This is a genomic window from Vibrio olivae (genome assembly GCF_042428525.1).
Classification (GTDB): domain Bacteria; phylum Pseudomonadota; class Gammaproteobacteria; order Enterobacterales; family Vibrionaceae; genus Vibrio; species Vibrio olivae.
This window is the reverse complement of sequence record NZ_JBHMEP010000002.1, coordinates 1-115,343: the sequence shown is the minus strand read 5'-3', so window position 1 is coordinate 115,343 and position 115,343 is coordinate 1. Positions and strand designations below refer to the sequence as shown.

Below are 115,343 nucleotides of genomic sequence, written 5' to 3'. Positions count from 1 at the left end.
AGCTCAATCGCGATTTCTTGCTCAAGCTCTTCAGCCGAGTAACCTTCAGGGTCGAGGAAGTACTCGTGATCAGGGGTAGCGAAGTCTTGTTTTAGTTCTTCTTGGCGAAGCGTGAAGGCGTCAGACACGTATTTAACGAATATTAAGCCAAGCACCGCATGTTTGTATTGAGAGGCATCGAGTGACGCACGGAGTTTGTCTGCGGCTGTCCAGAGCTTGCTTTCCAGCTCTTTCAGGAATAGTTGTTCTTGTTCGTTCATTACGGGTTTCTTGAGTTCGAAAAATTGGCCTTATGATACCAGTAACTACGCAAATTTCCTTGAGTTCTGCCTTACTTAACAGTGATTTTTATGAAGTAAGGAGCACATTATGGCTGCTTGGAATAAAGGAAAAAGGGTTGGGCAGAAGAAAGCGTTCAAATTGGAAGACATTTGGCGAATCCGCATTCGGTTGGAGCTTGAGGAACGGTTATTTGAATTGGCGTTGTTTAACCTTGCCATCGATAGCAAACTCAGAGCATGTGACTTGCGTAACCTAAAGGTACAAGACGTTAGCCGTAGTGGCTGCGTGATGTCACGAGCGATTGTGAAGCAACAGAAAACCCATCAAGAAGTGCACTTCGAGATCACGCCTAAGACTCAGCAAACCTTATCTCAATGGATTATCCTGAATGGTCTGAAACCAACCGACTACGTGTTCCCAAGTCCACGCCGTGAAGGGCAACCAATCTCTTACCATTACTACACGACTATGGTTAACCGATGGGTGACTGATATCGGTTTAGATAAAACTCAATACGGCACGCACTCGCTACGACGAACTAAAGCTTCTTTGATCTACGCCAAAACCAAGAACTTACGTGCTATCCAGTTGCTTCTGGGTCATGCTAAGTTAGAAAGCACGATTGAATACCTTGGTGTTGAGATTGAGGATGCGCTGAGGATTTCGGAGAGTTGTGAGACGTAAGATTCAATGCCAACGGCTTAAGTTGTAAACATTAATGGCAGTTGTTTGTGTCCCCAACACTATATCTTTCATACAAATATAAGAAGTGTATTTATGACTACTCAGCACATTAAAGTTGGCAGTGTTCCCGATATTATTGAGCTAATGCCAAACCCCAATGAGCAAAGTGATTCTTATCCTTTTACCCTCTCAACGAATAGTACATGGGGAGAACAAGGTTCCGAAGTATCGATAGAGAAATTGCGTCAAAATATCGAGCCTTGGTTAACAGCTCTTTTCCAATCCGAACATTTAAATCTATTGATCGGTGCAGGTTTGAGTACGTCTATTCAAATGTCGGCAACAGGTGCGCCTCCTGCTGGAATGGGGTGGATCAGTGATCTAGCCGTCTGTCAAAGCGAAATAAATGCATTCGCTACAAAAGCTGCCACAGCGGCTGGTCGCGATAAAGGAAATATAGAAGATCAAATAAGAGCTATTAATGAACTTATCAAAGGGCTTGAAATTCTAACAGTGTTAAATAACCCACAACCTGAAAACCCTCCAGCTCCATTTGTAGCTTATAGAGACCTAAAAGCTGATTTAGATGCAATTAAGGGGGAGTTGTCTCGATGTCTAGGTGAGTTTTCAAAATCTGTCAGTAACGGAGAACACTTAATTAAAAGTGCTGAACCAAAACGAAAAGAGGAAACTTTCAACTATCTTGTGAGCTTCTTAATGAGCTTTGCAAGTAGAACCGCTACACGCGATAGATTGCATATTTTTACAACGAACTACGACCGAATTATCGAGGTTGGTGCTGAACTTGCAGGTTTAAGACTCATAGATCGTTTTGTTGGAAGTATCGCTCCCGTTTTTAGATCCTCAAGATTAGAAGTTGATTATCACTATAACCCTCCGGGAATACGTGGTGAACCAAGATATTTGGAAGGAGTGGCTCGTTTTACCAAGCTTCACGGTTCTCTTGATTGGCACGAACAAGATGGTGCGATTAGGCGCTTTGGTTTACCTTTTGGAGCACGCTCTGTTGAACCGTTTTTAGAAGCAGAAGGTCACGAAAGCAATAGCTATGAACAACTAATGATTTACCCTAATTCAGTCAAAGACAGAGAAACCGCAGAGTACCCCTATGTAGAGCTATTTAGAGACTTAGCAGCAGCGACTAGCCGTCCAAACAGTACATTAGTCACGTATGGCTATAGCTTTGGTGATGAGCATATAAACCGAGTAATTGAAGATATGCTTACCGTTCCATCTACCCATCTCGTCATCATTGCTTTCGGTGACCCGCTCGGAAGAATTATGAACTTCATTAGTAAAAGTGGAAGAAAAGCTCAAATCACTTTACTAATGGGTGACCATTTAGGTGACCTCAAAACTTTGGTTGATAACTATCTACCTAAACCAGCCATAGATAAAGCATCAATAAAGATGGCCGAACTACTAAAGCAGCGAGGCTTTATCCAGTCAGAACACTCAGGTAATGCAACTACCACCGAGGTAACACTATGAGTTACTTGCCTATAGAAAGACTAGAGCAGCTACGAATCGGAACCGTTGGTTTTGTATCGCCTAGTGAAATTAGAGTTTCCTTAGAAATTGATTCTCCAGACTCAGTGTCTCTTCAAGGAGGTTCTCCTCGCAACTTTCCCCGGATAAATAGCTATGTACTGATAAACAGTGATGATGGGTTTCTCGTTGGTCAAGTCGAGTGGATCGCAGTAGAACACTCGCCATATCCAAAGAGAAGAGGCTTGCAAGATTTTGGCTTGATAGATCTACCTTTTCCACTAAAAAAGCTCAGTATCAACCCCGTTGGGACATTGAGAAGCGATAGAAAAAACGATGGCTTCAGATTCACTAGAGGAACAGATGCATTTCCTTCGGTTGGTGATTCAGTACTCCTACCTACTGATAAACAATTAAACTCAATAATCGAATCAGGTGAAAACAGAAGGGTTAAAATAGGAGATAGTCCTCTAGCTAACAATGCAGAAATAAAAATCGATCCCGATAGGCTTTTTGGGCGACATATAGCTGTTTTGGGCAATACGGGTAGTGGTAAGTCTTGTTCTGTGGCGGGGCTAATTCAATGGTCTTTGGACGCAGTTTTACAACAGGGAAAGACCCCAAATGCTCGATTCATAATACTTGATCCTAATGGGGAGTACAGCCGAGCGTTTGGCCCAAAGTCAAAATACAAGGGTAAGTTATTACGCGTAGAAGCTAACTCAGATGATGGTGAGCTAGATCTTAAAGTACCATCATGGCTATGGAATAGTTCTGAGTGGGGAGCGTTCACTCAAGCAAGTTCAAAAGTTCAACTCCCATTGCTACGACGAGCTTTGAGGGCGATGAGAAATGATGTTTTGTCAGAAGATGACGTAACAATTCAAGCAAAACATTTTTGCGGAATACTTCTCGTTTCAATAAGGCAACTAGCTAGTCAAGGGCAGATATATGTGAATGCTGGCCCTGCCAAAGGCTTAGTTGAAAGTTTAACGTCATGGGAAAGTAGCCTTTTAACACTAAACGAAAAAATCGACAACCAACCTTTCGATAACCTAATAAGTACGATAAATGCGTATCTATCCTCCAGAAGAGGAATACAGTGGCCTGCTAAGCCTGATGTCGGTGATACAGACAGGTTGATTGCTGACTTAAAACAAGCTCATGTTGCACTTGGCGGCGATGAACAAGAACTTCTCCCGAAAAGTGAAGATACGCCTATTCGTTTTGAAGGTGATGACTTCGTAGCATATCTCGAAGCTTTAGCACAAGAAACAGGAACAGAGCAATTCGTGGAATTTCTTTTGACTCGAATTCGCACAATGTTAGGTGACACCCGAATTAGTGCCGTCACTAAAGATTCGGAGGAACCTATCAGTTTAACTAATTGGTTAGATACTTTTCTTGGGAAGGACACTCATGGTGCTATCACAGTTATCGACCTTTCACTCGTTCCAAATGAAATTATCCATCTTGTAACAGCAGTAATCTCTAGAGTGACTTTTGAAGCTCTTCAACGATACAGGAAAATGAATGGAAAACCATTACCGACAGTAATGGTTGCAGAGGAAGCCCATACATTTATCAAACGATACAAAGAAGAAAGTGAGAGTCAGTCAGTCTCTGATGTGTGCTGCAAAGTCTTTGAAAAGATCGCTCGCGAAGGGCGGAAATTTGGTTTAGGTCTAGTAGTATCATCCCAACGACCTTCTGAGCTATCTCCCACTGTTCTGTCTCAATGTAATACTTTTTTATTGCACAGAATTAGCAATGATAGAGACCAAGAACAAGTCCATAGGCTTGTTCCCGATAACATGAGGGGATTATTAAGAGAGCTACCATCACTACCATCACGACATGCAATTTTACTCGGATGGGCTTCTGAACTCCCCGTTTTAGTTCGAATGAAAGAACTTACTGAAGAACAAAGGCCACAATCTGATGATCCAGACTTTTGGAACGTATGGTCTAACTCCACAACTGAGCCACGTGAAGTAAACTGGCAGCCAATCGTTGAAGAGTGGCAAAACCGAGATTAATTTATCTGTTAAAATAGCGCCAAAGATATGCCTTACAACACGAATTAAGGTTAACTAATCTAAGGCGCTTTTGTCCCCAAGCTAGGCGTCGTAAACGTCTCTGGACAGAAATCACTTAGGTCAATCGCTCTAATTGGTATCTGTCAGATTAGGAAAAGTATGCAGACCTAATTGATCGTTTTCTATGCTAATTTACTTTTGTCATAAAATTCGTTTTAAACTTAAGCAAATATGTTGCATAAAATCCATAAAAATCAATTCATATTAGTATGCTTGATAGTTACTTTCACTCTGAAAATATTGAATGGCTTCAAATTCCCTTTTTGCTTAGTAATCAAGTTCTTTGATGCAGCTTCAAAGCATTCACTCATCAACTCTTCCCTTTTCTGTTTCGCTTTAGCGATATCGCTAGTTTTAATAATTTTCTGAATATTTCGAAATAAATCTTGAGTACGCATAACGGGGCGAGGAAAGCTATTTGGAGAATAATACTCATCTAAAATAGCAAAAGCCCTTAATATAAAGTTAATTGTAACCTTGAAATCACTCCAACCAACACTTAAAACATATTGGTTATGCGCTATTGATTTATTTCTAAAGTTAGTGAAATTTCTCATTTCTGAAGGTAGAACATTAGGATCTCGGCTAAGTACCTGGGTTATATAGTCAATTTCTTCATTATCAGTAATATTAGACAGTTTCAGTTCTTTTACATGCTCTTTCCATATATTTGTTAAGGAAAAATCATCTGAATGATGACTTAAGAGCTTAGCTAGTTCACAACTAATCATGGTATTAATACTAACGTTAATTAAGTTATGAAAGTAATTATCTTGAACAATAAAATTGTCATCGCTAACCTCATGTAAAGCATGCCAAAATGCATAACTTTCTATGATTTGAAGAACTATAGCTTCTAATCCTCTAGGAAGCTTTCCATCTTGAAAGTTGGGGTCGCTTTTTAACCTTTTTATATAGTTCAAATCATCTATGAATGGACTTTGAAGATCATCACCAACAAGCTCTTCCCAGTATTTTAATTGTTCATCAATATTCTCTTTACTCGGAATGTTGTATAACAAAAACTTATAGTTGCTTGGTATTTTTTCCATATTTTTAAAGTTGAGATTAGTACAACCTGACTTCAATGAGATCACTTATGTTTTTCCTTAATCAAAGTTATTCTTTCTTCCAGCTTAAAATTGAATGAGACAGCATTATTCAACTACACACACATTCTTATCATAAGATAAATTGGGTCAAACTGGAATTGTGGGAAATGTTAAAAGTGGTAATACTAAAAAGGTTTGGGGCAGAAGCGTTTTAGAGCAGTCGCGCTAAGGCGCTTTTGTCCCTGAGTAAGACTACATACCGATTAAGAGAAAAGAGGACACGTCCTCATTGATAGCGAGTTCAATGAGTGTTGCCAATGTGTTTTTTTCATTAAATAGACTTTCAGTAAATTTAGGGTGAGCGAAAGCGTTCACCCAGATTTTAAGGTGAGTCGAAAAACAATATTTAACAGGAGTTTATGTTAGCGCTTGTATCGTGCTGGATACTTATGAACCCACACACGTAATATCTGTGGGTTGCATCCAAAGGTTACAAATTCGACAGCTTTCGATCAAGATGGATACCAGTAACCGACTGTATCGCAAGCAGGGCAGTGATACCTAGAACCCGCCCAAGCATCTTCGACAACCTCACCACTACCAAGACAAACTGCAGCGTCCGCCCAACTATCAGTTTCGATTACTTCCGTGTCGCAATGGTCGCAAAAAACAACGTAACCATCATTCACTTTGTAAGAGCAATAAATATTTTTCATGGAGCTATCGTCTTTATAATACCCGTCAAGTTCATTGAAATTACCGTCGAAGTATTCATCGTGGCGATCTGGTATCGCTACCCACTTTCTAATGCTTTTGCTCATTGAACTTCACCCTTTATGTAGCAACGAAGGCAGGCTCCAGTGTCCCAAATGCTACGCGCATCGCTTGTGTAATCGTAAAAATCAGTACGGCACTCGCGACACGTTACACAGTCTGGCTCTGGTTCTGCGTTGTAATAGTCATGTGCATTGAACGTTTTTTCTTTTTCTTCCCAGATTTTTTTCTTCGCTTCGAATAATTCCATTATTTTTTCACGTTCTTCGTCTTCGGTAAATTGGCTACGCTCCGAGAGATCTAATGCATAATATTCAGCAAGGGCACCCCGCTGCGCAACATGCTTAACCAATCCTTTGATTAGATTGTTAGTATCAATTTCCTCACAAAAAACTGACTCAATCACATCAATGACTTTCTGCTGAAGTTCACCTTCGAGGTAAGCCCACATTTCGCTCACACTTTCGACTTTCTCAATTCCAGTGCCCTGAATTAAACGGCTTGAAAAAGCCTCGTTAGTACTGCCACCGCCAAGCAAACCCTTGATGATAATTTTTTCGTAATGTTCCATTTTTTTATAACTCATGGTGATTTCTTCACTGTGCGGAAGTATTTGGTTGTAATACTTACGCTCACTTTCTCAGCTATGTCGAATAATGGTTCAGCAATGTCAACGTAATTCTTATCAATTACTCACTGGTATTGAAGCGATAGTCACAGAGATTAGTAGGTATGGGAAGTGGCAAAATAATGGCATACAAGTCGCGAGTTGATTTCAACTCATTGATTTTATGCTTTTTGTGTGTTTTTTCTTCAGTCTAAAGTGTGATCTTTGTCATTAAAATACTTGTTGTCAGCTATTCCAATATATTGGTTACTTTCGGTACATCAATTACGGGCTAGGTGCTAACTCCGCTTTATAACTGGGTTGTTAGATGCTAATTCTGAGTTAGAAGGGATAGATTAATGCTAATTCCGATCTGGAATGATGAGCTAAATACTAATTCTGATCTCAAGGTCTTGGATTGATAGTTTTGAGGTTAAGGGTACGGCCACCTTTAGCCACGTTATCCAAGCGTTCTTCATAGTTAGCATGAATCTTGCCTTTCGCTGATCATTTTTTAATCCAGTATTTAATTGTTAACCAAACTCTCTATTGATTAATATATAAGCATCCTTAACAAAAAATAACAGCTTTTGAGCTGAACACCGTTTCTCATCATTTGATAAATTGTTTTCTTGATTATTTAGATTATTGTGCTCTAAGCTAAACTAGTTCGGTACATCATTGGCCTCATGTGCGTGATAACAAGCATGAGGCTGTTGATTTTGTTTTCCCAAAGCTCTAATTGCATTGAGCTTCTGCTACTAGCTTCAGTAACTTAGCAGCCAGATCCGCAGAGTTGTCCTGCTTGTACACGGTAATGCTATCGCAATACTGTACTACGACATTGCCGTTCTCGCCCATAATCACAGAGGCTAGCGCCTTCTCCTGTAGGATTGTTTGCATAAATCTGATGGAGCCTTCTTCAAATTCTTCTTGTTGTTTATCATCATTCATAACTTTACCTGTTCGATAGCTCGGATTTGACGTAATAGTTGTGGTGTTACCCCCTTATTCGATGGGCTTTTTAGATGGAGGTTTCGAAGATGATTCAATTCCCAATAAAACAAATCTCCACAACTGCGCCACTCACTGACACGAGCTATCTCAACGTGTTTTCGTATGCGTGCAATATGGTTGTTGCTCCCCATTCGCAATACACCAGTCCAGTCGATATCGGGCGCTATGGATGCCTTATTGAATATCTGCATATTGATAAGCAGGTCTCGGGCTCCTCTAGGCTCTACTGGATAAATTAACATTCCTACCGATAGGGCTGCTCTTTCTAGCAATTTTGCTGACAGGGTATCGTGTGGTATCGACTCCATGACATCTAGGGTGGTTTTATAGTGACCGGATCGGTATGCATTGCGAACTGATTCATTGTTATTGATATAACGCTCTGAGTATAAGAGAGAAAAAGCGTTTATATATAAAACCCTCATAAATTACCTCCTATTCGATAATATAGTCCTACTGTGTAAATAAATTTACTTCGTTATTTTTTATTCATAATCGTATGCACTAATATAAATAAAAGTATTATTTTTACCCTATAAAACAATATGTTGTCATTTTTATCTGATTCTGTATACTCATATTTGCCACTCATGGCAATGGTGCGTCTGCTGTAAAAATGAGGGTACCTATTTGGTAATAATGAATCCATGCTGGGGTATGCCGTATCAACAAAATCAGACGCGTTCGGTAAATTAGCCAGCTATAAGGTGATTATGTTAACCAATGCATATGCCTCTTTCTCTGAGGTATCGACCAAGATTCTATCTGATCTTTTTAAGACGGAATTTCGTACTATCCCACTAGAAAATAGGCGATGTTCTCTAAATCAAGGATTTCAGCAACTTGCTAGAAACGCTGGATTCAATTGTTACCAGTCCATGCAAAAACAAGAGTCGGCACTGATCAGGACTGAAGAGCTAATTGAGGCGCTCAAATTTGCAGGACTAAGTGACGAGTTAGCAAGCAACGCGCGTTATTCTAGACTCCTAAAATGTGATGTATTCTGTGGCTCTGACCAGCAGTTAAGTGCTGCCGTTGATCCTGATGGCATAGTATTAAATACTCCATTCCTATCAAAACCATATATTCCAGATTTTGAGTTTTATTCCCTTAATGTTCATGGTGCAGGCGGCATATGGATGACCTTGGACGAATGGGATAATTTTGTTGAAGATCTGGAAGATAATTTAGATTTTAATGGCGACCTCGAATATCAGATTGAGGAAATCTGGAACAAAAACACTCCTGACAGTTGTGGAGAGTTGTTTCTGAGTTCCAATCCAGATTGGGAGGAGTTAGCCGATTGCACAGAAGGGATATTGCGAGCGAGAGTGTTAGAACATGCGGGGCATACGCCACTTGATGTATTGTATGAATATTTCAGTTCCGAACGTCGTGCATAGCTGATGTTTAAGGAGAGTGACTGACCTGACTCACTCTCTGTCACAGAATGCGTTTATTATAATAGTGATCTATTCCAACCAGACTGGGCACTTCATCAAGCGACATGTTGCTTGATGAAGTGAACTGGGCTTAAATAACTAAGCGCACTGAGCCTACTCGTAAGAATAAAATCAACCTCAATGAACTCGAAGACCGTTTGGTGCATCTCATCTTTGGTCATGATCCGCTCGTATTGGATCGCTTTAACTTTCACATAATGGAAAAAGCTCTCAATACAGCCAGTATCCCAGCAGTTTCCTTTTCTAACCATGCGCTACTTTAAATTGTAATTCGTTATTCAGCCTCGATAGTCTTTTGAGTAATATCGGTTATTTCGAACACTATGAACAAGCCTACTCAGGGGAGCCTCGACGGAACTGCGCCATAGATAGCACATCACAGGCTAGCGTAGCCCTCATCCACGTATCCATAGACCAACCGATCACTTGTCGTGAGTAAAGATCAAAGATGATAGTCAAGTACAGCTAACCTTCGCTTGTGGCAAAATATCTGATATCACCCACCCATTTTTGATTCGGAGCCGTGCGGTAACGACCAGAGACAACTGGTGCTAAGCGACGGACATTTTATGTTTGCTGCAATAGTTTTGCATTAAGGCTATTACCATTCTCTGCCAATTCTTTACGGATGCACCTTTAACTATCTCGGCCTTTGCTGTTGTTGAAAGCTTTTCCGTCCTTTGTATCCGTTTCCTCGCACTGGAAGGCTATTCTGATGAATAGCACTTTTAGAGTTTATCTTGGTTTTTTATGACACTATCGACATGAATATGTATAGTACTCAATGATACAATTTGTGATCTTTCCCGAAGAAAGCTGATTGTTTTTAGTTTGACAAAAAAGGCTTCCCCAATGGCGAACTTGGCGATCTTCTAAAGTTGTGTTTGGCCTTGAAGATTGAAGGTTTAGACAGCGTCGTCAAACCACTCAAAAGAATGTAATCCATAAAGCCCGCTATCAAAATGCGGGCTTTTTCGTTGTGCGTTGAACATAAATCGCACCCCTCAATGTGCGAAGTCTTGATAAAAAGCCCATTTGTTGACGACGATGATGTATCCACTGCCTTTGATTCGTTTAAGGTGTTTATTTTAAGGTATGAAGTTAGACATTTTCTGTTTGAGGTAAGTATGAATAAAAAAGCCGTTATTTTTGATATGGATGGTGTGATCATCGATTCTGAGCCACTGTGGCAAACCGCGCAGATTGAATCGCTAGCTCAATTTGGCGTCACCATTACGCGCCAAGAGTGTGAGCAACTGACGATGGGGAAACGTATTGATGACATCGCGAAAACGTGGTGTGACAAATACCCACTAGGGATTGACCCAAGCGATTTAGAAACCATGATCTTAACTCGCTTGTGTGATTGCATCAGTGTGGAAGGAGAACCGATGGCAGGTGTTTATCGTGCTCTTGATTTTTTTATTGAGCGTGGAATGAGAGTGGCGTTGGCGACCTCGTCGAACCATGTGGTGATCAAAGCGGTATTTGACCGTTTAAAGCTGTGGGATAAGTTCAGTATCATTTGCAGCGCTGAGGATGAAATCAATGGTAAGCCGCATCCGGATGTTTACCTGTCTGCCGCTAAAGCGTTATTTGTTGAACCTGATGAGTGTTTGGTTATCGAAGATAGTTTTACTGGCTTAACCGCAGCGACTCGCGCCAATATGGTGACTTACTTGGTCTCACCCGCATACCAGGAGCAGAAGTTTGAAATTGCTAATCGTCGCTTCGAAAATTTGAATCAAGTGGTAGACGCGCTGAGCTAAGTTAACCTCTTTGCTTAAATGAATACCCAGTGCTGCGCTAGCTAAACGCTAGCGCTTTTTCTTGCTCGTAAAACGCTTCTAGATCAAACCAAGCAAGACTTAAATCACGCTTTTCGCGATGCACGTCAATCGACAAATGGATTTCATTATTTGAACGACATTCACACTATAAGAAAGCGCATTTTACCTAGTACTTTAGTCAGAGTGATAAAGTGAGTTTTGGTAAATTATAACCACTATTTTAGCTGAGCTGATTTTAAGGACACAAACTGTGGGAGTTACAGTCAACGCCAATGGATTAAGTGTTGTTCACCAAGGGTCGGGTGGCGAAGCCAACGCGACACTTCCGGACGTGTGTTTGACCCAATGTGGGCCGCCTGTGGTACCTATCCCCTATGGCAATAACGCTAAATCGGCAGACCTAGCCGACGGCACCACCACCATTACCATGGATGGCGGCAACAGTGTGGCGATCAAAGGCAGCAAATTCTCTAAAAGTACGGGAGATGCTGGCGGCGACAAAAAGGGCGTAGCATCAGGGACGATTGAAGCCGAAGCCGAATTCATCTCTGCTTCTCCGACTGTTAAATTTGAAGGTGCAGGCGTGTGCCGCTTGTCCGATCAAATGACCATGAACAAAGCCAACACCATGTGTCTAGGCGGTGCACAAAACCCATCAGTATCGGTATCGGAAGATGCAGAAGGAACTTATACCATAGATGTCCAGTGCTGTTATCCAGATGGAGAGCCGTTAACTAATGCCAACTTTAAGGTACTCGACAGTGCGGGGGCAGAGATAGCGTCTGGGCAATTGGATAATAAAGGCAAAGGCTCGGTCGGAGGTTTGCCGGCAGTGATGTGTGTTATTGAATATGAGGAAGATGCACGACCATTTTCGGTCATCCCGATGAGAGATACTAATCCCCACAAAAAAGATTTGTCGGACGATGAGTTTTTTGAATATTGTGCAAAAGATTGTTTACCTTTTTGGAAGTCGCGAACGATTGATGCTTCTAGACAATCTTGGGGAGTGTTTGAATCGAATTTATCAACAGATAAACAATTCAAGCAAATGTTGGCGTATGAATATCATACTCACTTTCAGTATCAAGCATCGGATTATGAAGTTCATCTTCTTGCCACAAGCTTAACGACGTTATTTGATGACAATAACGTTGATAACGGGCATATCGAAAACTACATATCCGTTCTTGCCTCGATCGTTGCACCTGATGGAGAAGTGATAACACTGACTCAAAAAATTCATAAAGATGAGTCTAAACATAACTTTTTAGCATTAATGCGTGCTAGAGGGTACGGAGATGCACAAACATATTTGCAAGATTTTGACTGGGATGCTCAGAAGAAGTTATTAGTCAATGAGACCTCTGACGTTTTGCAAAAGGTTCAAACGCGTCTTCAAACAATGAAGCAGTATGCAGATCGAGAAGGTTATGAGGCAATCTCGGTTCAGTTGGGAGAACATGCCGAGAAAGTTAAGAATACTAAGCAAGGGCTTTCTGATTCTTTCAGTCAAGCGATCGCTTCATTAAAAGAAAAATCTCAAACTATCCAGCAGAATGGTTCGGTTCCTAAAGTTGTTAACCAATTCCAAAATGGCGGTTCAACTGAATCAGGTAAAGTTAATGACATTGTGTATGTGCAAAAGGTCATGCCTAAACCTCTCCCAATCTCTCTAACATACGATGATAAGGAAAAGACACCAGTTTCGAATATACCTTATCAAGCTAAATATAGTAACGGTGAAGTTTTCAAGGGATGGTTGGATGGTGAAGGTAAAGCACTGATTTATGGAGTTCCTCAGCAAGAAGTGCCAAAAATTGAGTTTGGCGATTCAGATAAAGCTGCCCAAGCAGAATCTAATAGACCAGCACAGTTGAAGGTTCTTAAAGATGAACTTCAAAAGTACTCAGACCATCTGGTCAAAGAAACTGTTTCTTATAATGCAACCCAACTGAACCTTCAGAAGGAGCTGCTTGAGCAACTTAAGACGCAAACGGAAGAAGAATTAAACGAACTTCGAGATAAAAAAGCGGCATTAGACAATGCATCGCTTACCGAATATTGCTGGGAGTTAGCAAAGTCAGCCGCTGAAGGGGTTGGTGATGGAGTAGTTAACTATATCCCTGATTTTGGTGAGATTAGTGATTATCTCGATGCTCTCGATATTGACCTTAGTGTATTGATCTATGCCCTCACTACTGGCGATATCGATGTTCTAGAAGAAGCGTTGAAAAAAGTAGATCGAGGCGCACTTTATTTACAAGAAGCAACAGAAGCGATGGAACGCTTGATTCTTATTATTTCAGACCAAGAAATTCGCGAGTATTTATTGACGCTTCCAAAGTTGTATTTAGATGCATTACCCGCAGATGAAGCTGCGAAATATAGTTTGTCTTTAGTTACGCAAAAAGGCATTGACGGAGCGATAATCGCTGGAGGTACTGCTGCTGGTACTGCTGCAGGTGGAGTAGCTGGCCCGGCCATGGCTGTGCTTTTAACGGGAGCGACTAGTGCGAGATCTGCCGGTAAAGCGGCAGAACCAGTCCTAAAAGCGCTAAACGAACTGGTGGCAGGTAAAAAACATAAGAAAAATAACCATAAAGAAAAGCCAGAAGATGATGAAACAGAATTAGATAAAATCTGCCCTATTTGTCGAAGTCCGAAATGTAAAAACCGCAAACGTAAAAAGAAAGGTCGAGGTTTTACTGATCGAGTTGGTAACCGTCATACAGCAAATATGAAGAAGGCCAATATTGGTTTTCCTAAGCTTCACCCATGGTATGCGGGGGCTCGTACGTTGGCAGTACACCATGTAATACCTATTGAAGCAGTGAAAGGTTATCCTTCGTTTGAAAACGCATTTGATGATTTCAGTTTTGACATTAACTCTATAAATAATCTTGTTACTTTACCAATGAAGCCAATATTAGCGTGTGAACTCTGTGTGCAGTGCCATCCCACAAACCACAGCGAAGGGATCGCTTTGGTAGAGGATAAAAAAGCCTTTGCTGTGCTTCGTACTCATGAAAAAAACAACGATGTGGGAAAGCTAAATGCTTTCGGGAACAAGCTGCTTAAGAAAAAACCTTTTCTCGCATACCCTAAAGCAGCACAAGAACTTGCTGACAGTGTACTACTGCTAATTAAACAAGGTAAATTTTGCAATGAACCCAATCCGGACGAAGCATTTGCAAATAAAATGAAGGCGAAAAGTAAACATATTCTTGGCTACATCAATGATTTCACATGGACGATCGATTGGGATAGCCGTGACTATCGACCTGATTCCAAATATGGTTGCAGCGGTGCGAAAAAGAGCGGTACAGGAGCAAGTAAACAAACGTTCAAAGAAAATAAGAAGCAAAAACGTACTGATCATTGCCCTTGTGAACGCAACCATAGCCTTGGTAAAGGCCCATTTGAGAAACAATTAAAATTAGGAAAGTAGATGGACTACGATCACCAATATTATTTAATCACAGAAGATGAGTGCTCCGGCGTTTATATGTTGAACGAAAGTCGGAAGTCAGACGAAAGACTTGGAATTGAACTGTTATCTGAATATTCAATCAAGCGATTGGTCAGGGGGAGAGGTCATGTACACGTTACTTGGGGAGATGACGGTAACTTTTCACCTTGTGATTATCATCGTGTTTCAGCAACAGGTTTAGTATCACATAAATTCAAAGAAGTACTCGTATCGTTTAACCTTCACGGCGTTGAGTTTTACGGAGCCGATATTGAGAATAATGGCAATACATGGAGTGATCACTATTTAATTCATATTTGGCAAAACTATCGGGTGCTGCATCATGGGCGTTCTCGAATTAAGGGTTCCTATGTTGATGATGAATTTACTTTAGAAAAAATCTCTTTGGATGAAAGAGTACTAGACGATATTCCTATTGAAGAGCGGTTGGTGTTTAGAATGAACGAAGATGTCAAGTATCTCTATCATGAGTCGGTCGTTGCAGCACTCAGAGCCGCAGGTCTAACAGGTATGCGTTTTGTCAAAGTTGCAGATTGGAGTATCGGCAGTGCTTTTACCTCAGAGGATGAGGAGGATGAGTTTTATGACGATCTGTAGTGAGAGTTTGCTAAGTACCATATTTAATATGGAAGCAATTTAGATATTGGACTTATAAAGTGCTTATTATTGGAGGTAATTTTTAAAAAATCCCCATTAGATAGTGTCGGTAGTATTAGGCGATGGCATGTTTTTGGGAGTAATTTTTAGTAAGCGCCTATAAAAATATCTAACAATGTAGTTTGATAAAGGGCCTTGGCCCTTTTTCTTTTACCCCCATTACTCACCTTGCTGATAAGAAATCGAATTCACAAACCACTCTTTTTCGCCTTCTGGGGTTTTGACCACAAACTCGTCGTCGACTTCTTTCTTGAGTAGTGCGCGGGCAATTGGTGAGTCGATGGAGATATAGTCTTTAGCGTCGCCGTAGATCTCTTCAGGGCCGACGATGCGAGACTTCTTCACCTCGCCCACTTCATTTCTAATTTGCCAGTTTGACGTTAATGACGCTGATAATATCCGAATGGACATCGCGAAACTAATCGGTGCCACTATAAATCGGTGACACGAATTGATATGGATAGGCGCTATCAAAGTAGTAAGATTTCTGGGAACTCCAAAACGATTACATACAAAGGAACAAGTTGGACACCAAAGGTAGGTCAATGAACAAATACAACGAAAGCTACTATATTATTTTCAATAAATACAATGAAGATACTTTATATCTTAAAGCACAAAAGCAATCAGATATGAGGGACTATGAATATACAAAGCTTAAATCTGGTCCTCCTCTATTTTTTGAAAATGCGTATAAAGATAAGGATCTCTCTGCCGGAATTAAACGTCCAATTAAGTTAGCGCATATGAATATAACTTATCCAATAATCTCTGAGGGAATAAAGAATTCACTTGGAAGTATTGAAAATGATAATTTTCAGTTTTATCCAGCCATTATAATTGATGATACAGGTAAGTATTTTGAATCTTTTTGGTTTTTTAACGTTTTCGAACAGCTGGACGTTTTAGATTTAGAGTTATGTGACATAGATGATTATGATCCCGAAGACGATATGCATGATATTGAAAAGTATTATTTGAGTGATGAAAAAATGTCTCAGATTCCAGAGGGGCAACGTCTTGTGTTTATGCCTAAATATGGTGATGTTGGGCATATTATGGTTCACGAAAGTATCGTCAAGGTATTTAAAAAGCATAACGTGGATACGCTTAATTTTGTCAAAGTGTCTGAGTGGAAAATGGGCAAGCAGTTTATTGACTAATCAGCAATCTTGCCTACTTTACAGAGCGTTAAACTAAGTTTGATGTCAGAGTGATAAGCGAACGTTGATCACTCTGACGGTCATTTTTGCTGATAAGAAATCGAATTCACAAACCACTCTTTTTCGCCTTCTGGGGTTTTGACGACAAACTCGTCGTCGACTTCTTTCTTGAGTAGTGCGCGGGCCATTGGTGAGTTGATGGAGATATAGTCTTTGGCGTCGCCGTAGATCTCTTCAGGGCCGACGATGCGAGACTTCCTAACCTCTGCCGCTCCATTTCCAATTTGCATCCAAGAGCTAAGCTAATAACAACTCTCCTAATTGGCTGATCTATCAGATGGTATCACTATGTTTCTGACTTACTGAAAGACGCAGAGTTAAAAAAGAAGACAAAAAGTTGTTATGGAAAAACGAAAAAACTCAGAAAGTTTCAGCAATACATAGGCTGTTGATCATATGGAGAAGTATTGTAAAACAGGCAGTGCTAAAGAGGTTCAGGGCTTTATAGATAAATGTAGTGACAATATTCTCGATGATATTAAAGACTTTTCCGTTCGTTTAACTAGTGTTCATAAAAGTTTTAAGACGGGAGAACAAGGATGTAGGAGAAAAATATTGCGGATCTTAATAATCTGAAAAAGGTCACCCTCAGATATGTAATCGTAATCATACAGAGTTTACTAATTTCTAAACAGGAATATACTTTGAAAGTAGGAAAGTAAAAATGAATTATAATGACACATATTATTTAATGTCTCCGAATTATGAAATAGAAAATGAAGCATTTCATGTTGTGCCAACAGAGACTACAGCACAGAGGCGATTTCACTACAGAGAGCTTGTATATGGGGAAGTATCAGTCAAATTTAATGCCAAAACTGATGATTTTCTTAGTTTAGATCCTATGATGCTTTTTTGTATTCCAAGTTTCATTGTTTCTAAAGATTTAAAAATTATAATTGATGATCATATCTATGGAGGTAAGCTTTATCCTGCCGTTGTAGAATTTCAAAACAAGTCATCAAGTGATTTTTATTTGATAAATATTTATCAAGAATTAGATTGCTGGGATAGAAACTCTTCTCTTTATAAACAAAAAGCCCCTGATTATTATCCGAGAGTTTATAAGTATAAACTGGATTCTACTATTTTAGATAAAATACCTGAAAATGAAAGGTTGATATTTAAAATGGGAGGTACAGATTTATCTTCTATCTTTATACATGAACGCCTGAAAATTAAATTGGAAAATGTATTAAAAAATATAAAGTTCCTAAAAGTTTCAGAATATGAATTTGGCGACGAATTTTAAGTTAGGCGTACTCTTTCGGCAATCTCGTCAACTGCGAGAATCACTAATCAGACTTCCCCTTATAGCGATGCAAAATATTCCATGGAATAGGGCATAGGTGGTGATTCTCAGGGTGACGAGTGAGGTGGTGCTGATGCTCGTCATCGCTGGGAACAAAGTTCGTCAGTGGTAATACTTCTAACGCGATTTTATCGGCATCTTTTCGTGCAGCAATAAAATGGCGTGCAGCTAACAGGTGGTCGGTATGTTTACTGTATACCCCTGTGCGGTACTTCTCGCCGACATCTGGTCCTTGCTGATTGACGCTGTAAGGGTCGATGATCTCAAATAAATGCTCAATCAGTCTTTCAACGCTTAACACGTGTGAATCAAATTCAATCCGCACACATTCGGCATAGCCATCGTAGTCAGCCTGTGTCGTTTGACTTGTGCCATTGGCTCGCCCTGCTTGGGTATCCAATACGCCCGGTACGTACTTAATAAATTCTTGTACGCCCCACAAGCATCCGCCCGCGAGATAAATTTCTTGTTTCATGAAGTTGGTAGCCAGTGAAAGAAGACGCCATACTAACATGGCGTCTATCTTGTTGCATTGGAAGTAGGAAGCCTATTCGCCTTTCAACCACTGCTTTTGACTGATAACTGAGCGAACGTGCTTATTAAATTCTCGCCCTTTTTGACGCCTTTCTGCAAGGGTTGAAGTATTAAAGGCTTGCTCTCGTTGCAATTTGGCATAGTTTTCAAGTCGCCTTACATCAAGAGAACCTTGCTGTATCGCCTGTTGAACGGCGCAGCCTGGTTCCGTCTGGTGCTGACAATCACTAAATCGGCATTGTTCGCTCAACGCTTCTATATCACCAAATGCGTGCGCGAGGCTTTGCTCAGAACCAGCAAGTTGCAGCTCACGCATTCCTGGCGTATCTATCAGCAATGCGCCCATGGGCATTTTATGTATTGATCGCGCGGTGGTGGTGTGACGACCTTTGCTATCATCCTCGCGTATGCCGCCGGTTTGCTGAGTGTCAGACGCTAATAACGTATTAATTAATGTCGATTTGCCAACACCAGATGAACCTAACAGCGCCACCGTTTGCCCGGTTTGGCACCATGCCAATAAGCCTTGCACGCTTTGTGCGTCCAGCGCATTAACCGTTTCTACCATTAAACTGGCATCGAGTTTTTGCACTTGATGGCACAGGGCGTACACGTCATCGGCTAAGTCTTGCTTGGTCAGCACAATCACGGGTTGTGACTGTGAATCACGTACCAGCGTCAGGTAGCGCTCAATTCGGCTTAAATTAAAGTCATGATTGAGTGAGCTAACGATAAAGACAGTATCCACATTGGCAGCAATTAACTGTTGTTGCCGCGCGCTACCAGGGGCCTTGCGCTGAAATAGCGAGGTACGCTCTAGTACGCGAAGCAAGCGATAGTCTGAATCCACCAATAACCAATCGCCAACCGTTATTGGAGGGTATTGATGATGATGCGCCATATGAATTTCGTGTTGTGATGTGCACAGATCGTAACCACTGCGATGATGCCCAATCACACGTGCGATAACGGCATTATCGAGTTCATCGTTGGTCAGTTGTTGCTGAAAATAGTGTTTCCATCCGAGTTCTTGCAGTGAGATCGGGTGAGTAAATAATGTGTTCATGTCGTTTGTACCTTGAACCATACGAATCATCGGCGCGATGGCGCAGAGTTCGCTAAATTCTATCAATAAAGGGTCAGGTACTTACTGAGTAAGTGGTTGCACTAGGCATAAGACCCCGGTTTTAATACCGGGCAAAAGGGAAGGGGAGTAGCTTGCTCACAAGAGCACAATGATTAACGGCTGACTTCACCTTTGCCGGTGTGTGTTACGAATACAATCATGGTCATTCCTCCAAAGGTGATTTACGAAAGGGGCAGTGCCCGCACGTTGAGAAGATAGTAGCATCAAAGCGCAATGTGTCTACGCTTTGATGCTTGGTAATGTGTCAATTTGTGGTTTAGCGTTGATTTAAATCGCGGCTTGAGCGACTTTTTGCTCTTGCTGTTGAAGCTGATACATCGCGCGATATCGTCCTTGGTCAAGAGTCATCAAATGCGGATGATCACCTTGCTCAATCAAGTGCCCCTTATCCAGCACCAAAATGCTATCGGCATGACGAATAGTCGACAGTCGATGGGCAACGACAATCATGGTGACTTTGCCGTGCAAATCGCTTAAAGCGCGCTGCACCACTTGTTCGGTTTCGCTATCAACGTTCGCCGTGGCTTCATCGAGTAATAACACTTTAGGCGAACCAGCGAGCGCCCGAGCGATGATCAATTGCTGACGCTGACCAGTGGAAAGCCTCAGTCCACCTTCACCAAGCTGCGTTTGATAGCCGTCACTCATCTCCATAATCACATCGTGTAAATGGGCTTGTTTGGCGGCATGTTCGACTTGCTGCTGGGTTAAGCCGCGGCCCATATCGATGTTTTCAAACAGGGTGCTAGCAAGAATGAACGGCTCTTGCGGAATAAAACCAACGCCTTGGCGCAGCGTGTCATGATCAAACGCGTTGAGCGCATGGCCGTCCAAACAAATACGCCCGGACTGCGGCTGATAAAAGTTAAGCAGCAAGCTGAGCAGCGTACTTTTTCCGCTTCCCGTATGGCCAACAATCGCAAAGAATTCACCGGATTCAATCGTTACGTTGATGTCGTGAAGCACAGGTTTATCGCTTTGATAGCCAAACACTAAGTGTTCAATATTCAGCGCGCCGTGTTTTAGGTCCGTCACCGTACCGCTTTGGTCCTGATCGGTCGGTTCTTGCAGCAGTTCATACACGCGATCACCGGCAACAATGGCTTGTTGGTAAAGGCTAAAGCGCTGAGTGATTTCAACCAGTGGCTCCGTAAAGCGGCCTAAATAGTTAAGGTAGGCATACAACACGCCCACTTCGACGTAGCCTTCCACAACTTTGATGCCAAAGAACCAAACAATCCCACATAAGATGATGATACTGAGAAAGTTAATCGCAGGGCGCAGCATCAGTGAGCCAATGGTAACCGCTTTTAAACGCGTGGTGTAATAACCGTCATTGATACCATCAAACTGCTCAAACTTGCGTTGCTGCTGATTGGTCGCTTGAATTACTGACATGCCGCTGATCGATTCGTTCATGGTGGCATTAATATCCGAGCGCAGTTGGCGACTTTCGGTGACCACTTTGACACTGAATTTTTGGTAAAGGTAAATCAAGCCGACCACGGTTGGAATCAACAGCAGTGCGATAAGCATCAGTTCTACATCAAGAATTGCCATCGCAATCAAAATGCCAATTAACAAGATTACGTTGGCTAATACGTTTGATAAAAACTGGACGTAAATGTCTTTGATGGATTCGGTATCGTTGGTAATGCGACTGACCAGTTGCCCTGTACGAGCATAATCAAAATAGGCCATCGGCAAACGCAAGACATGGTTGAAAACACGTTTACGAATGTCTAACACCGCGTTGAGTGCCATATCCAAAAAGCGCATGGTTTGCTTGTATTTGAGATAGGTGCCGAGCAGGGTTGAGATAATAAATAGTGAGATGACACCAACAATCGGCCACACTGGGTAGCGATCCGGCATGATGAATTCATCGATAAACACTTTACTGAGCATGGGGCCCAGTACATCGAACCCCGTGGCGATAACAACCAATAGTAAGGTTTTGTAAAATAGAGGTTTATCAGCAAATACATAGCTCATTAGCAGGCGCAAAGAGCCAGACGGTTTAGTGTCTTGCGATGCGGCTTTATTTGTTTTACTGCGAGACATTAAGACGCTTCCTCCATGGCAAGTGCCATTTGTTGATACGCGGCCATGCGCGAATACCAGCCGTCACTATTGATTAATTGTTGATGGTTGCCACGTTCAATCACTTCACCATGCGCCAACACTAAAATCGTGTCCGCTTGCTCAATGGCTGACAGCCGGTGACTCACGATAATCAAGCTCTGTTCAGTGCGCTGCGCAAGATGCTCAATGATTTCTTTTTCCGTGTGAATATCGACCGCCGACAAAGCATCATCAAGAATCAAGATTGGCGCTTGGCTAATCAAGGCTCGCGCAATGGATAACCGCTGGCGTTGACCGCCAGACAACGTCACGCCACGCTCTCCAACTAACGTTTGATAGCCTTCTGGAAACTGGCGAATATCGGCATCCACTGAGGCAAGGCGAGCGGCTTCGTAGACTTCTTCATCGCAGGCATCTGGGCGACCCATGCGAATATTTTCCATGATGCTAGTACTAAACAAAAAGGCATCTTGCGGCACGTAGGCATAGTGGCTACGCAGTGTATCCAATGGAATGTGTTGAATCGCTTTACTGCCAAGCAGAATATCGCCTTCTTGGGTATCCCAGTAGCGCATCAGCAGTTGCAACAGCGTTGATTTTCCCGACCCTGTCGCCCCTGCAATACCGAGTACTTGTTGCTGCTTAAGCTCAAAAGAGACTTGGCTGAGCGCGGCTTGCTCGGTATCGGGGTAATGAAAGGTAAGATGATTGACAGTGATGTCATAGCCGTGAGTTTGCTCACGGCCATTGTCAGCAATCGAGTCGGGTAAGTTGAGAAGCTGTTCTAATCGACCTATTGCAGCATTACCGCGCTGCAAAATATTCATCAGCCAGCCAAACGCATACATCGGCCAAATTAACTCAGAAAGATACATCGTAAAACTGGTGAGCTGGCCAACGGTTAAGTTACCCACGTGGATCTGCCAGCCTCCAGCGAGTAGGGCAATCAAGAGCGCAGAGCCAAGGCTAAGTTGAATAATAGGATCGAACATCGCTTCAGAGCGCTGTACTTTGTAGGTACTGCTGGCGGCTTTTTCGGCAATGCGATCAAATTGCTCAGATTCAATCGACTCACGGCCCATGGATTTAATCATTCGAACACCGGAAATCGCCTGTTGCGTTTGTTCATTGAGTGACGAGAAGCGATCTAAGGTGTCTTTAAACTGGTGATGAATGCGGTTCGATAAGCGATAGAAGCCATAACCCATAAATGGGAAAGGCAAAATGGCCAGCGCGGCTAATTTCCAGTCGATGAACAAAAACATCATGATCAACACCAGAATAAACGTCAGCAAGCCGTCAAACCCTGAAAGAATGCCTTCTCCAGCCGCGACTTCAACGGCATCAATATCGTTGGTCGCCCGCGCCATTAAATCGCCAGTAGAGTGGATATTATAAAACGCTTGGCCTTGCTTCGTTAGGCGTTGATAAAAGCGCTGGCGCAAAATATTACCCAGCTTATATGACGTGCCAAACAGCATCCGTCGCCAACCGTAGCGTAGAAAATACACCGCAAGACTTGCGATGGCTAATCCGCCCAAATAGAACTCGGCTTTGGTGAGTTCGCGCGTTTCTAGCATGTGGTCTATCGCTTGGCCAATGAACCACGGCACCGCCATATTGATCCCAGCGACGAGCATCAGCATGAGCAGCGCCAGTGAGTAGGTAAACCAGTAGCGGCGGAAAAACCACCCTAGGTGTCGAAATAATTGCATTTGTTACTATCCAAAAAGAAGAGGAAGAGTTGGCCTGATTTCGGTAGTGTGACTCATCGAACTGAGTTCTCATTTGTGCGCCAGCCGACCAAAACACTACGTCAGCCAACGGCGAATATCAACCGTTATGCTACGAATAAAAGGGCGACCATACCCGGTCAACTATAGCAGGCTATGTGGTTGAAATTCATTGTTTTGTTAATCAGTTTACGGTTTGATTTTCGGCGCGGCAGATTTATGATGCTCAATCACTTGGCAAAATATCTGATGGATTGCCATTAAAATAAGGAGTTAACCCTGTGATACGACCCATGACCCAAACGGATTTCGAGCAATTTTGGCCTCAATTTGAAGCCATCATCCGAGCGCAGCACACCTATGCGTTCGATGCCAATATGTCACGCCAAGCGGCATATAAGGTGTGGTGTGAATTACCGTTTGCAACGTTTGTGTTAGAACAAGATGGTCAGATTCTCGGCTCTTACTATATCAAACCTAACGCTCAGGGGCCGGGGAACCACGTGTGCAATTGTGGTTATATGGTGAGTGACTTTGCTCGCGGCCAGGGCGTTGCTCGGTGTTTATGTGAGCACTCCCAACACTACGCGGTTGAACATGGGTTTAAAGCAATGCAATTTAACTCCGTCGTCTCAACCAATCAGGTTGCGGTTGCGTTGTGGCAGAAATTGGGGTTTACCACCATCGGTACCATTCCTCGCGGTTATCAGCATCCTAAACACGGATTGGTCGATTGCTTGATTATGTATAAATGGTTGGTGTAGCAACACCATTATCGTAACGTCCTAGCAAGCGCGCTAGTGTAATTGCTTCCCGATGTTAACGACTGCCGTAACGTCGTTTCGGTCTTTATCACACCCAATGTGCGCACTCACCAAATCGTTGACCGCAGAGATTTGTGTATCGACGGCTTGAATGTACTCTTGTGGCAGTTGCTTTCTCATGACGTTTAAACAGCGCACAAGATGAATCATCACATCAATATGCTTTTCTCCAGCTTGCCTTAGTTGATCGAATGCGGTGTTGAGTACGGACTCATAGGTATAAGTTCGTCTTTTTAGCCAAATATTGGTGTTGGTATTTCTGATCGCTTGAGATGGAAACTGATGTTCGGCCATCAAGATACACACTGACGTTAGCCTATCTGCGCAAGTCATCGCCGTGATCGGGTCGTTAATCCCTGGAGAGAGTGCACGTAGAGCGATTTCGACAAGCTGGGAAACGGAGAATTCAGGGTCTTGAAGTGACGTCCTTTTCTTGCCCAATACAATGCAAGATAAACAGTAGTGTTTTCTTTCATCATCGATTTGGGTTGTTGAGTGAATACGCAGCAGTGTTTCGTTCGGTACCACATGGTCGCCCGCTCTCACCAAAATATCGATGCCCTGAATACCGTCTTGGTTGAGCAAATGGTGATAGTCGACGGTCTGGACATAACCACTCTCGGTGAGCGAAAGTTCAGTGATGACGGGTGAATCCACAATCGCTGATGGTTTCAAACATTGGTGGTTTTTCTTTTCATCGGTCAACGTAAATAGATGGGATAGGCTGCGAATGCATTCGTGATAACAGCGGCTGATGATTTCATCAACCTGAATAAAACGGGCAATATGGTGGATGTAATAAATCAGTACCAGTGTATCAAAAATGCCGATGACCAATACCAATACAGAAAGGGCGGATGAGGTGATGGTATCTGTATCGCTAACGCTGACACGATGCAATGCAATGAGGCAGAACACAAACGTTGAGGTAAAGAACCCTAAAACCAGTTGAGTGCCGCGGTCATCCATAAAGGTTTGCAGCAATCGCGGACCAAATTGCGATGAGGCCATCGTCAACGCCACTAAGGTCATGGAAAACGCAATACTGGTGGCGGTGATGATCGAGGTAGCGATGGCGGAAATTAAATCACTGGCAGTGTCCGCAGGTACCGTTGGAAGGTAATCGCGAAATAACGATTCAGAGATAAAAACGGGCGTGTAATAAATGCAGGCGTAACCTAAGCAAAACGCGATAAGCATCATACAAACAGGAACGAACCAATAGCTCGCTCTGATGCTTTGCCATTTAGCTTGAGTGAAACTCGCCACAGGTTTGATCATCTTATCACCTTGCGTGTTGACCGCAGTTTAACGATGCACAAGTTAACTATGGTCGATAAGTCTATGGTGGGCGCTAAATCGTCGATGAAACAGTGACCCATTGCTAAAATACGAATGGAAAGTGGTCAGGTGGTGGTTCTCGACGTCTCTAGCTCGACATAAAAAAACCGCCAAATGGCGGCTTTTTTATTTAGATAACATTAACGACCTTGTTCAAAGTCATCAACTTCACGCTCTGCTTCTTCGCGAGACTTACCGTAGATTTGCTGAAGTTTACCAATCAACTCAGTACGGCTACCTTCAATTTTGTCTAAATCGTCATTGGTAAGGTCACCCCATTTAGTTTGTACCTTGCCTTTAAGCTCTTTCCAATTGCCTTCTAAAAGATCGCGGTTCATGGTTTTCTCCTTACACTATTAAATACTCACTTTAATAGATGCAATGGGTATGCCACTTATGTTTGTAAATTTAATTCATTGAAATTAAAGGATTATTAATTTTATTGGAGTTCGGTATCAATACGCGCTGAATGTAATTTATTCTTGATAAGAAAACCAAGCCTGTAATTTTTTTATGAAGATTCAGAGCGCAAAGGGCCAACGGCTTTTGATGCCTCACAACTGGAGGATAAAAGCCGATAACCGAATCGACCTATTTCTCACTATTCATACTTTTTTCTGCGCGTTTATGCTCGTAATCTTGTTGATGTTCAATGATTTGATGAATGTTATCTTCAAGCCACACGGCGAGGCCTTGTACTCTATTTGCTACTTCAAACCCCGTTGAGGTGAGTTCATATTCAACATGGGGCGGCACAACGGGGTACACCGTGCGTAGAACAAACCCGTCTTTCTCGAGAGATTGAAGTGTTTGGGCTAACATCTTTTCACTGATGCGCAAAATACGTTTACGCAATTGACTAAAGCGTTGTTTCTCGCCGTTGAGCAGGGCCATGAGCACCAATACGCCCCAACGGCTAGTGACATGGTTAAGCACTTCGCGGCTTGGGCAACGATCTGAAAACACATCGCCTTTTTGAAACTGAGCATCGGCAAGAGATGCAAATTGGTCTTCTTTCATACTTACCTTTTAGTACGTACTTACTTTTAGTTTGTTAGGGATCTATTATACACACATCCGGTCAAATGATCGTCGTAATTCACCGTCAATTTAAGGAGAACAATATGCTTGTCGTAACAGGTGCAACAGGTCAACTGGGTCATTTAGTGATTGATGCTTTGCTTAAATATGTCGCTGCTTCTGACATTGTTGCAGCAGTACGTAATGTCGAAAAAGCGCAAGATCTTGCAGATAAAGGCGTGCATGTTCGTTTTGCTGACTACACGCAACCTGAATCTTTAGTGACCGCTTTTGAGGGCGCCACCAAAGTATTGTTGATTTCTTCCAGTGAAGTTGGGCAACGTTTTGCTCAGCACAAAGCCGTGGTGGATGCCGCCAAAAATGTGGGTGCAGAACTGCTGGCTTACACCAGTATTCTTGATGCAACCAACTCACCGCTTGCGTTGGCGCAAGAACATAAACAAACCGAAGCGTATATTGCTGAATCAGGTGTACCAGCGGCGATTTTGCGCAATGGTTGGTACTCTGAAAACTATGTGAATGGCATTGGCGCATCGCTTGAACATGGCGCGATGTTTGGTTGTGCGGGTGAAGGCAAAATTGCGTCGGCTCCTCGTGCTGATTACGCTGAAGCGGCAGCGCAAGTGCTGACTCAGCCAGACCAAGTGGGTAAAGTGTACGAGTTAGCTGGTGATGAAGCCTTTACGCTCGGTGAATTCGCCGATTATCTGTCTGCACTTAGTGGACAAACCGTGGTTTACAACAATGTCAGCGAAGATGAGTACGCGAATATTTTAAAACAAGTTGGCCTGCCTGCGCCGCTGGCAGAAACACTTGCCAACTCGGAAACGGGCGCTGCAAAAGGTGGCCTGTTTGATGACTCTCAAACTCTATCTAAATTGATTGGTCGTCCAACTGAAACCATTGAAACCACCTTAAAACACGCATTAGCTGCGCGTTAAGATGGTTCTATAAACAATGAAAAGGCCACTTTAAGTGGCCTTTTTTATGCGCATGATGGCATCAATTCATTTAGCTAAGCTGAGCGAGAAGCGCTTTGGCCACCGCTTCGGAGCTCGCAGGGTTCTGACCTGTAATCAGTTTGCCATCCTCGATAACAAACTCACCCCAATCTTCCCCTTTGTGGTAATCCGCGCCAATTGATTTAAATTCATCTTCAATTAAAAATGGCACAACGTCGGTCAGTTCAACACCAGCTTCTTCACCATTCGTAAATCCGGTCACTTTACGCCCCTTAATCAGAAGCTCGCCATTTTCAGCTTTTACATGACGTAGAACGGCAGGCGCATGGCAAACAAAGCTAATCGGTTTACCGCTGCGTTCAAAGCGTTCAATCAGCGCAATAGAGGTTTGTGAATTGGTGAGATCCCACAATGGGCCGTGACCACCTGGGTAAAATACCGCATCGAAATCATCCGCACTGACGGTTTCAAGCTTGACGGTATTCGCTAGAGCATTTTGTGCGCTTGGATCTTGATTAAAGCGCTCGGTTAGCTCGGTTTGAAAATCGGCCAGCGCACTTTTCGGATCCAGTGGGGGTTGACCGCCTTCTGGTGACGCAAGAGTGATCGTTGCGCCTGCATCGAGGAAGGTGTAGTAAGGGGCGGCAAATTCCTCAAGCCAGAAGCCTGTTTTCTCGCCGGTACTGCCCAGTTCATCATGCGATGTTAATACCATTAGAATATTCATATCTGTTCCTCTTGAAGCGTGAATTGATGTTTTTCATTATTGTTAGATGTGGTTTTGCTCCACATTCTAGTTGTTGGGATGTCGCTGCGGCTTTTAAACCGCAGCAACGTATTTATTGACCGAACGCTTGCTTGAGCGCATCCGCTTTGTCTTGATAAGGCGCACGTAATCGCTCGCTGGCATCGTCGCTTTGCTCATGAACCACCACGGCTTTCGCGTGAGTGAAGTTGTTAAAGCCGTGAATACCGTGGTAGGCCCCCATGCCCGATGGGCCGACACCGCCGAATGGCAAGGCATCGATGGAAGCATGAGTCATAATGTCATTAATGATCAGCGCCCCCGAGGTGGTATGCTGAGCAAAGTATTCCTGACGCTGCTCATCGTCACTAAAGTAATACGCTGCGAGTGGTCTTGGATGTTGGTTAATATAATCAATGGCTTGCTGCTCTTGCTCGTAGGTCTTAACAGGCAGCAGCGGACCAAAAATTTCTTCCTGCATGATCGCCATATCGTCATTCACATTGAGGATCAAATGCGGTGCAATCGTACGTGTTGCTTGATCAATACTCGGTTCATTGTTAGGTGCAAGGCTAATGATGGTCGCGCCTTTTTGTTTCGCATCGTCCAATAAGCCGGTTAGGCGCTCAAAATGGCGCTGATTGATAATCGAGGTGTAATCTGGGTTATCTGCAATGGTCGCAAAGCTTTGTGCGACAAATTGCTTCGAGGCGGAAGCCCATTGTTCGAGGTGATCCTTGTGGACCAACACGTAATCGGGTGACAAGCAGATTTGCCCAACGTTAAACGTTTTGACGGTCATTGTCCGTTGCACGGCATGGGTGATATCCGCATCTGGCGCAACCAGAACTGGCGATTTACCACCGAGTTCCAATGTCACGGGGACTAAGTTTTCGGCTGCGGCGCGCATCACATGCTTACCGACGGCGGTACTTCCGGTAAAGACTAAGTGATCAAAAGGCAATTGGCTGAAGGCTTGGCCAACGTCAGCATCTCCGAGCACAACGGCAAGCTCCATAGGGTCAAAATAGCGTGCCACTAACTCAGCGAGAAGCTCTGAGGTACGAGGCGTTAATTCAGATGGCTTGAGCATGGCGCTGTTGCCTGCGGCAAACACACCAGCAAGGGGGCCAAACGCTAAATTGATAGGAAAGTTCCACGGGCTAATGACACCCACCACGCCAAGTGGCTGTTGCTGAATATGCGCACTGCGATCGCCTTCAAGGCCAAACACAGGTTGCGGTTGCATCCACTGTTTGACGTTACTTTTTGCGTGCATTAAGCCGTTTACAGTGGTGACAACATCGGCCACGAGCGACTGATATTCAGCGCGGTGACCAAAGTCATCACTCATGGCTTGAGTTAACGCTTTTTGGTTATCGGTGATCAAATCAATTGCACGTTGCAGGCGATCTTGACGAAGCTCTGCGCTCGCAGGCCCAGTATCGAGATGAGCCTTTTTCATTCTTTGGAGAATAGAATTTAAATCATGGAAAGACTGAGTGGTTGTCATGGTGCATCTCCTCATTGGTGAGCCAGAAGAACGCAATTGCATGCGTTTTATTGTATGAGTTGATAGTAAAGAGAATGGATTAATCGCGCCAACAAGGTTATTTTACTAGGGGTATAAATAATTTTATGGATTGTTATGTCTCTGATTCGATTAAGAACATTTGTGGAAGTTTATCGCCAGCGTTCGATTAGCTCGGCGGCGAGGGTGCTCAATTTAACTCAACCAGCGGTCTCGCAACATGTTGCCGGATTGGAGGTGGCGATTGGGCGGCCGTTGTTCACTCGCGAAGCTCAAGGGGTTGCGCCGACGCTTGCCGCAGAAGAACTTGCCGCGGATATTGGCGATAAGCTGGATGCCGTTGAACTGGCGTTATCGCAAGCCAAAGCACGCTCACATGATGTTGAAGGAACATTGCAGATCATCGCTCACAGCGATTTTATGTCTGAGGTGTTGGCGCCGCGTCTGCTTCCATTACTTGATGCGGGCATTCGAGTACGGCTTCATTCAGGCGATGGGGAACTGGTGCACAACATGCTGGTGGAAGGGCACTGTGACTTAGGTTTTACCGGGCATCCAATCACCGATCCATCCCTAAAAAGTGAACTCGTCATGTCTGAGCCTGTTTGTGCAGTGACCTCGCCGCGTATCATGAAGCAAATCAGCGAAAGCCCAGATCATTTAGCGGCGCTGATGAAGCAGCCGATGCTGACTTATGATTTAGCGTTATCGGTAATCGATGGCTGGTTAAGGCGTAACAAGCTCACACCAGAACAAAGGCAACCGGCGTTAGTCGCTCAGGATTTACGCGCACTGCGTGGATTATTGGTGCAAGGTTTTGGCTGGACAGTCATGCCACACTATTTGTGCCAAGCGCAAATTGAGAGTGGGGAGTTGTGCCATGTTCCTGCTCCGATAGGTGACACGATACTGAACTATTACATGGCTTGGTCTCCGAGTTCTTTAAGAAGCCCGAGAATCGCTCATGCAAGACAAACGCTACTCTGGAGCTTGTCGCAGAAAGCAACTTAACGTGTTTTTGGACTTAAACGTGCCAGTGATGTCGCTAAAGTCGTAAATTACGGATAACTTTTCTATCCGTATTGCGAGACTCATTATGCATCATGATTGTGTCGAAGATATAACCGTTTTGATTAAATAATGCTGATGCTGTGTGAATGGTTCTCGTCGGAGACTCTGCTTAAAGAATGATGAAACCTCATACTCTTTACCTACGGGTAATATGTTCACTTTAGAAACATCGAATATAAAGTCGGGCAAAAAAGAGAGTGCTGGGACGGTCTGAATCACTTCGTACGCCGTGGACAATGAAATGAGTCAACATAAGCGATCTTCTTTGGCTTCAGTTTCAGTGTTTCAAATAATCGATAACGGTGATCATTCCAAGCAGGCAGTTTGGAAACAATTAACATATTGTCGAGAATATCTTCTAACTTATTAAGTTCTAAATCTGGGTGGCTCGCCAAATAAACTTGATATTTAGCAATATGTTGGTGTGTGATGTCTTTATTCGTTTCCAAATCGCTAAAATGAACACCAATATCTACCTCTCCTTGAACAATGTCATCAAGGGTACTTTTTCCCCAATGTTGAACATGAAATGTGGCTTGTGGAAAGTGTTGCAATAAAGCCGCTGTCAACTTTGCTGCCGCATATTGATAAAGGTAAGAATTCAGTGCAATGACGATAGGTTGCCTGTACTGCGAGAAATCAGTGGTGGACGTTGTTGCTTGCTTCCATACGTTTGCCAATTGATTGTAATGCTGCTCTACCTGTGGGGCGAGTTGCTGCACTAAAGGGTAAGCTCCATTCCCTGTGCGCTACGTATGAAAATTGGATCATTTAACCTTTCACGCAGCTTAGTAATGTCTCGGCTAACTGCACTCTCAGACTTGTTAAGAATATCACCTACCTTCTTAAGATTCGGGTGGTTATAGAGCAAAACCATGGTTTTCATCAACTCTAACGGCAAATCTAAATAATGATACATGTACCTTCTTGCAGTGTTCGCAAGGTAGTCTTAACTATCATTACTATTTTCACAATAGCAAAATAGTATTTATTTAATTCAAACAGAAGACTGTAGATATGAAAATGAAAACTCTGAACATAGCCTTAATTTCTGTAATGACATTAACAACCACCACTGCATTTGCAGCAAATAACCCTGACTTTAGTTCTCCCTACATGAATGCCAAAGAGACCCCATTAACCCACCTTCCGGAAAATGGCAATAAAGCAAAGGTCAATCAAGAAACCGCATCATTTTGGAATTTGGGCACACATAGCGAGCAGCGAGCCTCTTATGATGACCCAACTACTGTAAAAATTGCCGACGGTATCTGGACTTTTGGCTCGCGCTCAATTGTTAACATGAGTGCCATCGAAGCTCCTGAAGGCCTAATTATCTACGACACTGGCGACAACGGCCATGACGCAGAAGAGTTCTATACTATGCTGCGTAAAGAAACTGATAAGCCTATTGCTGCCATTGTGTATTCGCATGAACACTACACTTTCGGCGCACGCTACATGTTAGAACAAGAAGCGGCCCGTGGTAATACTGATATTAAGATTATTGGACACCCGAACACCAATGCATCCATTGCCAAAAATGGTGGTGTATCGTCAATACATCCCGAGACTAGCGGCATCACCATGGCTCGTAGTATCGAGCAGTTTAACGCTTATCTGCCTAATGATGGGGATAATGCCGCCTATAAAAATACCGTAATGCCAGATCCAAGTGGTTTCGTACCCGTGAACTTATCGCCAACTCATGATGGTCAAACCATCAATGTAGCGGGCTTGGATATGGTGTTCTACATAGACGGAATTGGTACTGATACCTCAAACCAATTGATGGTCTATATTCCAAGTAAAAAAGCAGTATTGAATAATGTTGTCTGGGGTTGGTTCCCTAATATCTACAGTGCCCGTGGTGGTCGTTACCGCAATCCAAATGATTGGATGGGAGCATTAAACAAGATAAAAGAACTAAAGCCTGAAATCTTACTTTCAACTCATTCCACTTCACTTGTTGGGAAAGATAAAATCGATGCTCGCTTGAAAAGTTACCACGATGGTTTAGCGTTTGTTCTTGATCAGTCATTAAAAAATATTGCCTTGGGTCAGGGGCCTGACGAACTTCGCTATAGCGTAAAACTGCCTAAATACCTGAAAGAATCACCGATTCTGGTTCAAAACTATGGTGAAATTTCGATTATGCCGCCGCGTATTTATACCGCGTTGTTTGGTCAATATGACCGCAATGCCGCCCACTTAAATAAGTTACATCCAAAAGATGAAGCGATGCGCATGGTTGAGGCTATGGGTGGAGAAGGTAAAACCTATAACTTAGCGAAACAAGCGTTCGATAATGGTGACTACTTATGGTCAGCACAAGTATCAGACTACTTAGTGCAAAGTAACCCTAGCAAGAAAAACAAACAGCTAAAAGCAGATGCATTGGAGCAGATGGGTTATCGTGCCACATCAACCAACTCGCGCTCTTTCTACCTAGCGCAAGCTGCTGAACTTCGTGGTGAAGTGAATATCATCAAGAATGTGCCGGCTACCCCAGAATCGGTAGTTCAGAACATCAATGATTACGTTAACTACTATCGTATCCGTATCAATCCAGAACGTTCTGGTGAAACAGAAGCAACAATCAAGTTCGATTTTGGCGGAGATAAGGTCTATGGACTTGAAATCAGCCGCGCCGTGGTTAACTACCTGGATAACAGTGTAGCCAGTAAGACAAAAGCTGACGTCACGGTACAGATGAAACCAGAGGTTTGGGCTGAAATCTACAACAATACCGCGGCTTTTGATGACTTGCTAAAAGCTGAAAAAATCACAGTAACTCAAGGCGATAGTGCAACTGCATCACAACTGATGGGGCTATTTGATCCGATTTACGATTGGCAAAACGACAAAGGGCTACAAGACCTTTCAAAAATGATGAGCCAATAAGACCGGTAACTTTACGCTTATAACTAATCAGTAGCGGTCGTTGGCTGCTACTGATAATACCCAAGTCATTCTCGCTAAACCGAGCATCTTGAGGTTACTTGTGTATATCAAAAGGATAATAATATGAATGCAGATATGTCACATCTAGGTCGAGGATTTCAATTGCAAAATGGTGATATCACCATTCAGGCTTATGAAAAAGGTTAAGGGGAGCCGATTATTTTCGTGCATGGTTTCCCTGATTCTGCAAATGCTTGGCGCAATCAAATCGATCCATTAGTCAACGCTGGTTACCGCGTGATTACGTTAGATATGCGTGGCTACGGCAAAACATCTAAGCCGATTGAAAAAGAGCATTACCACATCGCTATGCTTGCATCGGATGTTAAAGCGGTGATTGATCACCTCAACATTGAAAAAGTTCATGTGGTTGGGCATGACTGGGGGGCTGCTGTCTCTTGGACATTTGCCGGCATTTATCCGCAAGCAACTAAATCACTAACCGCTATTTCAGTTGGTCACCCATTTGCATTGCTGAGTATGTCTGATATCAAACAACGTGAGATGTCGTGGTATTTCTTCCTCTTCCAACTGCCAATGGCTCAAGATCTTCTTGCAGCTGATGACTGGAAGCTGTTTAACGAGTGGACTCGTAATCACCCAGAATGGGAACACTGGAAAGAAGCATTTAAAGAAGGTAAAGACATTATTCCGGGGCTGAACTGGTATCGCAATGGTTTAGACTTAGAAACCCCACTAAAACCTGAAGATTTTGGTTTAGTACAAGCACCTTGCTTGGGTATCTGGTCTGAGCACGATTATTATCTAGGTGAAAAACAGATGAAAGATTCTGTGCACTTCATCGGCGAAAATGCCAGCTTTGAATATGCTCGAATAAACGAAGCCACGCACTGGGTACAACTTGATAAGCCAGATGAGGTCAATGAGCTTGTTCTCAGATTCACAGCCAAGCATCGCTAAAAGAGCGAATGCTCAAATATAAAATAATAAAGCCAGTCGTTTTGACTGGCTTTTTGTTACTCAGAGTAAACAGAGAAGTCCGTAGGCACTAGTTTAACGTTGGGCTAAATAAGCCACCATCACTAGTTCAGAATGTGATTTCAGTATGAGGAGGGCATTTTCGTGCTAGAAATGCCCGCCGTGAAGGTTATGGACAAAACCCATTTAGAGCTACTACTTAATTTAGAAAGCCACGGATAACTTTTAGTATGGAAAACCTCAAACTGCCCAGTAAAACTAAATAGCTGTTCCTAACTATAAATAAATCTCTCGATTTTAGAAAAAGAAAGGAACTAGGTACCGTCTGGGCGCTCTGATCATAAAATCCATAATTGCGACCGAATTCTCATGATTCTAATATTACCTGACCCGTCGTATCGCTATAAAGATTCGTATAATGAAGAATATAGCCTATTGCCGCCGCTTGAATGCCATATTGCTTCATTCACAATGGTATTCCATCACCAATATATCCAATTCTGGCTACTGTCCGCTCTTCCATAAGACTCTGAATTAACGGGTAGACAGAATGCGGTATTGACGACTTTATTAAAGCTTGAGCCCCCAAAGTCTTGGATATCAGCGTTTACCTTGGAGTACCAACCTTATTGGTACTTAAGACAGTAGAGTAAGTATTCGCTAACTTTTTCTTGATCAAGTTTCATTTCTTCGTGAACGAAATGCCGCAACTTTCATTCTGTTACCGCAAAGAGCCATACTACACCAACGTCGGCGATGGGATTTAGTTGTATCCAAAAACATTAAAGTACAATCATGGGCTTCACACTGACGAACATATTTAAGCTCAGGGTGACAAATCAAATTTGCGACAGAAGCGGCAATCGGTTCAAGTAAGCTTTCGACGCTATTATCTCGTCTACGTTTAACCAGAAGAAAGCTGTTTAATGTGTTGTCCCACTGTAAATATGTTTTTGGGCTGCCCTTATCTAGCAAATGATTAATGAAGTCCGTATTGCCAGCTTCACCGTCAATCGCGGCCTTTATGACTTCTCGAGCAACTTTTCTGAGGTCTTTCGCTTTTTCAACAAGCCCGAGAGGTATCTCTACATTTTCTTCAGGCAAGCATCCAGCTAACTTAAGCCATTTTACTGTACTTTTATTATCAATTAGGTGGTCTTGGTGTTCATCGAACATGCCGTATTCGCTGTTAACGAAGTCTAACGCCAAATTGTTCGCTAAAAACTGAGGCTGATTCATAGTCATAAAATCAATTGTAACCATTAAAAAATTAATTGACAGGTTACCAAAAAAGACCGTAACCTTCAATTTTGCACTTTAACGGTTACACGGGAAGTAATTATGAACACTGAATCAAATACACAACACGTACACTATCGTTATGAACAAGTCGATAATGTAAATATTTTTTATCGAGAAGCGGGCGAGCCGACTAATCCAAGTATCGTGTTATTACACGGGTTTGCGGCTTCATCGTATATGTATCGCTATATCATTCCGGCATTGGCTGAAAACTATCATGTCATCGCTCCGGATCTTCCGTCCTTTGGTTTTACGCAAGCGCCAAGTCGAACGCAGTACACGTACACATTCGAAAACATTACTAAGACGATGGAAAAGTTTGTGCAACAATTGGAAATCAAACGGTATGCCCTAATGGTTCATGACTATGGTGCGCCGGTAGGTTGGCGTATGGCAGCGGCCAATCCAGACGCTGTGACAGCGCTGATTTCCCAAAATGGTAACGCGTATGAAGAAGGCTTAGCGGAAGGGTGGAACGCGATTAAAGACTATTGGCAAAACCCAACGCCTGAAAATCGTGCTGTGCTTAAAGATTTCCCAACACCAGAGGAAATTAAGTCGCAATATCTGACCGGAGTAAGCGATAAGAGCTTAGTGTCACCGGATGGTTATACCTTGGAAGGCATGCATGTACAGAAACCTGGTAATGCAGACATTCAGCTAGATCTAGTGCTCGATTATGCATCTAATGTTGAAAACTATCCTCGTTTTCAGGCATATTTCCGTAAGTATCAACCTGCATTGCTTGCAGTCTGGGGGGCTAACGATCCTTATTTCCTGCCTGCTGGTGCTGAAGCTTGGAAACGTGATCTCCCTAGTGCGGATATTCGATTCTTTGATACCGGGCATTTCGCACTGGAAACGCACGCCGATGAGATTACGCCAATCATTTTAGAGTTCTTAGCGCAAAGCGTTAAGTAATTTAAAACCATTGAGTTAGGTGGTGTCTAGAGAATTAATGGGGAGCAATCAGGCTCCCCATTAATATTATTGGCGATGATCCCACTTTTCTTTTAATCACCGAGATTTGATTGTGAGCTCGGCTCGTAAGCCAGCCGTGAAGCCTAAACAAGGATACCACCGCGCAACATATTACGGATCTATAGATAGAAGGGCAGACACGGATAATTCGATATTAGGGGGATAAAAAACATCAAGCATGCTCTAGAGAATAAATACATCATGAGAAAAGTGATACATTTTAATAAGGGTATGAGTATGTGGCGCAAGCAACAGCGGGGCTGCGGTTGGATTAGTCGGCGGGAACGCTCTTGTTTCTATGGCATCGGATATGACAGCTTTTGCTGCTGAGACTTTCGATGAAAAAACGTTTACGGAGTCCATTCGTCACATAATAACCAACGTCTTAGATTTAAAAAAGCGATGCCAATAAAATCTATCTGTTCCAAGCCAACTAAACACTGAGATTCAGCGGACCATACTAAGTCAATGGCATACACCACTATTAGAAAAGGTAAGTCAAAGAGTGGAAAGAGAAACATCTTCCGAAATTTTGGCTAACAATTTTTGGGGAAAATTCGTGTTACCAATAGCGTTAGCCGTGATCCTGCTCGCATGACCAAAAGTATGGAAAAACTCTATACACGTGGCCAGTTTTAGAGAATCACTACAAGATGTCTGGAATAGCTTGACCAGAATAGAGCCCCCTAACTGGCTTAAGGTTTTAGCTTGGGTTTATCTTGGTCGGGTCATAGGGGGCAGTGTGTCTTGATTCTAAAAGCCGACCAGATTTCAGCGTGGTTTGATAGGTATCTACTGAAGAAAGACAAAGAGTAGACGTGATTGTGAAGCTCTAATATTGGTCGTTAACATCACAAAAACGAGTAGCCAAATAAAATGGTTCTCGCTTTTTTAATCAATTACCACGTTCGATTCGAGATAAAAATTACCCAGTAAACTCTACTGAATCTGGACGATTGGTAAACTGCACACCATTTAAGAAGTCGCACAGCAGTTGGTCTTCACACTGTTTGTAGTTTTTGTTGTTTGGCTTGCGGAAATACGCACCAATTTCGTATTTACTTAAACTAATACCAACCACTTCTAATACGTCCAACACATCTTCTGCTTTCATGTCTAGCGCAATGCGCAGCTTCATGAGAATCATGTTGTTGGTCAACGAGACTTCTGGCTTAGGTTGCTCGCCATCTTTTTTTCCTCGCTTGAGGTTAATAAAGCCATTTAAGAATACCGCTAACTCTTGATCCTTCATCTTAACGCAAGATTTGTCGCTTTCATCTTTTAACCAGTTTGCCACTTTATCGTGAGCCACCGTGACTTCGGCGTGTTCGAAAGCTTTCATGATCTGCGCGTTTTTAAGGTTTAACGCGTGTTGGATACGACGTAAAATTTCGTTGTTAGTCACTAGGGATTCCTAAAATGAGTTCTAAGGATGAATAAAAATCCATCAATCACATGCGATCTGTGGATGTCTTTTTTTCAATAGCGAAGTTGACGGTGACTCTAACAGAGAACACGTTTCTTCGGTAGGTTAAAAAATGGAAATAAGACTGCCTATTCGAACTAGTTGGCTAAGTTGGTACGACCCCACTTTCATCGACACTATGCTGATTAGAAGAAGTAGGTCAAACCACCTCACTGTGACTTGTGAGGTTGAACGTTACTGGCAAGGAATGGGGCAAAGGAGTGTTTGCTGTAGTCGCTTTACTTTTCCTCTGACAAGTGAACACTACTAACAAACTTCGTTGTAAATGATCAGACTTTATTGGAGTCGATCAAACTATATTGTCTTCCGACAGAAATTATTTACCCTGCAGAAATTTAATTATAACCACTTTTAAAATAAGGATAATATAACCAGATACGTCAAATGGTATAGTGGCATACATTTAAAGCACTGCTATATTTAAACTAATGTGAGTGTTGATTGTATATCATTTACTTCAAAAGCCTAGTGTCGCGTATTCTCGAATATGGTTATATTTAATTCATTAACTGTATTGAACCAAGATACCTGATGGATACATTAAGGGTCTAATTTTTATTCTCATTAATCTACAATCGGTAGCTCAGCCATGGATATGGAAACTATTCAAGAAAAAGCAAATAAACTTAGGAAAGAGATTGAGCTGATCGTGAACATTCATAATATTACTTGTGTTCAATCAGTTGAGATAGAATATTGTTACGAGCTAATTGCAGCAGCCTTTGGTTTCAATTGTTCACATGAGATGTTCATAAGCAGAGCGCACAAAGAAGAACTCTTATCTCTTGAGAGCTATTTGGATAAATGGAAGGCGATAGCATATGACTCTAGCGTTCATGATTTTATTGAAAAGCGAATTATGGAATTGAACGGTACCAATTTGGATGTGCTGGATAGTGATTGGATTATAAGTGCTGTTCAATGGTGTTTGACTCCTTTATGTAAAGGTTGTCAGGCCCCTGACTACATGGGGTGCTTTATTGGGGGGAATATTAATTGGGGAATTACTCCAGAATACGTTTGTTCATCATGTTCTCGTTCCGCGGATTATGATTATTGTCGCCGTTGTACAGAAGACCTCATTTACCCGGCATCTGAAATTAATAGCACGGGTGAGTGCTTGTCGCATTCTGATAAATAATCCATCGTTTTCGGAAACGATAATTCTAATGTTCCGATCCCAGAAGGCGGATGACTACGTAGTTTTAATTTGGAGTAATATAATGAACACGTTATTAGATTATTAATACTTGCTTGTATTTAGGTAAATAGTCATACAAGTTGTCTTGACTCAGACTGGTTATACCAAATTGCAGAAAAGACGATGAGGCTGTAAGACAGAAGTTCAACTCCTTCTTCTGCAGTGTTTTTTACACCGCGCATGTAATTCTCTTGCATAAGCCCTTGCCACATTTCTCCCATCCCGAATAGACGTGAGAAAACCAGTAATGTAGCTATTGCACCGAGCATCAGGCTGAAGCTATTGTGCTTTGTATATTCAATTAATGGACGAATTGTTGAGCCTAGGTGGAAGCTAGCCCAACCAATAGCAGTAAGTATTATTACCCATGCCGGGTATTTCCAAAAGCCATGAAAGATTGAATCAAATAATGAATCAAGCTCACGTATAAGTAAAACGCTAAAAAAGAGGATATGAGCACTGCGAACCCTCTTTTTTGTGGTTGATTTATTGCAATTTTTATAAATAAAGCAGCCGTAATTATTAGGTATAGTTCCTGTAGATATTCAGTCAATGATTTCTCACTGAGATTATTATGTAACTGGTGTACATCAAAATGTATCACACCGGCCGAGGTTGCGAGAAGCAATGAGAGTAAGAAAAAACTAGATATCGCAGACCTTAGTGAGCCATATGAATAATTATTTACTTTCCAAGATGAAGGGTTCTCTTTAGGTATCGGCATCTCGTAACCATACTTAATGAGTCATATTTACATTAGTATAGTTATTAATTGGAAATTATGTAATATATTATGGTTTTCGCTGGTTAACATCGAATATGACTAACGTGATAAAGTCTACCTACCGTCAAGAAAGTTCGATATATTATCACACTGATAGCAATAATATAATTCCAAAAATTTACTAGCTAGAAATTAATAGGTATAGAATATCATCTATCACTATGCGTTCGGCTATTGCTAGACGGATTTAGACAATATTTCCATTTAATAGCCAAAAAATTGTTGATGCCAAGTTATTCCATTAACTCAAAAGGTTTTAGAACCGATCTGAACAAATGGGCACCGAAGTATTATGACTTTCGGTGTCATTTTTTATATAAGTGAACATTCAGGATATGGGTCAGGCTTATCTAGCTAGCATCTGAGGCCAATGATGCGTATGTACGTGCTTATAGGTATATAGAATGTAAAGTTAAACGGCAGAATAGTATTAATCTGCTTTCTAGGGAGTTGTGTTTACTTATTGCTTCATTAGAGTATGACTCCATGACGATTGGTTTCAATAGCGTCGACCCAAATGTCAGAACCGCCAACTTGTACACCCAATATTTCGATCATAGGTAACACCGCCGCGCCTATAATATCCGATATCACCGCTTCTAATACCGAATTTAACGCTGTTGATAGTGGGCCAGATAAGCTCCCACTCCCGATCACTAATTCGATGTTAGCTCCCAACTCTGTATCTTTCGGTACTGACTCTTGTAATGGTACTTGCGAAAGCGGTATATAAAACTCGTTTTGCTGCTGGTCTTTATTGTACACCGTGATGTTTGCCGTCAGTGCGACAAGGGGAAGCCCTAATAATGAAATATTAATGTCTAAAGGTTCAACTTCAACTTCAAGCATCGAACTATAGGCAGAAATGTTGGCATAAACTTCGTAATTATCGCTAGTCAGACTCTCGATCGTTGCTGTAGATTTTGAGACATGAGTAACGAGCGTAAGAGGGGATACGTCAAGTGATAACCCGACCAATTCGGTTAAGGCGCTCACTAAATCGAGTAATTCTAAGTCTGCTACAAGACTTAGGTCGACTTGTGCGTTTTCCACTGATGGTTTTTGATTATCTAGGATAGGTAGTGTTGCGATAGCGAATTGTGCCGGCTCAATAATACTTGCTTGTAGATTGACAGATGCAATTCCAGGTAAGGACACATTAAGTCCTGATATGTCGACAAAATGCTCCGAATTAGCTGCGTAAATAGTTGAAGTAATTAACGAAAAAGCGTTAATAGAACTTGATAATGCGGCATCTGGAGCATTATTTGATGAGCTAATATGGATTAAATCGCCTAAAGAAACTTTCGGGATTGGACCCTCAAGCATAGTCAGTTCATTGACAATAAGGTTGAGCGCTTGAGGAAATTCATCTTCTTGACTCAACACGGTGAGGTAAGCTTCCATGACGCTCATCAACGAAATGTCGGCGGCCAGGACTTCTTGAGGAGAGCCTAAGTTCTCCTCGATAGCTAGTCCGGAAAGCAGTGCTCTCAAGTCGATAGCACTGTGAACTAGGCTGTCGTAGTCTGCAATGCCCAAATCAAGTTCAATACCGAGCAAACCGCCAAGTAACGAGTTTAGCAATCCGGTATCACTGGTTGAAAGTGTTTTGGACCCAAGGCCAAATAGCACCCAACTACTCTTTTGAACTGCGGCAGTTGCTGTTAAATTAAGCGTGTCACCATTAAAAAGCCCACCAGCGATAGTACTGCGAGGAACGCTGTGGCTAACGATGACTTGAGCTGCCTGATAACCATGTTCAGGTGCAGAAGACATATCCACTATCCATTGATTATCAACGATCTTTGCGCTACCTAAGCGCAGTGTTAATTCATCGATATTACTTTCATATTGTGAGAATAGTGACGTTTCTAAGTTTGATCTTTGACTTTTATCGATGAAATAGGGAGTGGATCGACTCACTTGTAATGCTGCGAGATCGGCGATGGATTGTAAAGCATGACGCTCGTACGCTAAGCGAGCCATATCTAATGCTAACGAGCAAAATATCACCAGACTGAACAGAGCAGCGCTGAGCCAAAGTGTGACCGCGCCCTTTTGTGACGTGGCATACATGGTTACTCTCCAAATTTCTCTTTAATAAATTTTTGTGGAATTTTTTGTTTAAAACTGTCTTCCATTCGTTCTTGAGCCGCTTTCAGAGCGCGTGGCGATAATTTGTCGTTATAAGGTGTCGCTTGAGTATTTGAACGCTGAATAGCAAGCCAAGACCGAGTTGTATCGCCAAATTTGTCATCAGGCGCCGAGGAATTTTCTGCCCTCAATTGGGGTGATAACACCCCCAACAACGTAATTAAGAGACAACAAATAGTACGATTCATTATTGGTTCTCCAGAGTACTTAAAGGATTAAGGCGCGCTGCAGCGACGGCCAGTTTGTTGCTTTCTTGAGGTGTCCACGAAAAGCGCCGTTGAAGACTTAGTGCGGCTTGTTCTTCACTTCCTCGACGTAATACAAGCCATAAATTTTTTGCGGCAGTTTGATTGTCTGGGCTCAATTCCAGTGCTGTCACCAGTTGAGTACGAGCTTGTTTTTCTTGACCAAGAGACAGTAGTAAAAAACCGTAATCGTTCCTGATATTGGCATTAGCGGGTTCTGCTTTGATGGCAATCTCTAACCAGTCTCGAGACAATAAATATTTCCCTTGATAGGCGGCAATGAGTCCTAGACCATGAGCTGCATTTCCTTTTAAACAGCTAGAGAGCAGCTCTTGATAAAGGTCTTTGGCTTCTTCCCATTGCCCAGCTTTTCGATGGGCGCTAGCTTGTAGAGCCAGTTTGGTAATTAAGTTATCCTCGACTTGTTCTAATGTCGCGAGTGAGGAATAGTATTGACCGTGTATAAAAGCTTGCTTAGCCATAGTAATTTTCATACCTGTAGTACTGGAAACGATTTCTCCACACTCTCCATGATACGGATCAGATGTGGCGACACCGTGGGATATCTCTGAGGATGAAAATTGACTGCACGCTCCTAAGGTTAAACAACTAAGAATACAGATAATATGCTGAAAATAGGTCATTTAACCTCCAAAAGCAGACATTAAGGCGAGTGCTGCAGGTCCACCAAGAACAATAAACAGAGCCGGAAACATCAACGCCATCATCGTGACCGATATTTTCCCTGACATTTTTGTTACTTTTTCCTGAAGCTCAACGCGCTTTCGTTCATACAGCAATCCGGAAAGAGATTGAAAGGACTGTTTTAATCCTCCGCCACTGTCTGAGGCTTGAGATAGCATCGTTAGTAGGTCTTGAAAACCTGATGATAGGCTTAAAGCTGCCATGTCTTTAAATACCCATTCGCGATTCTGACCTGCATCAATGCGTGCCAAAATTAGTGACACCTCTTTGTTTATTTCAGGCGTTAATTCTCCCGCTTCGTATTTGTATGCTTTGAAGAGGCTTTCAACAGACAGCCCGACTTGCCATAAAATCGACATCAGGTGTACAGCTATCAACATTTCTTCATCGATAATCCGACCTCTTTTTATCGCCTGTGAGCGAAGCCACCGAATCGTTATCAACATTCCAAAAGCAAAGAACAAAATAGAATACAAGATTATTTCTGTTATTGACGTAGCGGATAGTAGTTGCTGCCCGGAAAAAATAAGAAATAAGGCTGCCCACACAACAGCGATTTTAAACAAGCATAATATTTGCTCTCGGCTACTGATGTATCCTGCCTGGCGCATATTAGTAACAACGTTTTCCAGAAATCTGTGGTGCTGGTTTTTTGAACGCCGCCACCACTTTTGACTGTTGGTAAATGTGGTTTGGCTGTGTTGAGATGATGACTTGCGTTGTTTGGTTACTGGATTGTGAACTGAGCGATAATAAAAAAACACGGAAAGAGTTAAGCAAACGGTAGCCCCGGTCAACGCGATATAGAGAGTTAAATTCATCACGTTCCTCCTTACAGTGTGCGAAACATTCGCCAGATAATCAGTACACCACAAGTTTGCATTCCGGCACCGAGTAGCAAGGCATAGCGTCCTTTTTCTGAATACCACATATCAATGATCAGCTCAGGGCTTTGGGCCATCATATAAGCGCCCACCAGAACAGGAGCCGCGCCAATTACCCAAGCCGTGATCCGTGTTTCTCCAGTGATAGATTTCAGTTCTCTGCGGCTCAAATCTTGCTGACGCAGCAGCTGCACCAGACTATGTAGTGAGTCGCTGATGCTACCACCGTATCGAGTGTTTATACTGAATATTGATCCGAGTAGGCGAAAAGAGTGGACACCAGTCAGTGTGCCTTCTTTATAAAAGGCATCTTGAAGTTCAATACCGATTCCACGCCTTTGATTCACTCGCTCCAGAACGTGTTTTAGCGGCGAAGCCGTCGCTGAAGAGGATTGCTCAACCGCTTGATGAATGCTCATCCCTACTTTTATACGCCTATTTACCTGGTCGATGAAAGAGGGGAGTTGCTGGGTGATTTTTAGTCTTATGTTAGCTCGTCGCCAGTGAGCAATAGAGAACGAGACAGCAATCAATGCTCCCCATGCCATCAAAGCGGCTAATCCGCCCAGCAAGTAATAAACGCCAGTATCAATGGCAATCAATAACCCAAGAAGAAGAATGTTTTTACTCGGAGAGGAGCTAAACCCGTGTTTTTGTAGCCACTCAAATATAGGCGCTTCAGAGGCTCTTTTCAGTTTTTGTCGCGAACTCACTTGAACAGATGCTGTTAAGCGATGAGTGGTCGAGGCGACATTATTGAAACCTAAACTGTACATTATGCTGGTAATGGCCAAGATCAATAGAGTTAAGGCCGCAAGCCAATAGATCATAAGCCTTCCTCCAATTTAGTTGTTAATTGGGCGGAAGGTTGTCCTACTTGCTCAAAGCGTTTCGTTCCGGGAAAGTAACGAAATAATGTCTTGGTTTTAATTTGATTGTCTTCAACGCTTTCAACTTCAACAATATCCGAAATCACACGCTTACCACTCGGGAGGCGATTAACTTGAATGACTATATCAATTGCGGAAGCGACCACTTTTCTTATAAAAGTTTCACTGGAGCGAAATCCCGCTAAGGTCACCATCATCTCCAAGCGGATAAGCGCATCATTTGGAGAATTCGCGTGTAATGTGCTCATTGAGCCAAGGTGGCCGGTGTTCATTGCCTGAAGCATGTCCAGTACTTCACCGCCTCGACTTTCTCCCAAAATGATACGGTCTGGCCGCATGCGAAGCGCATTTTTAACTAACTCTCTCGCGGTTACTTCACCGCTGCCTTCTGAGTTTGGTGGACGAGTTTCAAGGCGAACTATGTGACTGCTTCTTAATTGTAATTCTGCGGCATCTTCAATAGTGACAATCCGTTCACTCGGATTCGTGTATTGGCTAAGTATATTGAGAAGCGTGGTTTTTCCGGCTCCTGTCGCGCCACTAATCAAAGTATTACATCGTGCTTTTACGCAGGTTTTGAGAAACGATAACATCTCTTGTGATAAGGTTTCTTTTGCCAGTAAAGTTGTTTCGGTTAATCCATCTTGTTTGAATTTTCTAACGGAGAGACAAGCGCCGTCCAACGCTAGCGGAGGTATAATTGCGTTGATACGACTTCCATCAGGTAACCTCGCATCGACCATCGGATTTGATTCATCAATGCGACGCCCTAATGGTGATAACATTCGACGTATAACGCGAATCACGTGTTCGTCATTAAGAAACCGATGCTCGGCTTGTTCAAGAACCCCATTACGCTCGACAAATACATGCTTGGGTCCGTTAATTAAAATGTCATCAACACTTGGATCGCGAAGGAGCTCTTCTATTGGTCCATAGCCAACCATTTCATCAAGAAGCTGCTTTGCTAGGTGATCCACTTCATGGTCTGGCATAGAAATATTGATGTGGTGAGTGTCAAAATATTGATGTATGTAAGAGGTCAAGGGTAAAAGAATATTATGACGCTCAGGCGTGGACATATCGTAAATTAAGCCGTCATCTTCCATCTGTTCAAGCACGTACTTATGGAGATCGGCTTTAAGCTCCAAATCAAGCTGTTGAGGAGAGGGTTCTTTAGTGCCAAAAAGATTGATAGCGTTCATCATATTCTCCATTACATTCCATTTGAGAACCCAATCCCACTAGGAAGATCACTTGGTTCGCTGCCTAAAAATATCAATTCAAAAAAGTTTGGATTAAAGTCGCGGTAAATCTCCCCTGGTAAGGGTGGCGTTCTGGCGTTGCTTGCCAAAGGTTTCACCAGATGAGGTGTGACGATCATCATCAGCTCTTTGTCATTTTGTTCTAAGCGATTTGAACGAAAAAAGGCGCCAAGAATCGGGATATCACTTAACCCTGGAAATTTGTTCGCGTTTTTCATGGTACTGCTACTGATTAGCCCGCTGATAACAAAGCTTTCTCCGTCACCAAGTTGGACAGTAGTATCGGTGCGACGTACGCTGATACCCGGTACGGTAATGCCTGACGTATTTACGCCATTGTTATAGTTGAGTTCGCTGACTTCGGGGGCGACTTTAAGCTGGATCCGGCTGTCTTTCAGCACCGTGGGGGCAATGTTTAAACGTACGCCAAACTCCTTGAATTCAATACTGATATCGCCATCATTTGAGCTTTTCGGATAGGGGAACTCACCGCCAGCGAGAAAAGTAGAGGTGTGTCCCGACATCGTGACCAGGCTGGGTTCGGCCAATGTGTAAGCAAAGCCGTTGGCGTTGAGTGCGCTAATCGTACTGAGAATACCACGCGAAGCATCACCAATGACGACGTTAAAAGCATCGGAAAAGGGCAGGAAATTGCTATTTGAGAACAAATCACCGTCTATACTACCACCAGATAAGGAACTACTACTCCCGATACCAAATGTAGTATTTCCCCCTTGTTTGCCGAAAAAGAACCCCGCTTCTTTTAATGCCGTTTTACTGATTTCGACGACTTTTATATCGGTTTGAACTTGAACATTTGTTTGTGGAAGAGTGGCGGATTCGACCTCCACGACGTGTTTTTGAGGGGTTTTACGATTGCTGTGCCAAACCAAAAGTGTGGTTTGGCCAATATTATGTCCTGTAATGAGTAAAGCGTTTTTATTGAGTACATCCAGTGATGCAATGTCTGAGTCACCCATCGCCGCTCGTGTGATGACGTTCCCCTTGGTTTCTAGCGTGGTTTGCATGCCTTGAATGACGGATATCTTTTCTGCGCCGATGCTTTGCCAAGCGAGTAAAGAAAGTAATAGCAGTATACATTGAATCCGTTTCATAGAATCTCCATTACTTTTGAGTCTTTACCATTGAACGTGTGCCACCTTGAATAATTTCTATGTAATTCGCGGGCGCAGTCTTTATGGACTTAGGCTGGGATTTTTTAGTTTGTGATGGCTTCGTTTTTTTAGCAGGACCAAAGCGCTTTAGATTCACTGTGTAATCTGTAACCAGTAAATTGGAATGCGACGATAGTTTGTCTCTGACTAAGAACTCGGAAGACATCGCGCGGGTATCTGCAAACAATGTATTGGGAGAGTCATTGAGTAAATCTTTTGTCCCTACTGCAGCAAGTCTCAATTCACCGGTCATTTCTGCCAGTAAAATCGTTGAGGCAAGGCTTTCATGGACGCAAAGGACAATCGATTTAGCGGCATTTTCTCTGTCGATATCATCTTCATCGGTACTTGTCAGTTGGCCGCCAATCGCCAGTATAGGAACATTACTGGCAAGTCTTCGTGCTGTCGTTGTAGAGCCAGACTCTCGGTTAGGCTTAAGTAAGTACATGATGTCAACATGGTCGCCGGCTTGAAGATAACCACCAACGGACAATACCTCGTTAGCTTTTATCGCCACAGCTCTGTGATTTGGTGGCAGCTCATCAATAATAGGACGTTCCGTAGCAAGAAGTGTGGTGGTTAATTTTGTCCCATATGGAACAGACTTGTTGACACGTTTACCAATAGCCTGTTGGGGATCAACGATAATATTGGCATCTAATTCATTGACTTGTACTGGGATTAGCAATTCTTGTGTGATCAGTGTTCCTTTTGCTACTGACTGTGTAAATTGCCATATATCGTATTTGATAGTGGGCGAGTCTGCTTCGAGCTTCACTGTGGGATGGGTATGCTCTGAATAACCTAACCATGCGAAACCGAACGCAGCTATAAGTAAACTGGCAGAGAGTATACGCAGCCATTTGGGTTGTTTGAGAAATTTGCTTAGCATGCGCTCTCCTAATTTATCTTCATCGCGGCTGTTGCCGAGAGTTGACTAGGGAATACGGAGTTTTCACCAGGAATTAACCCGTCAACAATATTGAGTGGTAAAAAAGGGGTGGAGTGGTAATCCGTTAATGAGATTGAAACTTGGCAACAACCACCTTCAGCTATTGTCGAGATCTGGATTAGGTTTTCAGCCGCTGGCAGGGTTACGCCAAAGAGCTTTCCAAGCCCGTCGCCGTTAGCGTGGGTGAAACCTTTAATGACTTGTGAGGCGTTATCTAAAATTATCGGTTTGACCTGCTCTAATATGTTGGAATCCGTACAGCCTGATGCTGAGAAATAACAACTTTCGTCAACATAGGAAAGTGTTTGGCGGATGCTTTCTTTCGCAGCAAAGTCAAAGATACTGATGGCAAAAAAGATCATGCAGTAATGGATCACGGAAAATATCAGTAAAATGATCAGTGGCAATAAGCAAACCGTTTCAATCGCTACTGAGCCTTTCTGTTTTACTCTTCTAGAGTAGGACACTGTTAAGATCTTATAATCCATAATTGACCTCTACCTTTAAGACACACCCACTATTGTTTGAAGGCTCACCGCAATAAATATGGCCGGTACAAAGGGAGCTCGACAAATGCCTTTAGCAAATAAGTTTTTATACACGATGAAAATAATCATCGATAAGATAATGATTACTAGCATATTTTCATAAGGTGTTATTAAAGCAATTGCCAGTAATATTTTTACATCTGCGGCACCAAATTGACCTAAAAAATAACCAGGCAGTGTCAATAATAGAGTGATGAAAATGCTACTTAAGGAAAATATATTTTCGTCAGGAGAGAGAAATAACAAATAAATACAACCCAATCCTAAAATTGAAAGTGACAAACGATTTGGAACAATCTGATCTCTAATATCAAAGTATGATGACAGAAATAATAGAGTCAGAAGGCCGGAGTGAATGAACACCATCAAAGCAGTGACAATTTCGATTTAAGTTCCAGAAGTGACTTCAGGGAGCGCATCTTGAACGGTTGTGAGCACCGCGCTAATACGATCACCGATACTGCCTTCGCCTGCGAACAAGGCAATTGCAACGGCAGCGATAGTGGCAATGATCGCATACTCAATACCAGAGGCCCCGTTTTTATCTAAGATAAATCGTGAGAAGTGCTTCCAGAGAAGAGATTCCAACTGATTGAATAGACGCATAAAATTCTCCTTGAGTTTGTTGAATGCTCAGTTAAGCCTGAGAATATATCGGGTAAAACTTGCAATGTAGGTTTGATTATTTGCGACCCGCCTAAAGTTATAGTACGAAAGTGTTAGTTTTATCTAGAAGGCATATGTGATCTAGGTCACGTATTATAATAAAACAAGTTGCATATTATGGTTTATTTATTCCATGGGTTTTGTGTGGTTTAATTTTTAAGTTGATGAAATAACTTTTAATTTTATAACTAGAAAAAATACAAATTTCTTTTTTATTTTGTAAGTGACTTATTTTAATAAAAATAAATTTTTTTACTTAATAGTAAATCCAAAGTTTTAATAGAGTTGAATAATTTTCTCTCATCATCTAATCATAAGATTGAGAAGCTAACTATCTACCATCGAGATATTGCTTCTACTGGAAGAGTAAGAGATAGCCATCCCGATTCTTTGTGTTTCTAATGATTATCTCGATTAGTTTGATAACTGATTTATATACGTGCAATAGCTGTTCACAGCGAAGTGGTTTAAGAATCTAATCCGGCTAGGGGTGACGATTTTTAGAGTCTGTTGGACATGGAGTATACGAATAATAGTGTAATTATTTATTCGTTAAGAGAGGAAGAATGACTTTTTCAATACGCTCAATAGGCTTAATACTGTCTGTTATTCTGGGTTTTTCATTGGTCGGATGCAGCGGATCAGGTTCCGCTATGGGAGGATCGTCTGGGAGTGGAGATTCTTCTGATCTTTCATTTCAAGACAGTGATGGAGGAGAATCTAATGCTAACAATGATGGCGATGATGTTGTCACACAGTCCGAGGATGAACGGAATACCAACCTAATTACTGATGCCGGAGACTTGGTTAGCCAAGGCGACTTACCAAATGTGTTGGATTCTATTACCTCAGGATCTGGAGAAGTACTGGTCAATTTAGGTGATGCAGTATCAACGCTGGGTGAGAGTATAGAACTTGACCCCCAAGAAATGGATGAAAACTACTTAAGTAACATTGTTGAAGGGGCCGCTCAAACCACAACGAAACTGGGTACCACTGTCGATTCACTCGGTGATACAGTTGCACAGCTGGATGTACTACCAGTTTTCGTGCAGCTCAATAACAAAACGGGAGTATTGACCTATGCTGGAGGAACGGTCTCTGAGCTGGGTGGAGTCGTAGAAAATCTTGGTGGTTACCTTGAATATCATACTTCTAATGAAGAGGGCGCATTGTATGGAGTGAGTCATGGATTGTCTGCAATCACTGCTCCGATAGTTGTGCAATTGGGTAATACACTCGATTTAAAAGGTAACGCACTGATTTTATTTGAAGATAAAGAGGATGCAGTACAAACATTACCTCAGTTTGTGTTTTTAACTAAAAATCAATTGGTAGAAGGCACTAAAGCCTTGTTGGTCGATCAAAAAGGCAGCATTGATAACTTAGGGACCGCTTTTATTGGTGAGCGTGGATTGTTGGCTGTTTTATTTGATGGGATTGGTGACCAAAACTCTTTGCTAACTGCCTTAGCGGATAGTAATTTAGTGAATCAATTGGATGAATCCAGTTTGTTGACTGAGTTAGGAGACAAAAAAGCCGATCTACTTACTGGCAATGGTCTCGATGCTTCTCTAGGTGTCGTTACTGAACTTTCTGGTAGTCTTGCTCTGGTCACCACGAGCCTAAATGCGTTACTGGATGTTAACGCAGAAGCAGACGTGGATGGTCAGTTTTCTGTGACGAATTTACTTGGTTCAAACACGTCAATTACTCATACGCTTTCTTCGACAGTAGGCGGTGTTACAACGACAACTTCATCATTAGTCACCAATGTGCTTGAAACGACTACGGGTGCCGTTGGCGGGTTAACCGGCCAAATCATTGATACCAGTCAACTGAGCTTAAGTTACAGTAATGACGATTCTCGAACGTTAACGGATGTACTGATCGTCGATTCAAGTGAAGAGCATGAAGGTTTAGTGGAGTCACTGAACAACAACTTGCTTTCACCACTGCTTAGTGGCTCATTAGGTCAATAATTCCAACTATAAGCCAGCACAAGTGTGCTGGCTTTTTCTTTGAGGTATCAATGAAAACTAATGTCTGGAAATGTATTATTCTCTGCTATTCGTTAACTTTTTCTCATGCTTCCTTATCTGTTGAACCCCCTTTAATTGTGGATCCAAAACAAAAGCAGTTTGATGAACAAACTCGTTCCACAACGTCGTCTTCGCTGTTAGTTCCAGATGTTGTTGCTGAAGTCAGTGAACAAGCAGAGGAAGAAATAGCCAATATTCATTTTGCGGGTGGAACCGTCATTCCTTTGCCAATTTTGACAAAGCAAGTTAAGCCACTTTTAAGACAACCCTTTGATGGACAGGAAGTTTCTAAAACCTTACAAGCGATCACGGAGGAGTATCAAAAGCGGGGATATCCATTGTCGTATGCTACTGCTGCAGAAGAGAGTTTTAATCAAGGGAAACTCACCATAACCTTGATTGAAGGCTATATTGCTCGCAGTGAAGTGATCATTAACCATCAGGATATTCGTGAGAAAGTAAGTAAGATTTTAGCGCCCGTACTGGCAGAAAAACCTTTGCAGAGGAAAACGCTAGAGAGGGCGGTCTTGCTGGTTAACCGTATCCCAGGATATAAATTTAATATACAACTACCTAAACCGAAAACACTTTCTGGCGCAACGTCCATCCGCATCGAAGTTCAACGCTATCGGTCTTTAGAGCCGATACTTGCATTTTCGAAACAGCAATACAGCGATGAAAGTTTATCGGCGAGTATAAAGTTCAATTCTTTCGACGATTTTTTCTCTCAGGCGACCATCACCAGTTTAGTGCCACTGAAAGACAAAGATGAGCGCTATTTTGCATTTGGGATTGAAAATGATTGGCTTGCGAATGGGTTGCGAGGTTCGTTATTGGTCGATTTCTATCAGGATAAATCGCAAAGTGACCTATTATTTAATGGGTTTGATTTAGATTATCAGCAAGATACAAAGCGCTTAACGATTGATTATAGCCTGAGCTATCCGTTGTTATTGACGAGTGAACAACAATTAACGTTGGGGGCGGGCATTAAACATGTGAATGAAGATAACCGATACCGCCTTGATAGTCAGGGGAATATGGTGGGCCAAGTTGAAAGCGATGTCAGTTATTCGTTGGCACAAATATCGATAGATTATTCACAGCTATTTGGAGATTTTGCGCTGATTTCTAATCTTGAAATTTCAAACAATATTGACCTGGGCCAGTCGTCTGAAGAACAGGATGGCTTCTATGATCGAGGCTTTTTCATCTACGATGCGACCGTGCATTTACGCTACCAATTTTTGCAATATTGGCGTGCTGATTTACGTTTAAATGGAGTCTATACCAATGACAATATTGCGACTAATGAACATGTAAGTTATGGCGGTGCCCGATATGGTAGTGGCTATCCAGAAGGACAAGCTGAGGGGCAACGCGGTTATGGTGGCTACCTAAAATTGTTACGTGAGTTTTCAATGGGTAAGTTTCACATGAGTCCGTATTTATTGATGGATACTGCACATAGTGAATTTAACCAAGGTCAGCTTAAACGCAATTTATCATCAGTCGCAATTGGCGCAGAATTTGGGGAGCACTCAATTTATAGTTTCGGCGTTGAGTATGCGCAGCCAATGGAAGATGATAACGTAATCACTGGGGATAAATCGCCCATCTATAACGTACGATTCTCTTGGCAAATCTAGGTTGTGGTTCAGATTCAAATAAGCCAGAGAATGCTGGCTTATTTGAACTCGGAATTTTGACCTGCCAACCATTGAGCAATTTGCTTGGCATAGTCAGTGACAATGAGTTCCGCACCAGCACGCTTAAAGCCTGTCAGGGTTTTAAACATGTCTTTCCGTTCGTCTGATGTTAATGCCGCGAATTTAATGTCAGCGTATTCACCACTGACTTTGTATGCAGCGAAAGGAGGGGGTGTTTCACTACATAATTGATTCAACTCCTGAATCATTTTTGGACAAAAGTGAGTTTGGATCTTAGGCATACCTATTCAGATTGGGATTAATTTTTTGTATGGCTAACCTATAAGCACGTGACCATATTCTTATGACCACATTAATTCACAACGCGCTATGGAAAATACCATATGCGCGTTATGAGTTTTTCAGCAGAACAAATCACCTGCCATTAAGTTGTTTTGGCTTAAAGCAAACGCTCCACAGCATCATTGAAGGAGTGCCAAAACTGCTCTGTATTTTTACTTGGGAACATTTCAAAGCCATGAATCGCTCCGGGGTATACATTGCACCACACGGAATTTCCCGCTCTTGAAAGGTTCATGGTCCATTCGATATTTTCTTCAAAGAACAGATCTAGAGAACCTACAGCCAGCCACGTTGCAGGCATATCCGCAAAGTTTTCAGCTTCGGCTGGTGAGGAATAAGCTCGTTGAGAGGCTGGTATCGTCTGGTTGCCCTGCATTGCAGACCAAGCAAAGCGATTGGACTCTCGAGTCCAGCCAAATTCTCCGGTGCTCTCATTGTCTATTGGCGCTGCATCCGTTGCCGTTCTCGCATCCAACATGGGATATACCAAGAACTGAGCTTTTAACGAAGGGCCATTATTGTCGCGAGCCATGAGTGCTGTCGCAGCCGCTAACCCACCGCCTGCGCTTTGCCCAAAGACGGCGAGTCGATCCGAGTCGATGCCCAGTTCATCCGCAGAATGTGCGATCCACTTCAATGCGGCAAAGCAGTCTTCTACCGGGCCAGGAAACGGTGTATCAGGCGCTAACCGATACTGAACAGCAGCAATCACAGTGTTTGTCTGCTCTGCTAATCGAGCACACTGTTCAGCCATCATGTCAGGTTGCCCTGCTATGAAACCGCCGCCGTGCATATACAGCATGGCAGGTTGTGGGGTGTCAGATGCTTCGGTGGGACGGAACAACAGCACTCGTACATCCGGTGCGCCATTCAAACCAGGAGCAAAGTGCTCAGAAAAAACACTGTCGGATGCAGGATAAAGTTGCAATACGGCTTCGCGCAAAACAAGTAGCGTTTCCGTTGTCGCATTCAATGGAGGGAAGCTGCCAACGATGTCTCTAATTTCAGGATCGACTAGTGATAGTGTTTTCATTGTGCAAGTTCCTCTTCGGTAAAGTCTGCAGTTGCTGAAAGGGCTGCCTGCTCTTTCAATGATTCTAGGCGTTCCGCAAGTGTGTTACTTACCCCTGTATGAGCGTCTGCGCCCAGAACCAGTCGTAGCCTTGGTGATTCCTCTTCAGATACCTTTAACATGATGTCCACCATACGAGCAGGATCGCCTTTGATGACCCAACTGCCGCTGGTCAGTGCATCTCTAACCTGTGCAGAGGGCGTGCCTTCATACTCTGGCAATGGGTTCGGCTGAACGAGCGAGCTCCCAAAGTGTGTTCGAGCTGGGCCTGGCTCAACCAAGATAAAGTCGATACCAAAAGGTTTTACTTCCTGCGCGACAGACTCAACAAACCCTTCGATACCCCATTTAGACGCATGATAGAGACTGAACCCAGGATAGGCGATTTGTCCACCTTCGCTGGAGATCTGAAGAATACGCCCCCCACCTTGGCGACGCAGATGAGGAAGACATGAACGAATCAAAACGATCGATCCGATCAAATTGGTTTCGATAATATTACGTAAGTCTTGGTCGGTTGTTTCTTCTACAGCGCCGAAAACTCCGTACCCAGCATTGCTGACAATTCGATCAATACAGCCTATTTTTTTAAAGGCTTCATCAACAGCTTGTGTCACAGCTGTCGTGTCACGTAGGTCGACTTCTATTGCGTGGAACTGCTTAGAGTAACGCTCGTTTAGTTCGCTTGTTTTTTGCTTATCTCGGGTCAAGCCGACTACTTGATCACCACGAACCAGTAGTTTTTCAGTAAGAATGCGGCCAAGTCCAGAAGACACGCCACTGATCATCCAAGTTTGCATAAGTTAAACTCTCCTAAAAGTTGTTAGGTATTCGATGAACTTCACTATAGAGATATTTATTGGTAGTTTAATGCTCTACAATACGAACAACTTGTTTAGGTGTATTCAACAATGAAAAAGCCATCACTGAGTGATTTGGAAGCTTTTCGAGAAGTAGCTCATCAACAGAGTTTTAGTAGGGCGGCTGATCATTTAGGAGTGAGTCGTTCTGCGTTGAGTCATTTAGTTAAAGGGTTAGAAGCGTATTTCGGGTCTCAACTGCTCAGACGAACCACCCGCAGTGTTTCATTGACCCCAGCAGGAGAGCGGCTGCTGACCGGCTTATCCCCGATCTTGGGGAGTCTTGATGAATTACTGTTTGAAGTCGGTCATGACAAAGAGCATATGTTTGGCGAGGTTCGCCTTAATGGTAGTGAAGCGGCGATTGATTATGTTTTAGAGCATGTCATTCCACCATTCAGGGAACGGTATCCCAAAATCAGACTGGACCTTGTGTGCGAAGGGAAGCTCAATGATGTCATTGAAGATGGATTTGATGCAGGGATTCGTCTTATGGAGTCTGTACCCAAAGATATGATTGCGATTCCTTTAGGGCCCAGAATTCGCTTTATTGTGGTCGCGTCACCTAAGTATCTAAAACAACATTCCCTCCCTCACACCCCCCATGAACTGAATGAACATGATTGTATTCGCCAACGGCTTCCGAGTGGTAAACGTTATCGTTGGGAATTCTCGAAAAATGGAAAGTCTCTCGCCATTGATGTTCCCGGTGCTCTCTCACTAGACAATATCAATTTGATGGTCAAAGCGGCTTCTCAGGGATTAGGTTTAGCCTTTGTCCCTGAAATTCATGCAAAAGCACAGCTCGAGTCAGGACAGTTGGTTCAGGTTCTGGCGGACTGGTGTCCTGATGAAGCAGGTTTTCAAATTTATTTTCCACGGTATCGTCATATGTCTAGAAGCCTTAGAGCTTTTTTAGATGTTGTGAAAGAGGATGAAAGTAAAGGGTGATTTGAAAAGGGTATATTCGAAGCCATTCTGATCACTTATGATTAAGTCAGCCGGCACTCTCTAGCATTACTAAAATTTGCTCAACTGACAAGGTGTAGAGTTAATTGTCAGCAGCGCCAATAACACACAATGGGGCAAAAGCGAGTTGGCGATATTCTTGTAGGAGTGGGGGAGATGTTAAGTCACGACTTATAGAATCTCCTTGAGAGGAAGATTATGTCGTGCGTATTCAATCACTCTTTTTTGGTTCGACGTGATATCGCTGCTAACTGCCTTCACGAGAAAAACGAGGGCAGTTGGCAGCCACTATATGACTAACTCAATGTAAGTATTAGCGGATAAACATAATATCCAAACGTTCTATCAACCAGAATGTCGCCAGAGTGCCAAATGCACACGCCATAAGCCGAGGCCAGTGACTGGCGAGTGTTTGACGCCCATTTAGCAAATGTAATGCTTCACTAACTGGGCATTCATCAATAGTGGTACTGAATAGACACCAGTGAAAACAATCCGTGTGTAGTGATTACCTTGATGAAAGGAAATCTGTTAACACTGCTGCGAGTTGCTGAGGGCTTTCCTCTGGCAGATAATGTCCAGCACCTTGAATAACGTCTCCTCGAAGATCCGCGCACAGTGGCGATAACGTATTATAAAGTAGGTCGGAGACACCGTATTGCGCACCAATAGCGCATACTGGCATTGGCAATGTTTGTTCTGCTCGCAGTTTGTTTATGGCGATATCTTGCTTGGAGAACGCATTTTTATAATAACTTAATGCACTGCGCAGCGCGCCGGGAAGACGGTTAACACGCACATACTCCGCTAACGCTTTTTCATCAATCATCCACCCCATTTCAGCTTTGCTTGAAAACAGCCATCGTAAGAAAGGTTCTTCACGGTCTTTGAGCAAAATTTCAGGAAGATCAGTCAGCCTGTTAAAGGCAAAATGCCAAGTCCGCGTCACTTGTTCATCAGTGAGTTCACCACTAGGTAGTGCGCTTAGCCCAGGAATGGCGGCATCGATTAATACCAGCTTTTTGACACAGTCAGGGTGATCTGCGGCGAGCGCATAACCCATCCAAGCCCCCACATCATGCGCGATAATTTCAATCCCTTCTTTTTCTTCTGGGGCGAGGCTTTGAATGACCCAACGTAATGTCAGCGCAATCGTGGTTGAATCGTACCCTTTAGTTGGATGGTCGGAGTCTCCCATTCCCGGAAGATCGAGGGCGATCACGCGTTTACCTGAATTCGCGAGTGCGGGCATCATATAACGCCATGCATACCAACTTTGAGGCCATCCAGGTAACAGTAATACCGTCGGGCCGTGTCCACCGGATACATAGTGCAGCCTACCCATGTCAGTTCTTACGACGCCGTGAGAAAATTGCTGCCAAAACTGTTGCTCGTCAAAATGAATCGTTTGCATACCACACCTTATTATGGAGATGATCGTTTCCTAATTAAATAAAAATTTTGGCTAAACCATAAGTTGGTTAGCCAATTGAATGTGAAAAATATTTTCGAGTACCTCGTGACTTAATTAAGCAAACTCATGGATGTCGAAACGATGTTTTCTAAGTGACTTTTGTCTACATTGACTTTGCCAATCACCCGCATGCCTTGAGTGAGGCTATGTATTGTCTGAGCCATTTTGTCTGGGTCAATATTCGCCGAAATTGAGCCATCTTGTTGGCCAAGAACGATCAATTCACGAATCGTTTTGATTCCGGAATCAAATAAGGCATGAATTTTATGCTGTATTTCATGGTCTTCACTAGAGAGCTCTACCGCGGTAGCAACGACCATGCAACCGACTCGGCCACTCTCTCCTAAACTATCTTGTGCGTATCCTTCAAGTAGTTGACGTATTTTATCCTTGCCTGATTCGACGTGAGCGATGCGAGCCTGAATTAACTTATATCGCTGATCTTTATAGTAATCTAACGTTTGCATGAACAACGTTCGTTTATCTTTAAACGCTTTATATATACTTCCAGCGGTAAGGTTGAGTGCATCAGACAAATCTTTAATCGAGGTACCGTTGTAACCCTTGGCACTAAAAACGTCGATCGCATTTGCCAATGCAATCTCGGTATCAAACATTCTTGGTCTTCCTGGTGATGCAGACATGAACCCAATTCCAAATATAATTTTACACATAATAGGAAATGATCGTTTCCTATTCAAGTGAATACGAACCAAACGTCAAAAAGCATGACGACGCTGCTGATTTTCTATGTCTGAATTAGGATGAGTTAACCGGAGATTTGTGTTTGGCTTTGAATAGGGCACAGCTATTTAGTTATTGGACTGCCTTTTCACTTTGTTCAATGGTATGACTCATTAATTGAGATATCTCACCGTGTAACCACGTAATAAACGGATCATTACTTTTGGTTTTGTCATAAAGAAAGCCAAACTCGCGCTGTTGCAATGGTTCAAGCTCCGGCATGGTCGATGTTAGGTAAGTCAACTTTGGCCCCAAGACTCTGGCTAAGTGAATTGAACAGGGAAACAGAAAGTCATTGTTTTCCAATGCTTTGATCAAAATTCCCAAATGGGTGGTACGCAGCGCTACATGAGGTTGAATATTTAAGCTTTTCATAAGCTCTAATAACGGAAGTTGCAATTCATTGAAATATTTCAAAATCTGCACTGCAAGTGGGTAGCGTTCAAAATATTCAAGCCGAAAATCCACGCCAACTAACGGGTGCTGTTGACGGCAAGCACAAACAAAGTATTCCCGTTCGCCACGCTTTTGCACCACGTTCTTGGAAATATCGAGTGGAAAATAATGAATGGCGTAATCGACGCGATGCTCACTGATGTGCGTTGGCGTAGAATCGCTCCAATCTTCAATGGTTAATCTCAGGTTTGGTGCTAAAGCGGTAAGATGTTCGATGATGATAGGCGCAAACCAATGGGCAATTGACGCGTTCATCGCGATGGTGACATCACGATTCAATGTTTTCGGGTTAAAAACGTCACTTTCATCCAGGCTTTCTATTTCACCCACTATTTGGCTGACTTTCTTACGCAGTTCAATGCCTTTTGCTGTCAGTGCCATTTTCCCGTTTTTACGGGTCAGCAATTCATCTTGAAATTCCTCTCTCAATGTTCGCAAGGTCCGGCTCACCGCCGATGCACTGGTATTAAGCCGAGTCGCAGTTTCATTAATGCTCTGAGTTTCTAATAAAAAAGACAAAGGTTTGAGTAAGTTATAATTAAAGCTCATGCTATTCGGTTTCTCTATAACAAGCTGAGCGACAAGTTATCAAAAGTGATATGTAGCGTCTATCAAAGTTATCAATTGTTGGCGTTATGTCTGAACGTTAAGATCCGCTTCGCTAACTGATTCATACACTTGAGCGCGTTGGCGAACGTTAACACGATAATTGAGTGAGCATATGGCAGGAATTCACACCACGGTTAAAACGGTCGGTTCAAAATGTAACTATGACTGCCAATACTGTTTCTATTTGGAAAAAGATCAGCTCCTAAACTCACGAAAAAATCATGAGTTTAGATACGCTTGAACGTTATATCCAAAACTATATCGCCAGCCAAGATACCGAAGTGGTGGAATTTGCTTGGCATGGTGGTGAACCCACCCTCGCCGGACTTGATTTCTTTAAGCAGGCCGTTGCGTTTCAGCGCCAATATGCGGGCGACAAGATCATTAAAAATACCCTGCAAACCAATGGCTCCAAGCTGGATAAGGATTGGTGTCAGTTCTTTAGGGAAAATAATTTCTTAGTCGGACTCAGCATCGATGGTCCTGAATGGCTACAAGCCAAATATCGAACCAAACAAGGTAAAAGTGTGTTTGCAGAAAACCTGCAAGCGCTCAAGCTGCTGCAAAAAATGCAGGTAGAACACAATGTTTTAGCGTGTGTGACCCAAGAGTACTGTCGTCATGCCAAAAGCATTTATGAGTTTTTTAGAAAGCACAAAGTCAAACACATTCAGTTTTCACCTCTGGTGGAATCGGCGCCGACGGCTGAGGAGCAGTCGCGAGGCCAGCATTTCTCGGGCAATCTGATTTACTCGACTGCCGGGGTAGAAGAACAATCACCAACGGCATGGTCAGTTGACGGCAAGGCGTATGGCCAGTTTCTGTTTGATATCTTTCAGCTATGGGTAAAGCACGATGTTGGCAAAGTGTTTATCTCTAATTTCGAACAGGCCTTGACGCAATACATAGGTAACCCTTCGCCCAATTGTATTCACGCACCTGAATGCGGCTCATCGTACGCGGTAGAGTCTAATGGTGATGTGTATTTTTGCGACCATGTTGCCTATCCAGAATCCAAACTTGGCAACATCAATTCGGACTCATTAAAAGCGGTGTCACAGCGCGCGCAGCAGTTCGAATTCAACAAGAGTTCTCGGTTATCTACCCGTTGTAAGCAGTGCCGCTACTTAAAAATGTGCAACGGCGGATGTCCGAAACACCGCTATTTAACGCTTAGCGGAGAGTACGAAAATCGCCTTTGCGAAGGCTACTCCTATTTTTTCCGTAACATCGAAAAGTATTTACATGCCATGACGCAGTTATTGGCTAACGGTTATCCAGCGAGTCATATTATGCAAGCCTTGGATGGTCCGTTGATCCTTACATCCTCAAACAAAAGGTAAATTATATGGATGTTCTAAAAACTACGCTAACCGTCAGTAGCTTACTTGCCCCGTGCCTGACTTCAGCGCAAACCGTCGACAGGACGCAATTGCCTGTCCCAAGTGTTGAACCTGCAACTTATGACCAACTTGATGTACGCAAAGTTGAACGTCCAACACCAAAGCATCGCACTAGTGCACCTGAAGGTGCGCCAAACGTGCTGGTGATTTTGCTTGATGATGTCGGCTTTAGCCAAAGCTCATTGTTTGGTGGTGCGGTGGATATGCCAACATTGAACGCATTGGCGAAGCAAGGGCTTATCTATAACCAGTTTCACACTACAGGTGTAAGTTCTGCGACTCGAACTGCATTATTAACTGGTCGTAACCATCACCAAAATAATATGGGTTCGATTGCGGAAACCTCAACCGCCTTCCCTGGTAATACAGGTGAAAGACCAAACTACATTGCTGCATTGCCTAAGATTCTGAAATATAACGGCTACAGCACAGCGATGTTTGGTAAAAACCATGAAATTCCACCTTGGGAAACTGGTCCTGCTGCCAACCAAAGTTTGTGGCCAAGCCAGATTGGCTTTGAGAAATTTTATGGCTTCTTCGGCGGTGAAACCGACCAATTCCAACCTGTGTTGATTGATGGTAATACGCGCATTAAAACGCCAAGAAAAGAGCATTACCATTTCACTACGGACATGACGGATCAAACGATTCAATGGCTGAATCTGCAACACAGCTACAATGCAGACAAACCATTCTTCACTTACTACGCGCCAGGTGCTGTTCATGCGCCGCACCAAGCGCCAAAAGAGTGGATTGATAAGTTTAAAGGCAAGTTCTCAATGGGTTGGGACAAGCTTCGCCAAGAGACGTTTGAACGCCAAAAAGCCTCTGGAATTATTCCAAAAGACACGATTTTGCCACCAATGCCTGATGGTGTGCCACGCTGGGATTCACTGTCTGCAGATGAAAAACGCGTGTTTGAACGTCAAATGGAAGTGTACGCTGGTTACTTAGCGCACACTGACCATGAAATCGGTCGTGTGGTTGATACGCTCAAGAAAAATGGCGAGTTTGATAACACGTTAATCTTCTATGTGGTTGGCGATAACGGCGCAAGTGGTGAAGGTAACCGTAACGGTAGCTTCAACTCACTCTCTTTCTACAACGGTGTTGAAGAAGATCCTAAATATATCCTCGAAAACATCGACAAACTGGGTAGCGAAGACAGCTTTGGTCACTACGCTGCGGGTTGGTCTATCGCAGGCGACACACCATTTGTATGGATGAAAGGCATGGCATCAGACTTTGGCGGTACTCGTAACGCTATGGTAGTGAGCTGGCCAGATGGCATCAAATCGGGCGGCAATGAAATTCGCCAACAATGGGAACATGTCATTGATATCGCGCCAACGGTACTTGAAGCGGCTAACTTGCCTGAGCCAGAAGTAGTCGACGGCGTTAAACAACTACCAATGGCGGGTGTCAGCTTTGCTGAAACTTTCAAAGACGCACAAGCAAAATCTCAGCACCATACGCAGTACTTTGAAATTGGTGGTAACCGCGCGATTTATAAAGATGGCTGGTTTGCCCGCGTAGTGCATGTACCACTGTGGGAAAACTCAGTGAAATTTGCTGATCTGCAAGATGACAAATGGGAACTGTTTGACACCCAAAAAGATTGGTCTTTGGCAACGGATTTAGCCGCATCTAACCCAGACAAGCTGAAAGAAATGAAAGCCTTGTTTGACGAAGAAGCAGAGAAAAACCACGTTTATCCTATCGATGACCGCACCATTGAACGTATGAATGCGGAAGTGGCAGGCCGTCCGGATGCGTTGTTTGGCAAAACCAGCTTAACCTTGTATGAAGGTGCAAAAGGCATCCCAGAAAACTCGTTCCTAAATATCAAGAACAAGTCGTTTGATATCGTTGCGAAAATCTCAGTTGATGACGTCGCGGATACCAATGGTGTCATCATTGCTCAAGGCGGTAACTTCGCAGGTTGGAGTTTGTATGTCCAAGATGGCAAACCAACCTTTGAATACAACTGGTTGACTTACGAGTACACCAAACTATCTGGCGCTAAGCTTAAATCCGGTGAAAACGAAATTGTTGTGAAATTCCGTTACGACGAAGATGGCGTTGGTGGTAAAGGTAACGTCACTGGTACAGGTAAAGGCGGTAACGCGTATCTGTATCTGAATGGCGAATTGGTTGAGAAGAAACTGATTCCAAATACCATCAGCCGCTTGTTCTCGCTAGATGATGGTGTCGGTGTTGGTGAAGACGAAGGTGGTGCGGTGAGCCGTGATTACAAGGCACCATTTGAATTCAACCAGCATATTGAAAGTGTCACCACATCATTGGTTGAATAACTAAATACTCATTAGCCTCAAAGGCCCTCTTTAATAAGAGGGCCTTTTTTGTTTCTGATTAAAAAAGCAATGCTTTAAGTTACACATTCAAACCGAGTTTGCCGTAGTCTTCTTAACCACCTTAGCTTTATTGTAGTAATCGTTCAGTCTTAGTCGCTGAAAGAATAAGTAAAACATCGGATTTTGTTGATGGGGCTACGCGCAATACTCAATGGCAATGGCTGAGGCAAGTTTGGCGTTATTGAGCACTAACTGAATGTTGCTATCGAGACTGTCTCCTCCTGTCAACTCACACACTCGAGCAAGAAGAAACGGGGTTGAGGCTTTACCGTGAATGCCTTGTTGATCGGCCTCGTTGAGCGCTTGTTCAATCGCACTGTCGATAACTTGCTTTGGCATCGCATGTTGCTCAGGAATCGGGTTCGCGATCACCACACCACCTTGTAAATTGAGTGCTTGCTTGGCTTTGAGCACTTGTGCAATTTGCTTGGGTGAATCAAGGCAATAATCGACCTCAAAATCACTGGTGCGAGTATAAAACGCTGGCAAACTTTGAGTTTGATAACCGATAACGGGTACGCCATGGGTTTCTAAATACTCAAGCGTCAGCCCTAAATCCAAAATGGACTTTGCTCCCGCGCATACGACCGCCACAGACGTTTGTGCGAGTTCTTGGAGATCGGCAGAGACATCAAAACTGGTTTGTGCGCCGCGATGAACACCGCCAATCCCTCCGGTGGCAAACACGCGTACTCCAGCCATATCGGCAAGAATCATTGTCGCCGCTACCGTGGTCGCTCCGTGCTCTGCGCTAGCAACCACAAATGGAATATCCCGACGGCTGACTTTTGTGACGCTTTGCCCGGCTTTGCCCAGCAATTCAATCTCCTCGGCAGACAACCCGACTTTGAGACGCCCATTGATGATGGCGATGGTCGCTGGTGTGGCGCCGGCTTCACGCACGGTGTTAGAGACCATCAGTGCCGTCTCAACATTTTGTGGATAGGGCATTCCATGAGAAATAATGGTCGATTCAAGGGCAACGACAGGCTGATTGTTATCAAGCGCTGCTTGAACTTCAGGGTGGATATCTAGGTAATCATTTAACATGGGTTGTCTCCATAAAGCGCTGAACCGCGCGTTCCGAGATGCGCGGATTGATAGTGTTAGAGGATTGAGTGGCCATGGCGGCGCAGGCAAAAGCAAATTCAATGCTTTGTGGCCAAGACCAAGTTTGTAAATCGGCGTGAGCTAGCCCAGCCATCAATGCGTCACCGGCCCCGGTTACGTTATTGACGTTTTCGGTATTGGGCATAAAACGCAGTGTGTCTTGCTGATTACTGGCGTAAATCCCCGAGGCGCCGAGGCTAACAACGAGGTTTTTTACCCCTAAGGCATGTAAGGCATCACCAATACGGGGAAGATCGGCATCGGTTCTATAACGAATGCCACTGAGTAGCTCCGCCTCCATTAAATTTGGTTTGAGCAATTCAATTTGTGATAAATACGGTTTGAGTTTACGTGCCTTATTGGCGGAAACTGGGTCCACATAAATACGAGCTTGGGTGAGGCAGTTAAATACATAACCAAGCGCATCCTCACTTAGATTGGCGTCAATGACGACCAAATCACTGTGATCGATCAATGATTTGTGTTTGGCCAGTTGCTCGGCATTAAGCTCTTCGAGCACACGCATGTCATTGAGTGCCATCTGCATTTCGCCGTTGCTATCATGAATGGATAGATAGGTCGCGGTGCGGCCATGTTGACTACGTAACAAGTGTGCGACGCCAACGCCTGCTTCTTGACACGCTGAGATTAACTGATCGCCCCATTGGTCACAGCCAATACTGCTGATGAGCTCGACTTTACTACCAAGACGCGCCAGATTATCAGCGATATTCCGCGCCACGCCGCCAGGGCTATGATTGACAGTGCCTGGATTCGAATCGTCATTGAGTAGCGGTACGGAGGCTTTGCCGCATAAGTCCATATTCGCACCACCAATAACCACGGCCGAGCGCTGCGACGTTAAAATATACCCTTTGCCTTTTATTAATCCTTTATTGGTTAAATTCATAATATGCCCAGCCACCGCACTGCGAGTAATTGCCAGTAGGTCGGCGAGCTCTTGCTGCTGAATCATCGGATTTTGACGAAGCACAGCGAGAATTTCCTGTTCTCTTGGTGTCACAAACAAATGTCCATATTCCAAACGTTTGTTTATTTTGCCATCAAAATATGTGCATTATTTGTTCGTTAGTTGACTGTCTTACAATTAATCTCATTGCTCATTTATTGCTCGAAAATATGTGAACTGAGTAATTTTTATACAGGCGTGTGTCGGGTTATTTAACGATGATGCCGGCAGGGGTTATCAAGCGCTTGATTGCTTGCTATTCTCAATTAGGCTTGCTCCGAGCCGCCAGTCCGCGGAAAGGTTTTGACCGGGAGAGTTTTGTTCGTCAATGGTTGACCTACAATGTTATTTACCTTCTTTTCTGGAGGCGGGCACAGAGTGATGAAAGAATGGTGAATCAATGCGTGTATCGAATCCTTTTGAGCTTCGTATCGAGCCTCTCAAAACGGCCGCTAAGCGACGTCTAAAACAGCTTAAAGCCAACGATGACAGTGAATGGCAGCGCTATCGGCACATGTTGTCTGACGAGAAAAAAACACCGGAAACCATAAAACTTGCTGATGTCCAGTGGCTGATTGCTCGCGAATTAGGTGTGAGCAGTTGGGCGAAATTAAAGGCGCACATTGAAGAACAACAAGTGCACTTGCAGCACATCGAGCAGGGAAGTGTCCCTCTCGATAATGACTGTCGTACCCTGCATATTCGCTGCGGACATGATTTACAATCCGTGTTACCACAAGCAGGTTTTCGAGGGGATTTTCTGCCTTGGATTGACCCTTATTGTGTCGGCCCTCTGGCGCAAGATGCCTCAATGCAGCTTCAAGAGCGTGCGCAATTTATCGCTGAGCATTATCTCGCTGAAGTCGACACTCAAACGCCGCCAAGCGAGTTAGTGCAGAGGATCATTGCTGATGATACGCGCAATCGAGCGTGCTTGAATGATGCCCAATATCAGCGCCGAGTTATTTGGGTGGAGCATGATAATTACGATCAACTGATGTTGATTTACCTGCTGGCACATTTACGGTCAGCGTTAATTGAAAGCACGCAAGTCATTGAAATAGATCGTTTTCCTGGTCATGCGCGTTATATTGGTCTCGGGCAACTGCCACCCCAAGCGTTACGCAGCTGTTGGCAAAAGCGAAAGTCGGTCACATCAGAGATGATCATCACGGCTCAGCGGGTGTGGCGTGCTCTGTGTTGTGAGTCACCACGAGAGGTTGCCTTATTGCTCAGTACGCCACTTGACGAGCAGTTTGCTCATTTGCCTCATGTATTGCGTCGTCACCTTCAGCAACTTCCTCACTGCGACACCGGATTATCGATGACCCAGCAATTCGCCGTGAAGCTCTTACTGGCGCACTCGAAGCCAATGTCTGTTGAAGCACTGTTTGCGCGTTATCAAGAGCGTGAACCTTTACCTTTTCTTGGTGATTTGATGTTTTGGGCACATATCAAGCCACTCACCATGGGACAATACCCACTTATCGAGCGAATGAAAGACAGCGACAGCTTTTCCAAAACGCTGCTCAACGTTACACCGCGTGGTGAGCAGTGCATAGCCGGGCATCAACGGTATTTGGGTAAAGAGTGTGTGGGCGGCGTTCGCGTATCTCCAATCTCAGGTTGGCAATGGGATCACCATGATCTTGATACGCTCACACCGTTTGATTTTCGCGATTAAGCGACATCGACGACCGATACCCAGGCGGGCATGGCTTGGCAAGGCGCACGGTTTTGTTGGCTTAATTGACCCGTCTGCGCATCAATGTGATACAGCGCGATATGATCAGCCAGTTCACCGCTTGCCAATAAGTACTGGCCATCCGGTGTCAGTGCGAAACTGCGTGGCTGGGTAACCACATGGTCATACCCGGCATAATGTGGAACAGGATCGCCCGGCATGATCTCTAAGCGGCTAATGATGCTGGTGGTACGCTCCGACACGTATAAAAACCGCCCATCCTTTGATAAGTGAATATCTGCTGCCCAAGCACGTGGAACATCAGGTGTGACACGTTTAGCGGGTGGTAATCCTTTCTCGAGCCCTAGTGCCTCAAGTGGCGCAGCTTCAACTTCATCGATCAGCGCCATAGAGCCTGTCTCGTTATCAAATGCGAACACATTCACCGAGGCACTCATTTCACAAAGCACATAAACAAATTGGCCGCATTTGGAGAAGACTAAGTGGCGAGGACCAGATTCTCGCGCAAAAAAATACTGATGCACTAATGCTGCTTCATGGTTATTGGCACTTAAATGACGATAAACATTGACGCGATCTTGGCCAAATTCTGTGGCGACTAGCCACTGATTATCAGGGCTGACATTAAACGCGTGGCAGTGTCCATCGAGTTGAATTTCCAGCGCATGCTGACTAAGGCGCCCATCTTCTTCAAGACGATTAAGCGTTGCCACGTTGTGGTTGAAAGACGCACTCAATAACCATTGATTACCATGATCAATATCTAAGTTGACCATGCTCGCGGGCTGCTGAGTTCGATCTTGCTCTGTTAACTCGCCAGTCAACGGGTCTATTGCCAAGCGCACGATACAATAGGGCGCCTCGCGCAGCGCCGCGTACAAGAAGCGATTATCTCGACTGACGACCATTGGCATGACCAAGTTTCCAACGTCGGTGTTTCCTAAATGAATCAACTGCTGGTCTTGTTGCTGATAGCGGGAGATGGTGCCGGACTCTGCATTGGAGAGATAGATAAAGCGTTTCATGTCAGCCTCTTGCTCGGTTTATTGCGCCTTGAGAAGTCATCCTTATTGAGCTCCCCAATGTATAACAGGCCATCGCAAGATAACAGTGTGTTTTAGTTTGATTTTTTGTTTTCTATTCATTCGTTTGGCTGACGTTAACCTATGTTGGCTTGGCAATGTTGAGCAATCAATTTACAGAGCGTTGCCAATTGCTCGGGGTCGTAACCCCAACCGATATTCAGTCGTAAACAGTCTCGATACCGCGCAGACGCGGTAAAGAAATGCCCGGCTCGAATCGCGATTCTCTTCTGCTCTGCAAGGTGAAGAAAGCTCACGGAATCAAAGTTGGGCAGTTGCAACCACAGCACGAGCCCACCATCGGGATTGGTAATTCGTGTACCTTGAGGTAGCGCCGAGGCTAAGTGGTGCAAGTAGCGCTGTTTATCGAGCTTAAGCTGAGTGCGAGCTCGTTTAAGGTGTTTGCTATAGTGGCCACTGGCAATAAAGTCTGCGATGGCATATTGCAAAGGGATTGATAGCCCAAAATCGGTGGCAATCAACTGGTCACGATAACGACGAGAGTAACACCATCCTAGACGATAACTGGGGGAGAGTGTTTTCGATACCGAACCACACCAAATCATATACCCACTGGTGTCGTAATCGCTGGCGGGAAGTGGCGTGAAGTCTGAATGCGCAAGTTCAATGTAAACATCGTCTTCGATTATGGGCGTTTGGTATTTCGCCGCTAACCGAGCCAGTCGCTGCTTTTGTTTGACCGACATGGTGATCCCTTGCGGATTCATATGAGTGGTGCAAAATAGCCCAGCTTGAATCTGCCCCGCGTCTAACTGCGCCTCAAGTTGGTCAAGGTCAATGCCATCGCTGCGTGAAGGAATTTCGACGATATTACGTTCTAATTGAGCCAGCAAGCTTAATAAGCCGTTGTAGCAAGGAGAACTTATTGCAACGCAATCTCCTTTATTGGTTGTGGCTAACAACGCTTTTTTTACCGCGTCTAAGCAGCCATGGGTTATCACCAGTTGCTCGGTATCAAGCGAAATTCCAGATTGGGCAAAGTGATTGGCGAGGGCGTGCCGTAGTCGCGGTTCCCCTTGTGGATGCGGATAATACCCTAAACGCTGCTGAGAGATACGAAGCCCAGTACGAAAGCTTTTTTGCAGAGGCTCAATCGTTGACGTATCAAGCCGTAACCGGGATATTCCAAATGGGCCATCGAGTTCTTGAAGCGGAGGCAATTGTATCGACGGAGCACTTTGGCTAGTAAAAGCAGCCCATTCTGGCTCGTTGATTGGTGCGTGCGAGGTAATAAAAAAGCCTGCTTGTGGGCGTGATTCCAACCAGCCGAGAGATTCCATTTCCTGATAACAATTGACCGCTGTGGTCATGCTGATCTGGTGCAACTGCGCCAGTTTGCGCAGTGAAGGCAGTTTGCTACCTGCTTGCAATTTGCCTTGGTGAATATCTTCGATAAAGCGTTCAGCAAGGGCTCGGTATTTGCTCATAACGGTAAATTGTACTGGTAAAATATACAAAAATTGTATCTGTACTCTTTGTATGCTGCAAGCGAGACTAGCGACATAATAAACCTCACAAGGAGAACAGGATGACAGGACGAGATTTACTACTTACGCTGTTGGTGATGGCTATCTGGGGCGTCAACTTTTCGATGATCAAATTGGGGGTGACCGAGACTGACCCACTGTTGGTCGCCGCGATGCGCTTTTTCTGCGCCACTTTCCCCATTATCTTCTTTATTCGTAAACCCGATGTTCCATGGCGTAATTTGCTGGCCTACGGGTTGGTTTTTGGCACCGGAATTTGGGGAATGGCGTCGTGTGCGATCACCTACGGATTATCATCAGGAATGGCATCTGTACTGCTGCAAACCGATGTATTAACGACGGTATTGGTGGGGATGTGGCTCTACAAAGAGCGGCTAACGCGCCAACAAAAGGTCGGTATCGGTATTGCGCTGATCGGTTTGATCATCTCTATTGTGTACACCAACGGTAATGTCACCGTTGCTGGTGTGGTGCTCATCTTCATTTCGGCAATTTGTTGGCCGCTGGCTGGCGTTATCATGAAGCAATCAAAGGCCCCGAACACATTTGCATTTAACATTTGGGGCATGCTATTTGCGCCTGTACCGCTTGTCATATTAAGTGTGATGGTGTCTGGCGTTGATGTTCTGCAAGTCACTTATCAAAACTGGACCATGAACAGCTGGTTCTCGGTGCTGTTTCAAGCCTATCCAACCACGCTATTTGGTTATTGGGTATGGAATAAAATGTTAGTGAAGTATCCGATGAGCCAAGTGGCGCCAATGACATTGCTGGTGACCGTTTTTGCTTTGCTTAGCGGCTATTGGATGTACGGTGAACAGTTATCGGCATCCCAATGGGTATCGTGCAGTGCGTTTTTGATGGGCATTATTTTAGTGTTGTATAAAGGGCGGGTGAAGTCAGTGGCTAACGTTGCAACAGCGAATTGATTCAGACGCTTAATAGAAAAAAGCCCGCGAGTGCGGGCTTTATATCGTATTCACTACTTCTTCGTAGGCAATTTAGGATTGATAAGGCGATCTGGATTGCGCAACCAATAAACCAGTGTGCAACTGCATGCGAGCACGATCAGCGTCGCCGGCAAACCACCCAGGTTGGATAGCTGTTTCACGCCGTCAATACCCACGGTGCTGACCATGATCCAGGCCACCAGACCTATGGTCGTACCCCACAGAATTTTAATCGGTAATGACGTGCCATCGTCTGATTCTGAAGTGAAGTCTTTGGTACATAGGTCGCCAATCGCATCGGTACTTGAATCGGCTGCGGTGACATACGAGATAAACGCCACCAACACTAAGAAGAAAGAGGTCACACCGCTCAGTGGCAAGTTGCCCATGATGTGGTACAGCAGTTGCTCAATACCGCCATTATTCAGGACGTCATTGAGCGCACCGTTGGATTCTAAGTCCATAAATACAGCGGTACCAGAGAACACAGAGACCCAAAATAGAATAAACACACTTGGATAAATGACGTTGATTTGAATGAACTCTTTCACCGTGTAACCGCGAGCAATTTTACCAAGGAACATTGCAGTAATCGGTGCCCACGCAAACCATACTGCCCAGTAAAAGACACTCCAGTATTGTGGCCATGGGTCATTCGCGGCTTGCCCAGTAAATAGGCTTAGACGGAAGAAGTTATCCAAATAGGCGCCAAGTCCTTCAACACCGACAGCCAAAATATAAATGGTTGGGCCAAAGATCAGAGTGAAAATAAACAACGCAATCAACATCCAAAAGTTCACTTTAGATAAGCGCGCGATACCTTTATTTAATCCACTGGCTGCTGAAATCACAAAGGTGATAACAATCAGTGCGATGAAAATACCAAGAGTAACGGCGTTGCGTTCGATATCGATAAACTGACTGGCACCGCCAAGCAGTGTCAGCGCGCCTGTCCCTAGCGATGACGCCATGCCCACCACCAGTGAGTAAAGAGCCAATGCATCAATAACGTCAGCGACTTTGCCATTAATGAAGCGACCAAATAGCGGACGCAGCGGGCTGGTGATTGAAAATGGCAGTTTCAAGTTGTAAAATGCGAGTGCAAAAATCAGCGCTGGCACGGCATAAATCGCGTAAGGCGTCGGTCCCCAGTGAAGGAACATCGCGGAGAACGCAAACAGCACCGCGTTGGCACTACCCGGCTCGATGCCGAGACTCTCAGGTGGCGTATGCAGATGATAAATAGGCTCTGCGGTTGTCCAGAACAGCACGCCTACGGCGAGAGTGGTACACAGTACAATCATAAACCAGCGTGGTTTGGTGACACGCGGTGTACTGTTTTCGCCGCCGATACGAACGTTGCCGATTTTTGAGAAGTAGGTAAAACCAATCAGTATAAGTAGATAAAAACTGCCTAAGCTAAATAGCCAAGAAAAATGGCTCAAAATGAAGCTATTGGCGGCACCGGTAAATTGTGTAAATGCGTCCAAGTCGACCAAACTGAGTACTAAAGCGCCCAGTAAGATGAGAAAAGTGGGATAAAACACCAAAGGGCGTATTGATTTAAACATGAATTCGTCCTTGATTCTGATTACATAAAGTTGCGCTTGATGGTTTGTTTAAATGGCTTTTCAAATATGACCTCATTGTCATGTAAAGCCTTCCAACGAGCGTTGATGTAAAAATAGTCATGATCACAATGCATTGAATACTCACATTCAATACCTGTTCGCCAACCATCACGTCCCATATCCACCTTGAGCTGAATGTCATTTTTCGCGCTCAATGGATCATTGGGGTGAATTTGGAATTGCTGGTGGATGGTAAAGTCAATGTCACTCTGACTTGATTCAAAGAACTGACGACCAAAATCTTCCATCGTTTCTAAAGTGACCAAGCCGGTTTTATAGTCTCGATGGACGATACGTTTGCTGTCCGCACCACGCAGCGTTTTACCATTAAACGTGACAGGCTGATCGTATTCTGGCACTAGGTTCGACGGTGTCGGTGTTTGGTTTAATGGCAGTATCAGTTGGCAATGTTGTGGGTTGATGGTCAGCGTTGCATCATCGGCACTTGGCCAAATCAGTGGCCAGTAGGCCGTTGAAATCGCTACTCGCAATTTGTGCCCTTTTGCCACAACGTAAGACATATGGTTAATCAACACATCAACATCGTACTCTTTGCCCGGTTCTAAAGGCTCAGGGAACTCATGGCTATTGCGATGAGAGAGGTTGAGAATACCGTGGCTAATTTTCGTGATTTGACCATCCGGATGGACATCGGAAATACGTACTGTGATATTCGCTTGTGGCGTGTCACTTGCCAAGCGCAGTTTGGTCACTACCTGTCCACCAATTGGCAAAGAGTGCTCAAGCACGTCAGTGTCAAATGTCAGTGAGCCAGCATCCTCTAGGCGCTGATCGGATGGGTGTTCCATGTCAAGGCGAATGCCTGCGCACCAGCGTCCACCATCAAGCCCAACGGTTTGAGGAGAGCGAATCGTAACTTTATTTGACGTGCTCTGTGGCTCGCGAAGTAAGCCTTGGTCACCAAAGTACCAAGTTTGGTCGATAGTATGAGGTGACGGCCATGTTGGCTCGCTAACCCATTGACCAGGACGCGCATCGTAATCGGTGGCGGGCTCGACACCATCTTGCATGAAATAGTTGAGCATTGGTTCGTTCTCAATGCCATTTTCAATGCCTTTCAACCAGCGATCCCACCAACGGACAGACTCTTTTACGTAGTCCATCTTGGGGTTGGGAAAGGCAATGTTAGGGTACTTGTGTGCCCATGGGCCGACCAATCCTTTACGCGGTACCTGCAAATTTTCCAACAGGCTAAACACGGTATTACGATACCCGTCTGCCCAGCCACCCATAGCGTATACGGGAACGGTGATATCTGAGTAGTCTTCACAGACTGACCCGTGTTTCCAGTAGTCGTTACGCGTCTGCTCGCTGAGCCAAGGTGTGGCTAAAAACGGCATGTTTTCTAAGCGCTCGAGCCAAATGGATTTCCAGTCATCACCAATGAGTTTCTGATCGGGCGCTCGACCCTGAGCATAAGCCCAGAAAAAGGCAGCCCAGTCCATATTGTCGTTGAGTAAACAACCACCGGTGAAGTGGATATCATCGCGGTAGCGGTCGTCGGTTGAACATTGGGTAATGATCGCTTTGAGTGCTGGTGGTCTTAGCGCGGCAACTTGCAGCGAGTTAAAGCCACCCCACGAAATACCGACCATACCCAGATTGCCATCACACCAAGGCTGGTCAGCGATCCATGCGATGACATCACACGCATCTTGCAGCTCTTGGGCAGTATATTCATCGGTCATGAAACCTTCGGATTCGCCACAGCCGCGCAAGTCGACGCGCACACAAGCATAACCCTGTGCTGCGGTTTGTGGCATGGTGATTTCATCACGGATGACGGTACCGTCATTTTTACGATAGGGTAGGAATTCTAAAATGGCAGGAACGGGATTTTGACCGGCGTCTTCGGGCATCCAAGCGCGAAAAGCTAAACGTGTGCCATCGGGTAAGGTGAGCCAATCATGGTGGATTTCTCTCACTTTATGCATGTAAACCTCATTGATAGTGAATATAAAGTTTATGATAGAGGGGTTAAATTGTAGGTAAATCGCTTTTTTGTTAAGGTATTCTGAACTAAAAGTTTATGATAAGGCGGCGCAATGCCCATCGTTCATCGTAATATTCCCAGTTTAAGTAGTCTGATTACCTTTGAGTCTGCTGCGCGCTTAGGCAACCTGACGCGCGCTGCGGATGAACTGTGTGTTTCCCCGACAGCGGCGAGTAAACAGATAAAAAAGTTGGAAGAATTTTTGAATACTCAGCTGTTTATACGCAGCAAGCAGGGCGTAACGCTCACGGCAAAGGGAGAAGAGTACCTAGGTTATGTCACTGAGGCGCTTGAACTGCTCTCAGCGACCAGTAGCAAAATGGACGATAGCCATGATGTTGTTCCTTTGAATGTCGAGATTGGCAGTTGTTTTTCCCACTTTTGGCTGTTGCCTCGCCTTGATGACTTTCGTAACCGTCATCCTGATATTCTGCTTAATTTAGTGACCAACAATGAACGCCATGTGGGGGATAACAGTGATTACGACGTGGCTTTCTTTTATTCCTCAATGGATTCAGTGAATAAGAATAACCATTTGATGTTTGCTGAACGGATAGTCTTAGTATGCAGTCCGGCCTTTGAGAAAAAGTATCCTCACTGCTCGGATGTTAATCAGTTATGGCAGTTACCTATTTTACAATTGAAAGAACCGTTGTCATTTTGGGAAGGATGGGAAACATGGGCGACACTATATGGTGTTGAACTGCAAACACCCGAAAACGTCATTCAAGTCGAAGACCAAGTGTCAGTGATTCATGCGGCAGTGAACGATGCAGGGATCGCCTTAGCATGGGATTGGCAAGTGAGAGACTTACTTGAAAGCGGCCAATTAGTGGCGATTACTGAGCCTGTCGATTTCAATAAAAATGCGTTTTTCTTGTCTATCTCTGAGCAGAGCCAACACCCAGCGTCTCAGTTATTTGTTGACTGGGTGATTGGTGCAGAGCGCCGCTTTACTCACGGCGTTTGAGTTCAACTCATCAACTGCTGTTTGAAGAACGAAAGGGTACGCTGCCAAGCCAGTTCAGCTTCTTTTTCAGCGTAGCGTGCAGTTGAATCATTATGAAAACCGTGGTTTACCTCGGGATAGGTGTAGGCGATATAATCCACTTTGTTGGCTTTTAACGTATCTTCATAATCTGGCCAAGTGTTGTTGACTCGCTTATCTAAACCCGCAAATTGCAGCATCAGTGGGCCTTTGACGTTATCACGCAGTGATTCTGCCGCTGGTGTGCCATAAAAAGGAACGCCGGCATTGAGTTGGTCAGGCAGTTTTGCCGCGAGCATATTGACGATATAGCCGCCAAAGCAAAACCCGACAGCCCCTAACTTTCCGTTACCACTTGGGTGGTTTTTCAAATACATCGCAGCCGCGACAAAATCGGCCTCGATTTTGGCTCGCTCTAAGTCTTTTTGCATCGCTCGGCCTTGATCATCGTTCCCGGGGTAGCCACCAACCGGGTATAACGCATCGGGGGCAAATGCGATAAACCCTTGTTTGGCAACGCGTCGAGCGACATCTTTGATGTAAGGATTAAGCCCGCGATTTTCATGAATGACTAAGACAACAGGCGCCGGCTGAGTCATTTTTTTTGGCATCACGAGATAGCCTTGTCCTTCGCCATGCCCATCTGGCGAGGCGAATTTTTGGTAGGTCGCGTTGATGTCTGGGTCATTAAAAGAGACTTGTTCGGCTTGTGCATAGTTAGGGAGTAACGCGGAAGATATGGCGGTAACACTGAATCCGAGGACGGCTAACCCTGCCAGGCGGCTCAAAAACTCTCGGCGGTCAATCAGGCCGTGGGCATATTCGTCGTACCAATCAAAGGCCTCTTGGGGAATATCATTTAAGTTTGGTGTGGCCGGGGTTTGAGGTGTTTTTTCTTGCATTCACAACTCCTTGTGCTGAATTTTTCACTCTGCCTTAGAAACCGTAGCTCAAATTGCTGAGAATGCGATTTATCGCGATTTTGAAGATGTAAATGAGTTTGTCTCAGGGATAAAAAAACATCAGTTCAGTGGCCGTTTTGGACTCGAGTTAACGTCTTGACTTAAAGAACGGTGAATGAGTGTCCAATAGTGAGAAATATTACCGCTGGTTTGCAAAATTTCGACTACTCTCGAAGAAGACACGTGTACTAGCGTGCGATGACAAAGTGAGGAGTGAATTCATGCAATTGAGTTTAAAGAGGAAAATGGTTTTCTCTGTGGTTATCGCGATTGCACTGACGGCGGCTATTTTGGTCGCTGCCGGGTATCAAGCGTTTAAGCAAGAGAGCTGGCTTGCGATTGAAAGCGAAAGTCGCAATACATTGATGGCCCATGCAAAAGGCATCGGCGATTGGATGTACACCAAACAACAATCAATCAAAGGACTAAAACAAGAAATAGAGCAAGATCCTGAGCTTAATATCGTCCCCCATTTAAGACAAACCTTTCAGTCGGGATCATTTGGGCTGAGTTATTATGGTAATGAAAAGGGAGAGATGTACCGTCAAGACCCATCGTTAAATAAAGCGGGTTACGATCCGCGAGTCCGCGGTTGGTATAAGCAAGCAAAAGCAGCGGGAGAAGCCATTACCACTGACCCTTATGTCAGTGTCACCATGCAAACTCTGGTCGTGACGCTGGCTGACCCTGTGTTTGTTGATGGCCAGTTTACTGGGGTTGCGGCTTCAAACTTGGCGTTGGATAAACTGATCAAAGATGTCCTAGCGATTAAAGTGCCCGGCAAAGGCTACGCGATTTTGGTGAACCAAAAGGGCACGATTGTGGCCCACCCTAATAAGGAATTAAATCTTAAAACCACGGAAGAGATGGCGCCCGATCTCACTATTACTCGCTTAAATCAAACCGCCAAATCCCTTTCACCGTTGGAAACCGAAATTGATGGTAAAGATAAGGTTTTGATGGCGCAAAGTATCGACAATACTGACTGGATGCTGGTGATGGTGATGGACAAATCGGTATTGGAACAACCGATTCATCAACTTTTGATTACCCAAGCTTCGATAGGGCTGGTGATTCTGGTAATGATGGCCTTGCTTACGGCGTGGTTTGTCGCGCGTCAATTACGTGAACTCGGTAATATTGCAAATGCCCTTGCTGACATTGCAGAAGGGGATGGGGATTTAACCCGTCGTCTTAGTGTTCGCAGCCAAGATGAAGTGGGTATGCTCGCCGATAAATTCAACAAGTTTATTGACCGTTTACACGTGATGGTCAAAAACGTTCAAGAAGTGACCGTATCACTGAATGGTCGTGCTAATGATGCGGCATCCGCCGCCAAAGAGCGTAGTGAACGAATTGGTCAGCAGCAAGATGAGATCACCATGGTAGCAACCGCAGTCACCGAGATGGCATCCGCTACATCGGAAATTGCTGGTAATGCAGAAAATACAGCGAAGAATGCCAATCAGTCGGTTGAGTTGGGAGCTCAAGGCTACCAGCAAATGCAGCAAAGTAAGAGCTCTATTGATCAATTGGCTAAAGAGCTGAGTAACGCGGTAAGCATTATTGGTGAGTTAGAGGTCCACGCCAATGACATCTCGACCATCCTGTCGACGATTCGTGATATTGCTGAACAAACCAACTTACTGGCTCTCAATGCTGCGATCGAAGCAGCTCGAGCAGGCGATCAAGGCCGTGGCTTTGCCGTTGTCGCTGATGAAGTGCGGGTGCTATCACAACGTACTCATGCTTCGACAGAAGAAATTCAGACCAAGATTTCTGGGTTGCAAACGGTAACAGGAAACGCAGTCACGGTGATGACGGAAAGCCATCAGTTGGTTGAAACCAGTGTGGAAGATGTCAATCAAACGGCTGAAAGCCTTAACCGTATCAGTGAAGCGATCAAACAAATCAGCGATATGGCGACGCAAATTGCTTCGGCCGCTGAAGAGCAATCACTGGTTACGTCGGATATCAGCAACAACAGTGAATCCGTGCGTGAAGTGAGTGATCATCTTGCCCACGATGCTGAGAGCGCAGTTCAGCAAGCTCAAGAGCTTCATCGATTGGCCAATGAGTTAGGCAAAGAGATCGCTCGATTTAAACTGTAATCGTCAGATTTAACGAATAATCCCCGCCATTGTGTGGGGATTATTTTTTAGAGCGTTTTGCCTATTTACATTAGATTATGGAATCTTACTCTTATTATTTATGAGGATTAAATATATTTTTATTAATAGATAAATTGATGGTTTGTTTATTATTTATTCAGTTTTGAAAACTTATATTTATATATTATCCATATTTTTTATTTAATATTTATACGTTTTAATCGTATAGAGGCCGAAATACGACGTATCCTTAACCAAATTCCCCATCTTTCAATTCATTTCTATTATTCTCTATTTTAGGTATTGCTAAAGTTATGAATACAGTGAACTTTTTATGTAGACTCGTATAAATAGCTCGACTAGACTAAAATCGATTTTTTCTAATAAAAACCAACTAAAAATAATTGAGAAAGACTACAGTAGAGGCCTCTATGCACTTCTCTTTAAAAAACTTGTCTATTCGAACGCAAGTCTTAGTACCAGTGCTATTTACCGCTCTGGTTTTATTAATATCTTTATGGATGACGAAAAATAGCTTAGAAGATGAACAAAAGGTGATGTCAAAAAACACCAGTGAACTTATTTTCTACAAAGATACGATTGCTGATGTCGTGAGCAAAGTTTTCCCACTTCGTATCAGTGCGGTTTACGCGATATATGATTCGAGTCGTCGAGATACGTTTGCTACACAACTCACCTCTGGCATGGCTGACATGCAACAAGACCTTAAAGCGATTGCGGAAAAGGGCTTATTCAAAGATGAGATCAAACGTGTGAACGATACGATCAATCTGTATATCGATTTTTCCCATCGTTCCATTGATTTATTTAATCGTGCTGACCAAGGTCTGGTCTCGTCTTCAGAGCGTAATCAATTTATTACTGGTTACCGAAATGCCGGCAATGACATGGTGGCGGCGATCAATAACTTGTCACTTAAAGTGAATGAGAACGTTGAACAGGCGATCAAACGCAGTACCGAGCACAGTAAAGAAGTGACAACAGTGGCCACATTGTGTGTGCTCGCCGTTTTGGTCATCTCTTTAATGGTTGGATGGTTTTTATCAGGCCTGATTGTTGAACCGATTAAGCAGCTGCAAAATGTCATGAAAGAGGTGGCTCGAGGCAACCTTTCAATACGCTCGAAAGTGTCAGGTGACAGTGAAATTGGTTTGCTTAGTCGTGATGTGAATACGACGGTTGAACAATTGCATACCACTGTGGAGTCTTTAACTCGAATCAGTGAAGATGTCGCGGCGGCGGCTACAGAGCTTGCCGCAGTGATGACTCAATCCGAGCAAAACGCCCAACAAGAACGCGCTGAGATTGAGCAAGTGGCGTCGGCGGTTAACGAGTTGGCCAGTACGGCGCACAACGTTAGCGATAACGCCTCCATTGCCGATAGTACCGCTCGTGAAGCGGATCAGTTAGCGCAATCAGGATTATCTATCTTTGAAGAAAGCCATCAGGCGAGCGAGCAAGTCAACAATGCACTTGCAAAGGCCGCTGACGTCGTGATGCAGCTTAAAAATCAATCTGAGCAAATTAATGATGTTGTGGAAGTGATTCGCGGCGTATCAGAGCAAACAAACTTGCTGGCTCTGAATGCGGCGATCGAAGCGGCGCGTGCAGGTGAGTCAGGGCGAGGATTCGCGGTTGTCGCTGATGAGGTAAGAATGCTGGCTGCGAGAACGCAAGATTCGACAGTCGAAATCCAAACCATTATTGAACAGTTGCAAACTCAATCTGGCCTCGCTAACGAGAGTATGCAGCAAAGTTTGGATATGCTGGCGAAAAATAATCAGCTTACTCAACAAGCCAACGATGCTCTGCAGGGGATTACGGGGGCAGTGATGAGTATCAATGACGCCAACGCGCAAGTTGCGACTGCTGCGGAAGAGCAGTCACAGGTGACGGCTGACATCAACCGCAACGTTGTCAATATGTCGGAATTGGTTAGCCAAAACGTCGCGGGTATCAGCCAAAGCGCAGCATCAAGTGCTGAGCTTTCAAAATTGGCTGAGCAACAAAAGGCGCAACTGGCGTTTTTCCAAGTCTAATGCTTTAACACAAATTGTGCTGACCAAAGAACTTGGATGCCCGTTACAATTTCACAAAGCCCACACGATGTGGGCTTTTTTATGTGTAAAATTAAGTTTATGGATTGTTGATAGGTTTCAGGCAGATACTCATGAATAAGTTTACTCGTCATTGGCTGACGTTGCCTTTGCTGGTGTTGCCAATTTCTGCAGCGGCAAAAATAGACACGACGCCAGTTGTTGGCGGCGTATTTAATGCCAGTGAAGTACTTAAAAATCAGATTGTTTCGGGTTTAACTTACTCTACGCGATTTGCAAGGGATATGACGCTATTTACGATTGGCGGCATGACTCTGGATGCATTTATCCTTACTTTACCCTTAGACTCAGCGACGAAAAAACGCGTCATTACGCAACTTTCCAATCCTGATTATGCCATTCCTTTAGGGTACTTCTTGTATCAATATTATGAGCGATACACAGGCGTTAGCGATGAGGATGAATTCAAACGTTATGTGTTATCGGTTTATGATAAGCAGGCCGTCATCCCTTTTCAGCATTCTCTGTTTCAACTTCAAGAAGGTGAGCAGACGCCACCTCATCAAGCCGATCATAAAGATCAAGGCCACCAGCCGGGCATTGAACTGAACCAAGAATTTTATGCAGCGATGGTCACGATTTACGATGCACTGGTTGAGATTGGAGACTGGCAACAGCAAAACACGCTGCCTGATCGTTATCAATACTTATCACACTCACCACAAGACCAAGCGCTGATTAAAAAAATTCAACCGATTGTTGTCGGAGTACTTAAACAGCTCTCGCAGGGAATGGAAGCGGGAGAGATGAAACATGCGCTGCAAGGCATTATTGCCGACAATGATGAATCACAAATGGACAAGGTCAACAATCGTGCTGAGGCGATCACCATTACACTCATCGATTTTGTACGTTTAAATGTGCTCAAAGCCTATCGTCAGTTTGTTTATCAAGATGAGCGTCAGCAGAAGGTGGCAAACTGGCTGGATGAACACTTCCAAACGCAACCCCAGGCGGTTATCGATTTTTTACGCGCTCGTCAGCATCGCCGTTTGGCAGTGCAAATTACCGTAGATGGACTTCAACAAGGCCTCGTTGAAGGGCTCGTCACCCCCAATTCTCGGTTTATTGGCCAGATATATCAGCGTTATCAGCAGCGCCAGCAACTCACGCCAAGTACGAATTATCAAACGCCAGAGCATCAGCCAAGTATGCGTTTTGCTCAAATTCTTGCTCAACAGCCATATCGCGACCCGTATTACTTGCCGTTTTTCAAACGTTTGTACGCTGAGCATCGACCGTCGATTGCAGACGTGGGCATATCATCCACGCCGACCATTAGCGTACGTAACTTACCGATTATAAAAACGGGAGCGAAGGTATCCGGGCAAGGCGGTACCGGTATTCCTAATTTTCACTTTGTCGATCGAAAGCAAGATCGAGCCTATTACTTCTACGGCAATGATGCGTTGCAACTGGACCGGTTGATGAATGAACATGGTGCAAAGACCATGTTTGACCGCCTCAACTACCTCAATACCATGAACTGTAATGCGCAATATGATTGGAACGCGCATGTGAGCTTTGACAGTTTGGTCAACCTCGGTGCAGGTGAAAGCCTGCGCGACTTTGGTGAAAAGCGTTGTGTCAAAGAATTAAACCGGCGAGCGCGAGTCGAGACTCGGCTCACTGAAATGCGTGCTGCGCTGATTCGCCAAATTGAAGGCTATCAGCAACTGCCATTTTGGGCGATCGTGACACGTTATACCCAACAATGGAAAATCGAAGATAACCTTGAGCGCTATGCGGCGCTTGAACATCAAGGCATGCCGGATTATCTACTCGTATACAACCCGTGGCCGGATCATTTTGCCCACTTTGTTGGTCCGTTCAGTGATGAAATTATCATGCCCAGTGGCGAGTTGAATCGACTCGATTTTTGGATTCGCCAGCTAGAGTCCGCTTATCACAGTGCCGGTGTTTACGGGCAAACCTTATGGGGCATGGCGGGCGATCATGGCTTGGCCCCCGTTTATTACACCTTAAATCCTGAGAAGGTGGTGTTTGAACCCTTGCAAGACACACTCGATTATCCGCTGGTGGTGAAAAAGATCTCCTCAGACGAAGGGGAAGGCCCAAAGCTGACGAATGCGTTGAATTACCCAAGTAATAAAGAGGTGGATGTGGTTGTTGCCTCTACCGCTGGCGGGAACTTTATGCTCGATTTCTTTAACGCCAAAGCGGGGTGGCAAGCCCAGCCAAACTATCAAGAGTTGGTCAATTGGCAGCCACGTCATAGCCAGGGCAAGGGGGTGGATATTATTGATTACACCGTGAATCAACTCAAAGATACGCTCGACTATTTGGTGGTTCGCGATGGTGAATGTGGTGCCAAGCAGTGCCGAATTCGATTAGTCGCAACTCGGAATGGACAGCGGGTTGATGAATGGATTGAGCGCCAAGGCGACCGCTATTTCTATCAGACCTATTCGACTGAGGCGTCGCTACTGGGGATTGAAACCCTAAACCCTTACCGCCAAGTACCTACGTTATCACAGCGCTCTGAATGGCGAGCGCTACGCCAGCATTGCTTGCATCCGGATGAGGTGAAAGATAGCAATACGTGGTGCAACGCTGCCGAGTGGCGGGAAGTGAGTCGGTTGAGCCTGCGTCCTGATGCTATTGCACAATTAGCGGCATTGTATGAAGAGCCTCGCGCAGGCACGGTTAACTTATTTCCTCGTCAAGGGATTGGTTACAACACGAAGGTGCCGGGAAGACACGCGGGTGAAAGTTACCTTGAGAAAGACGCATTTCTTGGTTTTTGGGGCGCGCAAGTTGGACGCGGTGCCGATCCTTTGTTGATTGAAGAAAATGGTTCCTTAGCACCGACGTTATACGAATATCTTACTGGAAATCCTGTTCAAGTGGGTCAAGATGGATGGGGGTACCCATCATTAATCAATCGACTGGATATTAAAACCCACTAATGATTGTGGTGATTAAAGTGATCGTGGCGAATAAAATGATCGATCTGGTCTGCGACATCATGACGATAGATAAGGCTGGTATGGGTATTGCGAGTTTTAATATGATCGGTCATCCCTTCGATTTGGGTTTCTTTAACGGTGACGGTACCATCTGATATCAAGCCACGACCAAGCAGTAGTGGGCGCAAACCAATCGGCAGCGTGCCAGCGATGCTGCCGAGTTTTTGCGGATGCTGCCACTGGTCTTGATGGTAGTTAAGACCAAATTGTGGTGAATTTCCCAAAATGACACCAAGGCCAATTTTCTTCAGCTGTTCGGCGATGGATGAGCCTGTCAGTGGAGAACCGATCGCGACCACATGAGAAATCGTCTCGCTTGATGGGCGACGAGCGGCTAAGTAGTGCTTAATCATTAAGCCGCCTAAGCTGTGGCCCACTAAAATATTGGGTTGATGGTCGCTAAGCGCAGTATCAATGGCGTTAAATACACGTTGGCTGTTGATGGCGACGGTATTGTAGCTAATAACCTGAGTTTGGTAGCCCATTTTGCGCAGCCTTTGACTCAAGGGCCTCATAACCACGCCATGCATATACAGCCCATGCACAATGATGATATTCATTTGCTTACGCTCATCTCAAAAAGAAGATAACTATAACCAAAAATCGTCAGGCGCGCCAAACGAAGCCGCGATTACCTTTAGAGCCAAAAGAGCGACTTAGCGTATTTCGTGCGTATTTAGGGGCTTGTTGTTACTTTTGTTTTTGTTGCTTCATCCACTAAATAAAGAATCGATTGATAACAAATACCGCTATGATACGTGAGGCCCAGTTCGCAGGTTAAACTGTTGCTAAATCCGCGAGTGACTTGCTTTGGGGTTTGGTGTTTAAGCGGTGCAAGCGCCGCGGCATTCAGTTCTGGTGTTATCAGTCCTTTATCGCCTGCCCAACCACAACAGGTGATATGCTCGGGAATAATCACCTCTTGAGCGCAGCGTTTTGCCAGCGTAAGCATGCTGGCTTCTAACCCCATCTTCTGGCTGCTACAAGTCACATGCAGCATCACGGTTTCTTCAATTGGCTCAATGTCCAAAAGAGGGAGTAAGTACTCACATGTAAATTGGGCCGGCTCGTAAATTTTCATCGATTGAGAAAACTGTTCGAGGCTGTGTTTCACACATGGACTGGTGTCGATCAGCACCGGATATTCACCTTGGCGACTCGCTTGCCACAACGCTTTTTGTAACTGCTGGGCTTTGTCGCTGGCTAAGTCCTGCTTGCCTTTGCTATCAAAGGGCATGCCGCAACAAAGTTGGTCAACATCGCGTGGAATAATCACATCGAACCCCGCTTTTTTTAGTACAGAGAGGGTCACTTCGGTTAACGATCGCGTGTCTTTTTGCTGGCGATGATTTCCCATTACACGGCTGCTGCACGAGGGCATATACACCACTTTCCGATGAGTGGAATTGGCAGGGGTTTCAGGTTCACTGACCAGAGCAAAGTGATTGCCCTTCGGTAAGTCAGCGAACCAGATCGGGGTTTGGTCCTGAGTACGTTTACGAAGCGCTAAGCTCCACTTGTACAACGTTTGGTCGGAGCCCCATTTGTTGATTTGATACTGCGTACTCAAGCCTATCTTCGCCAACCGAGTAACTGCTGAGAAATGTTTGGCGCTCCAACGCGCAATTACGCCATTTTTCGGCGCAGTTTGAGCGCGCAGTTGTTTGATTAAATCACCGGTATTGATGTTTACTGGGCAGCGCTCGGCGCATAATCCAGTTGCTGCGCAAGTATCGATACCTTGATATTGAAACAGTGCATCGAGATCTTGAACGCTTTGTTGCATGTGCACACGATGCTGGCGCTCGCGGTGCAGAACAATACGCTGACGAGGCGACAAGCTGAGTGACCGCGAGGGACACACGGGTTCACAAAAACCGCATTCAATGCAGGCATCTATCAGCGGGTTGGCGGGGGGAATGGGCTTTAAGTGTTTTAGGTGACACGTTGGGTCGGCGTTTATCAATACTCCAGGGTTAAGAATCCCCTTGGGATCGAACAGCGTTTTGATTTTTTGCATCAAGGCGTAACCTTGAGGCCCCCACTCCAGCTCGACATAAGGTGCCATATTGCGCCCAGTACCATGCTCGGCTTTAAGCGACCCTTGGTATTTGACGGCGACTAATTGGCTTAGGTCTGTCATAAATGCGCTGTAGCGCTCGACTTCAGACGCCAAGGCAAAACTCTGCGTAAAGACAAAATGCAAGTTTCCATCTAATGCATGACCAAAAATGATCGCCTCATCGTAGCCATGTTGAGTGAGCAGTTGCTGAAGCTCGCGCGTGCCTTGCGCCAGTTTGTCGACCGGAAAAGCGACATCTTCGATGATTACGGTGGTGCCTGTGTCTCGCACTGCGCCGACCGCTGGGAATAAGCCTTTGCGAATATTCCATAAATGTTGAATGACGTCAGCATCTTGGGTAAAGGGCACTGAGGCTTTAAATTCAAAGGCCTGTAATGCTTTGGTTACCTTGTCACAGTGTTGAGCGAGTTCATCACAATTGCTACCTTGCACATCGATAAGTAAAGCGCAGGCATCGAAATCCAGTGCGGCGATAAACTCTGGCATATTCGGTTGATGGGCAATCGAACGCAGTGATCGTCCGTCCATTAATTCAACCGCAGAAACCGGGGTCGAAGCGAGCGCGGTCACGGCTTGGCTCGCGGTTTCAATATCGTTAAATACCATCAGGCTCGTCGCTTTGTGCGGACAGTCTTCGATAGTGTTATAGGTGATCTCTGCAATAAACCCGAGCGTACCCTCAGAGCCGACCATCAAATGCTCGATCACTTCAATTGGGGTTTGGTAGTCAACTAAGGCGTTCAGCGCATAGCCTGTGGTATTTTTAAGGCGATATTTATGAAAAATACGCTGGCACAGTTCTGGATCGCCCAAGGTCTCATCACAAAGCGTTTCAAGTTGCTCGATAAAGTGTGGATGTTGCTGCTTGAAGTCGAGAATACTCTCGCTATCTCCAGTATCCAGTAAGCTGCCATCACTGAATACGATTTTCATGCTCTCTACGGTCTTATACGTGTTATGTGCCGTCCCACAACACATGCCGCTGGCATTATTGGCAGCAATTCCGCCAATCTTGCAACTGTTGATCGAAGCCGGATCTGGGCCTATTTTCCGCTGATAAGGCGCTAAATAGCGATTGGCATCAGCACCGATGACACCCGGCTGTAAGCGTACTTTACGGCCTTGTTCCAGAACACGGTGTTCTCGCCAATCGTCAGTGAGCGTTATAAGAACCGAGTCGGAGATTGCTTGCCCTGACAAACTGGTTCCTGCCGCGCGAAAGGTAACCGCGACGTTAAGTTGGTGGCATGATTTCAAGCAAAATATGACTTCCTGAATGTTTTTTAGCCGTACGACCATTTTAGGGATCAAACGATAAAAACTGGCGTCGGTTCCGTAAGCAAGGCATAAATCAGGGTTGGTAATGATGCGAGAGGGAGCGATGACACTGAGTAATTGTTGGTGAAGCTGTTGGTAAGGACGGGGGGCTTCATGATGCGACATTGTGGTTTCCTTATCGTCTGTCGCCATTATCGGGATGTTGGCGTACGGCAGCTAGGTATTTGGTTTCACTTAATATTAGTCTTAGCACATCGACAAAAGAGTGAAGGTCAAGCTCACGAACTTGTGATGTGTCTCCATGCTTAGCTTTAGAGAGTAAGGATAGTGCTCGCTTTTACGCTAACAGTGGTCAGTCAATCGTGTAAGCGGCAAAATGTATTGAACCAATGTGTGAATAACGGGTGTCCGTCGGCCATTTGTCGAAAAGCCTAAGAAGAGAGCATGTTCGCTCAGCGTTTGTTTTTTGATGTTGGAATCAGATTGGCTTTTTTATGCCTTGTTGATTGTCGCCATTTTTTATGCACTTAGAATTTACGCTTTGACTGAGAGCGCATCTTAAACTTGCTATGAGAGTGAGTTGGCGCAGTTAATTGAATTTGCAGTGGGAGAGCATGGTGCCAAAATACATTGGATTGATCGTATCGTTAATCAGTGGGAGCGCGGCTGCCGAATCACTCAATGTGCTTCTTTATCACCATGTGGCGGATGACACGCCATTTTCTACCTCGACCACGGTGGCTGATTTTACCGCTCAGCTTGATGATTTTGTCGAGAAGGGCTATCAAATCGTCAATCTAGAGCAGGCGGTTGCGAGGATCCGCGCAGGAAAACCGTTAGCCCAAAAAAGCCTGGCTCTGACGTTTGATGATGGCTTTTCTTCCGTATGTAAGAATGCCTATCCCGAGCTTAAAAAACGCGGTATGCCGTTTACTGTCTTTGTGACGACTGACCCGATCGATCATCATTACCCAAGTTATTGCACCTGGTCGCAACTAAAAGAGATGGCACAAAATGGTGCGACCATTGCGAATCATACCCGCGATCACGCGCATTTGGTGCGTGGTGCGTTGAGTGAAGCGCCTTGGCTGACACGGGCGCAAGACAATATTTCTCAAGCTCAGCAACGAATTGAAAACAAAATTGGTCAGACGTCGGCGCTGTTTGCTTACCCTTATGGTGAATACAATAACACCTTAAAACAGTGGCTTGATGTGCAAGGGTATATTGCTTTTGGTCAGCAATCTGGCTCGATAGGTACTACCAGTGATTGGCAAGCTCTACCTCGGTTTAATGCCGCTGGGCATTACGCAACGCCAAAAGCGCTTAAACTCAAAATTACGGCCTCTCCGCTCCCCGTTGATTACCAGCAATTGCCTGATCCTTTAACGCAAAATACGCAACCAGACTTATCGGTCAAAGTGTTGCCTTCCAAGCGTGTCTATTACCCTCATTTACAATGTTTTCTTAATGGTCAGGCAATTGATGTGGTTTGGAACTCATCACAAACTCAGTTCTCAGCAACACCGCCTAAGCCGCTTACCCAAGGACGGCATCGTTTAAATTGCACGGCGCCGCACCGTCAAGGGACGCCATATTACTGGCTATCTCAGCAATGGATTGTAGTGCCTGAGGCACTTGAAGGTAATAAACCAACACCAACGGGTTAATCGGTTTTCCTCTGTTGACTGAATGTTTTAAGCCACCGTTCGGTGGCTTTTTTAGGTAAGTGGTTCCACTGCGAAATATGACAGCGTGCAGGCAGTTTGTTAAGGTCTCAATAAATAACAAGCGGGCAAAAAGGTGTTTGATCCCGCCAACAACAAAGCGAGAATGGAATGAGAAGAATTGGCATATTGGGTGTTGGAGAGCTCACTGAAAAAATCATCATCGGTATTTTTAATCACAATCCGATGGCACGTATTTATCTATCGCCAAGAAACTTTGTTAAAGCTCAAAGGCTTGCGAGCCAGTATCCTTGTGAAATCATGCCAGACAACCAAGCGGTCGTGGATAAATCGGATGTGGTGATCATTGGTGTGCGCCCCGAGTCGGTGGCGACGCTCGCGTCGGAAGTCACCTTGCAGCCTGAGCAAACGTTGGTATCGTTAGTTGCCGGTATGCCGATCTCTAAAATTCAGACTCTATTTTCCCACTCGCAGTGCATTCGAGCGATGTTGACGTATGCCGCAGAGCACAACAGTACAACCGTGGTGGTGGCGCCAAGAAATGACGATGTGGAAGCACTGTTTGCGCCGCTAGGCGAGTTGGTTTCTTTGCAAACCGAGGCAGAGTTTGAATTGGCGACTGTCAGTATGTGTATGAATGGTTGGTATTACTTCCTCGCCAATGAAATGCAGCAGTGGCTTGAGAGCAACGGCTTAAAGCCTGAGCACGCTCGTGCTCTGGTTGTCGGTAATCTACGTGATTGCGCCGCCTACGCTACGCAAAATGCGCCGCATTCGTTGAAATCGCTTGGTGAGTCCATCGCAACCTCGGGAACGTATACTGACCAAGGGAGGATAATGCTTGAACAATCGGGAGCGTTTGAGGCGTGGAAGCAGGCCAGTGAGCGTATTTTAAGCCAGCTCAAAGCACAGAAATAGTGGTTAAAATGATGAAAAGGCGAGTCAGAGACTCGCCTTTTTTACTGTGGAAAGGCCAATTGTTAGCTTAAACGCTGGGGTTGGCGCCGAAAGGTTAAAGATTCTCGGGAAAATCTTTGGGCAATTCACTGGCTGGGCAGTTGATGACCTCTTCGTTATTTTGGCCACAATCTCGTACAAAGGTAATGGTGGCAAATTCATCAATCACTTCTGTTGGGTACGCTGGGCCCGCATCGCGATAAGCTTGCATTTGAGGAATAAAGTCATTTTGGAAGCATACCGTTTTTTCAGGGTTGTTGATTATCCAGCGTGGGAAGAAAATGGTGCCGTGGAACACTTTATCCGCCAAGTTAATGATTAAGCTCACATCGGTACCGGTTGGCTCTGTCCAAGAAATTTTATACACATCGCTGGCCACGCGAACTAAAAACATGTCTTGATGTTTTACCCAGCGGTTACCGACAATCCCGCTGTGGATACGATAATCCATCGTATGGTCATTTTTGACGTAGATTTCATAATTCCAGCCATTGTCGTATGTGTAGACTAGGTGTTTGCCAACAATCCCGCTCAAATCAGTTTTATCAAACATAGTGGACTCCTTATTCTTGTCAGTTTTTCGTCTGCGTTTGTTTTCGAACTGTATTTACTTTACCTCGATATTTTTTATATAAAAGTCGCTATTTTTGATGTTAAATATAAAAATATTTTATGTTTTTGGAGGCGGGATGTTATCGACAACGCTTGAACAGTGGCAATTGCTGCGCACGGTGATTGAAGAAGGCAGCATTGCCAAAGCAGCCAAGAAATCATTTCGCAGCCAGCCTGCAATCAGTTATCAATTAAATCAGCTTCAGCAAAGGCTAGGGATCGAGGTGCTCGAGTTACAAGGCCGTAAACTGGTACTTACCCTCGCAGGTAAGCAATTACTCGACCAAGCCTGCTTGCTACTTGATGGGTGGCAAGACCTCGAATCAAAAGCGATGTCATTGCAAAAAGGGGAGCGGGCTGTGATTAACTTAGTGGTCGATAGCTTGTTTTCGAAGTCACGTCTATTTGAGGCGTTGAAGCGCTTTAATCAGGAACACCCCAATACGCATATTCACTTAAAAGAAACGGTGCGTGATGAAGGGCATATTTTACTGAGCCAGAATGAAGATGATGTGTATGTCATCAGCCTAAAAGATCAGCGGGCGGGCGAGCGAATTCCGGTTGCTGAAGTGACATTTATGCTGGTAGCGCACCATCAGCATCCTATTTTTGAGGTGTCAGAGGCGCTTCGAGAGAGTCAGCTGAAACGTTTTCCAATGATCCAAGTGGTGGATCGCTACCATCAACAAACGGCAAACCAGCGTCAGTATCAAGAATCATGGTTTTTTACTTCTCTACCGTCAGCGATTGATGCAGTGGTGAACAATTTAGGTTGCGGCTGGTTGCCACAAAGTGAAATTGAATCTCATCTTGCTGACGGCACGTTGAAAGTCATTAGTCGAGAATCCCGCTTTACTCGGGCAACGTCACTGTACTTAATTAAAAGTGAACAGGTTCGCTACGATATTTGCGTTCAGGCTTTAGCGGATGCTTTACAATTTCCTGAAGTATAAGGGTTTAAAATTATTTCGGCTTTTTGATACAGTGGAATGATTCATCGATTTAGGAGTACTAGAATGACAAAGAAACTCGCATCGACACGCCGATTGCTCCGAGGATTGGTGATTGGGTTAGGTGTGCTACTGAGTGGCTGTACTCAAAGTGATTGGCGAAGTGCTAGCAGGGAACCGGCCGGTATTGCGCCTGATCCCAGTGTCGATAAGCAAGCTGTGATTGAGTTTTATGCCGCGGATGCATTTAGTTGGCGTGGGTGGTTTGCAGTGCATACTTGGCTCGCTATCAAACCCGAAAATGCCGATGAATACACGGTTTATGAAGTCGTCGGCTGGCGAGTGGATCGCGGCCAACCCGCACTTCATCATTACACTACGCCAACCCCTGATCGCTACTGGTATGGTGCGAAACCAGAAAAAGTACTTTCGATTCAAGGCGACAAAGCGGCCAACTTGATACCGAAGGTTCAGAGTGTAATTGAAGAGTACCCATGGGCGAACGAATATACACTGTTCCCCGGGCCCAACAGTAATACATTCCCTGCGTGGGTCGGGCAACAAGTGCCAGAGCTTGGTTTAGACATGCCATTTCGTGCGATTGGGAGTGGCTACGCTGATTAACCATGAAGGCGGCATCATGTGCCGCCTTCATTTTTTCGTCAATCTTGCATTAACTCCGTGGTATTGGTATTGAGGTCGTTGGGGTTAACAACGGGCCAACCATCTTGCCAATCGACATGCAAAATACGCAGTTTTTGGGTGCCATTATCTGCTGTTTCATACGCATGGAATACCATGTAATCTTCACCATCAAAGCTATAGACGGCATTGTGCCCCAATCCTGCCCAGTCTTGATCGCCTTCTAGAACCAGTGAACCGCCTCCTTCAAGCATCGACTTGCCGTTTTTATCGTAATAGGGGCCTTGCAACGTTTCACTGCGCCCGGCCATCAACTTATATGTGCTGTTGGTGCCTTGACAGCAAAAATCAAATGATGCGAAAAGATAATAGTAATCGCCTTTTTTGAAGATATAAGGTGCTTCAATCGGGTTGTAGGTGACACTAGGGCGCGTGGCTAGGTCATACCATTGGACAGGTTCTGCAAGACTTACCAGATCATCATTCAACTTAACCAGTTTCAACCCGCCCCAGAAAGAGCCAAAACTCATCCAAGGCTGACCTTTCTCGTCTTCAATAATCGCCGGATCGATCGCATTCCAATTGTCTTTATCAGGGTGCGATTGAATCACAATCCCTTGGTCTTGCCAGTGATAATTCGAGGCTTCGGGATTTAACGTCTCATTGGTCGTGACACCAATTGCTGACGTATTTTTTCCGAATGCAGAGACGGAGTAGTAAAGGTAGAATTTTCCGTCTTTTTGATAGATATCAGGCGCCCAGATATGACCGTCAAATTCAGGGGCGACAGAGCGAGCCCATTTTGGTTCGCTGCTGAAAATTCGGTCAGCGTAATGCCAATGTTCTTTGTCTGTTGATGAGTACATGGTAATGCCAGGCCCGGTGCTGAATACGTAATAGGTTCCGTCTTCCCGAGCCATGACAGGGTCGTGCACTTCAACTTGGGCAGCAGAAGCGGTGAACGTCATTAGTCCCAAACCAAATAGCAGCGCGAGTGATGCGTGTCGTCTTGTTGTCATTCTTAACCTTATGATTTTATTGGATTGCAAAGCCTTACAAAGCATCGAATATAGAAAACATGATGACGATTTACTCGGAGCGAACTCGATAAATTAAGCACAAACGATGACAGGATTATCAATGTCTCGTTTTGAGGACGAGTCACATAGATACAAAAGGACGGTGTGATGATTATCGAATAAACATAAAATAAACAAATGTTATTTCAACAATTACTAGTGCGTTATTCTGTCTTTAAAGGGCACTTTTGTTTGTTTTAAGTTAAATAAACTGATGTTGTGTTGTTTTTCTATCATTGCGGTTTGTTTTGTTATGAAAAGTCGAGTGAATTGGCTCGATATTTGTCTTTTAAATGAAAATTTAAATATTTAAGTTCTTTTAAAAACATATATTTATGTTTTTTATTTGATGATATCTCGCAATTGACATTTAGTGTACGAATCTTCTCTGGTTTACTTTTGTTTTTAAGCGACTACAATGCCGCTTCTTGTCTAAAAAAACATCATTATCAACGTTATTAAGAGAGAGTTATGCCATGCGTTTAGCGAACGTGATGGCGGCGTTAGCTTTTGTATTTTGGGGATTGACGCCGCTTTATTACCAGTTTCTCGCGCAGCCCGCTATGGATGAGCTATTGGCTTTGCGTATCATTGCTTCTGTGCCTTTATGTGCGTTGGTTGCGCTGATATTGACACGAGTGAAGCCACGTCTTTCGGCGATTTTAGCTGACCGTCGTTCGCTGCTGTTTAGCGTGACTGGCGCAGTAATCATCAATGCGTCTTCGTACATTTTTATCTGGGCGGTGGTGAACCATCAAACGTCCGATGCCAGTTTAGGCTATTTTATCAGTCCTTTGCTGTTTGCCGTGATTGGCTTGATCATGACTCGTGATAGGCTCTCTTCAGGCATGGTCGTGTCTTTACTGCTTGGTCTCGGTGGCGTGCTATTTTTGACCCTAGACTATGGGCATATTCCTTATGTTGCTTTAGGGCTAGCGGTGTTATTTATCTCCTACAGTTGGTGCAAAAAAAGCATCAGTTATGAGTGGCCGACGGCATTGTTGGTGGAAGCGTTAGCCATGCTGCCTATTGCGCTGGGTTATATGGTGTATAAATCGCAAACAGTGGGTAGCGAAGCGTTCAGTCACGGATTCGCCGAATTGGCTCTGTACGTTGGCGCCGCGCCCGTGACGCTTCTCCCATTGCTGTTTTATTCGCTGGCTGTGCGACGTGCCAAAATGACCACCATTGGCGTGATGCAGTACATCGAACCGAGTCTGCAATTTTTGATTGCAACCTACGTGCTTGGGGAGTCGTTTTCAAACGTCAAAATGATAAGTTTTGGTATGATTTGGCTCGGGCTTGTCTTTATCATTGCTGAGCAGATGATTCGTCGTTATCCCGCTTTGTCTGCGTTAAACCTGTCAAGTTACGAATCGTCAGGTGCCCATCTTGGCTTACCGACCGTCGCGATGATGCGCGAACAGTCTGCGATGGTGAAACATTAATTGCTGTATCCAAATCAAAAGCGAGCCAAATGGCTCGCTTTTTTCATTGCATAACTTGTTATGCTTATTGATAGCTTTCAATACTTGGGCAAGAGCAAATCAAGTTGCGATCGCCGTAAACATTGTCCACACGGTTAACCGTTGGCCAGTACTTCCAAGCTTTCGTTGCCGGTGATGGGAAACAGCCCAGTTCACGTGAATACGGGCGTTCCCAGCTTTGTTCTGCTAAATCGGCCTGGGTATGCGGCGCATTGACGAGCGGGTTGTTGTCCAGTGGCCACTCTCCAGCTTCAACTTTCGCCATTTCTTGGCGAATGGCAATCATCGCATCACAGAAACGATCCAACTCTTGAAGATCCTCTGATTCGGTTGGTTCTACCATTAACGTTCCTGCCACCGGGAAAGACATCGTCGGCGCATGGAAACCGTAATCCATTAAGCGTTTGGCAATGTCCTCTTCACTGATGCCGGTCTGCTCTTTGAGTGGACGAATATCGATAATGCATTCGTGCGCAACGCGACCTTGGGTTCCACGGTACAGAACGGGGTAGTGTGGGCGTAAACGCTCCATAACATAGTTGGCATTGAGAATCGCGACTTTGGTGGCGTCGGTTAGCCCCTGAGCCCCCATCATCGCAATGTAAGCCCATGAGATTGGTAAAATAGAAGCGCTACCAAAATCTGCGGCAGCCACGGCGTAGTCATTGCCTTCAATGCCATTTTCGATATGGCCTGGTAAGAAAGGCGCAAGGTGGGATTTGACACCAATTGGCCCCATGCCCGGGCCGCCGCCGCCATGTGGAATACAGAAAGTTTTGTGTAAGTTGAGGTGTGAAACGTCAGAGCCGATAAAACCCGGTGATGTTAGACCTACCTGAGCGTTAAGGTTGGCACCATCAAGGTACACTTGGCCACCCGCAGCATGCACCATCTCGCACACTTCTTTCACTTGTTCTTCGTAAACACCGTGAGTCGAAGGGTAGGTGATCATGATGCTTGAAAGTTGGTCTTTGTGTTTCTCTATTTTTTCGGCGAGATCATTGATATCAATGTTGCCGTTTTGGTCACACTTAACGACCACCACTTTCATTGACACCATCGATGCCGTTGCAGGGTTGGTGCCGTGAGCGGAGCTTGGAATCAAACATACGTTACGGTGGCCTTCACCTCGACTTTGGTGGTAGCGCTGGATGGCGATAAGCCCAGCATATTCACCTGACGCCCCTGAGTTTGGTTGTAGCGAGAAGTCATCGTAGCCAGTGATTTCACACAGTTTTTGTTTTAGATCTGCGGCCAGTGCGGCATAGCCTGCGGCTTGTTCACTGGGTACAAAAGGATGCAGAGCGCCAAATTCAGGCCAAGTGATCGGCAGCATTTCCGCTGCAGCATTGAGCTTCATGGTACAACTGCCGAGTGGAATCATACCGTGGGTTAGCGAAAAGTCTTTATTTTCCAGCTGTTTTAGGTAGCGCATCATTTGCGTTTCACTATGGTGCGTATTAAACACCGGGTGAGTCAGATACGCGCTAGTCCGACGACATGTTTCTGGAATAGCAGCCAATTCATTGGCGGCGATATCCGCTGAGAGTTCACTGATTTCTGCCGAGACACCAAATACGTTAAACAGCGCACTAATATCATCAGTGGTGGTGGTTTCATCTAGGCTGATACCCAGCTGACCCTTAAGTTTACGCAGGTTGATGTCCGCCTGCTGCGCTTTTTGATATAGGGACTCGGTATTCTCACCGCTATTGATGGTGAGCGTATCGAAGAAACTGTTATGCGCCAATTCATAGCCAGCTTTGGTGAGCCCTGCCGCGAGAATGGCTGTCATATGATGGGTGCGACGTGCGATGGTGCGTAAGCCTTCTGCGCCATGATAAACCGCAAAAAACGAGGCCATATTGGCCAGCAACGCCTGCGCGGTACAGATATTAGAGGTCGCTTTTTCGCGGCGAATATGCTGCTCGCGAGTTTGCATCGCCATGCGCAGCGCTTGGTTGCCTTTGGTATCAATCGATACGCCAATGACGCGGCCTGGCATGGTGCGTTTGTGTTTATCACGAGTGGCCATAAATGCGGCATGTGGGCCGCCGTATCCCATCGGTACGCCAAAACGTTGGGCGCTACCAATCACCACGTCGGCACCCATTTCTCCCGCAGGTTTGAGCAATGCACAAGCAAGAAGATCAGATGCCACCGCCACTAAGGTTTTGTTTGCTTGCGCTTTGGCAATTAAGTCGGTTAAGTCGCGAACTTCACCTGTGGTCGTTGGATATTGCAATAACGCGCCAAATACATCTCGCTCCGGCAGTGAATCACAGTCTCCAATCATGACGTTAAAGCCGATAAATTCGGCGCGAGTTTTTATCACTTCTATGGTTTGAGGGTGGACATCATTAGCGACAAAGAACACGTTGCTCTTGCTTTTGCCTGCACGTTTACACAGCGTCATCGCTTCTGCTGCAGCGGTGGCTTCATCAAGTAGCGAAGCGTTGGCGATATCCATACCTGTCAGGTCCATCACCATTTGCTGGAAATTAAGTAATGCCTCTAAACGGCCTTGAGAAATTTCCGGTTGATATGGCGTGTAAGCGGTGTACCAACCTGGATTTTCCAGCACATTACGCAAGATAACGTTGGGCGTGAACGTGTTGTAATAGCCTTGACCAATGAATGTACGCTTCACTTGGTTTTGTGAAGCAAACTGTTTCATGGCAATCAGCATATCGGCTTCGCTTTTGGCTTCAGCCAGTGTCATCGGGCTTTCAAGGCGAATTTGTGCCGGTACGGTTTGATCAATCAATTGATCCAAACTGGTGGCGTTAATGGTGTTGAGCATGGTTTGCTGGTCATCTGCATTGGGGCCATTGTGACGAGCAACGAATTCAGTTTGGGTGCTGAGGCTTTGAAGTAATTGTGTCATGATATCCTGTACCTTCTCGCAGCGCATTGCGCACTTAGAGGGCTAGCTGTTCTTTACATCGGTGTGAGTGTCACCACTCAAATCAAAAAAGCTGCCCAGTTAAAAGGCAGCTTATGTTTCAATGACTTATTCGTCTTCAATTGACGCGCTGTACTCTTCAGCGTCTTTTAAATTGTCGAGTTCGCTTGGATCAGACAGTTTGACCTTCACGATCCAACCACCTTCATAAGGTTCTTCATTGATAAGCTCTGGGCTATCTTCAAGCTCTTCGTTGATTTCGATGATCTCGCCTGTTACTGGGGCGTAGATATCAGACGCTGCTTTGACAGACTCAACGAGAGAAAAGTTTTCACCGGCTTCGATTTCTGCTTCAACTTCAGGTAAATCGACAAATACGACGTCTCCAAGCATTTCTTGAGCGTGTTCAGAAATACCGATAGTTACGGTGCCGTCGCCATTATCACGAACCCACTCGTGGCTATCTGTAAACTTCAGTGTATTGTCCATTGTGTTATCTCCAAAAATACATAAGTGAGGAATTATTGGTAAAGCGGAAAACGGCGACACAGGTCTTGCACTTGTTTACGAACTTGTTGTTCTATCTGTGCATTGCCTTGTGGGTGAGTGGTTAACCCATCCAACACATCTCCAATCCAGTTACCGATAAGTTTAAATTCTTCTAAGCCAAAGCCGCGAGTTGTACCCGCGGGGGTGCCCAAACGGATCCCAGAAGTAATCATAGGTTTTTCTGAGTCAAATGGGATGCCATTTTTATTACAGGTGATGCCAGCGCGCTCTAGCGCTTGCTCTACTTGGTTGCCTTTTAATCCTTTGGGGCGCAAATCAACCAACATGAGGTGGGTATCGGTCCCACCGGTGACGATGTCACAGCCACGCGCTTGCAAGACTTCAGCGAGTACTTTGGCATTGCTGACGACACCATCAATATAGCGCTTAAACTCTGGCCCTAATGCTTCACCAAAGGCAACGGCTTTAGCTGCGATGACATGCATCAATGGGCCGCCTTGTAAGCCAGGGAAAACTGCGGAATTGATCTTCTTCGCGATGGATTCATCATTGGTCAGAATCATTCCGCCGCGCGGCCCGCGCAGTGTCTTGTGTGTCGTTGTAGTAACTACATCCGCATGAGGCAGTGGGCTCGGGTGAGCGCCAGTGGCGACCAAACCCGCAATGTGCGCCATATCGACCATCAGCAGTGCGCCCACTTCATCGGCAATTCGACGAAACTGAGCAAAATCAATTTGGCGTGGAATCGCAGAGCCACCAGCGATGATCATTTTAGGCTGATGCTCGATAGCCAGTTCACGGACTTGTTGGTAATCGATTTCTAAAGTGTCTGGCTGCACGCCATATTGGATGGCATTGAACCATTTACCAGAGAGAGCAGGGCGTGCACCGTGAGTAAGGTGGCCGCCTGCATCCAGTGACATGCCTAAAATAGTGTCACCGGGGGAAAGTAACGCTAATTTTACCGCGCCATTCGCTTGAGCGCCGGAGTGAGGTTGAACGTTTGCGTAACCACACTGAAAAAGTTGTTTAGCGCGCTCGATGGCGATGCTCTCGATACTATCGACATGCTCGCAGCCACCATAGTAGCGACGAGATGGGTACCCTTCCGCATATTTATTGGTTAAGCAGGTGCCTTGGGCTTGCATAACTGCTTTAGAGACGATGTTTTCTGAGGCGATCAATTCAATTTGATCATTTTGGCGAGTTAATTCTGCTTGAATGCCTGCGAATACCGCATCGTCTGTTGCGGTTAACGACGTGGAGAAGAAGTGCTCAAGGTGATAATTTGAATATGCGTGATTCATTGATAACCTTCCATTCCTTGGTTTTATCGCTATGGTCAAAAAAGGTGAATCGACCACACGTCCTGCTCAATAAAAGCGAATTTACTTAACCTTTTTATTCTCTACATCATGTCGTGAATTATGATGTTTACGTCTTAAGAGAACCATCATCAGGCTAACATGCTGGTAACATAGCTTGCCTGATACCAACAATCAACCAAAAATTTCCTATAGGAAACATGGTTTCTGTTTTTGTTAACAAGAGCACGGTATATTTATCCTCTTTGACTATCTTCACCTGAGGGTATGGTGCACAATGAAACGTTCAGCAGCCGTTCCTGCAATAAGTTAAAAAATAATGAGGGGATTATGTCCACTGATATTCACGATGAATACCCATCCCTAACACTCGAAAAACAATCGCTTGAGCAAGCTATTGAGCCTTTAAAGTTAGGTCAGCGACTCAAAGAAATTCGTAGTCGTTTAGGATTAACGCTGGAAGAGGCCAGTCAGCGCACAGGTCTTGCTCGTTCGACGTTGAGTAAAATCGAAAATGAGCAAATTTCACCGACCTTTCAGGCGATGCAAAAACTGGCTAATGGTCTGCAGATAGACATGCCCCAACTCTTTGAGCCGCCGAGAAAAAAGGTTGCCACAGGGCGTCGCGATCTGACTCGAAATGAGCAAGGAAAACCCCATCCGACTCAGACCTACGAGCATGAGTTGCTCGCGACTCAACTTTCTAATAAGAAAATGATGCCATTCAAGAGCCGAATTCGCGCTCGCGCGTTCGAAGAATACAGTGATTGGGTTCGTCATGATGGGGAAGAGTTTTTATTGATCTTGTCTGGGCAAGTGATGTTCTATTCGGAGTTCTATGAACCTGTGGTTATGGAGCTAGGAGATAGCGTTTATTACGATGCCAATATGGGGCATATGTTGGTATCAGTGAGCGAGGAGGATGCGCAAATTCTCTGGGTGACGGCGAAATAATCACCGATTAGTAAAGTTTCTTATAGTGAAAGCAAACGTTTGCTATGATGTAAACGTCGAGGTATAAGCGTCATTTGGAAGAGATAATCTTCGAAATGGCGCTTTTCTTTGCTAACTACCTTGCGTTGCTAAATTGTTAAAGGTCACGTTTTCAGGCTTTGACTGCTTGTTTATCGATGTAAAGCGCGGCATCCTGTTTATTATAGGAAACAAGCACCATGCTATCACGAATTGCCTTGATGGCTGATATTAGGAATTTCGCTGGGTTAATGGAGAACAGAATGACTGAGCAGCTTTTAAAAACCCCTTTACATGCAATGCATCTGGATGTTGGCGCCAAAATGGTTCCGTTTGCTGGCTATGATATGCCCGTTCAATACCCATTAGGTGTAAAGAAAGAGCATCTTCACACTCGTGAACATGCTGGGCTGTTTGATGTTTCACACATGGGCCAATTACGACTTCATGGTCAAGGGGCAGCAAAATTTCTGGAATCACTGGTGCCTGTTGATATCGTTGATTTACCACCAGGCAAACAGCGCTATGCATTCTTTACCAACGAGCAGGGCGGTATTATGGATGACTTGATGGTCGCGAACATGGGCGATCATCTGTTTGTGGTCGTGAATGCGGCTTGTAAATCGCAAGATATCACACATATTCAGACGCATTTACCGCAAGACGTGGAACTTGAAGTCATTGCTGACCGAGCGTTGTTGGCTCTGCAGGGGCCAAAAGCGGCGGCTGTGCTCGCTAAATTGAATCCTAGTGTCGCTAATATGGTGTTTATGGATGTGGCGGCGATTGAGATCGCGGGTATTGATTGTATCGTCAGTCGCAGTGGTTATACCGGTGAAGATGGCTACGAGATTTCTGTTCCAGCAGCGCAAGCCGAGCAATTAGCAAAACGACTAACCGAAGAGGATGAGGTCGAATGGATTGGTCTTGGTGCTCGCGATTCTCTGCGTTTAGAGTGTGGTTTATGCTTATATGGACATGATTTAGACACCACGACAACACCAGTGGAAGCCAGTTTGCTATGGGCGATACAAAAAGTGCGTCGCAAAGGTGGCGAACGTGAGGGAGGATTCCCCGGCGCTGATGTTGTGCTTGATCAAATTGAAACAAAAGCAGTAAGCCGTAAACGCGTTGGTCTTGTTGGGCAAACCAAAGCGCCTGTGCGTGAGGGAACAGAGCTGTTTGATGGCGAAGGTGGGCAGATTGGTGTAGTAACCAGTGGAACTGCCGGGCCCACTGCCGGAAAACCGGTATCGATGGCGTATGTTAGTACCGAGTTTAGTGCGGTTGGTACCGAAGTGTACGCGGAAGTTCGCGGTAAAATGCTTCCTATGACCGTCGAAAAAATGCCATTTGTACCTCAACGCTATTATCGCGGTGAGTAACCCACATAATTCGACGTTTGTTCTAATTATGTAAGAAAGTATGAAGCCTCCCTTAAAGGAGGCTTTTTTTATGGTCGTGTTGGTTATAGTAATTACTAAGGTTTTGTAGTTGGTGTATCCCATGAACAGATATCAATCTTTCTATTTATCACTACTTGTCTCGATGAGTGCCGTCGCTGAATCGGATGTGACGACTTATATCGTTAATGGGCAAGATGTAGCGGTCAGTCAATATCCATCAACAGTGGCCTTTTTTGTCGACTCGATAGAATACAATCGGACGTATTATCCTGGCAGCTTTTGCGGCGGTACCTACTTAGATGACACCCATGTGCTAACGGCCGCTCATTGCTTCTACAATGATGAGGAAGCACGCTTGTTTACCGTTGCTGTCGATAATATTCAAAACGAATCTGATTACCCAATTGCTCGGCGTGGCATTCGAATCAGTGAAATCTACTACCCGAGTAGCTATCGTGACGACGCTTCGTTACTTTTCCCCGATGATATTGCGATCGTGACATTGGAAAGTGTGATGTCTAATGGTTCGCCGATCAACGTTGCCGATAACGAAAGTTATCGCAGCACCAGCCAAACCTTTATCGCTGTTGGTCATGGCAATACCCGATCCGGTGTTGATGATGCGGATTCTTTGCAAGCGGCGACATTGAACTATGTGACCAATTCAGAATGCCGAGGAGAGTTTTATGATGGGGCCTCTTTAACCCACAAACAGATCTGCTTTGATGGTGATTTCGCAGAGGCTACAGGTCTTAAGAATGCGGTGTGTAGTGGCGATTCCGGAGGCGCAGTGTATTGGCAAGATGGAAGTGCGCTTCGACAGGTGGGGATCACCAGTTTTGGCCCTGTGACATGTGGTGACCCTGAACTGGAGGTGACTTCGGTATTTACGGAGCTGACGGATTATCAGGTTTGGATTGATAATGTACTCTCTGGCCAAATTCAACCAACGCTCACCAGTAGCGACTCAGAGAGGCAAGCCTACATTGACCGTTATGGATATATTGGTGGCGCACCGACAACAGAAAACAATGTTGAAAGTAGCGAAAGTACTCAAACATCAAGTGGCGGCGGTGGTAGCCTGAACTTTATATGGTTAGCAGGATTATGGATGCTGAGCCGTCTAAGGTGCCGACAATCGCGTAAATAATCTACATTTTATAACATCATTCAAAAGGGTGGCCTAAAATAAGATATGGTCACCCTTTTTGTTTAGGTGTTGGTGTATGCGGTGTTGTCGTTTTTTGATCTTGTGGTTGTTTTCTTGGGGTGTCTCTGCTGTTGAGGTTATGCCATTTATCGTCAATGGCTCGAATGCCAATATTGCCAACTATCCTTCATTTGCGAGTTTGTTTTACCGTACTGATGCTGTCTATAGTCCACGAAGTTTTTGTGGTGCAACGGTTATTAATGCCAATTATGTTCTGACGGCGGCTCATTGTCTTTTTGATGATAAGAACGTGATGCTCTATACCGTTATTGCGCCGCAATTAGATGACGAGAGCGACTTTTTGAACAGCGCCCAGGTGAGAGCGGGTGAGTTTTATTTTCGCAGTGATTACAGTGATGAAGCCGCCAAGCTTTGGCCGAACGACATCGCGATTATTAAAACCGAAACAGCGATGAACATCGGCAGTTACTACAACGTGCTCAACATGACGTACAACAACAGCTTTCCGAGTGGCGCGAGGTTTTTTGCCATCGGCCATGGGGCCATCGAAGGCAACGCTCAAGGAGGGACGCAGTTACTTGAGGCAGAACTCAACTTAGTACCAACCAGCACCTGCATTGCTTACTTTGGCAATGCCATTACCAGTAAGCAATTATGTTTTTCTGGCCCTGTTTCTGGTGATTATCAAAACGCAACATGCAGTGGCGATTCTGGTGGACCGGTGTATTGGTTTGATGGTGCAAACTATCAACAAATTGGTTTGACCAGTTTTGGTACTGCCGTATGCGGGAAAAAAGAGGCGACAGTCACTTCGGTATTTACGGATATTTTTGATTACCAAACGTGGATTAATCGTGTCATTACCGGACAAGTCAGTCCCGATTACTATGTCACTGTGCAAGATGGCACTCGCGTATTGGTCGATAATACGACTCAATCGGAGGAAGTGGCGAGCCGCAATTCTAACTCTTCCGGAGGTGGGGTCTTAAATTGGACACAATTCGTACTATTTGTGTGGCTTTTAATACTTCGGCGAAGACGAATATTCCATTAAAGACTCACTTTATTGTCATTCTTGTCACGAAATTTACAGCTAAAAGTGCCAATATGCTTAAATCTCAAAGATAAGATATATTTAATAAATGATTGATTGTAAAGTTTAATTAGGGCAATGATGTCGTTTAGTACGGGTAAGACTGTGTTGACTAATTGTACCTAAACGATAGTTTTAACTTTACACATCGAAGTCGAGCTGGAGAGGTTCAAAATGACAACTAACACGACTCATCAATTAACCTTGTTATCAGATGTCAGCATGCAGTCGAAACTATTCAAGGATTCGTTAGAAAAAGGTATTCAGTTAGATGTAAACATCGTGTCAGTGTCTGAGTTGGCTCAAGAAAACGCTTCTCAGCCGGATTTGGGTGACTTTGTTCTGATTGATTACCATTATCTGGATGATGAAAAGTTCGAAATGTATAACCAGGCCAAGGGTTCTTTAAGCAGCAACATTCGCGAGATAGTGATTAACTGTCCCAAAGATGTTCCTTCTTCCCATTTGTTTAAATGGCGCAACCTGGTAGGTGTTTTCTATGTTGACGATGACTTGTCACTCCTTTTAAAAGGAATGCAAAAGATCATGCAAGACGAAATGTGGTTATCTCGCAAAGTGGCTCAGGATTATATTGAGCATTTCCGCTGCGCGAACACGGTAACTACATCTCAGGTTTACGCGAATTTAACTAAGCGTGAGAAAGAGATTATTCGCTTGCTCGGTCATGGGGCGTCGAATTTACAAATTGCTGATGAATTGTTTGTAAGTGAGAATACCGTCAAAACGCATTTACATAATATCTTTAAGAAAATTAATGCGAAAAATCGTCTGCAAGCATTGCTTTGGGCGAACAACAATATTGCTCTTGAAGAACGCGTTTGATAGGGATGAAAAAGGGAGCTTGAGCTCCCTTTTCTGTTTTTGCTAATTGACCATTTGGTCGTTCAACCCTTACCTTAATCGTAGATGGTCGGGATTGGCTGGCGTTTGTGCTGCGTTGCCTTGTAAACACTGATCAGTTTTTCGGTCACGTGCTCGGCGACAGGCTTACCTTCAAGGAAATCGTCAATCTGGTCGTAGGTGAGGCTTAAAGCTTCTTCATCCGCTTTTTGAGGAGAGAGCTCTTCAAGATCGGCGGTTGGTGTTTTTGTCACTAACACATCTGGCGCGCCAAGCGTTGCCGCTACTTCACGAACCTGACGCTTGCTTAAACCAAACAGCGGCGCGATATCACATGCCCCATCACCAAACTTGGTGTAGAAACCAGTGATGTTTTCAGCAGAATGATCCGTACCCAATACTAACCCGCCGATGTATCCAGCGATTTCATATTGAGCGACCATGCGCGCGCGCGCTTTGACGTTACCTTTCACAAAATCGACTTTGGATTCGTCTTCTGGAAGTAAACCTGTGTTCTCCAACGCATCATGAGTCGCGGCATGAATACCGTCGACGCCTGGTTTTACGTTGACGGCAACGGAGTGAGTCGGCTGGATGAAAGACAGGGCAATTTGCGCTTCGTCTTCATCTTTTTGCTCGCCATAAGGCAGACGCACGGCAACAAACTTATAGGCGGGCTCTGGCAGCTGTTCGTTTAACTGGTCGACCGCAAGCTGGGCTAACCGACCACAGGTGGTTGAATCGATACCACCGCTGATACCCAGAACCAACGCTTTGCAGCCAGATTCTTGCAGCTTGCGCTTGATGAAGTCGACACGTCGAGTAATTTCAAAATGCGGGTCGATGGATGGCAAAACGCGCATCTCATCTCGAATTAACTGTTCCATTAGTTTCTTTCCTGCAGCAATGTTATTTATGAGTCTATTGGTAATATCATACCGAAATGAGAGAATTAAAAAACTGTGATCACCGTTTTCAGAACCAAAAGGGACACCCATGCTCAAAATTGCGGTCTTCGGAAGTGCATTTAACCCACCAAGTCTCGGCCATAAGAGTGTTATTGAGTCGTTGACTCATTTCGATAAAGTTTTGTTAGTTCCAAGTATTGCTCACGCTTGGGGTAAAGAAATGCTCGACTACTCGCAGCGTTGTAAGCTGCTCGATGCATTCATTGAAGACTTAGGGTTTGATTGGGTGGAGCGTAGCGATGTTGAGACGGAACTTCATACGCCAGGGCAAAGCGTGACGACTTATGACGTTTTGGAACGCATTCAACAGATTTGGCAAAAATCTGACATAACCTTTGTCATTGGACCAGATAATTTGCTCAAATTTCATCAATTCGCTAAATGTGATGAGATTTTACGTCGCTATTATGTGATGGCGTGTCCAGAAAAGATCCCAGTGCGAAGCACGGAGATCCGTCAGCGATTGAGTCAAGGCGCTCGCGTTGATGACCTGACCACACCGAGTGTTGCAACGATGTTGCGAGAAACGGATTGGTACCAAGAATGATGAGGATGTTGGGTCATGATAAAAAGGTGTTGTTTTGTTGCTCTGTGCCTTTTTAGTTTGCAAACGAACGCTTGCGATCTGTTTGAACCTAACATCAATGATGATGCTGATTCTGTCTTATTTCACTCAAGCCAAGGCGTGTGCTTTTCGCTGGTCGATGGCATGGAATATAACCCCGACAAGCAGCGTGAGCTCAATAATTTGCTCGATGACGATGAGCAGGGGGGCGATGGCTATTGGTCTGATTGGATTTTAAACTCTGAGACCAATCCGGTACTGACTCAAACTTTGGCTTCCAGCTATTTTGGTATCGGTGTGTGGATGCCATCTGAACTCGAGGCTAACTTCGAGCTCGACAATGCTGAAGCGTGGATTCGCAATCACGGCCTCCAGTTTAGCCTAGGTATTGGCGATAAAAAACGAGGTGAGCCTCGCATGCGAATCGATTATCGCTGGCATGAAGTGTATGAAGGCGATGTGATGATGCAAGTCGAACTGCCTTTCTAATCATGTGATTTAAATCAAGGGCATGGAATATCAACGCGTAGCGCTTTGAGATTGAAAGATGCCTTTCTTATCTGTTTATACTCTTTAACTCAAAACCACACTGCAACGATAATTTCGTGGTACTTGATGTGTATCAGACCCTCAAGCATTTGTATTGAATTTTGATGACACGTGTAAGAATAAAGTCGTTATTGACCTTGTGTTGACATTGCTACAACCAAGGTATGAATGGCTAAAAGATGACCTAAGATAACAGGCGACTCTTGCTCCGCATATTTCGATTGAGATTTCACTCACATACGTTAGAATGTCACCCCTACTTAGGATGCTGCATCCGTATTTGCAGCAAAATGAGTATTTCCGATTTAAATTCACCAATGCATGGCGGCCTAAGGGCGGCGATGCGTTGCAAATAACAAGTGTTGCTTGGTGTGCAACACCACTGTAAAGGACATAACATGCCTATTATTACTCTTCCTGACGGCAGTCAACGTCAATTTGATAACCCTGTTTCAACGCTTGAAGTCGCGCAATCTATTGGCCCTGGTCTTGCGAAAGCAACCATTGCTGGCCGTGTGGATGGTGTTCGTGTTGACGCGTGCGATTTTATCGAAAGCGATGCGAGCCTTGAGATCATCACCACCAAAGATGAAGTCGATGGTCTAGAGATTGTGCGTCACTCATGTGCACACTTATTGGGTCACGCATTAAAACAGTTGTTCCCAGAAGCCAAAATGGCAATCGGTCCTACTATCGATAGTGGTTTCTACTATGATATTGACCTTGAGCATTCATTGACGCAAGACGATCTCGACAAGATTGAAAAGCGCATGAAAGAACTGGCGAAGACCAAATACCCAGTTATCAAGAAAAACGTAAGCTGGCAGGAAGCGCGTGATACATTTGAATCACGCAGTGAGCCTTATAAGATCGAAATTTTGGATGAAAATGTGGCTCGTGATGACCGACCAGGCCTATATCATCATGAAGAATACATCGATATGTGTCGTGGCCCTCATGTGCCTAACATGGGCTTCTGCCAACACTTTACGCTGCTAAATGTTGCAGGCGCTTACTGGCGTGGTAACAGTGACAACAAGATGTTGCAACGTATCTACGGCACGGCTTTCCATGATAAGAAAGCATTGAAAGCGCATTTAACTCGTCTTGAAGAAGCGGCGAAACGTGACCACCGTAAACTGGGTAAACAGCTTGATCTGTTCCATATGCAGCAAGAAGCGCCGGGTATGGTCTTCTGGCATCATAATGGTTGGTCAATTTTCCGTGATCTTGAAGTATTTATCCGTGATAAGCTGACTGAATACGGTTACCAAGAAGTTAAAGGTCCTCTTATGATGGATCGCGTTCTTTGGGAACGCTCTGGTCACTGGGACAAATACGCAGATGCGATGTTTACGACGTCATCGGAAAACCGCGAGTACGCGATTAAACCGATGAACTGCCCAGGCCACGTGCAAATCTTTAATCAAGGTTTGAAGTCCTACCGCGACTTACCACTGCGTATGGCCGAGTTTGGTTCTTGTCACCGTAATGAGCCGTCTGGTGCGCTACACGGTATTATGCGTGTACGTGGTTTCACTCAAGATGATGCACATATTTTCTGTACAGAGAATCAAATTCAAGATGAGGTGACCAACTGCATCAAAATGGTTTACGATACTTACCAAACTTTCGGGTTTGAGAATATCGTAGTTAAACTATCAACTCGTCCAGAACAGCGAGTTGGCAGTGATGAAATTTGGGACCAATCAGAAGAAGCGCTGAAATTGTCACTTGAATCCATGGGTATTGATTATGAGATTCAAGAAGGAGAAGGCGCATTCTATGGACCAAAAATCGAATTCACATTGTATGATTGCCTAGATCGTGCATGGCAATGTGGTACAGTTCAATTGGATTTCAACTTGCCGGGCCGTCTAGGCGCGACTTACGTTGGTGAAAATAATGAACGTTTGGTTCCAGTGATGATTCACCGAGCTATTTTAGGTTCGCTTGAACGCTTCATTGGAATTTTAATTGAAGAATACGCTGGATTTTTCCCAACCTGGCTGTCTCCTGAACAAGTTGTCGTCATGAGTATTACAGACAAACAGTCTGATTATGCTCAGGAAGTTGCTCAAAAACTGCAAAAATGTGGAATTAGAGCAAAAGCGGACTTGAGAAATGAGAAGATTGGCTTTAAAATCCGCGAACATACTTTAAAGCGGGTACCGTACATGCTGGTATGTGGTGACCAAGAAATGGAAGCCGGAGAAATCGCAGTTCGTACTCGTAAAGGTAAGGATCTTGGTAAATTTAAAGTGGATGAGTTTGTTTCTTACATCCAAGAAGAGATCTCGAGCCGTAAGCTCAATCTGGAGGAATAAGCTATTAAAGGTGGAAGACGTGGCCAACAACCGGCCAAACAAAACCCACACCGTTTAAACGGTGAAATTCGTGGCGTTCGTGAAGTTCGTTTAACAGGCGCTGATGGTGAATCAGTTGGTGTTGTTTCAATTCAAGAAGCTGTAGCTGCTGCTGAAGAAGCAGGTATGGATTTGGTTGAAATTAGTCCTAATGCTGAGCCGCCAGTATGCCGAGTAATGGACTACGGTAAATTCCTCTTTGAAAAGAGCAAAGCTGCTAAAGAGCAGAAGAAGAAGCAAAAGCAGATTCAGATTAAGGAAGTTAAATTCCGTCCTGGAACTGACATAGGAGACTATCAGGTAAAACTACGCAACCTGACCGGTTTCCTTGAAGAAGGCAACAAAGTGAAGGTAACAATTCGCTTCCGTGGCCGAGAAATGGCTCACCAAGACATCGGTGTTGACGTTTTGAACCGTTTGAAAGAGGACACAGAAGAAATCGCTGTGGTTGAATCTTTCCCTAAACGGATTGAAGGTCGCCAGATGATTATGGTTTTAGCCCCTAAGAAGAAGTAATTAACGGCTTGCAAGTATCAAAGCTCAGCCGTGTTAAGCGGCTGGGCTTTGTTCGCCCTAATTACGTGTTTATTAAACTACTACAATGCGGAGTTCTTCATCATGCCTAAGATGAAATCCAACAAAGGTGCTGCTAAGCGTTTTAAGAAAACAGCTGGTGGTATTAAGTACAAGCACGCTACAAAACGTCACATCTTGACTAAGCGTACTACTAAGAACAAGCGTCAGCTTCGTCCAAATGCAATCCTTCCAAAATGTGAAGTAGCTGCAATTGCACGTATGCTTCCATACGCTTAATTCTTTTAGTTAATTTATCGTTTAGTTTAGGAGAGACATAATGCCTCGCGTAAAACGTGGTGTACAAGCTCGTGCACGTCATAAGAAAGTTCTAAAACAAGCTAAAGGTTACTACGGAGCACGTTCACGTGTTTACCGCGTAGCTTTCCAAGCAGTCACCAAAGCTGGTCAATACGCTTACCGTGACCGTCGCAACAAGAAACGTCAATTCCGTCAACTGTGGATTGCACGTATCAACGCGGCATCTCGTCAAAATGGTCTATCTTACAGCCGTTTCATTAACGGTCTTAAGAAAGCATCTATCGAGATCGACCGTAAGATCCTTGCGGACATCGCGGTATTCGACAAAGCTGCATTTGCAGTTCTAGTTGAAAAAGCAAAAGCTGCACTTTAAGTCGTAGCTTGCTAGGTTATAAAAAGGAGAGCAATAGCTCTCCTTTTTTACGTCTATAGGTTCGATAGCGGGCTGAGCACACCGCTTGCTCCACGGTCTAATACATGTGTATAGATTTGTGTGGTTTTTAAATCTGAATGTCCCAATTGTTCTTGCACCGTTCGAATATCAGCACCAGATTCAAGTAAGTGAGTTGCAAAAGAATGCCTTAACGTATGGCACGTTACATTCTTATCTATCCTTGCATCCAACGTTGCCCGTTTAACCGCTCTTTGCAGCGCGAGTTCATTGATATGATGGCGCCGAGTCAATCCAGATTGAGGATCGACACTCATTCGCGTTGAAGGAAACAGATAGTGCCAGTTAAAATCTGTTTCACAGCCAGGGTATTTACGACGTAATGATTCCTTGACCCAAACTCCTGTGTATCCCGCGGTTTGGATATCTTTATCATAATAGCGTTTTGCTAGTGCTTGTTGTTCTTTAATTAATGTATGTGTCTCCTTTGCGAGGGTAACCACTCGATTCTTTCCCCCCTTTCCTTGCCAGATACGTACAGCGCCAAAATCAAAATCGATATCTTGAATGCGCAAGCGGACGCATTCCATCAGCCGAAGACCAGATCCATATAGCAACATGATATGGAGTTTATACCTCGGGTCGATATGTTGGATAAATCGACGCATTTCTTCTTTGGTGAGAACCACAGGCAACTTTCTATCTACACTCGAACGTTGAAACTTTAGCTCTTCACTAAGTGGTGTTTTAAAGTAATCACGATAGAGGAATTGCAGCGCATTTAGCGCCAGTGCTTGGGTTTTGGCCGCGACTTTTTTATTTACAGCTAAATGCGTTAAGAAGTCTTCTACCTCGACACTCGTTAATTTAGACGGGTGCTGCATATCATGAAAAATGATAAACCGCTTTATCCAATCTAAGTAAGCTTGTATCGTTTTAGTCGAATAATAGCGCGAGTGCATGTAGTCTTTTAATGCAAGGATAAATTGTGATTTCACTGAATCAGCCTGTTCTTTTATACATGCCAATACTTTAGTCGTCGCTTGAAAATTAGAAGACTTTTTGCAACCTAACTCCTACCCAAGTAATAACAATTCATCTTATTTCGATATGTATTTCAGAAGTTTGTGTGACGTAAATGCTCCCGAACAAGCAGCAATTATGGCATAGTGAAAAGTAGAAAAGGCGTCAAAAAGATGTATAGAAAGCGTTAGCTATTTACGAGGATAAAATGAATACAGTGGATGTAATGCGAGAGTACAATGAGTTTGAACGCAAGCTTATTCATTCGTTTAATGGCGTAAAGGAATCAGATAGTAATCTGACTAAATTCGTGTCGAAAGAGCGTCACGGCAGCTATATTTCGTTCTTTGACTTTGATGACAGTCTAGCTGAATCAATAGTTAAAGAGCAGCTTGCATACTTTAGTCAACGCAAATTATGCTTTGAGTGGAAGACATATAGTACCGATAAACCAAGTAATATCGGCAGTGTATTACTCGCTAATGGTTTTGAACAAGAAGACACCGAAACATTTATGGTTTTAGACCTCTCTAAAACAGATAACGAGTTCTTCGACGAATTTTTGATCACAGAAGTTTTCGATAGCCAAGGTATTAGTGATGCAATAAAGGTTCAAGAACAAGTTTGGGGTGGAGATTTCGATTGGTAATATAATTACTTAATGAGTATCAAAGAACAATCTCCAGATTCGGTATCCATTTATGTTGTGTATGTAAATGGACAGCCAGTGACTTCTGCTTGGCTAACATTTAACGGAAACAGCCCATTTGCAGGTATTTGGGGCGGAAGTACAATCAAAGAATTTCGAGGCAACGGGTATTATAGTTTGCTCCTAAATAAGCGCATCTCTGAAGCAAAGTTGAAAGGTGTTAAATATCTGATAATCGATGCCTCAGATATGAGCAAACCGATAGTATCAAAGCGTGGGTTTGAAGTCGTAGCGACAACAACGGGATACACTTCACCAAATAGCTAACAAAGCGTTTAAGAGCGATTCCGCAACGCGTGCCAGTTTCGCTTCGCTCACAGTATGGCACGCATTACGTCACGCCTTAACGCGGCGTTATACGTTTGGAGGTTTTGACATGCCAGTAAGAATGGATGAATACCTAGATAAGGTTATTAAAAATCGATTTTCAGTGTCACTAATGTCAAATTCTAAATGGCGTAAAGTGTTTACGGTATTAGATGTCCCTGAATTGATGTTGAAACAGTGTTATTGGAAGTTTGTTGATAACGATGATGAGTTTCTAGACTGGTTTATTAAATCAGATGAGTTAATGGAAAAGTATGTGGGTGATTATGGGCCGGGTCCTTTCGCCTACAAACGAATTGAGTGGTTAGAAATCCCTAAAGTAGGTAAGCCCAGTGGGTATGAAAATGTTCCCTTTAAACATTGGCATCAAGATATAGATGGAGCATTGAGTATCTTAAATTCGGTCGGTCAATTTGATACTGAGCTTACGGGTAGAGGGTTGCGTGTCTACGGTTTCAGAGAGTAAACGTATAACAAAGCGTTTAAGAGCGATTCCGCAACGCGTGCCAGTTTCGCTTCGCTCACAGTATGGCACGCATCACGTCACGCCTTAACGCGGCGTTATGTTGTAACAGGAGTTTAACGAATTGAATCATTATTCTTTTGTCTTTATGGATAGTTTGAACGAGGCCTTTCTGAATGATTTTGAGGTGAGATTTGAAAACCAAGAAACTCTCGTGCTTGATAATTATCATGAGTTATTTATATTTCTTAACCTCTATTCGTCGTCTTTATTAGATGGTGTATTTCCTGAAGTCGAGGATGCAGTATCAGGCTGGTGTTTATCTAAAATTCCATTATCGAAAAACCAAGAAGAATTCGAGTCATTTTATCAGAATTGGCTTAATAAAACAGGCCGAGACAACAATATGGATGAGTATGGTCAGTTACTTTGTTTAAATTCTTTCTTTGGAAAAGTTCCTAAAGCAAGTCTTGTAGTAGTCTTGCACGAAGCAACATAACAAACTGTTCAAGCAGATTCGGCACGCATGGCATTTTTGGTTTGCAGTGAGTATTGTGTTTACGGAGTAGTGCAGAAGCATTTGTATAGCGTGCCTCACTACTTAACAGGGCGTTAGCCAGCAAACTTGGAGATCTGAGTGCAAAATGGTTTAAGAGTAGTTTTATGTTTTGTTATATCGTTTGTTATTGTTTGGGGTGTACAAGCAACCGAGAGTAATAGTATGGACGTAAATGTTGCAGTAACGAACCCTAGCTTAATATCAGCGATACAAAAATTAAAAGTTGGCGATAGAGAGCAAGCGGAAAAACATCTATTACATGAGCTGAATCATTCTGTGTTTTTGATACCGACATTAGTTGATAGCCCGAAAAACTTACAATCTACTTCAGGAAATAAAATTAGTATCGCGCTTACCTCTGATAGCAAAGGGAATATTTATTTGCCAGTCTTCAGTGATTGGGATGCTTTACATAGTTTTTCTGAACGGCCGTTAAATGGGTTAGTTTTTCCTGCTAAGGACGTCTGGTCATTATTTTTATCATCAGAAAGTTATGAAGGGATCGTGGTTAATCCAGGCAGTGATTCAATTGTTCTTTCTAAAGGTCAAATTGAATTACTTGTGGGTAATTAGCTGGCTAACAAAGCGTTTAAGAGCGATTCCGCAACGCGTGCCAGTTTCGCTTCGCTCAAGTTTGGCACGCATTACGTCACGCCTTAACGCGGCGTTATGTTCTTTTACACAGAATTGACCTAAATCTTAATTTGAGGTTGAGCTATACATCTTTGTATTATTCTGATTGCATATCTTCCCTTCCTTAAACTAATCTGATACCAGATGCTGTAAATAAAAGGAAGAAACCAGTGATTAGCATTTCTTGTGATGTAAAAGGTATAAAAAACGCTATCGAAAAAGCTGTTTTGTCTGGTGTTGTGGACAATGTTAAGAAAACAGTCGGATCTGTTCGTTGCAAAGAACATGGCAAAGCACCAAAAATTAAAATAAAGGGCAATAACCTCAATAACTTAAGCTTTGAAGTTGATGGCTGTTGTGAAGAGGTAATTGAGCAAGTAAAGAAGAAACTCAAATAACTTAGAAACGAACATAACAAAGCATTTAAGAGTGATTCCCAACGCTTGGTATTTTTCATTCCATCGTTGGGTTTTGTGTTTACGGTGGTAAGGTTAGGTTTCGTGGCAGCGTTGCTCACACCTTAATGCGGCGTTATGCAAAGGAAGGCGAGTGGAAATACATCTAGCAATAGAATCAGATATATCAGTATTGGCGGAGCTAAATCATCAATTAATTAAAGATGAAGGCCATAGAAATCCGATG

The 115,343-nt window shown here is 44.3% G+C and carries 101 protein-coding genes and 4 pseudogenes (1 of these 105 running past the window's edge); 50 read left to right on the top strand and 55 right to left on the bottom strand.

Annotated elements, in window-relative coordinates:
• Positions 1-260, bottom strand: the 5' portion of a protein-coding gene (locus ACFFUV_RS10420) for a class I SAM-dependent DNA methyltransferase (RefSeq protein WP_130545509.1). Its footprint begins 1,444 nt before the window's first position; only the first 260 of its 1,704 coding nucleotides appear in the window; the start codon lies at positions 258-260; its stop codon lies beyond the left edge, outside the window.
• Between the two features lie 109 nt (positions 261-369).
• Here ACFFUV_RS10420 and ACFFUV_RS10415 point away from each other — a divergent pair, with 109 nt between their 5' ends.
• The 3 genes from ACFFUV_RS10415 (at position 370) to ACFFUV_RS10405 (ending at position 4,514) form a co-directional block, all read left to right on the top strand.
• On the top strand, positions 370-966 hold the full coding sequence (locus ACFFUV_RS10415; protein WP_130545510.1) for a tyrosine-type recombinase/integrase: 597 nt from the start codon (positions 370-372) through the stop codon (positions 964-966).
• Between the two features lie 93 nt (positions 967-1,059).
• Positions 1,060-2,478 carry an SIR2 family protein gene (locus tag ACFFUV_RS10410; RefSeq protein WP_014232712.1) on the top strand — a complete coding sequence of 473 codons (1,419 nt, stop codon included), beginning with the start codon at positions 1,060-1,062 and terminating at the stop codon, positions 2,476-2,478.
• Positions 2,475-4,514 (top strand): ATP-binding protein, encoded by a 2,040-nt coding sequence (locus ACFFUV_RS10405; RefSeq protein ID WP_014232713.1) that lies wholly within the window; start codon positions 2,475-2,477, stop codon positions 4,512-4,514. Before ACFFUV_RS10410 ends, ACFFUV_RS10405 begins: the two co-directional genes overlap by 4 nt.
• 254 nt (positions 4,515-4,768) lie before the next feature.
• Here the strand turns inward: ACFFUV_RS10405 and ACFFUV_RS10400 are convergent, their stop codons facing one another.
• The 5 genes from ACFFUV_RS10400 to ACFFUV_RS10380 form a co-directional block, all read right to left on the bottom strand.
• On the bottom strand, positions 4,769-5,671 hold the full coding sequence (locus ACFFUV_RS10400; RefSeq protein ID WP_390192164.1) for a hypothetical protein: 903 nt from the start codon (positions 5,669-5,671) through the stop codon (positions 4,769-4,771).
• A 467-nt stretch (positions 5,672-6,138) separates the two neighbouring features.
• Positions 6,139-6,447 (bottom strand): hypothetical protein, encoded by a 309-nt coding sequence (locus tag ACFFUV_RS10395; protein WP_390192162.1) that lies wholly within the window; start codon positions 6,445-6,447, stop codon positions 6,139-6,141.
• The gene (locus ACFFUV_RS10390; protein ID WP_024701657.1) at positions 6,444-6,986 is read right to left on the bottom strand and encodes a hypothetical protein; all 543 of its coding nucleotides are present in this window, start codon (positions 6,984-6,986) and stop codon (positions 6,444-6,446) included. The genes ACFFUV_RS10395 and ACFFUV_RS10390 overlap by 4 nt, the downstream gene beginning before the upstream one ends.
• A 759-nt stretch (positions 6,987-7,745) precedes the next feature.
• Entirely contained in the window at positions 7,746-7,961 is a 216-nt protein-coding gene (locus ACFFUV_RS10385; protein ID WP_069497429.1) for a hypothetical protein, read from the bottom strand.
• Positions 7,958-8,449 carry a hypothetical protein gene (locus ACFFUV_RS10380; RefSeq protein ID WP_321274449.1) on the bottom strand — a complete coding sequence of 164 codons (492 nt, stop codon included), beginning with the start codon at positions 8,447-8,449 and terminating at the stop codon, positions 7,958-7,960. The genes ACFFUV_RS10385 and ACFFUV_RS10380 overlap by 4 nt, the downstream gene beginning before the upstream one ends.
• A gap of 288 nt (positions 8,450-8,737) precedes the next feature.
• Here ACFFUV_RS10380 and ACFFUV_RS10375 point away from each other — a divergent pair, with 288 nt between their 5' ends.
• Entirely contained in the window at positions 8,738-9,427 is a 690-nt protein-coding gene (locus ACFFUV_RS10375; RefSeq protein ID WP_390192160.1) for a hypothetical protein, read from the top strand.
• Positions 9,428-9,522: 95 nt separating this feature from the next.
• Here the strand turns inward: ACFFUV_RS10375 and ACFFUV_RS10370 are convergent.
• Positions 9,523-10,183: pseudogene (locus tag ACFFUV_RS10370) on the bottom strand (DDE-type integrase/transposase/recombinase); the annotation flags it as partial.
• 134 nt (positions 10,184-10,317) lie between these two features.
• Here ACFFUV_RS10370 and ACFFUV_RS10365 point away from each other — a divergent pair.
• The 4 genes and pseudogenes from ACFFUV_RS10365 to ACFFUV_RS10350 all read left to right on the top strand — a co-directional run.
• Positions 10,318-10,428, top strand: a pseudogene (locus tag ACFFUV_RS10365) (putative quorum-sensing-regulated virulence factor); the annotation flags it as partial.
• A 186-nt stretch (positions 10,429-10,614) separates the two neighbouring features.
• Entirely contained in the window at positions 10,615-11,256 is a 642-nt protein-coding gene (gene hxpB, locus ACFFUV_RS10360) for a hexitol phosphatase HxpB (protein ID WP_390192157.1), read from the top strand.
• Positions 11,257-11,527: 271 nt separating this feature from the next.
• A complete protein-coding gene (locus ACFFUV_RS10355; protein WP_390192154.1) occupies positions 11,528-14,728 on the top strand; it encodes a PAAR-like domain-containing protein in 3,201 nt (1,066 codons plus the stop codon).
• Positions 14,729-15,367, top strand: a complete 639-nt coding sequence (locus ACFFUV_RS10350; RefSeq protein WP_390192151.1) for an imm11 family protein — start codon at positions 14,729-14,731, stop codon at positions 15,365-15,367.
• Between the two features lie 219 nt (positions 15,368-15,586).
• Here the strand turns inward: ACFFUV_RS10350 and ACFFUV_RS10345 are convergent.
• Positions 15,587-15,796, bottom strand: a pseudogene (locus ACFFUV_RS10345) (GreA/GreB family elongation factor); the annotation flags it as partial.
• A gap of 176 nt (positions 15,797-15,972) precedes the next feature.
• On the opposite strand from ACFFUV_RS10345, the gene ACFFUV_RS10340 reads away from it, so the two are divergent.
• Positions 15,973-16,590 carry an imm11 family protein gene (locus tag ACFFUV_RS10340; RefSeq protein WP_390192150.1) on the top strand — a complete coding sequence of 206 codons (618 nt, stop codon included), beginning with the start codon at positions 15,973-15,975 and terminating at the stop codon, positions 16,588-16,590.
• A gap of 80 nt (positions 16,591-16,670) precedes the next feature.
• Here ACFFUV_RS10340 and ACFFUV_RS10335 read toward each other — a convergent pair.
• A pseudogene (locus ACFFUV_RS10335) lies at positions 16,671-16,886 on the bottom strand (GreA/GreB family elongation factor); the annotation flags it as partial.
• Between the two features lie 428 nt (positions 16,887-17,314).
• Between ACFFUV_RS10335 and ACFFUV_RS10330 the strand changes: the two are divergent.
• Positions 17,315-17,902: an imm11 family protein gene (locus tag ACFFUV_RS10330; RefSeq protein WP_390192149.1), complete on the top strand. Its 588-nt coding sequence runs from the start codon at positions 17,315-17,317 to the stop codon at positions 17,900-17,902.
• 43 nt (positions 17,903-17,945) lie between these two features.
• Here the strand turns inward: ACFFUV_RS10330 and ACFFUV_RS10325 are convergent, their stop codons facing one another.
• The 4 genes from ACFFUV_RS10325 to ACFFUV_RS10310 form a co-directional block, all read right to left on the bottom strand.
• Positions 17,946-18,476, bottom strand: a complete 531-nt coding sequence (locus ACFFUV_RS10325) for a peptide-methionine (S)-S-oxide reductase (RefSeq protein WP_390192147.1) — start codon at positions 18,474-18,476, stop codon at positions 17,946-17,948.
• A 33-nt stretch (positions 18,477-18,509) separates the two neighbouring features.
• A complete protein-coding gene (gene rsgA / locus ACFFUV_RS10320) occupies positions 18,510-19,562 on the bottom strand; it encodes a ribosome small subunit-dependent GTPase A (protein ID WP_390192144.1) in 1,053 nt (350 codons plus the stop codon).
• Between the two features lie 348 nt (positions 19,563-19,910).
• Positions 19,911-21,707 (bottom strand): ABC transporter ATP-binding protein, encoded by a 1,797-nt coding sequence (locus ACFFUV_RS10315; RefSeq protein WP_390192142.1) that lies wholly within the window; start codon positions 21,705-21,707, stop codon positions 19,911-19,913.
• Positions 21,707-23,443, bottom strand: coding sequence for an ABC transporter ATP-binding protein (locus tag ACFFUV_RS10310; protein ID WP_390192141.1), 1,737 nt, complete (start codon positions 23,441-23,443; stop codon positions 21,707-21,709). The genes ACFFUV_RS10315 and ACFFUV_RS10310 overlap by 1 nt, the downstream gene beginning before the upstream one ends.
• A 299-nt stretch (positions 23,444-23,742) precedes the next feature.
• Here ACFFUV_RS10310 and ACFFUV_RS10305 point away from each other — a divergent pair, with 299 nt between their 5' ends.
• Positions 23,743-24,225 carry a GNAT family N-acetyltransferase gene (locus ACFFUV_RS10305; RefSeq protein WP_390192138.1) on the top strand — a complete coding sequence of 161 codons (483 nt, stop codon included), beginning with the start codon at positions 23,743-23,745 and terminating at the stop codon, positions 24,223-24,225.
• A gap of 33 nt (positions 24,226-24,258) precedes the next feature.
• Here ACFFUV_RS10305 and ACFFUV_RS10300 read toward each other — a convergent pair whose 3' ends face one another.
• From ACFFUV_RS10300 to ACFFUV_RS10290, 3 genes are all read right to left on the bottom strand, one after another.
• Entirely contained in the window at positions 24,259-25,566 is a 1,308-nt protein-coding gene (locus tag ACFFUV_RS10300; RefSeq protein WP_390192136.1) for a DUF2254 domain-containing protein, read from the bottom strand.
• 200 nt (positions 25,567-25,766) lie between these two features.
• A complete protein-coding gene (locus tag ACFFUV_RS10295) occupies positions 25,767-25,964 on the bottom strand; it encodes a CsbD family protein (RefSeq protein ID WP_390192133.1) in 198 nt (65 codons plus the stop codon).
• A gap of 253 nt (positions 25,965-26,217) precedes the next feature.
• Positions 26,218-26,646 carry a winged helix-turn-helix transcriptional regulator gene (locus ACFFUV_RS10290; protein WP_390192131.1) on the bottom strand — a complete coding sequence of 143 codons (429 nt, stop codon included), beginning with the start codon at positions 26,644-26,646 and terminating at the stop codon, positions 26,218-26,220.
• 104 nt (positions 26,647-26,750) lie between these two features.
• Here ACFFUV_RS10290 and ACFFUV_RS10285 point away from each other — a divergent pair, with 104 nt between their 5' ends.
• Positions 26,751-27,608: an SDR family oxidoreductase gene (locus ACFFUV_RS10285; RefSeq protein ID WP_390192129.1), complete on the top strand. Its 858-nt coding sequence runs from the start codon at positions 26,751-26,753 to the stop codon at positions 27,606-27,608.
• A 70-nt stretch (positions 27,609-27,678) separates the two neighbouring features.
• On the opposite strand, the gene ACFFUV_RS10280 is transcribed toward ACFFUV_RS10285, so the two are convergent.
• Positions 27,679-28,356, bottom strand: a complete 678-nt coding sequence (locus ACFFUV_RS10280) for a type 1 glutamine amidotransferase domain-containing protein (RefSeq protein WP_390192126.1) — start codon at positions 28,354-28,356, stop codon at positions 27,679-27,681.
• 112 nt (positions 28,357-28,468) lie between these two features.
• Positions 28,469-29,887, bottom strand: coding sequence for a coniferyl aldehyde dehydrogenase (locus ACFFUV_RS10275; protein ID WP_390192122.1), 1,419 nt, complete (start codon positions 29,885-29,887; stop codon positions 28,469-28,471).
• Positions 29,888-30,022: 135 nt separating this feature from the next.
• On the opposite strand from ACFFUV_RS10275, the gene ACFFUV_RS10270 reads away from it, so the two are divergent.
• A complete protein-coding gene (locus ACFFUV_RS10270) occupies positions 30,023-30,916 on the top strand; it encodes a LysR family transcriptional regulator (protein ID WP_390192119.1) in 894 nt (297 codons plus the stop codon).
• A gap of 275 nt (positions 30,917-31,191) precedes the next feature.
• On the opposite strand, the gene ACFFUV_RS10265 is transcribed toward ACFFUV_RS10270, so the two are convergent.
• Both ACFFUV_RS10265 and ACFFUV_RS10260 read right to left on the bottom strand, forming a co-directional pair.
• Complete coding sequence (locus tag ACFFUV_RS10265) at positions 31,192-31,698, bottom strand: LysR substrate-binding domain-containing protein (RefSeq protein WP_390192116.1); 507 nt, start codon at positions 31,696-31,698, stop codon at positions 31,192-31,194.
• The gene (locus ACFFUV_RS10260; protein ID WP_390193259.1) at positions 31,698-31,862 is read right to left on the bottom strand and encodes a helix-turn-helix domain-containing protein; all 165 of its coding nucleotides are present in this window, start codon (positions 31,860-31,862) and stop codon (positions 31,698-31,700) included. The genes ACFFUV_RS10265 and ACFFUV_RS10260 overlap by 1 nt, the downstream gene beginning before the upstream one ends.
• Positions 31,863-31,993: 131 nt before the next feature.
• Here ACFFUV_RS10260 and ACFFUV_RS10255 point away from each other — a divergent pair, with 131 nt between their 5' ends.
• Positions 31,994-33,880 (top strand): alkyl sulfatase dimerization domain-containing protein, encoded by a 1,887-nt coding sequence (locus ACFFUV_RS10255; RefSeq protein WP_390192114.1) that lies wholly within the window; start codon positions 31,994-31,996, stop codon positions 33,878-33,880.
• Positions 33,881-34,096: 216 nt separating this feature from the next.
• Positions 34,097-34,861 carry an alpha/beta fold hydrolase gene (locus tag ACFFUV_RS10250; protein ID WP_390193255.1) on the top strand — a complete coding sequence of 255 codons (765 nt, stop codon included), beginning with the start codon at positions 34,097-34,099 and terminating at the stop codon, positions 34,859-34,861.
• Positions 34,862-35,554: 693 nt separating this feature from the next.
• Here the strand turns inward: ACFFUV_RS10250 and ACFFUV_RS10245 are convergent.
• Positions 35,555-36,118, bottom strand: a complete 564-nt coding sequence (locus ACFFUV_RS10245) for a CGNR zinc finger domain-containing protein (RefSeq protein ID WP_390192111.1) — start codon at positions 36,116-36,118, stop codon at positions 35,555-35,557.
• Positions 36,119-36,220: 102 nt separating this feature from the next.
• Between ACFFUV_RS10245 and ACFFUV_RS10240 the strand changes: the two genes are divergently transcribed.
• Positions 36,221-37,102 (top strand): alpha/beta fold hydrolase, encoded by an 882-nt coding sequence (locus ACFFUV_RS10240; RefSeq protein ID WP_390192108.1) that lies wholly within the window; start codon positions 36,221-36,223, stop codon positions 37,100-37,102.
• A gap of 985 nt (positions 37,103-38,087) precedes the next feature.
• On the opposite strand, the gene ACFFUV_RS10235 is transcribed toward ACFFUV_RS10240, so the two are convergent.
• Positions 38,088-38,567, bottom strand: coding sequence for a YehS family protein (locus ACFFUV_RS10235; protein WP_390192105.1), 480 nt, complete (start codon positions 38,565-38,567; stop codon positions 38,088-38,090).
• A gap of 670 nt (positions 38,568-39,237) precedes the next feature.
• Between ACFFUV_RS10235 and ACFFUV_RS10230 the strand changes: the two genes are divergently transcribed.
• A complete protein-coding gene (locus ACFFUV_RS10230) occupies positions 39,238-39,789 on the top strand; it encodes a hypothetical protein (protein WP_390192102.1) in 552 nt (183 codons plus the stop codon).
• Positions 39,790-41,104: 1,315 nt separating this feature from the next.
• Here ACFFUV_RS10230 and ACFFUV_RS10225 read toward each other — a convergent pair.
• Genes ACFFUV_RS10225 through ACFFUV_RS10175 form a run of 11 tightly spaced genes read right to left on the bottom strand, consistent with a single transcriptional unit; the run spans position 41,105 to position 50,060 of the window.
• Positions 41,105-42,712, bottom strand: a complete 1,608-nt coding sequence (locus ACFFUV_RS10225) for a pilus assembly protein TadG-related protein (RefSeq protein ID WP_390192099.1) — start codon at positions 42,710-42,712, stop codon at positions 41,105-41,107.
• Between the two features lie 2 nt (positions 42,713-42,714).
• Positions 42,715-42,978 (bottom strand): DUF3613 domain-containing protein, encoded by a 264-nt coding sequence (locus tag ACFFUV_RS10220; protein ID WP_390192096.1) that lies wholly within the window; start codon positions 42,976-42,978, stop codon positions 42,715-42,717.
• Positions 42,978-43,679: a tetratricopeptide repeat protein gene (locus ACFFUV_RS10215; RefSeq protein WP_390192094.1), complete on the bottom strand. Its 702-nt coding sequence runs from the start codon at positions 43,677-43,679 to the stop codon at positions 42,978-42,980. The genes ACFFUV_RS10220 and ACFFUV_RS10215 overlap by 1 nt, the downstream gene beginning before the upstream one ends.
• Positions 43,680-44,561 carry a type II secretion system F family protein gene (locus ACFFUV_RS10210; protein WP_390192091.1) on the bottom strand — a complete coding sequence of 294 codons (882 nt, stop codon included), beginning with the start codon at positions 44,559-44,561 and terminating at the stop codon, positions 43,680-43,682.
• Between the two features lie 11 nt (positions 44,562-44,572).
• Positions 44,573-45,454: a type II secretion system F family protein gene (locus ACFFUV_RS10205; RefSeq protein WP_390192088.1), complete on the bottom strand. Its 882-nt coding sequence runs from the start codon at positions 45,452-45,454 to the stop codon at positions 44,573-44,575.
• The gene (locus tag ACFFUV_RS10200; protein WP_390192087.1) at positions 45,451-46,722 is read right to left on the bottom strand and encodes a TadA family conjugal transfer-associated ATPase; all 1,272 of its coding nucleotides are present in this window, start codon (positions 46,720-46,722) and stop codon (positions 45,451-45,453) included. Before ACFFUV_RS10200 ends, ACFFUV_RS10205 begins: the two co-directional genes overlap by 4 nt.
• A gap of 8 nt (positions 46,723-46,730) precedes the next feature.
• A complete protein-coding gene (locus ACFFUV_RS10195; protein WP_390192086.1) occupies positions 46,731-47,894 on the bottom strand; it encodes a type II and III secretion system protein family protein in 1,164 nt (387 codons plus the stop codon).
• A gap of 10 nt (positions 47,895-47,904) precedes the next feature.
• Positions 47,905-48,846: a Flp pilus assembly protein CpaB gene (cpaB, locus tag ACFFUV_RS10190; RefSeq protein ID WP_390192084.1), complete on the bottom strand. Its 942-nt coding sequence runs from the start codon at positions 48,844-48,846 to the stop codon at positions 47,905-47,907.
• 8 nt (positions 48,847-48,854) lie between these two features.
• Positions 48,855-49,394 carry a TadE/TadG family type IV pilus assembly protein gene (locus ACFFUV_RS10185; RefSeq protein WP_390192081.1) on the bottom strand — a complete coding sequence of 180 codons (540 nt, stop codon included), beginning with the start codon at positions 49,392-49,394 and terminating at the stop codon, positions 48,855-48,857.
• A 15-nt stretch (positions 49,395-49,409) separates the two neighbouring features.
• The gene (locus tag ACFFUV_RS10180; protein ID WP_390193253.1) at positions 49,410-49,820 is read right to left on the bottom strand and encodes a prepilin peptidase; all 411 of its coding nucleotides are present in this window, start codon (positions 49,818-49,820) and stop codon (positions 49,410-49,412) included.
• Positions 49,821-49,841: 21 nt separating this feature from the next.
• Positions 49,842-50,060: a Flp family type IVb pilin gene (locus ACFFUV_RS10175; RefSeq protein WP_390192078.1), complete on the bottom strand. Its 219-nt coding sequence runs from the start codon at positions 50,058-50,060 to the stop codon at positions 49,842-49,844.
• A 713-nt stretch (positions 50,061-50,773) separates the two neighbouring features.
• On the opposite strand from ACFFUV_RS10175, the gene ACFFUV_RS10170 reads away from it, so the two are divergent.
• A complete protein-coding gene (locus ACFFUV_RS10170) occupies positions 50,774-52,102 on the top strand; it encodes a collagen-like triple helix repeat-containing protein (protein ID WP_390192076.1) in 1,329 nt (442 codons plus the stop codon).
• A 50-nt stretch (positions 52,103-52,152) separates the two neighbouring features.
• Positions 52,153-53,811: a POTRA domain-containing protein gene (locus tag ACFFUV_RS10165; protein WP_390192071.1), complete on the top strand. Its 1,659-nt coding sequence runs from the start codon at positions 52,153-52,155 to the stop codon at positions 53,809-53,811.
• A gap of 38 nt (positions 53,812-53,849) precedes the next feature.
• Here ACFFUV_RS10165 and ACFFUV_RS10160 read toward each other — a convergent pair whose 3' ends face one another.
• From ACFFUV_RS10160 to ACFFUV_RS10150, 3 genes are all read right to left on the bottom strand, one after another.
• Positions 53,850-54,113 carry a porphobilinogen synthase gene (locus ACFFUV_RS10160; protein ID WP_390192070.1) on the bottom strand — a complete coding sequence of 88 codons (264 nt, stop codon included), beginning with the start codon at positions 54,111-54,113 and terminating at the stop codon, positions 53,850-53,852.
• A 158-nt stretch (positions 54,114-54,271) separates the two neighbouring features.
• Positions 54,272-55,207, bottom strand: a complete 936-nt coding sequence (locus tag ACFFUV_RS10155; protein WP_390192068.1) for an alpha/beta hydrolase — start codon at positions 55,205-55,207, stop codon at positions 54,272-54,274.
• Complete coding sequence (locus ACFFUV_RS10150) at positions 55,204-56,046, bottom strand: SDR family oxidoreductase (RefSeq protein ID WP_390192067.1); 843 nt, start codon at positions 56,044-56,046, stop codon at positions 55,204-55,206. Before ACFFUV_RS10150 ends, ACFFUV_RS10155 begins: the two co-directional genes overlap by 4 nt.
• Before the next feature lie 111 nt (positions 56,047-56,157).
• On the opposite strand from ACFFUV_RS10150, the gene ACFFUV_RS10145 reads away from it, so the two are divergent.
• Positions 56,158-57,057: a LysR family transcriptional regulator gene (locus ACFFUV_RS10145; RefSeq protein WP_390192066.1), complete on the top strand. Its 900-nt coding sequence runs from the start codon at positions 56,158-56,160 to the stop codon at positions 57,055-57,057.
• A 526-nt stretch (positions 57,058-57,583) separates the two neighbouring features.
• Here the strand turns inward: ACFFUV_RS10145 and ACFFUV_RS10140 are convergent.
• The 3 genes from ACFFUV_RS10140 to ACFFUV_RS10130 all read right to left on the bottom strand — a co-directional run bounded on the left by ACFFUV_RS10140 (position 57,584) and on the right by ACFFUV_RS10130 (position 60,298).
• Complete coding sequence (locus tag ACFFUV_RS10140; protein WP_390192064.1) at positions 57,584-58,489, bottom strand: alpha/beta fold hydrolase; 906 nt, start codon at positions 58,487-58,489, stop codon at positions 57,584-57,586.
• Between the two features lie 110 nt (positions 58,490-58,599).
• Positions 58,600-59,193: a TetR/AcrR family transcriptional regulator gene (locus ACFFUV_RS10135; protein WP_390192063.1), complete on the bottom strand. Its 594-nt coding sequence runs from the start codon at positions 59,191-59,193 to the stop codon at positions 58,600-58,602.
• 172 nt (positions 59,194-59,365) lie between these two features.
• Entirely contained in the window at positions 59,366-60,298 is a 933-nt protein-coding gene (locus tag ACFFUV_RS10130) for a LysR family transcriptional regulator (RefSeq protein ID WP_390192060.1), read from the bottom strand.
• 281 nt (positions 60,299-60,579) lie between these two features.
• Between ACFFUV_RS10130 and ACFFUV_RS10125 the strand changes: the two genes are divergently transcribed.
• The gene (locus tag ACFFUV_RS10125; RefSeq protein ID WP_390192058.1) at positions 60,580-61,701 is read left to right on the top strand and encodes an anaerobic sulfatase maturase; all 1,122 of its coding nucleotides are present in this window, start codon (positions 60,580-60,582) and stop codon (positions 61,699-61,701) included.
• A 5-nt stretch (positions 61,702-61,706) separates the two neighbouring features.
• Positions 61,707-64,076, top strand: coding sequence for an arylsulfatase (locus ACFFUV_RS10120; protein WP_390192056.1), 2,370 nt, complete (start codon positions 61,707-61,709; stop codon positions 64,074-64,076).
• 195 nt (positions 64,077-64,271) lie between these two features.
• Here the strand turns inward: ACFFUV_RS10120 and ACFFUV_RS10115 are convergent, their stop codons facing one another.
• Together ACFFUV_RS10115 and ACFFUV_RS10110 are read right to left on the bottom strand one after the other, a co-directional pair.
• A complete protein-coding gene (locus ACFFUV_RS10115; protein WP_390192053.1) occupies positions 64,272-65,186 on the bottom strand; it encodes a pseudouridine-5'-phosphate glycosidase in 915 nt (304 codons plus the stop codon).
• Positions 65,176-66,270: a PfkB family carbohydrate kinase gene (locus tag ACFFUV_RS10110; protein WP_390192051.1), complete on the bottom strand. Its 1,095-nt coding sequence runs from the start codon at positions 66,268-66,270 to the stop codon at positions 65,176-65,178. The genes ACFFUV_RS10115 and ACFFUV_RS10110 overlap by 11 nt, the downstream gene beginning before the upstream one ends.
• 346 nt (positions 66,271-66,616) lie before the next feature.
• Between ACFFUV_RS10110 and ACFFUV_RS10105 the strand changes: the two genes are divergently transcribed.
• Positions 66,617-67,900 (top strand): DUF1835 domain-containing protein, encoded by a 1,284-nt coding sequence (locus ACFFUV_RS10105; protein ID WP_390192048.1) that lies wholly within the window; start codon positions 66,617-66,619, stop codon positions 67,898-67,900.
• On the opposite strand, the gene ACFFUV_RS10100 is transcribed toward ACFFUV_RS10105, so the two are convergent.
• Positions 67,897-68,946, bottom strand: coding sequence for a lactonase family protein (locus ACFFUV_RS10100; RefSeq protein ID WP_390192046.1), 1,050 nt, complete (start codon positions 68,944-68,946; stop codon positions 67,897-67,899). The two genes, ACFFUV_RS10105 and ACFFUV_RS10100, sit on opposite strands and share 4 nt — an antisense overlap.
• Before the next feature lie 134 nt (positions 68,947-69,080).
• A complete protein-coding gene (locus ACFFUV_RS10095) occupies positions 69,081-70,451 on the bottom strand; it encodes an aminotransferase-like domain-containing protein (RefSeq protein WP_390192044.1) in 1,371 nt (456 codons plus the stop codon).
• A 101-nt stretch (positions 70,452-70,552) separates the two neighbouring features.
• Here ACFFUV_RS10095 and ACFFUV_RS10090 point away from each other — a divergent pair, with 101 nt between their 5' ends.
• Positions 70,553-71,440: an EamA family transporter gene (locus tag ACFFUV_RS10090; RefSeq protein ID WP_390192042.1), complete on the top strand. Its 888-nt coding sequence runs from the start codon at positions 70,553-70,555 to the stop codon at positions 71,438-71,440.
• Positions 71,441-71,493: 53 nt separating this feature from the next.
• Here the strand turns inward: ACFFUV_RS10090 and ACFFUV_RS10085 are convergent, their stop codons facing one another.
• Together ACFFUV_RS10085 and ACFFUV_RS10080 are read right to left on the bottom strand one after the other, a co-directional pair.
• Positions 71,494-73,032 carry a BCCT family transporter gene (locus ACFFUV_RS10085; protein WP_390192039.1) on the bottom strand — a complete coding sequence of 513 codons (1,539 nt, stop codon included), beginning with the start codon at positions 73,030-73,032 and terminating at the stop codon, positions 71,494-71,496.
• Between the two features lie 20 nt (positions 73,033-73,052).
• Entirely contained in the window at positions 73,053-75,047 is a 1,995-nt protein-coding gene (locus tag ACFFUV_RS10080) for a CocE/NonD family hydrolase (protein ID WP_390192038.1), read from the bottom strand.
• A gap of 111 nt (positions 75,048-75,158) precedes the next feature.
• Between ACFFUV_RS10080 and ACFFUV_RS10075 the strand changes: the two genes are divergently transcribed.
• Positions 75,159-76,076: a LysR substrate-binding domain-containing protein gene (locus ACFFUV_RS10075; protein ID WP_390192035.1), complete on the top strand. Its 918-nt coding sequence runs from the start codon at positions 75,159-75,161 to the stop codon at positions 76,074-76,076.
• Positions 76,077-76,078: 2 nt separating this feature from the next.
• Here the strand turns inward: ACFFUV_RS10075 and ACFFUV_RS10070 are convergent, their stop codons facing one another.
• Positions 76,079-76,996 (bottom strand): dienelactone hydrolase family protein, encoded by a 918-nt coding sequence (locus ACFFUV_RS10070; RefSeq protein ID WP_390192033.1) that lies wholly within the window; start codon positions 76,994-76,996, stop codon positions 76,079-76,081.
• Between the two features lie 281 nt (positions 76,997-77,277).
• Between ACFFUV_RS10070 and ACFFUV_RS10065 the strand changes: the two genes are divergently transcribed.
• From ACFFUV_RS10065 to ACFFUV_RS10055, 3 genes are all read left to right on the top strand, one after another.
• Positions 77,278-79,167, top strand: coding sequence for a methyl-accepting chemotaxis protein (locus tag ACFFUV_RS10065; RefSeq protein ID WP_390192030.1), 1,890 nt, complete (start codon positions 77,278-77,280; stop codon positions 79,165-79,167).
• Positions 79,168-79,598: 431 nt separating this feature from the next.
• Positions 79,599-81,227: a methyl-accepting chemotaxis protein gene (locus ACFFUV_RS10060; protein WP_390192027.1), complete on the top strand. Its 1,629-nt coding sequence runs from the start codon at positions 79,599-79,601 to the stop codon at positions 81,225-81,227.
• 131 nt (positions 81,228-81,358) lie between these two features.
• Positions 81,359-84,235 carry an alkaline phosphatase family protein gene (locus tag ACFFUV_RS10055; RefSeq protein WP_390192026.1) on the top strand — a complete coding sequence of 959 codons (2,877 nt, stop codon included), beginning with the start codon at positions 81,359-81,361 and terminating at the stop codon, positions 84,233-84,235.
• Here the strand turns inward: ACFFUV_RS10055 and ACFFUV_RS10050 are convergent.
• The gene (locus tag ACFFUV_RS10050; protein ID WP_390192025.1) at positions 84,232-84,855 is read right to left on the bottom strand and encodes an esterase/lipase family protein; all 624 of its coding nucleotides are present in this window, start codon (positions 84,853-84,855) and stop codon (positions 84,232-84,234) included. The two genes, ACFFUV_RS10055 and ACFFUV_RS10050, sit on opposite strands and share 4 nt — an antisense overlap.
• A 116-nt stretch (positions 84,856-84,971) precedes the next feature.
• Positions 84,972-87,848 (bottom strand): FAD-binding and (Fe-S)-binding domain-containing protein, encoded by a 2,877-nt coding sequence (locus ACFFUV_RS10045; RefSeq protein ID WP_390192023.1) that lies wholly within the window; start codon positions 87,846-87,848, stop codon positions 84,972-84,974.
• Between the two features lie 425 nt (positions 87,849-88,273).
• Between ACFFUV_RS10045 and ACFFUV_RS10040 the strand changes: the two genes are divergently transcribed.
• Complete coding sequence (locus tag ACFFUV_RS10040; RefSeq protein ID WP_390192020.1) at positions 88,274-89,326, top strand: polysaccharide deacetylase family protein; 1,053 nt, start codon at positions 88,274-88,276, stop codon at positions 89,324-89,326.
• 168 nt (positions 89,327-89,494) lie between these two features.
• The gene (locus tag ACFFUV_RS10035) at positions 89,495-90,262 is read left to right on the top strand and encodes an NAD(P)-binding domain-containing protein (protein ID WP_390192018.1); all 768 of its coding nucleotides are present in this window, start codon (positions 89,495-89,497) and stop codon (positions 90,260-90,262) included.
• A 94-nt stretch (positions 90,263-90,356) separates the two neighbouring features.
• Here the strand turns inward: ACFFUV_RS10035 and ACFFUV_RS10030 are convergent, their stop codons facing one another.
• The gene (locus ACFFUV_RS10030; RefSeq protein WP_390192015.1) at positions 90,357-90,854 is read right to left on the bottom strand and encodes a phenolic acid decarboxylase; all 498 of its coding nucleotides are present in this window, start codon (positions 90,852-90,854) and stop codon (positions 90,357-90,359) included.
• Between the two features lie 136 nt (positions 90,855-90,990).
• Here ACFFUV_RS10030 and ACFFUV_RS10025 point away from each other — a divergent pair, with 136 nt between their 5' ends.
• Together ACFFUV_RS10025 and ACFFUV_RS10020 are read left to right on the top strand one after the other, a co-directional pair.
• A complete protein-coding gene (locus tag ACFFUV_RS10025) occupies positions 90,991-91,866 on the top strand; it encodes a LysR family transcriptional regulator (protein ID WP_390192013.1) in 876 nt (291 codons plus the stop codon).
• Positions 91,867-91,929: 63 nt separating this feature from the next.
• Positions 91,930-92,487, top strand: a complete 558-nt coding sequence (locus ACFFUV_RS10020; RefSeq protein WP_390192010.1) for a DUF3750 domain-containing protein — start codon at positions 91,930-91,932, stop codon at positions 92,485-92,487.
• Positions 92,488-92,525: 38 nt separating this feature from the next.
• Here the strand turns inward: ACFFUV_RS10020 and ACFFUV_RS10015 are convergent, their stop codons facing one another.
• A complete protein-coding gene (locus ACFFUV_RS10015) occupies positions 92,526-93,524 on the bottom strand; it encodes an arabinan endo-1,5-alpha-L-arabinosidase (RefSeq protein ID WP_390192007.1) in 999 nt (332 codons plus the stop codon).
• A 536-nt stretch (positions 93,525-94,060) separates the two neighbouring features.
• On the opposite strand from ACFFUV_RS10015, the gene rarD reads away from it, so the two are divergent.
• Positions 94,061-95,032: an EamA family transporter RarD gene (gene rarD, locus ACFFUV_RS10010; protein WP_390192005.1), complete on the top strand. Its 972-nt coding sequence runs from the start codon at positions 94,061-94,063 to the stop codon at positions 95,030-95,032.
• 64 nt (positions 95,033-95,096) lie between these two features.
• On the opposite strand, the gene gcvP is transcribed toward rarD, so the two are convergent.
• The 3 genes from gcvP to ACFFUV_RS09995 form a co-directional block, all read right to left on the bottom strand.
• Positions 95,097-97,958, bottom strand: coding sequence for an aminomethyl-transferring glycine dehydrogenase (gcvP, locus tag ACFFUV_RS10005; RefSeq protein ID WP_390192003.1), 2,862 nt, complete (start codon positions 97,956-97,958; stop codon positions 95,097-95,099).
• A gap of 126 nt (positions 97,959-98,084) precedes the next feature.
• Positions 98,085-98,465 (bottom strand): glycine cleavage system protein GcvH, encoded by a 381-nt coding sequence (gene gcvH / locus ACFFUV_RS10000; RefSeq protein WP_390192002.1) that lies wholly within the window; start codon positions 98,463-98,465, stop codon positions 98,085-98,087.
• Positions 98,466-98,497: 32 nt separating this feature from the next.
• Positions 98,498-99,793: a serine hydroxymethyltransferase gene (locus ACFFUV_RS09995; RefSeq protein WP_390192001.1), complete on the bottom strand. Its 1,296-nt coding sequence runs from the start codon at positions 99,791-99,793 to the stop codon at positions 98,498-98,500.
• Positions 99,794-100,141: 348 nt separating this feature from the next.
• Between ACFFUV_RS09995 and ACFFUV_RS09990 the strand changes: the two genes are divergently transcribed.
• The 5 genes from ACFFUV_RS09990 to ACFFUV_RS09970 all read left to right on the top strand — a co-directional run bounded on the left by ACFFUV_RS09990 (position 100,142) and on the right by ACFFUV_RS09970 (position 105,296).
• On the top strand, positions 100,142-100,765 hold the full coding sequence (locus tag ACFFUV_RS09990; RefSeq protein WP_390191999.1) for a helix-turn-helix domain-containing protein: 624 nt from the start codon (positions 100,142-100,144) through the stop codon (positions 100,763-100,765).
• 281 nt (positions 100,766-101,046) lie between these two features.
• Positions 101,047-102,168 carry a glycine cleavage system aminomethyltransferase GcvT gene (gene gcvT / locus ACFFUV_RS09985; protein ID WP_446697912.1) on the top strand — a complete coding sequence of 374 codons (1,122 nt, stop codon included), beginning with the start codon at positions 101,047-101,049 and terminating at the stop codon, positions 102,166-102,168.
• Positions 102,169-102,289: 121 nt separating this feature from the next.
• Positions 102,290-103,339 carry a S1 family peptidase gene (locus tag ACFFUV_RS09980; RefSeq protein WP_390191997.1) on the top strand — a complete coding sequence of 350 codons (1,050 nt, stop codon included), beginning with the start codon at positions 102,290-102,292 and terminating at the stop codon, positions 103,337-103,339.
• A gap of 76 nt (positions 103,340-103,415) precedes the next feature.
• On the top strand, positions 103,416-104,414 hold the full coding sequence (locus ACFFUV_RS09975; protein ID WP_390191995.1) for a S1 family peptidase: 999 nt from the start codon (positions 103,416-103,418) through the stop codon (positions 104,412-104,414).
• 213 nt (positions 104,415-104,627) lie between these two features.
• A complete protein-coding gene (locus tag ACFFUV_RS09970; RefSeq protein ID WP_390191991.1) occupies positions 104,628-105,296 on the top strand; it encodes a LuxR C-terminal-related transcriptional regulator in 669 nt (222 codons plus the stop codon).
• Positions 105,297-105,370: 74 nt separating this feature from the next.
• Here the strand turns inward: ACFFUV_RS09970 and nadE are convergent, their stop codons facing one another.
• Positions 105,371-106,201 carry an NAD(+) synthase gene (gene nadE / locus ACFFUV_RS09965; RefSeq protein ID WP_390191988.1) on the bottom strand — a complete coding sequence of 277 codons (831 nt, stop codon included), beginning with the start codon at positions 106,199-106,201 and terminating at the stop codon, positions 105,371-105,373.
• 109 nt (positions 106,202-106,310) lie between these two features.
• On the opposite strand from nadE, the gene ACFFUV_RS09960 reads away from it, so the two are divergent.
• The 6 genes from ACFFUV_RS09960 to rplT all read left to right on the top strand — a co-directional run bounded on the left by ACFFUV_RS09960 (position 106,311) and on the right by rplT (position 110,969).
• Entirely contained in the window at positions 106,311-106,829 is a 519-nt protein-coding gene (locus tag ACFFUV_RS09960; RefSeq protein ID WP_390191987.1) for a nicotinate-nicotinamide nucleotide adenylyltransferase, read from the top strand.
• 15 nt (positions 106,830-106,844) lie between these two features.
• Positions 106,845-107,336: a hypothetical protein gene (locus ACFFUV_RS09955; RefSeq protein WP_390191985.1), complete on the top strand. Its 492-nt coding sequence runs from the start codon at positions 106,845-106,847 to the stop codon at positions 107,334-107,336.
• A 458-nt stretch (positions 107,337-107,794) separates the two neighbouring features.
• Positions 107,795-109,723, top strand: a complete 1,929-nt coding sequence (thrS, locus tag ACFFUV_RS09950) for a threonine--tRNA ligase (protein ID WP_390191982.1) — start codon at positions 107,795-107,797, stop codon at positions 109,721-109,723.
• A gap of 3 nt (positions 109,724-109,726) precedes the next feature.
• The gene (gene infC / locus ACFFUV_RS09945) at positions 109,727-110,278 is read left to right on the top strand and encodes a translation initiation factor IF-3 (protein WP_390193248.1); all 552 of its coding nucleotides are present in this window, start codon (positions 109,727-109,729) and stop codon (positions 110,276-110,278) included.
• A 102-nt stretch (positions 110,279-110,380) separates the two neighbouring features.
• Positions 110,381-110,575 carry a 50S ribosomal protein L35 gene (gene rpmI / locus ACFFUV_RS09940; RefSeq protein ID WP_390191979.1) on the top strand — a complete coding sequence of 65 codons (195 nt, stop codon included), beginning with the start codon at positions 110,381-110,383 and terminating at the stop codon, positions 110,573-110,575.
• A gap of 40 nt (positions 110,576-110,615) precedes the next feature.
• Positions 110,616-110,969, top strand: a complete 354-nt coding sequence (gene rplT, locus ACFFUV_RS09935) for a 50S ribosomal protein L20 (protein ID WP_004401084.1) — start codon at positions 110,616-110,618, stop codon at positions 110,967-110,969.
• Between the two features lie 53 nt (positions 110,970-111,022).
• Here the strand turns inward: rplT and ACFFUV_RS09930 are convergent, their stop codons facing one another.
• Positions 111,023-111,985 (bottom strand): integron integrase, encoded by a 963-nt coding sequence (locus tag ACFFUV_RS09930; protein WP_390191977.1) that lies wholly within the window; start codon positions 111,983-111,985, stop codon positions 111,023-111,025.
• A 233-nt stretch (positions 111,986-112,218) separates the two neighbouring features.
• On the opposite strand from ACFFUV_RS09930, the gene ACFFUV_RS09925 reads away from it, so the two are divergent.
• The 6 genes from ACFFUV_RS09925 (at position 112,219) to ACFFUV_RS09900 (ending at position 115,099) form a co-directional block, all read left to right on the top strand.
• Complete coding sequence (locus ACFFUV_RS09925; protein WP_390191975.1) at positions 112,219-112,659, top strand: hypothetical protein; 441 nt, start codon at positions 112,219-112,221, stop codon at positions 112,657-112,659.
• A 12-nt stretch (positions 112,660-112,671) separates the two neighbouring features.
• Positions 112,672-112,986 (top strand): GNAT family N-acetyltransferase, encoded by a 315-nt coding sequence (locus ACFFUV_RS09920; RefSeq protein ID WP_390191973.1) that lies wholly within the window; start codon positions 112,672-112,674, stop codon positions 112,984-112,986.
• A gap of 109 nt (positions 112,987-113,095) precedes the next feature.
• A complete protein-coding gene (locus ACFFUV_RS09915; RefSeq protein WP_390191970.1) occupies positions 113,096-113,512 on the top strand; it encodes a DUF6678 family protein in 417 nt (138 codons plus the stop codon).
• Between the two features lie 121 nt (positions 113,513-113,633).
• Complete coding sequence (locus ACFFUV_RS09910; RefSeq protein WP_390191967.1) at positions 113,634-114,008, top strand: hypothetical protein; 375 nt, start codon at positions 113,634-113,636, stop codon at positions 114,006-114,008.
• Between the two features lie 138 nt (positions 114,009-114,146).
• A complete protein-coding gene (locus ACFFUV_RS09905; RefSeq protein WP_390191965.1) occupies positions 114,147-114,641 on the top strand; it encodes an SseB family protein in 495 nt (164 codons plus the stop codon).
• Between the two features lie 230 nt (positions 114,642-114,871).
• Positions 114,872-115,099 carry a hypothetical protein gene (locus ACFFUV_RS09900; RefSeq protein WP_390191962.1) on the top strand — a complete coding sequence of 76 codons (228 nt, stop codon included), beginning with the start codon at positions 114,872-114,874 and terminating at the stop codon, positions 115,097-115,099.
• Positions 115,100-115,343 lie beyond the last annotated feature (244 nt).

Coding starts and splice junctions, on each gene's coding strand:
- ACFFUV_RS10275 (WP_390192122.1), bottom strand. CDS start 29,887: ATGACAACCACTCAGTCTTTCCATGATTTAAATTCTATTCTCCAAAGA.
- ACFFUV_RS10260 (WP_390193259.1), bottom strand. CDS start 31,862: ATGAAAACCATGGTTTTGCTCTATAACCACCCGAATCTTAAGAAGGTA.
- ACFFUV_RS10210 (WP_390192091.1), bottom strand. CDS start 44,561: ATGAATTTAACTCTCTATATCGCGTTGACCGGGGCTACCGTTTGCTTA.
- ACFFUV_RS10045 (WP_390192023.1), bottom strand. CDS start 87,848: ATGGCGACAGACGATAAGGAAACCACAATGTCGCATCATGAAGCCCCC.
- ACFFUV_RS10180 (WP_390193253.1), bottom strand. CDS start 49,820: ATGGTGTTCATTCACTCCGGCCTTCTGACTCTATTATTTCTGTCATCA.
- ACFFUV_RS10035 (WP_390192018.1), top strand. CDS start 89,495: ATGAGAAGAATTGGCATATTGGGTGTTGGAGAGCTCACTGAAAAAATC.
- ACFFUV_RS09915 (WP_390191970.1), top strand. CDS start 113,096: ATGCCAGTAAGAATGGATGAATACCTAGATAAGGTTATTAAAAATCGA.
- ACFFUV_RS10270 (WP_390192119.1), top strand. CDS start 30,023: ATGTCTCTGATTCGATTAAGAACATTTGTGGAAGTTTATCGCCAGCGT.
- ACFFUV_RS10290 (WP_390192131.1), bottom strand. CDS start 26,646: ATGAAAGAAGACCAATTTGCATCTCTTGCCGATGCTCAGTTTCAAAAA.
- ACFFUV_RS09980 (WP_390191997.1), top strand. CDS start 102,290: ATGAACAGATATCAATCTTTCTATTTATCACTACTTGTCTCGATGAGT.
- ACFFUV_RS10030 (WP_390192015.1), bottom strand. CDS start 90,854: ATGTTTGATAAAACTGATTTGAGCGGGATTGTTGGCAAACACCTAGTC.
- ACFFUV_RS09990 (WP_390191999.1), top strand. CDS start 100,142: ATGTCCACTGATATTCACGATGAATACCCATCCCTAACACTCGAAAAA.
- ACFFUV_RS10170 (WP_390192076.1), top strand. CDS start 50,774: ATGGGAGGATCGTCTGGGAGTGGAGATTCTTCTGATCTTTCATTTCAA.
- ACFFUV_RS10015 (WP_390192007.1), bottom strand. CDS start 93,524: ATGACAACAAGACGACACGCATCACTCGCGCTGCTATTTGGTTTGGGA.
- ACFFUV_RS10195 (WP_390192086.1), bottom strand. CDS start 47,894: ATGAAACGGATTCAATGTATACTGCTATTACTTTCTTTACTCGCTTGG.
- ACFFUV_RS10120 (WP_390192056.1), top strand. CDS start 61,707: ATGGATGTTCTAAAAACTACGCTAACCGTCAGTAGCTTACTTGCCCCG.
- ACFFUV_RS10300 (WP_390192136.1), bottom strand. CDS start 25,566: ATGATCAAACCTGTGGCGAGTTTCACTCAAGCTAAATGGCAAAGCATC.
- ACFFUV_RS10395 (WP_390192162.1), bottom strand. CDS start 6,447: ATGAGCAAAAGCATTAGAAAGTGGGTAGCGATACCAGATCGCCACGAT.
- ACFFUV_RS10405 (WP_014232713.1), top strand. CDS start 2,475: ATGAGTTACTTGCCTATAGAAAGACTAGAGCAGCTACGAATCGGAACC.
- rplT (WP_004401084.1), top strand. CDS start 110,616: ATGCCTCGCGTAAAACGTGGTGTACAAGCTCGTGCACGTCATAAGAAA.
- ACFFUV_RS10125 (WP_390192058.1), top strand. CDS start 60,580: ATGAGTTTAGATACGCTTGAACGTTATATCCAAAACTATATCGCCAGC.
- ACFFUV_RS10375 (WP_390192160.1), top strand. CDS start 8,738: ATGTTAACCAATGCATATGCCTCTTTCTCTGAGGTATCGACCAAGATT.
- ACFFUV_RS10175 (WP_390192078.1), bottom strand. CDS start 50,060: ATGCGTCTATTCAATCAGTTGGAATCTCTTCTCTGGAAGCACTTCTCA.
- ACFFUV_RS10220 (WP_390192096.1), bottom strand. CDS start 42,978: ATGAATCGTACTATTTGTTGTCTCTTAATTACGTTGTTGGGGGTGTTA.
- ACFFUV_RS10315 (WP_390192142.1), bottom strand. CDS start 21,707: ATGTCTCGCAGTAAAACAAATAAAGCCGCATCGCAAGACACTAAACCG.
- ACFFUV_RS09975 (WP_390191995.1), top strand. CDS start 103,416: ATGCGGTGTTGTCGTTTTTTGATCTTGTGGTTGTTTTCTTGGGGTGTC.
- gcvH (WP_390192002.1), bottom strand. CDS start 98,465: ATGGACAATACACTGAAGTTTACAGATAGCCACGAGTGGGTTCGTGAT.
- gcvP (WP_390192003.1), bottom strand. CDS start 97,958: ATGACACAATTACTTCAAAGCCTCAGCACCCAAACTGAATTCGTTGCT.
- ACFFUV_RS10095 (WP_390192044.1), bottom strand. CDS start 70,451: ATGAGCAAATACCGAGCCCTTGCTGAACGCTTTATCGAAGATATTCAC.
- ACFFUV_RS10390 (WP_024701657.1), bottom strand. CDS start 6,986: ATGAGTTATAAAAAAATGGAACATTACGAAAAAATTATCATCAAGGGT.
- ACFFUV_RS10060 (WP_390192027.1), top strand. CDS start 79,599: ATGCACTTCTCTTTAAAAAACTTGTCTATTCGAACGCAAGTCTTAGTA.
- cpaB (WP_390192084.1), bottom strand. CDS start 48,846: ATGCTAAGCAAATTTCTCAAACAACCCAAATGGCTGCGTATACTCTCT.
- ACFFUV_RS10025 (WP_390192013.1), top strand. CDS start 90,991: ATGTTATCGACAACGCTTGAACAGTGGCAATTGCTGCGCACGGTGATT.
- ACFFUV_RS10285 (WP_390192129.1), top strand. CDS start 26,751: ATGCTTGTCGTAACAGGTGCAACAGGTCAACTGGGTCATTTAGTGATT.
- ACFFUV_RS10160 (WP_390192070.1), bottom strand. CDS start 54,113: ATGCCTAAGATCCAAACTCACTTTTGTCCAAAAATGATTCAGGAGTTG.
- ACFFUV_RS10255 (WP_390192114.1), top strand. CDS start 31,994: ATGAAAATGAAAACTCTGAACATAGCCTTAATTTCTGTAATGACATTA.
- ACFFUV_RS10145 (WP_390192066.1), top strand. CDS start 56,158: ATGAAAAAGCCATCACTGAGTGATTTGGAAGCTTTTCGAGAAGTAGCT.
- ACFFUV_RS10200 (WP_390192087.1), bottom strand. CDS start 46,722: ATGATGAACGCTATCAATCTTTTTGGCACTAAAGAACCCTCTCCTCAA.
- ACFFUV_RS10245 (WP_390192111.1), bottom strand. CDS start 36,118: ATGAATCAGCCTCAGTTTTTAGCGAACAATTTGGCGTTAGACTTCGTT.
- ACFFUV_RS10350 (WP_390192151.1), top strand. CDS start 14,729: ATGGACTACGATCACCAATATTATTTAATCACAGAAGATGAGTGCTCC.
- ACFFUV_RS09995 (WP_390192001.1), bottom strand. CDS start 99,793: ATGAATCACGCATATTCAAATTATCACCTTGAGCACTTCTTCTCCACG.
- ACFFUV_RS10225 (WP_390192099.1), bottom strand. CDS start 42,712: ATGTATGCCACGTCACAAAAGGGCGCGGTCACACTTTGGCTCAGCGCT.
- gcvT (WP_446697912.1), top strand. CDS start 101,047: ATGACTGAGCAGCTTTTAAAAACCCCTTTACATGCAATGCATCTGGAT.
- ACFFUV_RS10055 (WP_390192026.1), top strand. CDS start 81,359: ATGAATAAGTTTACTCGTCATTGGCTGACGTTGCCTTTGCTGGTGTTG.
- ACFFUV_RS10165 (WP_390192071.1), top strand. CDS start 52,153: ATGAAAACTAATGTCTGGAAATGTATTATTCTCTGCTATTCGTTAACT.
- ACFFUV_RS10410 (WP_014232712.1), top strand. CDS start 1,060: ATGACTACTCAGCACATTAAAGTTGGCAGTGTTCCCGATATTATTGAG.
- hxpB (WP_390192157.1), top strand. CDS start 10,615: ATGAATAAAAAAGCCGTTATTTTTGATATGGATGGTGTGATCATCGAT.
- ACFFUV_RS10205 (WP_390192088.1), bottom strand. CDS start 45,454: ATGATCTATTGGCTTGCGGCCTTAACTCTATTGATCTTGGCCATTACC.
- ACFFUV_RS10100 (WP_390192046.1), bottom strand. CDS start 68,946: ATGAAACGCTTTATCTATCTCTCCAATGCAGAGTCCGGCACCATCTCC.
- ACFFUV_RS09955 (WP_390191985.1), top strand. CDS start 106,845: ATGATAAAAAGGTGTTGTTTTGTTGCTCTGTGCCTTTTTAGTTTGCAA.
- ACFFUV_RS10075 (WP_390192035.1), top strand. CDS start 75,159: ATGCCCATCGTTCATCGTAATATTCCCAGTTTAAGTAGTCTGATTACC.
- ACFFUV_RS10065 (WP_390192030.1), top strand. CDS start 77,278: ATGCAATTGAGTTTAAAGAGGAAAATGGTTTTCTCTGTGGTTATCGCG.
- ACFFUV_RS10115 (WP_390192053.1), bottom strand. CDS start 65,186: ATGTTAAATGATTACCTAGATATCCACCCTGAAGTTCAAGCAGCGCTT.
- ACFFUV_RS10415 (WP_130545510.1), top strand. CDS start 370: ATGGCTGCTTGGAATAAAGGAAAAAGGGTTGGGCAGAAGAAAGCGTTC.
- ACFFUV_RS10385 (WP_069497429.1), bottom strand. CDS start 7,961: ATGAATGATGATAAACAACAAGAAGAATTTGAAGAAGGCTCCATCAGA.
- ACFFUV_RS10070 (WP_390192033.1), bottom strand. CDS start 76,996: ATGCAAGAAAAAACACCTCAAACCCCGGCCACACCAAACTTAAATGAT.
- ACFFUV_RS10050 (WP_390192025.1), bottom strand. CDS start 84,855: ATGAATATCATCATTGTGCATGGGCTGTATATGCATGGCGTGGTTATG.
- ACFFUV_RS10140 (WP_390192064.1), bottom strand. CDS start 58,489: ATGCAAACGATTCATTTTGACGAGCAACAGTTTTGGCAGCAATTTTCT.
- thrS (WP_390191982.1), top strand. CDS start 107,795: ATGCCTATTATTACTCTTCCTGACGGCAGTCAACGTCAATTTGATAAC.
- ACFFUV_RS10155 (WP_390192068.1), bottom strand. CDS start 55,207: ATGAAAACACTATCACTAGTCGATCCTGAAATTAGAGACATCGTTGGC.
- ACFFUV_RS10230 (WP_390192102.1), top strand. CDS start 39,238: ATGGATATGGAAACTATTCAAGAAAAAGCAAATAAACTTAGGAAAGAG.
- ACFFUV_RS10185 (WP_390192081.1), bottom strand. CDS start 49,394: ATGGATTATAAGATCTTAACAGTGTCCTACTCTAGAAGAGTAAAACAG.
- ACFFUV_RS10325 (WP_390192147.1), bottom strand. CDS start 18,476: ATGTTAGTATGGCGTCTTCTTTCACTGGCTACCAACTTCATGAAACAA.
- rpmI (WP_390191979.1), top strand. CDS start 110,381: ATGCCTAAGATGAAATCCAACAAAGGTGCTGCTAAGCGTTTTAAGAAA.
- nadE (WP_390191988.1), bottom strand. CDS start 106,201: ATGGAACAGTTAATTCGAGATGAGATGCGCGTTTTGCCATCCATCGAC.
- ACFFUV_RS10090 (WP_390192042.1), top strand. CDS start 70,553: ATGACAGGACGAGATTTACTACTTACGCTGTTGGTGATGGCTATCTGG.
- ACFFUV_RS10150 (WP_390192067.1), bottom strand. CDS start 56,046: ATGCAAACTTGGATGATCAGTGGCGTGTCTTCTGGACTTGGCCGCATT.
- ACFFUV_RS10240 (WP_390192108.1), top strand. CDS start 36,221: ATGAACACTGAATCAAATACACAACACGTACACTATCGTTATGAACAA.
- ACFFUV_RS10130 (WP_390192060.1), bottom strand. CDS start 60,298: ATGAGCTTTAATTATAACTTACTCAAACCTTTGTCTTTTTTATTAGAA.
- ACFFUV_RS10340 (WP_390192150.1), top strand. CDS start 15,973: ATGAACAAATACAACGAAAGCTACTATATTATTTTCAATAAATACAAT.
- rarD (WP_390192005.1), top strand. CDS start 94,061: ATGCGTTTAGCGAACGTGATGGCGGCGTTAGCTTTTGTATTTTGGGGA.
- ACFFUV_RS09970 (WP_390191991.1), top strand. CDS start 104,628: ATGACAACTAACACGACTCATCAATTAACCTTGTTATCAGATGTCAGC.
- ACFFUV_RS10135 (WP_390192063.1), bottom strand. CDS start 59,193: ATGTCTGCATCACCAGGAAGACCAAGAATGTTTGATACCGAGATTGCA.
- rsgA (WP_390192144.1), bottom strand. CDS start 19,562: ATGAACACATTATTTACTCACCCGATCTCACTGCAAGAACTCGGATGG.
- ACFFUV_RS09920 (WP_390191973.1), top strand. CDS start 112,672: ATGAGTATCAAAGAACAATCTCCAGATTCGGTATCCATTTATGTTGTG.
- ACFFUV_RS10080 (WP_390192038.1), bottom strand. CDS start 75,047: ATGCATAAAGTGAGAGAAATCCACCATGATTGGCTCACCTTACCCGAT.
- ACFFUV_RS10020 (WP_390192010.1), top strand. CDS start 91,930: ATGACAAAGAAACTCGCATCGACACGCCGATTGCTCCGAGGATTGGTG.
- ACFFUV_RS10295 (WP_390192133.1), bottom strand. CDS start 25,964: ATGAACCGCGATCTTTTAGAAGGCAATTGGAAAGAGCTTAAAGGCAAG.
- ACFFUV_RS10280 (WP_390192126.1), bottom strand. CDS start 28,356: ATGAATATTCTAATGGTATTAACATCGCATGATGAACTGGGCAGTACC.
- ACFFUV_RS10105 (WP_390192048.1), top strand. CDS start 66,617: ATGCGTGTATCGAATCCTTTTGAGCTTCGTATCGAGCCTCTCAAAACG.
- ACFFUV_RS10330 (WP_390192149.1), top strand. CDS start 17,315: ATGAATTATAATGACACATATTATTTAATGTCTCCGAATTATGAAATA.
- ACFFUV_RS10310 (WP_390192141.1), bottom strand. CDS start 23,443: ATGCAATTATTTCGACACCTAGGGTGGTTTTTCCGCCGCTACTGGTTT.
- ACFFUV_RS10085 (WP_390192039.1), bottom strand. CDS start 73,032: ATGTTTAAATCAATACGCCCTTTGGTGTTTTATCCCACTTTTCTCATC.
- ACFFUV_RS10380 (WP_321274449.1), bottom strand. CDS start 8,449: ATGAGGGTTTTATATATAAACGCTTTTTCTCTCTTATACTCAGAGCGT.
- ACFFUV_RS10215 (WP_390192094.1), bottom strand. CDS start 43,679: ATGACCTATTTTCAGCATATTATCTGTATTCTTAGTTGTTTAACCTTA.
- ACFFUV_RS09960 (WP_390191987.1), top strand. CDS start 106,311: ATGCTCAAAATTGCGGTCTTCGGAAGTGCATTTAACCCACCAAGTCTC.
- ACFFUV_RS09925 (WP_390191975.1), top strand. CDS start 112,219: ATGAATACAGTGGATGTAATGCGAGAGTACAATGAGTTTGAACGCAAG.